Below are 115,343 nucleotides of genomic sequence, written 5' to 3' on the forward strand. Positions count from 1 at the left end.
CAGCCAGACGAATCTTATCACCGATAGTCGGACCAAAAAGACCGACATATTCCTGCCGGGAAATGGTTGGCATAGTTTATTCCTTTGTTCGAAAAGTTTTCCGACGTTCGTCAACTCTACCTTGAATTTATTTGATGGTTTTATAGCCCCAGTTTTATTACCCGGCGTGCAACCAGGTCTTTTCTACATACTCCTCAGCCGCAACCGGGCTTTTACCCGCCCAACCATCGACCAAGTTATTAAATCCATAAACGTTTTGTTTCCCACCAACAGGGATTAATGACACCTCCATTTCATCACCGGGTTCAAAACGAATTGCAGTTGTTGACGTGATATTGAGTCGTTTGCCGAACGCAGCCTCACGATCAAATTGTAGGGCTTTATTCACCTCAAAAAAATGGAAATGAGATCCCACTTGGATAGGGCGATCACCTGAATTACGAACCTTTAGTTGAATAGCCGGACAATCTTCATTAAAGGATATCGGGCCTTCTGCAAGAATATATCCCCCCAACGGAGTAATATCTTCTTTATTATTTTCTTTCATCGGAAAATCTCCACGTCAATACGTGAACCAATACCATAAATTAATATTTTATTCAGATAACTTTCCCTACTATTTATAATTTTTTTCAGCAATCATTGGATGGGATCATGCACAGTCACCAAACGGCTGCCATCCGTAAATATGGCTTCAACCTGCACATGTGGAATAAGATCAGCGACACCATCCATCACATCTTCTTTAGTCAGAACGTGCCTTGAGTCATCCATCACTTCTTCCAGCGTTTTCCCCTCCCGAGCCCCCTCCAGAGCAGCCGCAGTAATAATAGCGACGGCTTCGGGGTAATTGAGTTTTAAACCACGGGACTTACGCTTTAATGCGACATCAGCCAGCGTATATACCATGAGTTTCTCAATTTCCCTTGGCGTTAATTGCATAACCCCCCCTAATAATTAGTTATTCCATACGGTCGCACTGTCATGCCAATACGCTATAACTTAATACTTTTTCCCCAACAGACTTTATTCAAAATTTGCTCTTTTACCAATTTAAATATTGGAAAATATATCCTTTGATAAAAAAGTTTTGACACCAGAATTATAATATGTCAATTAAGTTACTCCCCTTACAGCAGGTTAGTCCTCTTACCTTTTATTTAAGTTTATCTAAGTTAATATTACAAGTTAATTAGTATTATGATTTAGCAAAAGACCGTACATTATTGCGTACAGAGGATGCTTACCGTTTTTGTCTTTCAGAAATCATCCGTAAACGGGTTTAACATTGACAGGTTTCTTATATGAATAAAAAACACGCACTTTCTCTTCTTGTTGTTCTGATTGCCGCCAACGTACTTGCCTGGATTTGGGCATTTATCGCTTTCCGCCATCATGCAGTCATGATGGGAGCGGCTCTGCTGGCTTACGGTTATGGGCTACGCCATGCGGTTGACGCCGATCATATCGCGGCAATTGATAACGTCACCCGTAAACTGATGCAACAAGGTAAATCACCTATTGCCGTCGGCGCTTTCTTTTCTCTGGGACACTCTACCATTGTCATTCTGGCCTGTTTCGCTATCGTCCTGACTTCAATGGCTTTTAAAGATCAGATGGGCTGGGTTCATGACTATGGCGGCATTATTGGCACACTCGTTTCTGCCTGCTTTCTGTTGGCGATAGCGCTGTTTAATTTGCTGATACTGAAAAGCGTTTATCAGCAGTTTCAGGAGATCAAACGTGGAAGAGAGCTGGAGAACAGTGATTTAACTGCGCTAGAAACAACACCGGGAGGCGTAATGACCCGCCTATTTCACTCAGTCTTCCGGCTGGTAAACAAAAGCTGGCATATGTATCTGGTCGGTTTCCTGTTTGGATTGGGTTTCGACACCGCGACCGAAGTTGGGCTATTAAGTATATCTGCCGCCGGCTCTCTGAGTGGGCTGCCTTTATGGTCGCTGATGGTATTCCCGGCGCTATTTGCCAGCGCTATGGCACTCATCGATTCACTGGACAATTTTGTTATGGTGGGGGCCTACGGCTGGGCTTTCTCCCAACCAGCGCGCAAACTTTACTACAATATGACCATTACTGCGGCTTCTGTCGCCGTGGCGCTGTTCATCGGTGGGCTGGAAGCGCTCGGCCTTATCGCTGATCAGTGGGATCTGCATGGTACTTTCTGGAGCACCATTGGGGCATTAAACGACAACATGGGCAATGTTGGTTTTTGGGTTGTCGGGATTTTTATTCTGTTCTGGACATTATCGGTGATGAATTACCGCTGGCGGGGGTACGACGCGTTGGAGAATTAGAATATAAAGCTACCGGGTTGCATTTGACTGGCGATGAACTTTCTGACTGGTTAGACGCTGTCACATGTGGTGAGGATAAAAAGCGCCCTAAATATCATCTGTAATCTGACGCTAAGGGACGAATTTACAGAGTTGGAAACTCCAACTTATTCTGTCTCTCAATCAAGACATGATTGAGAGACAGTAAAGCTCAACCAGAGTTTTGTCAGTTAAAACAATGAAAATCACAGTGCACGCAGGATTGCTTCTACGCTTGCCTTCGCATCACCGAACAACATTTGGCTGTTGTCTTTAAAGAACAGTGGATTTTGCACACCAGCGTAACCTGTGTTCATAGAGCGTTTGAACACAACGATATTTTGTGCTTTCCAGACTTCCAGAACGGGCATACCCGCAATTGGACTGTTCGGATCTTCCTGTGCCGCAGGGTTAACAGTGTCGTTGGCGCCAATGACTAACACTGTATCGGTATCAGAGAAATCATCATTGATTTCATCCATTTCCAGAACAACGTCGTAAGGCACTTTTGCTTCTGCCAATAGCACGTTCATATGCCCAGGCAGACGACCCGCAACCGGATGGATACCAAAGCGAACCTTAATCCCCTTTTCACGTAGTTTGGCGGTGATGTCATGTACTGGGTACTGTGCCTGTGCAACAGCCATACCGTATCCTGGCGTGATGATGACAGACGTTGAGTTTTTCAGCAGTTCAGCAACCTCTTCCGCAGTGGTTTCGCGATATTCGCCCATCTCCTGATCATCACCGGTCGAGGAACCATCAGTCCCAAACCCGCCGGCAATCACACTGATGAAAGAACGGTTCATGGCCTTACACATGATGTAAGAGAGAATCGCCCCCGAAGAACCAACCAGTGCACCCGTTACAATCAACAAATCATTGCTCAACATGAAACCCGCTGCTGCTGCTGCCCAGCCCGAATAGGAGTTCAGCATTGAAACCACCACTGGCATATCCGCACCACCGATAGAAGCCACCAAGTGCCAACCAAACGCCAGTGCAATTGCAGTCATGATCAACAGAGTGAACACTTGTAAGCCGGTACTTTCCGTTTTCACAAAGGTAATTAACAGGACAAAGGAGATAACCAGTGCTGCAAGGTTTAATTTATGTCGATTCGGCAACATCAGTGGCTTGGAAGAAATCTTTCCGCATAATTTACCAAATGCGACAACAGAACCTGTGAAGGTAACCGCGCCGATGAAAACCCCCAAGAATACTTCTGTCAAATGGATATTCTCCATCACAGGTTCTGCAAAACCATCGTGAGCAATAAAGCTGTTAAAACCGACCAACACCGCAGCCAAACCGACGAAACTGTGCAATATCGCAACCAGTTCCGGCATTTCAGTCATTTCAACTTTATTTGCCAGGCGAATACCAATAACCGCACCGATCACCATCGCCAAAATAACCCAAACAACATTTCCGGTATCTGGCCCGAAGATCGTCGCAATCAATGCGATCGCCATCCCGGTGACACCCAAAATATTCCCGCGTTTAGCGCTTTCGTGACGAGACAAACCCGCAAGGCTGAAAATAAATAAGATGGCAGCAACAATATATGCCGCTATAACGACTCCACTCGACATCAATTACCCCTTAGTCCTTACGAAACATTTTCAGCATACGTTGAGTGACAGTAAAGCCACCGAAGATATTAATGCTGGCAATTAAAATAGCGATAAATGAGAAGAAGCTTACCCATCCACCATCACCCATTTGCAATAACGCCCCAACAACGATAATTCCCGAAATGGCGTTAGTGACTGACATTAGCGGTGTATGTAAAGCATGGCTGACATTCCAAACCACGTAGTAACCCACCACACAAGCCAATGCAAAAACAGTAAAGTGAGATAAAAACTCTTTTGGGGCGACATTGGCTAACCCACCGAACAAAATAACAGCCAGTGCCAGCAAGCCATATTTCAACCAAGGTGAAGCAGGTTTAGTCTCCGGTTTTTCTGCTTCGACTGGTGCCGGTTTTGTTGTCTGTTGAGCAGAAACTTGAATTGGCGGCGCTGGCCAAGTCACTTTCCCCTCTTTTACGACAGTCACGCCACGAATAACAACATCATCAAAATCAATATTGATTTCGCCATTTTTCTCTTTGCACAATAGCTTGAGCAGATTAACCAAATTAGTCCCGTACAGTTGTGAAGATTGCGTTGGTAAACGGCTTGGTAAATCAGTGTAACCGATAATCTTCACGCCATTTTCTGTCACAACTAATTTGTCTGCTTGCGTTAATTCACAGTTCCCCCCCGTCTGAGCTGCCAGGTCAACCACCACGCTGCCCGGTTTCATTGATTCAACCATCTCTTTGGTGATAAGACGCGGGGCTGGTTTCCCCGGAATAAGCGCAGTTGTCACAATAATGTCAACCTCTTTCGCCTGTGCCGCAAAAAGCGCCATCTCAGCCTTAATAAAGGCTTCAGACATGACTTTTGCATATCCATCACCACTACCGGCTTCTTCTTCAAAATCCAGCTCGAGAAACTCCGCCCCCATGCTCTGAATCTGCTCTTTAACTTCAGGCCGGGTATCAAACGCACGGACAATAGCGCCTAAACTGCCCGCTGCACCAACAGCAGCCAAGCCAGCCACACCGGCACCAATAATCATCACCTTGGCTGGTGGAACCTTACCTGCGGCTGTGATCTGACCAGTAAAGAAACGACCAAATTCATGAGCAGCTTCTACTATCGCCCGGTAACCTGCGATATTCGCCATAGAGCTCAGTGCATCCAGCGACTGTGCACGGGAAATACGCGGTACTGAATCCATAGCCAACACAGTGACTTTACGTTCTGATAATTTCTGCATTAACTCAGGATGTTGTGCTGGCCAAACAAAACTAACCAACGTACTCCCTTCATTCATTAACGCAATCTCGTCATCCTCAGGCGCATTAACCTTTAGAATGATATCTGAACCCCAAATATCATTACGATCGGTAATTTCAGCGCCGACCTGTTGGTAAGCACTATCCCCAAAGCTGGCTAAATGCCCTGCTCCATTCTCAACAACGACATCAAATCCCAATTTCAACAGTTGTTCCACAGTACTCGGCGTGGCTGCAACACGTGCTTCATTGGCAAGTCGCTCTTTCGGTACACCAATACGCATAATGTTCCCTTCCTAAAGCTTAAGATTAATGATGATTATTACTTGCTGAGGCCAGTTTAGCGATTAAATCAACTTTATTACTGCTATCAGCAAAATCTATCAACGAATATTTTGATAACTAACCGAAAATATTATTGGTGATCCATCACTAATGAGTAAGAAAAATAGCTAAATAGTATTACCGGCTCGCACTTTTCAGTGCTAGTTACTATTGATGTTGATAAAAACGTGATGTCGATAAAAACGTGATGTTGATAAAAACTTATAGTGCCATTTCTATGAACTTGTATTCATTCATACTGATAGCATAAATTCGTGGGACATTAGCTATTATTACATGTAATAATTGTCGGCTATGTGATACACAACGATGTTCAGCAAGTTATAAGTAATTAATGCGCAAGGCGGAAGGATTTTTTATGAAGCTGAAAACAACTATCATCGCAGCTGCGGTGCTTTCATTAACGGGTATTACCGCTGCTCAGGCAGCTCAGGAGTTAGCTCCGGAAAAAGCAGCAGAACTGAAACCATTTAAACGTATTACGGTTACAGGCCCTTTTAATGCTATTTATGAAGCTGCCGACGCCGTTTCCCGTCGGGCAGATAAAATGGGCGCAGATGGATTTTATATCCAAAGCCTTGATGATCTGAATAATAGTGGCAACCTGCGCGTTGTCGCTGATCTGTATCACAAAGATGCCGAGAAAATTGACAATTCAATTAAATATCGTTTGTTCCGCGGTATCAAAGAATTACCCAAAACAGAAGCTGTAACACTGGAACCATTCGATACGGTAACCATCAGTGGTTTTTACACCAATGAGCCAGATTTGAATGAGGCCATCGCAAAAGAAGCCAAGAAAAAAGGTGCAGCTTCTTTCTTTATTGTCCGTCAGGTTTCAACCAACGATGGTGGTAATCAAACCGTTACCGCTTATGTTTACAAAGATGATGCGCCAAAACGCCAAATTCAGGCTGACGAAGCAGTAATCCCTGCTGATTCGGACTCAGGACGCGCTGCATTAGCAGCCGGTGGCACAGCAGCTAAGAAAGTAGAAATTCCTGGTTTAGCCTCTTCAACTTCAACCAGTAATTCTATTGGCCGCTTCTTTGAAACACAATATTCTAAAGGTGAGCGTTACACTGTCACTCTTCCTGATGGGACGAAAATCCAAGAATTAAATAAAATCAGTGCTGCCCAGATGGTACCTTTTGATTCCATCACCTTTTCAGGTTACTACAACAGCATGCCTGATGTTGCCTATGAAGTCGCTAAACGCGCAGCGGCTAAAGGCGCTAAGTACTACCATATCACCCGTGAATGGCAATCCAGTGGTGGCTCCTCTACTATCAGTGCAGACCTGTTCAAATAACCTGTTTAATTTAAGAAAAAGGCACATATGATACCCGTATGTGCCTTTTTTACTGCAAGGATAATAAAATTCTTCAAATCAGTTGGCTGATTCTAACTTCAAACGAATACAATCAATGGCGTTTTGTACTGTCACCATTTTTTCTGCCTCTGTATCGTCAATAGTTATCTCGAAACGTTCTTCCAGAGCCATAATCAACTCGACACTATCTAACGAATCGGCACCCAATTCCTCGAATGTTTGTGTAGTCAGAATCTGGGCTTCGGGTATTCCAAGTTGTTCTGCAACAACATTTTTAACATGATTCTCTAAATTTTCCACGCTATTATCTTCCTAATGTACTTATATTTGGGGAAACCAGTCGTTTCCCCTTTTTTCATTAATTAAGGTTAAATATTTACACAACCGTCAAATGCATGAATGCCCCTGTGAATCTGGCACTTTCAGGGATAAAACATAACAGACGCTGATCTTTCTTCAATTTATCCGACTTCATCAGCTCATCCAACATGATATAAATAGAAGCCGATCCGGTATTTCCTTTCACTGTTAAGTTAGTAAACCAACGCTCTTGTTCAATACCAAAATTAATATCTTCAAGACCCTCGGAAAATTTCATGCGGAAATATTCAGATGAATAATGAGGCAAGAACCAATCAATAGATTCTGCCGATAAGTTACGATCAGCAACGATTCGTCTCAATGGTTCGGTAAGTGTGAATTTAACGACCCTCTCATTTAAATATCTGACATCTTGCTTGATACAGAAAACAGAATATGCCAGCCAATCAGCCTGACTCATTTGTGTCCAGCTTTTCAAACTGCCATCTGCTAACTTCTCTCCACCCGCGTACATGCATGTCTCTTGCTCATTAGCAAAAGAGTAAATATCTATCCAGTCAATTCGTAATGAAACACCATCAGGCCGAGGTTTATTTTCAAGTAAAGCAGCGCCGGCACCATCAGAAAGCATCCAACGCAGAAAATCTTTTTCAAAAGCGATTTCAGGACGTCGTTCCAATTCTGCAACCCGGGCTTCGTTTTCACTCTGGAAGTTGCGGGCATGCAATACTGTTGAAGGTGTTTCCGAGGTAGTTGAAACCGCATTACTTGTCGTTCCCGAGAGAACAGACAAATAAGCATATTTCATCGCTGTCATACCCGCAGCACAAGCACCGGAAGTTGAGATAACTTCACAAGGTTTATTCTTGAGCTCGCCATGAACCATTACACCATGACCCGGTATAATTTGATCAGGAATACCACTACTTGCTGCCAGACTTTGCATATCATCTAAAGAAAAGTGTTCATCAACCAAGCCTTTTACTGCTTCAGCCGCCAATTGAGCACATGTATAAGTTGTCTCTCCTGTTTCCGGATCCAACGCGTAATGGCGATATTTAATACCATTATTACGAAGCACGATATGACGAGATCTTGATGGGCGATCACCCACAAAACCAAGAACAGATTCCATTGTCTCATTATCTATTGGGTTTCCCGGCATAAAGGCGGAAACTTTAGTGATATAAACGTTGTTACTCATTTACTTATTTATCTCCTTTATCATCATAGCGGGCAGAACCAGATGGTTGTTCATAGTATTTTTGTAACTCATTAAGGCGTTCTTTCAATAATACGGTCAGCAAACGGCGAATAACCACTGAAATAGGTAAGACAACCAGTGCCATTAGTATCAAATAGATCACAAACATGGTTAATAGAGCGCGCCTTACCCATTTCCCCCGTTTACCTACACGATAAATAAATCCAGACCACAATCTAAACCCCCGATGTATAGCTCGTTCACCGAAAATAAAAGATTGATCAACAAATACAGCACCTAACCCTTTCAACATCGGGGAATCAACTTTCTCTTTATCCGCTTTAAGTGCTGTTACTAATGCATCCCCGAAACGTTTAGCTCCCTCAACATCTTCCTTCGATACCCCGGCCGGCGGTAAACTGGCAATTGGCTGTTTTTTTCCTGTCATTAGCCACAACGGGGTTGTAAACAATGTTGCAAAAAAGTTTGCTTTATCAATAAAAACCACGTTATCGCGCAAGTATGCCCTACTTTCATGTAAAAGCTTTTTGACGGTTTCCTGGGCCATCAGCCACATATTTCGACAAGCAATAACCGTTACCACGGGTCGACCATTGAGTAATCGTTTTCCTTCTTTACTCTTAAGAAATGCGGTTATCGGAGGAGAGGGTGACAAATACCAAACTTGATAGCCTAATATGACCAAGTCAAAAGGTGCTTCATCCTCCAGGTGCAAAGGTGCTAATTCAGGTGGGTGTAACTGCACCGTTTCTGGAAAAGCATCAACAAATTTAGAAAATGACCAGGGAAATGGATACTCTGGGATTGGTTTCAGAACCACTTCACGAATGTATATTTCGTCAGACTCATGTAAAGGTGCGATTAAACTTTTTACCACCTCGATCAATTGGCCGCTTTGGGAATACGATATCACCAGAACACGCTTCATATGTTCTAACCTTTATGAATATTTAATACTAAGCCATTCATCGGCGCCTAAAAGATAATAATTCGAATAACAACTATCTCCTAACTATCTAAATTTTTTAGCATATATACATATAATCATTCCTGAAAACTAAAAGTATATACAAGAGTATGAGTTAATAGATAACAGGTTAATATTTTCACAAACAATATAAATCAAAGTGGTCGTTGTCAACATGATTTTTTTATTTTTATATAAGAACAGCATTATGTCACATTAACGAAAATTAATTTGTCACCAGTGAAAACAATTGATTAAAAATATATTAACCTCAGTCTAAAATTAACAAAAACAATTAAAAAAATACAAAATAATCAAATAAAATCAATTAATTGAAAAATAACAACGGATATTTTTAATTTAATAAAACATTCATGAAATTATAAATATGCACACTGAAAATATTAACTTAACGACCTGATATGGAAACAAATGATTATTATCACCCGGCAATAATATTACATAAGTAAATAAATATTAAAGAAAAACATTTACCTTTTACAATTATTTTCACTAAATTTTGAGTTTGATTGAATAAATTAAAATGAAAATTACTTAATTAGTAATAGCATCACAGTATTTTATATTCATCATTTACTCCTCTTAGCATAATAATCAGCATTATAAAAATATCCATATAAATTTATAAAAATAAATTGTATAACATACGTCTTAACCATCACTCTAACAGTGCATAAATTTTATAGTTATCTGCATAGAAAACCATTGCATCCAGTCCATACCCTCCGTAGAATCCCCCCCTATTTCTAGGTTTAACCAGTCTGTTTTTCCGTTCTATACAGCTTGGAAGCGACAAAAACCCAATGCCCAATTCATTTTTGTGATCGGGGTAATGAACTGGCTAACAATGCAGTTTATGTCATATTAGGAACATATCTTTGGAAAAAAAACTAGGTCTTACAGCTCTTACTGCTCTGGTACTCAGCTCTATGGTCGGTGCGGGTGTATTCAGCTTACCGCAAAATATGGCTGAAATAGCCAGCCCAGCAGCGTTAATGATCGGTTGGGGAATAACCGGTGTCGGTATCCTGTTTTTGGCGACCGCCCTGCTATTTCTCTCTCGCCTTCGCCCGGATCTTGATGGCGGCATTTTCACTTATGCTAAAGAAGGCTTTGGTGAACTAATAGGCTTCTGTTCTGCCTGGGGATATTGGTTATGTGCAGTAGTTGCCAATGTTTCTTATCTGGTTATCGTTTTTGCCGCCCTGAGTTTCTTTACTGATAAAGAAGGTATCGTCATCTTTAGTGACGGCAATACCTGGCAGTCCCTGTTGGGAGAATCTGTTTTACTCTGGTTAGTACACTGGTTGGTACTTCGTGGTGTTCAAACAGCAGCTGGAATCAACAAACTGGCAACAATGGCAAAATTGCTGCCTTTAGGCGCTTTCATTATTCTTGCCTCAATCGCATTTAAAATGGATATCTTTGATCTTGACTTTACCGGCATCGACTTGGGTGTTCCTGTCTGGCAACAAGTAAAAGACACGATGCTGATCACCCTTTGGGTTTTCATTGGTATCGAAGGTGCGGTTGTGGTTTCAGCCAGGGCAAAAAAACGTAAAGATGTTGGTATTGCGACTATGCTGGCCGTTGTCACCGCCTTAGGCATATACATATTAGTTACCCTGCTCTCCCTTGGGTTAGTTCCGCGGCCTGAGTTAGCTGAAATACGCAATCCATCTATGGCAAACCTGATGGTAGGGCTTATTGGTTCAGCAGGTGAAATCATTATTGCCGCCGGATTAATTATTTCCGTTTGTGGCGCTTATCTAAGCTGGACAATCATGGCGGCGGAAGTTCCGTTTATCGCTTCCCAACATGGTTCTTTTCCGAAAATTTTTGGCCTGCAAAACTGTAACAACGCCCCCTCATCCTCATTGTGGTTGACTAATGGAGCCGTACAACTCTCTCTCATTTTAATTTGGTTAAGTGGGAGCAATTACAATTCATTACTGGCAATTGCATCAGAGATGATTTTAATGCCCTATTTTCTTGTTGGCGCATTTCTGTTGAAGGTCGCTTTTGATCGCAGTAACAGGGGATTGTTGCTGATTGCTGTTGGGGCTTGTACTTATGGCCTATGGCTGCTTTATGCATCTGGTTTGATGAATTTGTTATTGTCTGTCGTTCTCTATGCTCCGGGTGTTATTGTTTTCCTGTATGCTCGCAGTCAAAACGCACAAAAAAATAACCTTTATCTGGCTGAAAAGCTCGCTATGGCCACATTGTTGATAGCAACAATCCCTGCAATTTGGTTGTTAATCAAATAATCCCGTCAAATCCAGGCCATTATTCTCCTGTAATGGCTTGCTGTACCTTTATATTTTTGTTTGTTTCACTTTTACACTGTTATGGCATATTTTTTGGGCTGTTATTTTCATAAGTATGTTGTAACTAATTTTGTTAAAGTAATCTCTTGAAACGCATCCAGCCGGGAAACAAGGCGCCACCTCCCAAAGCCTGTCATCGGAACCGTCCCTGTCTGGAAAATCCGCACCGAAACAAGCACAGCCCGAATTTCCTGACAGAGACTGGATATTGCTATAAGTAATAAAACAGAGAGATTACATGAGAAATATAAAAACATAATGAATTATCGAGTAACTGAATCTGAATAACTTACTCTATCATGTATATACATCCACCAAAAAAATAGCAATATGAAATAATCACATCAAGATAATAAAATAGGGAAAAAGAATAAATTTTTCAGTGCGATAGATTAACTGTGATATAAATCACAATTTATTTTATAACTAATTATTAATTAATAAATATTCGTATCCGTTAGCATAATAATTTATTCCATATGATAAATCACAATAAACTTTGAAAAAAATCCTGTCTAGTCATTAATTATAGATAAAAATCTTAAATGCACCATATTACCGAGTCATTCTTTGGATTCCGCCTAATTAATCGCTATTATCATCCATAGTTTATCCTAAACAAAACACCGTTTAACCTATGGTTCTGATTATCGGATAAGCGCTTTAGATACTTACATGCTGTATTGACATTGATACAGTCTCGGTTCAATTAATGTTTCTGTTTCCCTGCCGTAATACTCATCAGGGTTAGGATCTATTTACAATGAACACTAAACTGATTATTTCATCCTTACTTGTATCATCAGTGTTTAGCTTTGTAGCAAACGCGGCAGATGGAAAAATCAATTTTACAGGTAATATCATCGCTAATGCTTGTAAAATCGATACCGATTCTGCAAATCAAAACGTGAATATGGGGACAATTAGCTCAAATGCATTTAGTGGTGTAGATAGTACCGCTGCTATAACACCTTTTAGCATTAAGATGAGTGATTGCCCACCAGAACATACTCATGCACAAGTTAAATTTGATGGGCAAATAGATAGTAAAAATAGCAATCTTCTGGCTTTATCCAATGATAAAGGCCAGGCAGTCGCCGATGGTGTTGCCATTGGTATCTATGAAGAAGATAATTCAACCCTGATTCCTTTGGCAAAAGCCTCCAAACTTCAGGCTTTTACTGATCAAAAAACCGCAGAATTGAAATTTATTGCAAAGTATATTGCTACAGCTCAAACAATTATCCCTGGATCTGGGGATGCCGTTGCTAACTTTACTGTTGTTTATAACTAAGACAGGACAAACTTAGAACAAAACTTCCTTCACGTTTTGTTTCTAATAACGCAATATGGAGCATGGATGCCCATAAATCCCACAGGATAGCGTATAAAAATACGATAAAATGGAGAGATCACCGTGCAATTCCAACGCCTATTAACTATGATATTTCTATATATTATCAGCATAAATTTTTCTATCGCAGGTGTCGTCATTGGCGGAACCCGTGTTATTTACATAAGTGATAAAAAGGAAGCATCTATTTCTATAAACAACCCGGAAAAAGAGGCCCCTTATCTGATTCAGTCTTGGATCCAAGATGAAAACGATAATATGAAAACCCCGTTTATCGTTACTCCCCCAATATTTAAACTCGCAGCAGGTCAAGAAAATATTCTTCGGATTGTAAAAGCAGGGAGTCATCTACCCGAAGATCGGGAATCACTTTTTTGGTTGAATGTAAAGTCTATTCCTACCTCAGTGAGGTCAGATCAAAATCAATTACAGATTACAGTTAAGTCAAAATTTAAATTGTTTTACCGCCCTGCAAATTTGGCAGAAAAATCAAGTACTGCATACAAAGAACTCAAATTCAGAACAGAAAATAATTTGTTGATCGCAGAAAACCCTACCCCTTACTTTATCTCATTCTCTCACCTTAAAATAGATCAACATGAAATAAAACCTGCGGGAATGATTAAACCTTTTAGTCAACTAAGCTGGACTCTGTCTACAAATAATATAAAGCAGGTAAGTTGGAAAGTTATTAATGATTTTGGCGGCGTAACTGCCGAAGAAAAAACAACCATTTAACGAAATAGCCACATACATTTATTCTATGCTAGAAAGTTAATTATGGAAAAACACTCACAGCATAAAACTAATAAGAAATCATATGATATTGAACATTCATGGTTATTATTACCATTATTTATAACAGTTGGAGTATTTTTTTACTCTGCCAAAACATACGCTGAAGATTATTTCAACATCCATGCGTTAGAAATGGGAACTGATTTTGGTTACCCTGAAAATATTGATCTCTCTATTTTTACACAGGATGACCAACCCCCTGGCATTTACTGGGTAGATATTTATCTTAATAAAGAAAAAATAGAGACCAGAAACGTGAATTTTATTATGGTAAATAATAAATTGCTTCCTAAACTAACCATTCAACAATTACAGAACATAGGAGTAAAAATTGACACATTCCCAGAATTAATCAGTTTGCCGCCAGAAACAGAGCTGTCTGATTTAGGTCAATATATTCCATCAGCAAGCACTGTCTTTAATTTTGGTCAACAAAGACTGGACATCAGTATTCCACAAGCAGCATTAAACCATCAGGCAAGAGGTTATGTTTCACCCGAATTATGGCAGCAAGGATTAACTTCATTATTGATTAATTATAATTACAGTGGTTCAAATACCTGGCAAGACAATCCGTCTGGCTCTACACAAACCCACTATCTTAATCTTCGAACAGGCGCTAATTGGCAAGCATGGCGTCTGCGCAATTATTCCACCTATACCAGCCGCGATAAGAGTTGGAAAAGTATTAATACCTATCTACAACGGGACATCCACTCACTAAAAGGACAATTAACGCTGGGTGACAGCTTTACATCTTCCTATATTTTTGATGGCGTCCAATTTCGTGGTTTACAATTAGCTTCTGACAATAATATGTTACCAGACAGCTTAAAAGGTTTTGCCCCCACTATCCGGGGAATTGCTCAAAGTAATGCACAAATCACAATCAAACAAAGTGGCTATATCATTTATCAAACTTATATTTCACCGGGGCCATTTATCATTAATGATCTTTTCCCAACGACAACAAGTGGCAACCTGGAAGTTATTATTAAAGAAGCCGATGGTCAGGAACATCGCTCTATCCAATCTTTTTCCACAATACCGATCATGTTACGGGAAGGAGGTATTCAATATTCAGCCACCCTGGGTCAATACCAATCATCAAATAATCGTGGGCGAGAACCTAATTTTTCCCAAGCGGCGCTAATCTACGGCCTTTCCAACAATATCACTACCTATGGAGGAACTATTTTTTCAAAAGATTATCAATCGGTTGCTTTAGGATCCGGTTATAATTTTGGCATACTTGGCTCTCTCTCTTTTGACATAACACATGCGAATACCGATTTGCCATCAAATATAAGTACCAAAGGGCAATCTTACCGCTTTCAATATGCAAAAGATCTTCCATTAACAGGAACTAATTTTACTCTGGCAGGTCATCGCTATTCGACACGTGGCTTTTATGACTTTAAAGAAGCCAATGATATAGATAATCCCAATAAAAATGACTGGCGCTATCACACCAATAAAAGAAGCAAACTGCAATTACATATTAATCAATCCCTTGGGGATTTTGGTAGTTTATATCTATCTGCTTTTCAACAAAATTACTGGCAGCAACATGGTTATGAACGTAATGTCAACGCGGGCTATAACATCAATTATAGTAATATTAATTACAGTTTAAATTATACCTATAATCAACTCCCCAATACGAATAAAAATGAACAGCTTTTCTCATTCAGTATACAGGTTCCATTAGATCGCTGGCTAAAAAATAGCTGGACCAGTTACAATTTGAATACGAATAAAAACAAGGATATTTCCCATCAAATGAGTTTAAGTGGTACAGCACTGGAAGATAATAATTTAATTTATAGTTTACAACAGAGTTATGCTAATCACGGTACTGGAGCTGGCGGTCATATACACACAGAATATAAAGGATCTTATGGCCAGCTTAGTGCTGGCTATAGCTATAATAATCATTCCCGCCAGCTGAATTATGGACTTCAAGGCGGAATTGTTGCTCACCCATATGGCATTACTTTTTCACAACATTTAGGCGATACACTGGCATTAGTCCGGGCTGATGGCGCACAAGGAATAAAGATCCAGAATAATGTAGGTATTACCACTGATCAGAATGGTTATGCCGTTATTCCTTATGTCAGCAGCTATCGGAAAAACCGAATTGCACTGGATACCCACTCACTAGCTGATAATATCGATATTGACGCGAATGCCCAAACAGTCATTCCGACTCAAGGGGCATTGGTCTTAGCTAATTTCAAAACCAGAATAGGCCACAGGGTGCTGATAAATATTTATTATCAAGAAAATCCGATTCCTTTTGGTGCTATTGTCAAGTTAGAAAAACAAAATGAGATTGATGAAGCAAACAGTGCAATGGTCAGCCATGAAGGACAGGTTTATCTCACTGGTTTACCCGATAGCGGGCAGTTACTGGTTAAATGGGGTTATAAGGATATTCAGGAATGTGTAGCTCATTACATACTGCCAGAAAAAATCCCTTTATCTGGTATTTATACAATAGAAGCACACTGTAAATAACGATTCTCAGGAAAACACTATGCTCAGTACTTACAATAGGTTTAAATATTTGTTAGTTGCCGTCATCTTATTTTCTGGTCTGGCAATTATCCCTTATAGTTTTGCTACTGATTGCCAATTTGATAAAGGATTTAAACCAGAAATCACTAATCTATCTTTTGGAACCTTGTATGTGCCAAGAGATAAACCTATTGGCACAACCATTCACGAATATCGTGCAGATGAATTAGACAATAAAGGCAATATTTTCTATTGCAATACAAAAATAAATACATCATGGGGATATACAGCCTATAAAAATGCAGATTACAACAAAGATGCTATTTACGAATCCGGTGTTCCCGGTGTAGGTATCAGAATAAATACCTGGGGTCCTGACTATGGTCTGGACTGGTTACCTCGTATAACCAACGACCCTGTTAGTTGTGACCATTCAGGTCATTGGTATTGCGGTAATACATGGGGTTATTTGACTATTCAATTGATAAAAATAGCACCGACAACAGGTTCCGGTTTTGTCAAAAGTGATCAATTAATTCAGGCACGGGTAAATGATCGCATCGTTCATACCTACCGTTTAGGTAATACCCGGATTATTACCAAAAGCTGTTCACTGAAAGATACCAATATTACTGTTCCTATGGGCGATATCAAAATAAGCGATTTTTCTGGTATTAACAGTACCGTAGGAGGAAAAGATTTCGAGGTTATTTTAGATTGTGATGATAATGTGCAGATTCAGTTAATGCTTGATGGAAAGAAAGCAAAGAATAGCTTAAATCATGTATGGGCACTTGATCAGAATTATAATCACACAACGGCCTCCGGTGTTGGTATACAAATCCTTTATAACAACCAACCGGTAATTATTCACTCACAAATAAATATCGGTAACAGCTATTCAGGTGGGAAGTACTCTATTCCTTTACACGCTCGCTATTTTCAGACAGACCGCAATATTACCCCCGGTCAAGCAAATGCAACCGCAACAATGACATTAACTTATCAGTGATAAATTAATCTGCATCAGATATAGAAATCTTATTTCTTAGCTGATGTATTATTGTTTAATTATTTTATTTCTAGCTTGGAAATTTTTAAGATAATTGAGAGTAAGTATTGATTAATGTAAATTTCAACAAATTACGCTCACTAATTAACACACTATGCGTTAGTAATAATAGCATCAATTGCTGAAAAAATTTCCACTCGTGAAATTACAACATTACATATATACCCAATAGATTTCAAGTTGCAGCGCGGCGGCAAATGAACGCATCCCCAGGAGCATAGATAACTATGTGACTGGGGTAAGTGAAAGCAGCCAACAAAGCAGCAACTTGAAAGATGAAGGGTATAAAATCTTTTTTCTTTATTTTACTGGAGTCAAGGAATGTAATAGCCGGAGCAAATACGTAATATTTATCCCCATTGATATCGACTACTGGCGTAATACATTTACGGGTTAGTTCCATTTCTCCTGTTGAAGCATCATTCCTGCATGTTCCATAAACGTGTTAATTGCCTGTATAACATTTTACGAGTTTTCTTAGCATGATTTTTTCTTCAACCATACCAAACATCTTTGACAATCTGTTTAAAAATTATTTACAAACGATATCCATTCTTAATTTATTGACTTCATAAATTAATTTACAAAAAATTTCTTTTTTTTACAATATTATACTTTTAAAAATTCTTTTTAAGTTTAAAGTTAAATTGCTTAATATTTACTGAATGGAAATAAGTATGACGTGGAAATATTCACAAAGCACTGGTATACTAACACATAATGGTTATTTTATTGCCAAAGGTTATAGTGGAAAAGGTGCTGGTATAAACAACCCGTCAATGCAAGATGTATATATGACAGGCCCCATTCCACAAGGCCATTATAGAATCGACGGATACAATAAACATAAAGGTCCGTATACCGTAAAATTAGTTCCCATCTTAGGAACAAACACTTATGGGCGAGGTGAATTTAGAATCCACGGAGACAGGAGCGATGGCTCATATCATCAGGCCTCCGAAGGTTGTATCGTTATAAATGGTGCAACATTGAGAAAAAGTATTGCTTCATCCAGCGATGATATATTGGTTGTAGCTCCATGAAAAAATTACTCTCAATAATAGCTTTAAACCTTTTGGCTTTTAATTCCTTTGCCGTTGAATTAAAAATAACTAATCCATATCCCAACCTGATGCCAGCACAAATTACTGAAAAAGTAAATTCAATGGGAGTGAGGAAATTCATAATATCTACCTCACCCAATGTCGATGGCAGCACATGGGATTACATCTTATCTCATATATCAAGTGGTAATATTGAATGGCTAAGGATTGTTCCAATATTATCAACCGGTGTCGACGCGGGCTCAGCAGAAGATTTATCAACAGCCGTTGCAACCGCATTACCGAAAAACGCAAGTGGTGTATTATCTGTCCTTAATGACTCCAACGTTTCAATTAGTACTGAATCTGTGTGTTCACTACCTTTTTATCAGGGAACAGAAGCGGAGCTGAATCAATATGTCATTGATAGCATTCGTGCTTTGTATAAAAACAAAGGTGGTGGAAAATGCCTGCAAAAGCTTATTGAGACAACCGGAAATTCAAAATCATTTTCTGAAGGAGATTAACAATGGCTATTCCTCTATATATGTACATAAAAGATGACGGCGGATCTGATATTAAAGGATCAGTTGATGTTTATGGTAGAGAAGGCAGTATTGAGATCTTGGGTCTTCATCATAGTGTAAGTATCGCTAATGATGATAATACAGGAAAGTTGACTGGAACGAGGAAACACCTCCCATTTATGATTGAAAAGGAAGTGGATTCATCCTCCCCCTATCTTTATAAAGCATTAACCACGGGGCAAACATTAACGTCAACAGAACTTAAATGGTATAAAATAGATGCTCATGGTCAAGAAAAGGAATACTTCAATACCTTAATGGAAAATGTAAAAGTGGTTAATATTGTTCCTGTCATGCTCGATATCAAGGATGTATCGAAAGAGAAATTCAATCATATGGAAATTGTTGAACTTCGCTACGAAAAAATCACTTGGAAGTACAATGATGGGAATATAGTTCATTCCGATAGCTGGAATGAAAGAGCTTAAATCCCGGAGAAGAAGGCCAAAAAACATGGCCTTTCTCTTATTATTCTATCGTCCCCTCATTATAAAGTGTTTAAGTAAATATAATAGGTAGAGATATCTGGCTCAAAGATTTGTTATTACAGGCTCTAAACTAAAAGAGGTAGCCTTTCTTCTTAACTAGGAAGCAATCTGCTCCATATTCTGCAAAATACGTTTATCAGAGACCGGATATGGCGTACCCAGTTGTTGAGCAAACAAGCTGATCCTTAATTCTTCTATCATCCAACGAATCTCTTGCACCTCAGGTAACTGCTTCTGTTGCAGTGATAATTTCGCCAACCATTGCTGCCACTGCTGCTGAACATTCTCGACACGCCCCATTTGTATCCGATCCCTGTGTGGATCAATCGCCAATTTTTCAAGGCGGCGGTCAATACCGTGCAAATAACGCAAGACTTCCGGCAAACGTTTCCAATTATTAGCGGTGACAAATCCTTTGAAAACCAAACCAGAAAGCTGCGCTTTGATATCAGATAATGCCAGAGCCAACGAAATATCAACTCTACCCTTAAGACGCTTATTAATAGCAAAAACCGTGGTGAGTATCTGTTCTACCTGCCTGGCAATTTCCACAACCGTATCATTCAACTCAGCCCGAACCTTATTCTGTAGTTGAATAAAAGTCTGTTCATTCCAAGCCGGTCCACCATTCGCCGCGATCAATTTATCAACGCCACAAGAGATACAATCGTCAATTAAATCCAATACCTTGCCATAAGGATTAAAATAAAGCCCCAATTTGGATTTGTTCGGCAATTTCTCATGTAAATATTTAATGGGTGAAGGAATATTTAGTAATAGCAGACGACGGGTGCCTTCCCACATGGCAGTTTGCTGTTCCAATTCAGTTTCAAACAATTTGATACCGATGCTCTCTTTTTCATCCACCAGCGCTGGATAGGCTTTAACGGAGTAACCTCCACGCTTTTGCTCATATCGTTCCGCTAATTCACCGAAACTCCAAATATGTAGTCCACTCTGTTCAATACCATCATCGGCAACAGCTGAAAGTGTCTCCTGAACTTTCTCTTTCAATCGTACTTTCAACGCTGCTAAATCTTTGCCTTCAGCGATAGTCCGGTTCTTCTCTCCTACCACCCGAAATGTCATTTTGAGGTGATCAGGCACCTGTTCTAACTGCCAATCATCACGTGACACTGTCACGCCTGTCATACGCCGTAATTCTCTCTCAAGACTATCCAACAAAGTGGATTGGGGTTGAGGCACCCGCTCCATAAATGCCTGAGCATAGTTTGGTGCCGGCACAAAATTACGACGCACCGGTTTCGGCAATGATTTAATCAGAGCGACGACAAGATCATAGCGAATGCCCGTGATCTGCCAATCAAATCCTTCATCTTTGACCTGATTCAGCACCGGCAGTGGAATATGAACCGTCACACCATCAGCTTCTGTGCCCGGTTCAAATTGATAACTAAGCCGTAATTTCAGTGCATCTTGATACCAATAATTAGGGTAATCCAACGCGCTGATTTTATCCGCATCACCTTTGATCAACATATTTTTTTCAAAGTTGAGCAAGTCCGGTTGCACTCTATTCGTCTTCAACCACCAGCGATCGAAATAACCCGTAGAAACCACACTCTGAGGTATACGTTGATCATAGAAACTGAACAGGATTTCATCATCCACTAAAATGTCACGACGGCGGGATTTATGTTCCAGCTCCTCAATTTCCTCACGTAATTTCAGATTCGCCCGGAAAAATGCATGCCGGGTTTGCCAATCGCCTTCCACCAGCGCATGGCGGATAAACAATTCACGGCAAAGCATTGGATCAATTTTACTGTAATTAATCAAACGACTCACCACAATTGGCAGTCCATATAAAGTGACTTTCTCCTTAGCCATTGTCGCACCCTGCGATTTTTGCCAATGCGGTTCGCTATAATGGTGCTTCACCAGATGTGTGGCTAACGATTCAATCCACTCAGGTTCTATCCGCGCAGCAATACGCCCCCACAAACGATTGGTCTCAATCAGTTCCGCAACCATTGCCCATTTAGGTGGCTTCTTGAATAAGCCGGAGCCAGGAAAAATAGAAAAACGAGCATTGCGTGCACCAGTATATTCCTGCTTATCTGTATCTTTTTGGCCGATATGCGATAACAGCCCAGAAAGTAACGAAACATGAATACTGCGATAATCTGCATCCTGACTATTTACCGGCAGACCGACTTCTTTTACAACTTGTCGTAGCTGGGTATATACGTCCTGCCATTCTCTAACTCTCAGATAGTTAAGATAATCCTGACGGCAAAGCTTACGGAATTGCGAAGAAGAAAGTTCCTTTTGCTGTTCTTTCAGAAAATCCCATAATTTCAGGAATGCAATGAAGTCAGAATCTTTGTCGGCAAACCGACGATGTTTCTCATCAGAAGCCTGCTGTTTCTCCAATGGCCTCTCTCTTGGATCCTGAATAGACAGCGCAGAAGTAATTACCATCACTTCACGCACACAACCGTGATGACGGGCTTCCAGTACCATACGCGCCAACCGGGGATCAACCGGAAGTTGAGCAAGTTGCCGCCCTATTAATGTCAGACAGTAATTACCCTTCACCGTTGCGTTCTGGTCAATTGCCCCAAGCTCTTCCAGAAGCCGGACACCATCTTGAATATTCCGTTTATCAGGTGGTTGCACAAATGGAAATGCGCCAATATCCCCAAGACCAATTGATGTCATTTGCAGAATGACCGAGGCCAAATTAGTCCGCAGAATTTCTGGATCAGTAAACTCTGGCCGTGAAAAGAAATCATCTTCCGAATACAGGCGAATACAAATCCCGTCAGATACACGCCCACAACGCCCTTTCCGCTGATTAGCCGATGCCTGAGATATTGGCTCAATCGGCAATCGCTGGACTTTCGTCCGATAACTATAACGACTGATACGTGCATATCCGGTATCAATCACATATTTAATTCCCGGTACAGTCAAAGAAGTTTCTGCCACGTTAGTGGTCAACACAATTCTGCGACCAGCATGCGACTGGAAAATCCGGTTCTGATCACGGTTAGAAAGGCGTGCAAACAGCGGCAATACTTCGGTATGACGCAAATTCAATTTATTCAAAGCATCAGCTGTATCACGAATTTCCCGCTCACCGCTCATAAAGACCAGGATATCCCCAGGCCCTTCACGACCGAGTTCATCAACAGCATCAATAATTGCTTCAAGCTGATCCCGCTCTCCATCACTGTCTTCGGCGATTACAGGCCGATAACGCACCTCTACCGGATAAGTTCGGCCTGAAACTTCAATAATAGGTGCATGATGAAAATGACGGGAAAAACGTTCAGGATCGATAGTCGCTGATGTGATGATTACTTTCAGATCAGGACGTTTTGGCAATAGCTGACGCAAGTAACCCAGAATAAAATCAATATTCAGACTACGTTCATGTGCCTCATCAATAATCAGCGTGTCATACTGTTTAAGCAGCCTGTCATTTTGCAGTTCCGCCAGCAAAATACCATCTGTCATCAGCTTAACCAGCGTGTTATCACTTATATGATCACTGAAACGGACTTTATAACCTACAGCTGAACCCACTGAAGTTTCCAATTCTTCCGCCAGGCGATTGGCAACCGCGCGAGCAGCCAGCCGACGGGGTTGTGTATGACCAATCAATCCTTTTATTCCCCTGCCCAATTCGAGGCAAATTTTTGGGATCTGCGTTGTTTTACCCGAACCGGTTTCGCCAGCAATAATCACAACCTGATGATCACGGATAGCTTTGTAGATATCATCTTTCTTTTGGCTGACTGGCAGGTTTTCTGGATATTTGATTGTTGGACAAACGGCCTGACGATTAATGATTTTCTGAGACTCTTTCACCTTATCTTAGTCCTTAGTGACTTACTACTTTGCTGATTAGCCAATTTTTACTGATGACATAGTAACATATCCTATTTATTGGCAATAATTTCAGCGAGTATTCCTGCTGCTGTCATCAGCACGGATAAAAGTTATTCAATAAATTTGAATGCTAATCTCTAAATATTGATCTATTACCAGAAGATAATAACTCATAGTATAACGGTATCGCGATTAACAAGTGAACGAACAAAAGTTAATTTAAGGAATAAAAATGAATAAAGTTCTGGTTCTGAAATCCAGCATTATGGCGCAGCATTCACACACTAACCAAATGGCAGATTTCTTTATTGAAAAATGGCAAGCCAACCATGCTGACGACAACATCACAATACGTGATTTGGCTGCACAACCTATTCCTGTTCTGGATAACGAACTGGTTCATGCATTACGTCCAAGAGATAATGAAATGACTGCCCGTCAGCAAGAGGTATTGGCATTATCTGATGAACTTATTGCGGAATTACAGGATCATGACATCATTGTTATGACTGCACCTATGTACAATTTTCATATTCCAACCCAGCTGAAAACCTATTTTGACCTGATAGCCCGTGCTGGCGTCACTTTCCGTTATACCGAGAATGGCCCAGAAGGTTTGGTAAAAAGCAAACGCGCAATTATCCTGACTAGCCGCGGGGGAATTCATAAAGACGGGCCCAGTGATCTGTTAGTGCCTTATTTGCGCCTGTTCCTCGGATTCATTGGTCTTACTGATGTGGAATTTGTGTTTGCTGAAGGTGTAGGATTAGGCCCTGATGCCGCAAATCAAGCACAACAAGCTGCCCGTGAAGTTCTGGAAAAAATGACTGCCTGATCATTACGCTCTATTCATACATTCTATATATTATATTGCTGTATTTTGTGCGCCGCCTCCCCTCCCGGCGCACTTTTATTTCTTCAACCACTTACTATTAATACCGAGCATATACCACCCGAAAACACTAACGAAATCAGAATTATAATGAATATTTTTAACCCTTTGATTATCAAATCATTGCCTCTCCTTATTAAGCCTTAGATCGGTTACTTCTATTGTTATTCCATAATTTATCAGACACATCTCAAACTAACACATTGATTATTAAGAAAATTTCAATGAACATAGAGGGGAACAACAAGCAATACCCTTATAGCGTTACTTCATTTATCGGTTTATTTAAACCTTTACGTCAGCAATAATTTAAGTCCTAAACAATTTATTAGTTACTTAAATTATGACGGAGATCATTCCATGAAATTAGTCGTTTACAGTACCAAACAGTATGACCATAAACATCTGGAGCAGGTTAATAAAAAGCTCGGGTTCAGTTATGATTTTGAGTTTTTCGATTTTCCTCTCAGCTCAAAAACCGCCAAAAATGCTATCGGTGCAGATGCTGTTTGTATTTTCGTTAACGATAATGCTGATCGTGAAGTACTTGAAGAATTGGCTGAGATGAATATAAAAATCCTCGCACTACGTTGTGCAGGTTTTAATAATGTCGATTTAGACGCAGCTAAAGAATTAGGCATTCAGGTTGTACGGGTTCCAGCTTACTCTCCAGAAGCGGTTGCTGAACATACTATTGGGTTAATCCTGTGTTTAAACCGCCGTATTCACCGGGCTTATCAACGCACCCGTGACGCCAATTTCTCTCTTGATGGTCTAATTGGTTTCAATATGCACAACCGTACAGCGGGAATTATTGGAACAGGCAAGATTGGTATCGCAACGTTACGTATTCTTAAAGGGTTTGGCATGCGCCTGTTAGCCTGTGATCCATACCCTAATCAAGCTGTTTTGGATCTCGGTGCTGAATATGTCGATCTGGATACACTGTATGCGCAATCCGATGTGATATCCCTTCATTGTCCACTGACATCAGAAAACTATCATCTGCTGAATGAACTTGCTTTCAGCAAAATGAAAAACGGCGTCATGATCGTTAATACCAGCCGCGGCGCTCTGATTGATTCCGCAGCCGCTATTAACGCATTAAAGCAGCAAAAAATTGGTGCTCTGGGTATGGACGTTTATGAAAATGAACGCGACCTCTTCTTTGAAGACAAATCTAATGACGTGATTCAGGATGATATTTTTCGTCGCTTGTCTTCATGTCATAACGTGCTGTTTACCGGTCATCAGGCATTTCTGACAGAAGAAGCCTTGACCAGTATCAGTGAAACTACGCTGAGAAATATCCAGCAATTAATCAACGGGAAAAATTGCCCGAATATTGTTAGTAAGTACCCTTAAAATAATATATTAGGAGATAAATATGAAAAAAATACTACCTTTGGCAACTGCGACTTTATTGTTAGCCACATTCCAAACCTCAGCAACAGAAAACGTGTCAGTCGATGATTTACTACATCACAAATTTGTTCTGGTGAGTGTTAATGGCGAAAGCGCGAAAAATCAAGAGGGTCGCGTACCCTCCATTGAATTCGGTGAAAAACTGCATATCTCCGGTTCCATGTGTAATAACTTTATGGGTCAGGGTAAACTGAAACATGGTGTACTGACAGTTAAAAACCTGGCCAGCACTCAAATGCTCTGCTCTGATGATAAGTTGAATAGATGGGATCATCTGATTGGTAAAGTATTAGCCGATGGCGTTAAAGTCACGCTGAAAGATCAAAAACTGACCTTGTCCAACCATAGCAATAAACTGGTTTATAAACTGAAAGATTATGTTCAGTAATCAGAAAGTAAGCTAGTTTCAGGTGCCGGAAAGCGCTTTCCGGCACCTCCAAATATGCATATCTCAACAATAAACCCACGGTTGGATTAACCTCGCCATCTGAACTGTTAGCGGTATGTCATCAATTTAACAAAAAAAAGCCGCAACTAAGCGGCGTGCGTGGCAAAACCCATAAAAAGTAGAATTATTTTCCGTTAATTCACTATTTATTAGGAAGCTTAATCTTGGAAATAATGGCTAATCTATCCATATAATATTCTGCATTGCCCCACAACCAACTCTGCTCTTTACCAACATCATCCTCAGTTAAAATATTTCTCAGTTCACAAGTCATAACATCATAACCGTAAACATAAAGCCCAAACTGTAGTGCTTCATACATTCGAGCTTGCCAAAAAGAGATATCATCTATTATTTGATTGACGTTTGAGGCAGCAACATCATGGGTTCTAATCAGATAGTGAAAAAAGATTTTAGCGGCTAAATCACTTAACGCCGCTTTATGCTTTGGTTTCTTCGTTCTCCACACAAGCGTCTGCGACGCAGGACGGCAGTTAAGCACCAAGTCATTCATCACAATAACTTTGTTGTAATAAACAACTTCCTTAGCATCGTCACTGAGTAACGCCAATTCAAAATGGGGCTCATCTATATCCAAATATAACCTGCTATCAACTCTCACCAATCGGTAGCCTGGTGGAAGAATGAGTTCATCCACGTCATTCACAATATCAGTACCAGAGGAATCAAAAACATCATACAGAGTATGATTGAGTTCTGGCTCATTCAGGTAGCTGAAATCATTGGTAATTTTTTCTATGTTTTCCGAATGTCTTGGCATATTTTATGCTTCCTCTAATAAACCACAGGTTTAATTACCTTTAGGTAATAGTATAGATGCAATTATATACAATCAACCTTTAGTTCATTTTTGGTGGATACATGTACTAATAGCTTAGTCTTAGAGTCAGATCCCATTTGGCAGAAGATACTCTTTTGTGGCATTCGCTATCTGAGGACATTAGCAGTGAATGAGTGAGAATTATTTCAAACAGATTGATATTCTTTCAGATTTTTTAAGAATCTCTTCTCACTCCCCCACAAAAAGAGGAGTAAAAAAATAACTTATTAAATTACAGTTAATTAAATCATTATTCAGGCTTATTAATAATATGGTCTTCCCATTCTACAACATCAATTTCCCGTACCGCGATATGCCTGACAGAGATTCTTTCGCTATGCATTGCTGATTTAGACCTTCTAATCAGTGGATGCCAGGGTAACAATGCCTTCCCCTCCGCAAGCAAACGATATGCACACGTCATTGGCAACCATTCAAACGTTGGCAAATTGTAGCGGGTCAGTTTGATACAGTCCGGTTCGTATCTGAAACGGTCTTCGTAATTTTTGCATTGGCAGGTTTTTATATTGAGTTGATTACAGGCAACGTTAGTAAAATAAATTTCATCGGTATCATCATCCATTAATTTATGCAGACAGCATTGCCCACAACCATCACATAGCGATTCCCATTCTTCATCCGTCATCTGATCCAGGGTTTTTACCTGCCAGAAAGGTTGAGACATAACTTCTGCTATTCCTTATATTCAAATCACTCTTGTAGTGAGCACATTATCATTCAAAGTAATCTTTAACACATCACCGGATTCCAATGCTCCGACACCTTCCGGTGTACCGGTAAGAATCACATCTCCCGGCCGCAAAGTGAAAAAGTGAGACATATGGCTGATCAGAGGAATGATGGGGGTCAACATGTCATTGGCATTACCGTTCTGCCGTAATTCATCATTGACCATCAATGAGAACCGGGCATTTTGTGGATCACCAAAACTGCTCATCCGAATAAACCCGGATATCGGGCAAGAACCATCAAACGCCTTACTTCTTTCCCAAGGTTGACCCGCTTTCTTAAATTTGGATTGCAAATCACGCAAAGTAAGATCCAATGCGACAGCAAAACCGGCAACCGCAATGCCAACACGCTCTTGATTTGCTTGTTTCAACTGTGTACCAATCAACACAGCCAGTTCAACTTCATGATGAACAGCACCAAAATCTTTTGGAATCGCAATCGGTTGATGTATATCACATAGTGCAGTTTCCGGTTTAATAAAAACGATGGGTTCTTCCGCTGGCTGAGAACCCATTTCTTTAACATGTTTCGCGTAATTACTGCCAACACAAACAACTTTATTGACTGGAAGATCCAGTAATGCACCCTGCCAGTCTCTGTGCTGATACATACTCATTCCCCACTCTGGTTTATCAGGCATACCCCTGATTATAGCATTTATTGCACTACCCTATCAGCCATAACTCAACGTAAATGGGAAAAAACACCACGCCCGTTAATATTGCAGTGATTAATAAAACTGCAATACGGTTAATTTCACTCACCAAATCTTTGGGTTTTTCTTATTTTTTCATCTGTTGCAGATGTACATTCATTAAATTTTCATCCCGGGGTGGGATTTGCAGGTAAAAACCCTGCTCAATTAACGATACTTTTACTTTTTCTATATCAGCACTCGCCAGTGTCTTTCTGTCTGCCAGGGAGATCATCATTACGTATTGAGGCTGACCAAAACTTTTTAGTAACTCTTCAGGAACACGAGAAAAATTATCTCTTTTTTCAACATAAAGATATGTTTGTTCCCGTTTCGGGCTTCTGTAGATCACACAAATCATTATAATAAACTCTTTTAAATTAAGGCCACGACTTGCTTGAATAATTTAGTAATTATAACATGCTTATTGTATTTCGAAATATCGTATCCCAGAGGGTTGTTCTGGGGGATCTCAAATCTGCTGAATCTGAGTCAGGATAGATGTCACAGTCGCCAATTGAGCTAAAAGGCAGTAATTTTACGCTTTCGGTTGTTCATTTACACAATGATCAACCGGAAATTATTCTACAGGCCCTACAGGAAAAAGTGGAACAAGCACCAGATTTCCTGAAAAATGCGCCTGTTGTCATTAATATCTCCGCTCTGCCGGCAGGCGCTGATCTGAAAGCGCTACATCACGCTATTGATTCAGCCGGATTCTGGGTTGTTGGAATTAGCGGTTGCCGTGATGAGCAGCAACGCAAAGCGGTAATAAAAGCCGCCTTACCATTGCTAAATGAAGGCAAAAAACAAAAAGCTTCGGCACAGGAAAATAAACCAACAGAACCTACTGTAAAAAAAACCCGCATAATTAATTTACCTGTTCGCTCAGGGCAAAGAATTTATGCGCAAGGCAGTGATCTTATTGTCACCAGTAATGTCAGTGCTGGTGCCGAATTGATTGCAGACGGCAATATTCATATCTATGGCATGATGCGTGGCCGGGCATTAGCCGGCGCATCTGGTGATCAGGAATGTTTGGTTTTTTGCACCCATTTAAACGCTGAACTCATCTCTATAGCTGGGCAATATTGGCTCGGCGATAAAATCCCGACTGAATTAGCAGGAAAAGCCGCAAAACTTAGCCTGGTAAATAATGAATTAACTATTGAACCTTTAATCTAGCCCTTTTAATAAGGAATCGCTTCATGGCACGCATTATTGTTGTTACATCAGGTAAAGGTGGCGTTGGCAAAACCACTTCAAGCGCGGCCATTGCTACCGGCATTGCCCAAAGAGGTAAAAAAACCGTTGTTATCGATTTTGATATCGGTCTGCGTAACCTCGATCTGATTATGGGATGTGAACGCCGCGTAGTTTATGACTTCGTGAACGTTATCCAAGGTGACGTCTCGCTTAATCAGGCATTAATCAAAGATAAACGTACCGAGAATCTTTACATCTTGCCGGCATCGCAAACCCGCGATAAAGACGCGCTCACACCTGAAGGTGTTGAGAAAGTTTTGGTCGATCTGGATAAACAAGGTTTTGATTTTATTATCTGTGATTCCCCGGCAGGGATTGAAAGTGGTGCGTTGATAGCGCTCTACTTTGCTGATGAAGCGATTATCACAACGAACCCTGAAGTCTCTTCTGTACGTGATTCAGATCGTATTCTGGGTATTCTGGCTTCTAAATCGCGACGTGCTGAACGCGGTGAAGATCCCATTAAAGAACATCTGCTACTAACTCGCTATAACCCAGGTCGGGTAAGCCGTGGTGATATGCTCAGTATGGAAGATGTTCTGGAGATTTTATGCATTCCTTTACTTGGTGTTATTCCTGAAGATCAATCTGTACTGCGTTCATCCAACCAAGGGGAACCCGTCATTCTGGATACGGAATCCGATGCAGGAAAAGCATATACCGATACTGTTGAGCGTTTATTGGGGGAAGAACGTCCTTTCCGTTTTATTGAAGAAGAGAAGAAAGGCTTCTTAAAGCGCCTATTTGGGGGATAAAACATGGCCTTGCTAGATTTCTTTCTGTCGAGAAAAAAAACGACAGCAAATATCGCTAAAGAACGTCTGCAAATCATCGTGGCAGAACGTCGCCGTGGCGATTCTGAACCGGCTTATCTGCCTGACATGAAACGGGATATCCTGGCGGTAATCTGCAAGTATATACAGGTAGATCCTGAGATGCTCTCTGTACAATTTGAGCAGAAAGGTGATGATATTTCTGTGCTGGAGCTTAATATAACACTACCTGAGACAGAAGAAGCTCAAAAATAACGTGGTAAACCGTGCTGTTTTATCATTAATCACCATCAAAGTGACCAAGCTCATTATGTGACTGTCTGAGATGGGGTGACCCTAAATGGGAGCCCCCACTCTCTTGCGCTTTAGTCTGGCATCAGACTAAAGCAGTCGCTCTATCTGATATTAGTTAATCAGGATAGTTCGCCAGAATCTCTGCGACTGGCCTAGCCAGCAATTCTCCCCGCCATCCACTAAGCAGTTCAGGTTTGCCATTTAATTGTTTCAATTTCCAATGAACACTGAGTAACTGATTAATCTGCCGACGAGATGCCAGCAATTCAGAATTAAACCGATGCTGTTCACTTACCTGAATAATCAGCGCTTTAATATCCTTAAACGCTTTGCGATAACCAGGCTGATCAATCAGATTTGTCACCAGCGGAGGGCATTCACTTTCTGGAATATTTCCACTTTCAGCGACCATTGCCAACAGGCGACGTCCATGACAACGAATTTCCTGTCCACTTAACCCCAGCGCATCTAATTCTGCCAAAGAGGTTGGCATATAACGCGCCACCTGCCACAAGTTTTCTTCACGAATAACAAAGTTCACCGCTAAATCACGCTCTCTGGCCTGATTCAAACGCCATGCTGCCAGTTTTTTCAAACACGCAAGCTGCTGAGGACGTAATTGACAAATATTGCCTATCTGTTTATAAGCACATTCCGGTGTCAATATCTCTTTTCGGCGTCGGCTGATAAGCTCACACTCACCCATCGCGGCCTTCATATATCTGGCCTGCTCTGTCGCAGTCATCAGAATATCAGCCAAAGGTAGCAGATAATAAACATCCGCCGCTGCATATTCACATTGCTTTTCACTTAATGGGCGGGCAAGCCAGTCGGTGCGAGATTCGCTTTTATCCAACTCGACCTGAAGATATTCAGCTACCAGTGCGGCAAAACCACATGACAGAGGGTGCCCGATAAATGCAGCCAGGACCTGAGTATCAATCATGGGTTCCGGCAAGCATTGAAAGGCATTCAGAAAGACTTCCAAATCCTCACTGCCAGCATGTAACAGCTTCAATATCTGGGGATGGGTAATCAATTCACGAAAAGGTTGCCAATTAGTGATATTCAGTGGATCTATCAGAGAAAGGTGTTCGCCATCATACAGTTGTATCAAACCTAATTGTGGGTAATACGTCCGTGTGCGTACAAACTCAGTATCCAATGCTACTTTTGAGTATTCTTTTGCTCTTTCGCAGACTTGCTGCAACTGAGCATCTGTGGTGATCAACTGATAATTCAAAACATAGTTCTCTTAGCCATTCATGGTAATAAGCATGACAACGCCGGCTGAAACCGGCGTTGTCATGCTTGTAAGTATTATGAAGAGGATTAGGCTATAGCTGAATTCCTAACCTTTTCCTCTTCATCGCGCAGTTCTCTGCGAAGAATTTTACCTACATTAGATTTAGGTAATTCATCCCGGAACTCAATGATCTTAGGTACTTTATACCCTGTCAGATAACGACGGCAATGCGTTTTAAGCTCATCCTCGGTCAAACTGGGATCTCTTCGAACCACAAACACTTTAACAGTTTCACCGGAACTTTCGCTTGATACGCCAATTGCTGCTGACTCTAGCACTTTCGGGTGAGTTGATACAACATCTTCAACTTCATTAGGATACACATTGAACCCAGAAACCAAAATCATATCCTTTTTACGGTCTACGATATGAATAAAACCTCGTTCATCAACATTAGCAATATCACCCGTCGCTACCCAGCCATCTTTCAACACTTCTTCCGTCGCATCATGGCGATTCCAGTAACCCACCATAACCTGCGGACCACGGACCCACAGCTCTCCCTGCTGACCTATCGTCACCTCATTACCGTCATCATCTACAAGTTTGATTTCAGTTGAAGATACCGGGAAACCAATACTACCAGTGTAATGTTTCGAGTTATAAGGATTACAGGAAACCAATGGGGAACACTCTGTCAAGCCATAGCCTTCAAGCAAAGGCCTTCCTGTTACTTCTGCCCATTTCTCAGCAACCGCCTTCTGTACTGGCATACCACCACCAACAACGAGACGTAATGAGGAAAAATCAAGCTTCCTAAATTCTTCATTATTCAACCAAGCGTTAAACAACGTATTCACCCCAGTTACAGAAGTGAACGGGTAACGGCTCAACTCTTTGGCTGTACCGGCAATATCACGCGGGTTAGTGATCAGAAGATTGCAGCCCCCCAAGTAAATAAGCAGCAAACAGTTTACCAATAATGCAAATATGTGATAAAGAGGCAACGCAGTGACTATCAGTTCCTGACCAGAATGCAGTAATGGCGAATAAACAGCTTTTGACTGTTCAAGATTTGCCAAAATATTACGGTGCGTCAACATAGCGCCCTTAGCTACGCCGGTAGTGCCGCCAGTATATTGCAGAAAGGCCAAATCAGCGCCGTTAATATCCGGTTTTACATATTGCATGCGATAGCCTTTGTGTATCGCACTACGGAATGAGATGGCATCAGGCAAGTTATACTTAGGTACCAGCCGCTTAATATATTTCACAACAAAATCAACCAAAGTACCTTTAGGGCGAGATAACTGGTCACCCATACGCGTCAAAATAACATGCTTAACTTTGGTATTAAAAACGATCTTTTCCAATGTATGGGCAAAGTTGGACACAATCACAATAGCTGAAGTGCCGCTGTCATTAAGCTGATGTTCAAGCTCGCGTGGCGTATACATCGGGTTTACATTGACTACAACCATACCTGCACGCAGAACACCAAACAGTGCAACAGGGTATTGCAACAAGTTTGGCATCATCAGTGCAACACGATCCCCTTTGCTTAATCCCAAACCATTTTGCAAATAAGCAGCAAATGCCCGACTACGCTCTTCCAGCTTACGGAAGGTCATAACCTCACCCATGTTGATGTACGCAGGCTGATCTGCATAGTGCGCTACAGCATTTTCAAACATCTCAACCAATGATGAATAACGATCCGGGTCAATTTCCGCAGGGACATCCGCCGGATAGTGTTTTAGCCAGACTTTCTCCAAGGTAGTACTCCTGAAATTTCAATTGCTATGTTATCACTCGCCTAATAAATAACGCACGCTTTGTTTTAACAAATTATTAACTCAGCGTACCAGTGTAAAAAAGAAACATTGTTCAGGTTGAGATACACATCACTAATTTCATGTTAATCCTTACATACAAAAAACAAAGAGAACTGTGTCGTCTGTAAATTATTTTTTATAATCAGTATATTATTGCCATAGTTAACATTTAACTTAGTTGCTATTGATTATACATTGACCTACTTATTTTTCGTTTAAGATAGCATTTTTGGAATAGCATTTATTGCTTTCATCTATTCCAATACATTATTAAAAAACTAAGGGTAATAAAATATGACTATAAACAACATAACGGTTAGAATGGGAAACCATGAAGATAGTACTGTTATTAACAATATAGAACTACAAGCTGCTTCTCTTTTTCCAGACGAATTACTGCCGAAAGCACTCAGTGATAAAACCCTGTCCCTGTATACAATTGAATCAGCTATCCAAGAACAACAACTTTGGATCGCTGAAATTGATCAAAAACAGGTTGGATTTGCCCTAATCCGTGGCCTAAATCAATTGACACTGTTAGCCGAGATCGATGTGCTGCCGAAATATCATGGTCAGCGTATTGCCAGTACCCTTCTGAAAGTAGTCATTGAACAATTAAAACAGCGCAATGAGACGGCACTTTACCTCACCACTTTTCGTGATTTTATACCAAGCCGCAGATTATATGACAAATTTGGTTTTGTCTTACTGGCATCAGATGATATTCCTGATGAATTACTGGAAATTCTGGACGAGGAAGTTACTGTGGGTTTAGGTGCAAGGGTTGCGATGAAACTCACGATAAAACCAAAGAAATAGTTACATGGATCACCGCCACATAAGAGCGGCGGTTCCGACTAAAAAATAAAGTTACGATGTCACAAATCATACATTAACAAAACAACAGCTCTCGGTATTGAAATAACCTTACTCAATCAAAATAGTCTCAACAGGCACCGAGCCGGGATAATATCCATCCCATCCCCAACCTGAATAATAGGGATAACCGTAATAGTTCCACAGCCCTAGGCCAGAAGGCATCAATACCCGTTGAGCAACCCTCCAATGCTGATAACCCGTGGCATTAATCACAATATAAGCGTAATCCGCCTTGCCAATTTTCCCCTTCTCTACACCCATGATCGGGCCAACGACAGTGACGTAATTTCCTTTAAAGTCATTGGGATCAAGGAAATTATTAACATAAGCATAAATACGGCCGACAGAAGGCTCATGCAATCTCGGACTGGCATCGGATGCTAAGGGTAATGACGATATTTCCAGGCGAGTACGGTTATTTTCATTCACCACATCAAGCACCTTACCACCAAATCTCCCTTCCTGGCCGATGAACAGATCTGGTGTATTCTTAACAGAAAGCAGATCCTGAACTGGCGTTAGTGAGGTTCCCTTGACCGAATCAGGAATAGTGACACAACCTGTAAGCATGACAGCACCTAACAAAATTGCCGCTTTAAAACCAGCCCGGCAATTTATTACTCTTAACATAACCACCTTCTCCTGAAAATTGGCCCAATAACGATGTTTGAAATAACCATATGTTTAAAATAATGATGTCTATTAGATACTTTCTTTTACTACAAGTTTCATCAACCGATACTTAACGGCCCGGTAATTTTTTCCAAGTCACTTCATTACGCAAATAAATCGGTTCAGCATGTTCTACGGCTTTCATCTCACCGTTCTGCCACATCTGTACAGCCAGAGGTAACATATCTTCAGCGTGAGGTAATGTGATACCGCTGTCAGTCAGCGTTAAGTGACTTGCCATCAACTGAGAATAAGCCTGCCAACCGGTTCCGGCAATGACCCACCCACCAATTAATGAAGCCATGATCGCCTGAACCTGTTCCGGTTTCAGCACAGCTTCCGTTTCACTCCCTTGCCATTCACCTTTCTGATCACGGGTATATTGTCCCCAGTAAACTTCGCCCATCCGGGCATCAATCGCCGTTAATACTTGAGTTGCCCCTGCCAGACGAAAAACACCTTGAGCCATTGTATTAAGCGTTGAAACCCCAATAACCGGCAATTCAGCTCCCAGAGCTAAACCCTGAGCAATACCAACACCAATACGTACACCGGTAAAACTACCTGGCCCACGGCCAAAAGCCAAAGCATCAAGTTGCTGTAAACTGATGCCCGATTCAGCCAGAACAGACTGAACCATAGGTAAAATACGTTGTGTGTGTTCACGTGGAGAAATTTCAAACTGTGCCAGAACGGCGCCGTCATTCCAAAGAGCAACAGAACAGGCTTCCGTTGCGGTATCAATAGCCAGAATTCGTGTGGACATGCCTTAACCTCGGCAAGAAATATGATTCGAAATAAGGCGCTATCTTATCATAGCCTAGCCTGTTTTACCCAATTGACAGCCATAAGAAGGCTATTACTCCTTACCTATTGACGGCAAAGGGCTCTGTAACGGTGTTCTGTCTTCCTGTCGCAGCTTTGCGGTATTAAACGACTACTCACAGGTAAGGTCTGTTGATTAGCAAGGAACTGAATAATAGTTCAATAATACGAAGATATACTTAAACAGTCCCCCCTCATTGAAGATTTGACTCACTGGGTTTTGTGACTATAATCAGTTGCAAAAAGAAGTGCGTTTAGACCACACAATCTTGATGCATCGCCCCCATCCTGAAAATCATATAAAGGGAGGCACGATAAAGGCCATCAAGGAAATATTAAAAGAGGTTGGATTGATATGAAACATCTTACTTACAAAGGCTATATTGGCACGATTGAATTTGATGTGGAAGATAACTTTTTATTCGGAAAACTGGCTTATATCCGTGATTTAGTGACTTATCAGGCCACAACAATTAAGGAGCTGGAAGAAGAGTTTAAAAAATCTGTCGATTTATATTTACAGGATTGTCGGGAACTAAACAAAAAACCAGACGTTCCGTTTAAAGGGGGGTTTAACGTCAGGGTTAACCCTGAAACGCATAGACATATTGCGGAACTTGCCAATGAAAAAGGTATGACAATAAATGCCTTTGTCAATAAAGCGCTAGAAAGCGAAATTAGCAAATATCCGCGCTAGCATTGAACGACATTGTCGTACCGGTAAATCCAGCGATACCGGATAATCCGCAGTACAGCGCCCCGCTATGCTGCTACGTGGTCTTATCAATTTCATCCGAAAGGGTCACACCTAGCATTCCATGACCACGCAGGCAAAATGGAGACGTTGAGTTTGATTTTTCATGGATGGCTTCGATACATACATCATGGAGCCAGTTTTCAAAGAAGTTGTATTTTATAGGTAAACGATCACCAGCATCAAAGGCAAAGTCATCAATCACCACTTGGCACAGATTATCCGGGAAACTTATCCCGCCCTCACAGGCCATACCGTAATTTTTGCCATAACTGTAAAATTGATGACGACACCGCGAATAACGACTTTAAATGACATTATTGAAAATAACTAACAATATTATTAACACTTTAAATATATGCATAATTTAATCATTTATAACAAAAAGAGGAATTAATATGTCAGAAGCAAAAAGTTATACCGACTTGGCGCGAGAGGCATTTAATGAAGTTTCTCCTATTTATTGGGATAATAATGATTATGTAAAAAAATCAATTGAGCATAAGGAGTTTTCTTTTTTATCTCTTATCCTTCTAAATGAACTTAAAAGGGTTGGTTTTTTTGATAAAAATGTAGCTCAGTTCAACTGTAATATTAGCAGTAACTTTCACAATAGCATGCTTCTTACAGAAAATGCAGCTGTCGGTCTATTTTGGGGGATTGGCAGTTTTATTACTGTTCCGATTATAGGTGCAGCTATAGACTATCAAAACCCCGCCTACACCATTTTGCTTGGTGGTCTTTTCATTATCGTTCTTTTTATATCTATCATTAATATGAAAGTCCGGAGGTGAGTTATGATATCAGTGCAAAATTTTCTTCTAAAGGATAACCTTCTCTCTATTAAATCATTAGACTTAGACACTATAATGAATATTATAGATTTGGCTCAGAATTTTAAAGTATCAAAACCAGATAAAAAAATAAAAAAAAGAAATGAAGATATCCTTGTCGCTTCACTTTTTTTTCAGGCCAGTACAAGAACTCGCCTCAGTTTTGAAAGCGCAGCCAACCGTCTTGGTGCAAAAATTATAGGTTTTGCTGATGGTGAGTCAAGCCGTTCTGGTTCAAGCTGGAATGAAAAATTTACGGATACTGCACAAATGATCAATGCGTATGCCGATATTGCCGTTATGCGCCATGCCAAAGTTGAGCCTGTGCATAACTATTGCATAAAAAGCCGCCTTCCCGTTATAAATGCGGGAAATGGTGAAGGATTAAATGCAGAACATCCAACGCAGGCTTTGCTTGATATTTTTACCATTCATCAATCTTTCCCTCTTCATAAATCATTAACTTTATTATTATGCTGTCACCCCTCTTCCCGATCAGCACGCTCCCTTCTCTTTTGTATAGCCCTGTTTCACAATATAAAATTATTACTTTGTACTGAAGAAAATTGTAAGCTTTTACCAGAAGACGAAGCGTACCTTCGTCAAGCGGGTGTCACCTACGAATATCTCCGTAACATAAAAGAGGGGTTGTGTAGTGCGGATGTTATTTATATGGCGGGTTATAAAGAAACAGCAGATCATTTACCCGATTCCAATTTGATGCTCACTCCTGATCTACTTTCATACTTACATCCCCACGCCATAATTATGCATCCTCTTCCGCGAGGTTATGAGCTTCCTTATGAGTTAGATAATTCAGTACATTGTGCTTATTTTTCTCAGGCTGAGAACGGAGTTTTTGTCAGAATGGCTATTCTCCAAGGTTACTTCAACGTTATTGGGGGACGGTAAGGATTCGTGTGTAAACAGGAAGGGGTTTGGTGGTCGTTGTTCAGGTGATGTTCACAGTGGCGGCGATCACCGAACTCGATAATAAAGCGGCTCAGCGGCATCGCCCATTTCTGCGATGCCGTCTGGATGACCAACCACACCACCTTTTTCACCGAATCATCTAACGGGAACACTTTGCGCTTCTTGATGGTATGCCGGATCACGCTGTTCAGCGATTCGATAGCGTTGGGGGATTGCCCTAGCTAATTTTTCATCAGACAACCCTAGAATCATAGTTTCATAATTGTTTGCTCAATCAGCAGATATAATTAATCTTTCCTACCGGAGCTCCTCAGAGATTGCCGGGCTTGCAGAAAGGCAATGGCCTTTGTTAAATCACGGGTTCGTGGTGAAGGAGGCAAACTGTTAAGAAACACTTCGCCATAAGGACGCATCACCAGTCGGTTATCACAAATCACGACCACACCATAATCATCGACATCACGAATAAGCCGCCCGACACCCTGTTTCAGGCTAATAACCGCATCGGGCAACTGAACTTCATTAAATGCATCACCGCCTTTAAGCTGGCAATCTTCAATACGGGCTTTTAACAGCGGATCATCCGGTGCCGTAAAAGGCAGCTTATCAATAATGACACAGGAAAGCGCATCACCCCGCACATCCACACCTTCCCAAAAACTGCTGGTTGCCACCAATAATGCGTTCCCGGCAGAAATAAACTGAGAAAGTAACTGACCTTTACTGGTTTCACCCTGAACCAAAACCGGTAACGTCATGCTGGCCCGGAACTCTTCTGCCAAACTGCGCATCATCTGGTGTGAGGTACATAAAAAGAAACAGCGACCCTGATTAGTTTCAATCAGCGGCTTAAGCATTCTCGCCAGCCATTTTGCACCACCAGGCTGATTCGGTGACGGCAGATGACGAGGAACACAAAGCAGCGTCTGACTTTGATAATCAAATGGACTGGGCAACAGTAAAGTTTTCGCTTCTTTTAGCCCAAGCCGTTCGGTGAAGTGTGAAAGCTGTTCGTTGACGGATAATGTAGCTGACGTGAAAACCCAGCAACCTGATTGCTCATTAATAATTTCGCTGAATTTATCAGAGACAGACAAAGGTGTTAACGCCAGAAGAAAATGGCGACCATAACTTTCAAACCAATAACTGTAACCGGGGGTAGTCACCTCTTTCAGGCGCTTAAGACGGTTACGGTAAATTGTCGCCCGTTCAAAGGCCGCATCCAGCATAACTGAACGCCCCAGCGACAATTTCATCACGTCATAACAAAGCTCAAGTGCGTCATCAAGCAATACCAGCGCCCGTTGCACCTGCGGATTTTGCAACAACTCCCGCAAATTCCCCCGATAGCCATTATCCCCCAATACTAGCCGGAAATCCTGTGTACTTTGACTCAGACGATCCGCGCTCTTCTGTAACTGAGCTTGATCCCGCACTTCCGTGCGGTACGCCATAATAATGTCTCTGGCGAGATCCATCAGTTGGCGACTACTTAACTGCTGACCAAAATACTGGCTGGCAATATCGGGGATCTGGTGCGCTTCATCAAATATCTTCACTTCCGTTTGTGGGATCAACTCACCAAATCCGGTCTCTTTCACGACCATATCCGCCATAAACAGATGATGGTTGACGACAATAACATCCGCATCCATTGCCCGGCGACGCGCTTTCAAAACAAAGCACTCCTGATAGCGCGGACAATCACTGCCAAGGCAATTATCGTTAGTACTGGTGACCAACGGCCAAACCTGGCTGTCTTCCGCTATCTGATGACAGGTGCTGATATCACCTTCTTCAGTTTGTGAAGACCAGCTTCTCAACCGGACGATATCTGACAGAATGTCTGCTTCCAGCTGTCCCCCACCAAACGACTGCTGTTCCAGCCGTTCCAGACAAAGATAATTCGAACGCCCCTTTAACAGTGCCAGTTTACCGGTGAAATTAATTGCTTCAGCGACAGTCGGCAAATCACGATTATAAAGCTGATCCTGCAATGCCTTAGAACCTGTAGAAATAATCACTTTTTGCCCAGAGCGCAATGCAGGTGCCAGATAAGCAAACGTCTTACCTGTTCCTGTACCTGCTTCTACAACCAATTGTTGATGGTTTTTAATCGCACACTCAATAGCTGTTGCCATTTCTCTTTGAGCATCACGGGGTTTGAAACCTTTTATTGCTTTGGCAAGGGCACCGTTTTTCGCAAAATCGTCTGACACAAACTGTCTCTTTCAATAGAATGGATGGAGATTATGCCAATACTGTGTTCTGATCACCACCCAAAATCAGGTGCATGGCAGTTAACTTAAGGAGTATCCATGACAATTGAGCGTATTGATCCACAGGATCGCTGGTCCGAAGCTGTGGTTTACAATCAGACAATTTATTACACCAGCGTACCGGAAAATCTGGAGGGTGATATTACTGAGCAGACGGCCGATACACTGGCCGCGATTGATATCATGCTACAACGCCTCGGTTCTGATAAAAGCAAAATTATCGATGCCACTATTTTTCTGGCTGATGGAGACGAATTTGCTGGCATGAACGCCGCCTGGGATGCATGGGTTGTGGCAGGAAGTGCGCCTGTACGCTGCACAGTTGCAGCTAACTTAATGAACCCAAAATACAAAGTCGAGATAAAAATTATCGCGGGCATTTAACATTATTAAGTGAAATAGATAAAAAATTGCTCTGGCATAGACAGTTTTTAAATCCATTTTCTATAGAGTTTTGAGAGCATTCAAAGAGTTACCAAGATGTTAAAAAGCTTCAGTTAACCCGAAAGAATCAAATGTTACCTGAAGCTATCATTTTATTATAATTAACCACTTAAAATCTAAGCCATCTTAATCATCACCATCCCGAGCAACAACAAAACAATACCGCCCCAACCCTTACAATTCAGACGTTGATTAAACATAACCCAGCCGGCAGCAATCGTGGCGATAATGCCGAAAGCGCCCCACAAAGCATAAGCGATGGAAAGTTCGATTCCCTCCACTGCCTGGGCAAGCGCACTGAATGCCCCAAGAACAGCAACCAGTGAGAAAATCCCCATCCAATGGCGTCTGAAACCATCAGACAGTTTCAATAGAATATTCGCTAGAATTTCCAACACGACAGCAAGACACAGGAACGCAGCATGCCACCATTCAAATTGTTGCAACATGTTATGCCTCCTTAATTTTACTGTTTTTAGTTACGGCGGCATTGATGACAGCTTGGTCTGCCATCTTTTTCACTGCCTCAGCCGATTTTTTGACTACCGCTTTTTTAGTCCCGGATTTAATCAGCATAATCCCTGTCACCAGCAGAGCCAAACCACCTACTTTCATCAACGACAGTGATTCATCAAACCACATCACACTAAAAACAGTAATAAACAGGATACCAATCCCTTCCCACAACGCATACGCAACACCCAGCGCAACTTTCTTCACGGCCATTGCCAGCAAAATATAGGATATAGCGATCATGACATACATCACTGCCATGCCCCCCATCCCACCTGAAACGCTGGCATGTTTCATCGACAAAGTACCGATAACTTCGGTGACGATTGCCATTGCAAGGAATAACCAGTAAATCATTTTCTTTCTCCTGAACACGCAAATACGCACGTCAAGACGCCAGCCAGTACAAACACTGAACTCATCAGCAAATAAGATGAGAAATAAATAACCCGACGTTTTGACGAAATAGAAATGCCGGTTGAAAACCGGTTAACAGGAGTAAGACGCTATAACGCACCGCACCAGTAGTGCTCACTGGATAAAATGGCAGAAAGGAAAAGCATGTGGGTAGATCTTTGAAACCGGACGCTTTTGGCGCTGTTCATGATATCTCATCTTTTCATCGCGCTGATATTCCGCGCAATATACTAAGAATCCTCATAGTTATAGTGTTAGTTAGCTTAATACTTCTACCATATGGAATAATAGAAAGCAACTGCTCAATTTTATTCTTTTCTTGACTGAAAGCACAAATAAGCGAAAAAATTGGGGTATCCTATATCTTGATGACACCCCCCCCAAGCCGCTAACAACGCAGCTTGGGCCTCAATATAAAGATTTACAATCCCACGCTCATTACCCGTTATTCAAACTCATTCCACGAGCGGCCATCACGGGTGATCATAGCAACAGAAGCAACTGGCCCCCATGTTCCCGCCTGATAAGGCTTAGGCGCGTCATTATCCGCTGCCCATGCATTCATAATGGAATCAACCCACTTCCAGGCTTCCTCTACCTCATCACGACGGACAAACAGCGCCTGAATACCGCGCATTGCTTCCAGCAACAATCTCTCATAAGCATCCGCCAACGGAATATGGTTGAACGTCTCAGAGAAACTCAGATCCAGCTTAGTTGTTTGCAAACGATGTTTATGCTCAAGCCCCGGCGCTTTGTTCAGCACTTCAATATCAATACCTTCATCTGGTTGCAGACGAATCGTCAGTTTGTTCTGCGGCAGTTGCTGATAGGATTCGGCGAACAGATTCAACGCTGGTTTTTTGAAATACACCACCACCTCAGAACATTTGGTTGGCAAACGTTTGCCAGTTCTCAGATAGAAAGGCACCCCAGCCCAGCGCCAATCATCAATATCGACCCGGATAGAGACAAAAGTTTCTGTCCTGCTAGATTGGTTCGCCCCCTCTTCCTCCAGATAACCTGGCACCTTATTCCCCTGAACAAAACCGGCAGTATATTGACCCCGTACCGTTTTCTCCCGCACATTGGTGTGACCAATGCGGCGCAAAGAACGCAATACTTTCACTTTTTCATCACGGATATGGTCTGTTGTCAGATCTGCCGGAGGAGACATGGCAATCATCGTCAGGATTTGCAACAGGTGATTCTGAATCATATCGCGCATCTGCCCGGCTTGGTCAAAATACCCCCAACGGCCTTCAATACCGACTTCTTCTGCTACCGTAATTTGCACATGATCAATAGTCCGATTATCCCAGTTATTCACAAACAATGAATTGGCAAAACGCAGCGCCAGCAAATTCAATACCGTTTCTTTACCCAGATAATGGTCAATACGATAGACCTGACACTCATTAAAATACTTGGCAACTTCATCATTGATGGCCCTGGATGATTCAAGATCGGTACCTAAAGGCTTTTCCATGACAACCCGGTTTGGTTCTTTATTCAGCCCCGCCAGCCCCAATCCGTGGCAAACAGAACCAAAAGTACTGGGTGGCATGGCGAAATAATGGATTGCAGGCCGGTTATCTTGCTTAAGAATTTTTTTCAGTCTGGTGAAATCTTCCTTTTGGTTAACATCCAGATTGCAGAAATTCAGACGCTCGCTCAATGCCTTCCATAATTCTGGATCGAGTTTTTCCGGCAAGAATGTATTCAGAGCTTCTTCAACAACTTGGGTATAAGCTTTTTTATCCCAATCCGCCCGGCCAACACCGATAATTCGGGTTTCTGGATGGATATAACCCGCTTTCTCAAGCTGATAAAGGGAAGGTAATAATTTCCGGCGAGCCAAATCCCCTTTAGCGCCAAAAATAACTAAATCACAAGCCTGAGCCGTAGAAGTAACCGCCATATGTATCTCCTCATTGCGGGATATTGTAATTTTGTTACAGCATTAACCGATAATGTACCCTTTTGGCTATATCGCGTAAACAGCTATAGCAAATAACCCTCGCCTGCGTGTTAGCGACATGGACCACTGCGGCTAAAATAGTGATAGTTTTATGTAATTTTCCAACTTCCATGAAATATAATTACCAATATGAAAGTTAGACACTTGTCATACTTTTATGAAAAATATTAGATTATTGTGACTTCCCGCTGCCAGCTTCAATTTATTACGAGTAATATATTTTCATAAAACTTACATAGATTTCTCCTCTGAACGAAATCGCTAAAACCACAGGTCACTGCGTTTTATGAATACACTGGAACGAGTTCAAAACAGCATTGAATACTTAAGTAAATCAGAAAAAAAAGTGGCGCAGATAATCCTGGCTTCACCACAAACTGCCATTCATTCCAGTATCGCAACGCTGGCAAAAATGGCGGAAGTCAGTGAACCGACTGTTAACCGTTTTTGCCGTCGTCTGGACACCAAAGGTTTCCCTGACTTCAAACTCCATCTGGCTCAAAGCCTTGCCAATGGCACACCGTATGTAAACCGTAATGTTGAAGAGAGCGATACAGTCAGTGCCTATACTAATAAGATCTTTGAATCGGTCATGGCGACGCTGAACACGGTAAAAAACAATTTAGATATCGCCGCCGTTAACCGGGCTGTCGATTTACTGACTCAGGCGCGGAAAATTTCATTTTTTGGTTTAGGCGCTTCTGCCGCCGTCGCTCATGACGCAATGAATAAATTCTTCCGGTTCAACATTCCGGTTATCTATTTTGACGATATCGTGATGCAACGAATGAGCTGTATTAACAGCGCCGAAGGTGATGTGGTCATGCTGATATCCCATACTGGCAGAACCAAAAGCCTGGTTGAAGCGGCACAGCTTGCGCGTGAAAATGATGCGACAGTTATCGCCATTACCTCTCACGATTCCCCTCTCGCCCGCGAAGCAACCTTGGCACTACTTCTGGATGTACCGGAAGATACGGATATTTACATGCCAATGGTATCAAGAATTGCTCAATTAACTGTCATCGATGTTCTGGCTACCGGATTTACCCTGCGCCGTGGCGCAAAGTTCAGAGATAACTTGAAAAGAGTTAAAGAGGCGCTGCGAAATTCACGTTTTGATAAAATTGACTTTCCCCCGATCTGAAAGCCCTATAGCTGTTAGTCCAGCTCTCACCGCCTTCGGTTTTTGATTGCATAGCCAGTAGCTGCTTATTGTTCATGACGTGTTTGTCAATAAGTCGTTGCCCTGCTGGCTCATCCAACCTTGTCGTTTCGGCGCATAACTCAGCCCTTTTGGTGATTTGCTTTGATTTAACAATTGAGTAGATCGCAAAAATTGGACTGAGCTCACCTCAAGTGAGCGACTATTTTGAAACGTTGTTTAATCCGATCACTTGAAAGAAAAATTATAAAGTCATGGGAGGAAAATTTATATCACCAAGTTAATTTAAGAAAATAATCATCAGCCGGAAAAAATCACCAAAATGAATAGTGGCAAAAATAACTTTCAGATATTTAACACAAATAGTTTAGATATTCATCCGCCCCCCCAGCCTCAGAATTTTCATTACCATCACTTGTACAAAAAAATTAACCTGCCAAATTAATAGCTGTCTCTTGATCACAAATCTAACGTAAGAGACAGCTCACATAGTAGAATTTATCCTTCATCATTGAAAATACCGCCTGCCGGTTTTCAATACCAAAACCCGCCAGGACCATTAGATTGTTGATAAACCGGGAACAAATCATGATAGGATAGAAACGCGGCAATAAATATATCCGCCACAAAAGGGTTAGCTAATTCGCCAGGGCATAGTGATTGTGTAAAACGTTCCCCCTGTAGTTCCCCTACAGAGACAACAGTCAGCACAGGCACTACAGCGAAAAGTATCGGTATAAACTGATACGGGTCACAAGAAGCCCTACGATAGTCGCTTGCGACTTTGCGGTGGGCATACTAACAGGTCAACGGAGTAATGCATGTCTAGACGGCTCAGAAGAACTAAGATTGTTACTACACTTGGTCCGGCTACCGACCGCGATAATAACCTTGAAAAGATTATTACTGCGGGTGCAAACGTAGTCCGCCTCAACTTTTCCCACGGCACCGCAGAAGATCATATCCAGCGTGCCAATAAAGTCCGCGAAATCGCCGCCCGCTTGGGGCGTCATGTCGCTATTCTTGGCGATCTTCAGGGACCTAAAATCCGCGTGTCAACGTTTAAAGAGGGCAAAATTTTCCTGAATATCGGAGATAAATTTCTGCTTAATGCCAACCTTGGCAAAGGCGAAGGCGATAAAGAGAAAGTCGGTATTGATTACAAAGGATTACCCGCTGATGTTGTCCCGGGCGATATTCTGCTGCTGGATGATGGCCGTGTTCAACTGAAAGTATTAGAAATACAGGGAATGAAAGTATTTACGGAAGTGACAGTGGGTGGCCCGCTATCCAACAATAAGGGTATCAACAAACTGGGCGGGGGTTTATCCGCTGAAGCCCTGACCGAAAAAGATAAAGAAGACATTATCACCGCCGCCAGAATCGGTGTTGATTACCTAGCTGTCTCTTTTCCCCGCACCGGTGAAGATCTCAATTATGCCCGCCGTCTGGCGCGGGATGCTGGTTGCGAAACCCAGATCGTAGCAAAAGTTGAACGTGCAGAAGCCGTTAGCAGCGATGAAATCATTGATGAAATCATTCTGGCTTCCGATGTCGTCATGGTTGCCCGTGGTGACCTCGGCGTAGAAATCGGTGATCCGGAACTGGTTGGTGTGCAGAAAAAACTGATCCGCCGCGCCCGCCAGCTCAATCGTGTAGTGATTACCGCGACACAAATGATGGAATCCATGATCACCAACCCAATGCCTACCCGTGCAGAAGTTATGGATGTGGCAAACGCGGTTCTTGACGGTACTGACGCGGTGATGCTCTCCGCTGAAACCGCAGCAGGCCAATACCCTGCCGAAACCGTCGCCGCGATGGCACGGGTCTGTCTGGGCGCGGAAAAGATGCCAGGGCTCAGTGTATCCAAACATCGGCTAGACACGACTTTCGACAGTACCGAAGAGGCGATTGCCATGTCCACCATGTACGCGGCAAACCATCTGAACGGTGTTAAAGCCATTATCGCAATGACCGAATCAGGCCGCACTACACGAATAATGTCCCGCATCAGTTCTGGTCTGCCTATTTTCTCTATGTCCCGCCATGAGAAAACCCTGAACCAGACAGCCCTTTACCGTGGCGTTACACCGGTTTATTGCAGCAGTCATACTGACGGCATCACCGCAGCGAATGAAGCCGTTAACCGCCTGCGAGATAAAGGTTATCTGATATCCGGCGACCTTGTTCTGGTGACTCAGGGCGACCAGATGGGAACAATTGGCAGTACTAACACCTGCCGTATTCTTGAAGTGGAATAAAAACTCACTACATTTTAGCGTCAGGCTTTCGGGAGGATACAGGTTAAATCGGGGAGACTGGCGCACTTTGCTTATCCAACACAACCGACGGTAAAAAGTTTTTACCGTCTCCACCGTTCAACCTTATCAATATGACCTTGGAACTTAATTAACTATTCTTATACCAAAATAAACTGATAAATACTTTATACGACTCTGATTGTCTATGTTGATGAATCTCCTATCTCAAAAAGAGAATTTTAACCTTTACTAATGTTCTATTACGGAAATATTTCCGTCATCTATTATAGGAACACAATATTAAATTCAGGTTAAATACCTTTGTCTTAAATAATAATAACTTAAGTAGATTCTCATCAGCTCAAAGTTTAATCTCCATCAAAGTACTACCCATTTGATACACCTAAAAACCAGATTTATCCCTGACGATCGATGTCATAAAAAATAACAAAACACATTGACAATCACTCAACATAGTACTATTAATTAAATACTGATATCAGCATTTTCTATATGGGTATATAACAAAGGATTTCCTGATAATATATTTTTATTTTAATGAATTAGCCAGTAAAACTGAGATCTCTGAGATTAATGCTTGGAGCTGGTCAAAAAAATTTCCTATTTGATGAAAATAAGAGTGATCGTAAACTTTAATTATATGACGTATCTAAAGAATCCGATTTATACCTTTCATCTTTCAAGTTGCTGCTTTGTTGGCTGTTTACACTTACCCCAGTCACATCGTTATCTATGCGCCTGAGGATGCGTTCACTTGCCGCCGCGCTGCAACTTGAAATCTATTGGGTATATATTTTATAGCTTATAGGTTACATCAGAAAAGGCAGAAAATCATATTGACAATCATTCAATATAACATTAGTAATTAGGCGTTGATATCCGTATTTTCCATATGGAAATACCGAATTTCCCGATGATATACTTTATATTAGAAGGAAATAATGAGCTAACTAATTAATCAACTAAGAAATAAAGTGGAGATTATCATGCATAATACCTCAAATGAAACCGTTAAAACTCAAGAAGCACTCAATTCTCTTGCTGCATCATTCAAAGAGACTGAACTCTCAATTACTGATAAAGCACTAAACGAATTAAGCAATAAACCTAAGATCCCTGAGATCACGGCCTGGAACTGGTCAAAAAGCTTCCAGGAAATTTAGCGCTTATCCCATCAGGTTATTTTATTTTCCTGAAAAAACCATGCTTATTGGGATAAACAATCAACTTGTTCAACTAAAATACATAATTTTTGAACCTTAACCATAGGGTAATCCTATGCGCTGTTTGGGATTACCCTAAGTAGTTATAAATATAATGGGATTTAAGTAAGGAACGGTAGCCATAAATGAATGCTATTAACATCTCAGAATCCATGAAACGTTTCAATATATTGGTATCGATACTCTCAGTATCAATAGCGATATTAGCAATTTATTTACTTTCTACTGCCTTCTATTCAGATGCTCGAGTTGATAACTATTATCAAGATAACGGCAATATTTACCGGGTGGAAACCACCTTTAATTTGCCTAATGGAGAAAAAGTGAGATCGGCAAAATCGCCATTACCACTCATAGACGAGCTAGACAAAGATAGCAGGATAAATCGTGCAGACTACTTTTTCAAACTTAACACGACAATTGAGTCACAAGGAAAAAAGATCACCAAAGTTCCCGTGTTTGCAGTGAGTCATCAATTCCTGAATACCCTGTCTCCCTTTAAGAAAGTCGATAATATTCTGGGAACAAATGAGATTTACATCACAAAAGAGTTCAATAATCGCTATCTCGGCCTAGAAAATCCCAAAGGAAAACCTATTATTCTGGATAATGAAACCTATATCATCAAGGATATCGTAGAAAGACGTCATGATTCGAGTCTTAATATGAATGCTATTATTTCATTTAAGCCAACACTTATCAAAAACTACAATAAAGAAATATTCAATTGGTATGATACACATGCTTATATTTTTATAAAATTCGCTGATGAAAAATCAATATCCAATCGTGATGTGCTTCTTAATCATATTATTGCAACCAAAGCCCCCAATCTTCCAGGCGCGCCATTCACCGCCAGTGAATTTATTCACCTGTCATTAAAAAAATTAAAAGATATTCATTACCAAGATGGGTTACCTGATGAAATTTCTATTGGTTTATCAAAGGAGATAATTTACAGCTCATATATCGCGTTCGCATTTATCTTATTTTCCGCATTAACCAATTATTATAATTTAACTTCTGCTGATTCAGCAGAAAAAAGGGATATTTATCAGTTAAAAAAAGCATTGGGAGCGTCAACCTTCAATATTATTTGCGATTCACTGCCAGTCATGTTGATCAGAATAACCTTTTCCACCCTTATCTTTTTGTTACTTATCATAACTATATTCAATGCCTCTCTCTCTATAAAGAATATATTCACCTCATTAGAATTCGACAGTTTAATATATTTAGGCATGTTTTCGGTTGTTATTACTTTCATCTTCATTTCATCAATACATTTTTCATTCTCATTACGTTTTTATATTTATCAAAGAAACAGAAAAATGGATATGAGATATGAATCAACCCTTGCCTCCTGGTTTAGGAAATCATCATTGGCTATTCAATTACTTGTTTCCGGAATATCTATTTATTTGGTCACCGGATTAACCAATCAATATATTCACCTTGTTGATTTACATACTCCATATGACAATGCCAAGACAATATCAATAACAATTAACAACGATAATAATAATAAATTAACTATTGATGAATTAAGCTATGAGTTTATCAGTAAATACCATACTTCAAAAATAACATTCAGTAATTGGCGACCATTTGATATGTCAAGAGAAAATATTACTATTAATTATTCCGGACAACAAAACAGGAATAACTATATCTCTTCAAATGTGATTATTGCGGATGAAAATTTTACTGATGTGTGGAGAATGAAGATATTAGCCGGTGGTGATAAACGAGTATATCAGAGTGATAATGCTGATGTAGTCCATGCATTAGTAACAAAAGAATTTTTAAAACAGAATGGCATTATCAAATACGATGATATTTTTAACAATTACTATTGGTACACCATGGAAGATAAAAAGATCCAAATCAGATTTATTCAGATTATAGATAATTTCAATTTAGGTGCTGTAGATGAACCATTCAGGCCAATAGTTATTTTCATCAAAAAAGATCATGGGAAATATGCTTCGCTGAATTTAAACAATATAAGCAACCTTCCTCCGGTACTTAACGAACTATCAAAACAGGGTTTTGATAAGAATGAAATTGATTTAACCAGTCACCTATTCAACTCTTATTATGATAATTATTTAAAAGTAATAAAATTATCATCTGCCGTCGCTATTTTCTCGGTTATATTATTAGTCATCGCCTGCTTTACTACCAGCATGACTGACTTTAATGCGATGAAAAGGGAATTAAGTATAATGGAATCTATTGGTGGTTCTATTTACACCAATCTCATTCATTTTTTATCGAAGAGTATCATCCCGATAATTGTATCAATTTTCGTGGCATATATATCAGGAAAAACTATTTTAATTTATCTGCTTGATGAATATAGTGTAATTTACACCGATTCCTTTGTATACAGTGCTATCGCCCTATCTGCTACAATGATATTCACCGTTATTATAATGATTACTACCTATTTGGTGAATTATAGAAAATTATCCGCCACTAAATTTTTGTGAGATTAATCATGGATATAGAAATAAGAAAAAAAGGCATACATAATAGAGAAAAATTACTCATTCTCATTTTCTTTATCGCTTTCATTTCATTTGTTGTATTTATTATCTATTATGTCGTTTCGGCTAAAAACGCTTTCGTGAATGAAAATGAAGTTACCCAGTTTCAGGTCAGCAGTAAAGTAAATAGTGATATTCTGAAAACCAGGGCCGTTGTGGTTCCTGATAAAAGTGTCTCTATCTCAACCGAAATAGGTGGAATCGTTACCGATATAATGAAAAAACCATCACAAGATGTTTTAAAGAATGAAGAAATCGTTAAATTATCTAATTTTAATTTCACATTGAATAATTCTTCGATGTTAGCGGACGTGACAGATAAACTCAACAATTTAATAAACATCAGAATAAACTTGCAATCCGACTATCGGGATATTAATAATCGATACTTAGAAGCCTCAAAAGAATTAAAAGAAGTAGAAGACAAATTAAAGCGATATCATGATCTTGTACATAAAAATTATGTTTCTAAAGAAATCATGTTCGATTTAAAGATTAAAAGAGATTATTGGCACGATGTTTATCTATTCTACAAAAAATTAAAAAAGGATAAAGATCGTGATATATCAAAACAGTTAAAGGAAATCGACGAATTTGTCGAAAAACAGAGAAAACTCGCTGACATCATCGAAAATGGTTTCGAGCAACTTTCAATAAAATCCCCTATTGCAGGTAATATCAGTTCATTAGATTTAATTTTAGGACAGCGGTTAAAACCTGGCGATAAAATAGCTATTGTTGATGACTTATCAAACTTTTATTTTGAATCAGAAATCAACGAATACTATTTAAACAAAATAACATACCATTCATCTGCCAGTTTAATCTATAACAATGGAAAAATACCTTTACTGGTGAAATTAATTTCATCTGAAGTCAATAATGGAACATTCAAAGTCAGATTTGAATTGGAAGATAAGAAAGCAATTAACTTCAAGCGAGGGCAATCCATTGATGTCATGATTAAACTTGATGAAGATCGGAAAATATTCTCCGTACCTTCATCTATGGTGTTTTCCATTGACAATAAAAACTATGTGTTTGTTTACCATCCAGATAAAAAAATTGCCCAACGTATTCACGTTTCCATCGGCCAAGATAATGGTTCTGATATTGAGATCAAAAGTGGTGTTACTGAAGGACAAACGCTGGTTAGCTTTGGTAAGAATAAATTCGTTAATAATGATACAGTAAGGATTGAATAAAATGATTAGCATGATGAATGTCTGTAAATCATATAAAACGAAATTCATTCAAACAAATGTTTTGAATGAAATAAATCTTAATATAGATAAAGGCGAATTTATTTCTATAATGGGCACGTCCGGATCAGGGAAATCAACATTACTGAATGTCATTGGTATGTTTGAAACGATCGATAGCGGTCAATTAACACTGAACAATAGCAATATTTTAACAATGAAATATTCTGAAAAAATATCATTCAGACGAGAATTTATTGGTTATATTTTTCAATCATTCAATCTGTTACCCAATTTAACGGTATTTGAAAACATAGAATTACCACTAAAATACAGAGGTTTTTCTAAAAAACAGCGTAAAAGCAGAGTATTTGATGCAATAAATAGTTTCGGATTAGAAAATCGGGAAAATCATAAACCGATACAATTATCTGGTGGACAACAGCAACGTGTTGCTATCGCCAGAGCAATGATAGCCAATCCCACCATTTTATTAGCTGATGAACCAACGGGGAACCTGGATAGCGTAAATGGTCAGAATATTTTATCTTCACTTAAGGATCTGAATGAAAACGGTACGACGATTGTTATGGTAACCCATTCCGTAGAAGCGGCCGCGTTTTCTGACAGAATATTAACGATGAGGGATGGCCACTTGCTTGTTTGAGCATAAATAACATAATAAAGGAGTTCCTTATGGACACAATAATCCCCATAAAATATTTAGATTCAAGCGAATCATCGATTCTCAAGAAATCATCTAAAATTAACTATAGGCAATTAGCTTGCAGAATTATCGGTGAAATCCCCGCCGAAAAGATATTAGATGATGATGAACTGGCTTTATATAATGAGGAAATCAGTATACATTTCAGTCCTGAAATTATTAATGCTAATAAGTTAGTTGTGGTTGTGAAAGCCACCAGGCTTTGCAATTTAAGATGTACTTATTGTCACTCCTGGGCAGAAGGAAAAGGAAATACCTTAACATTCTTCAATTTAATGCGTTCCATTCACCGTTTCTTATCCCTACCGAATATCAAACGATTTGAGTTCGTCTGGCATGGTGGCGAAGTGACTTTGTTGAATGTTAATTATTTTAAGAAACTCATCTGGTTGCAGGAACAATTTAAAAAACCAGATCAAGTTATCACTAATTCGGTACAGACTAACGCAGTCAATATTCCCGAAGATTGGTTAGTGTTCCTCAAAGGTATTGGCATGGGGATAGGAATAAGCGTTGATGGTATTCCGGAAATACACGATAGCAGGAGATTAGATTACAGAGGAAGGCCAACATCCCATAAGGTTGCAGCAGGGATGAAAAAGTTAAGACGTTATGGCATACCTTACGGTGCGCTTATCGTCGTTGACCGCGATGTTTATGAATCAAATATAGAAAAAATGCTCTCTTATTTTTACGAAATCGGTTTGACGGATATTGAATTTCTAAATATTGTCCCAGATAACCGGTGCCAGCCGGGTGATGATCCTGGAGGAAGTTATATAACTTACCATAGCTATATTAATTTCCTTTCTAAGGTTTTCCGTGTCTGGTGGGATGGTTATCAAGGCAAAATCAATATTCGCTTGTTTGACGGATTTATTGACAGTATCAAATCGTCCCAAAAGAAAATGTCAGATTGTTATTGGGCGGGTAACTGTTCTCAGGAAATAATCACACTGGAACCTAATGGTACGGTATCGGCATGTGATAAATATGTTGGTGCTGAAGGGAATAATTATGGTTCGATTATTGATAATGATCTTGGGAATTTACTCGCCAAATCAAATACAAATAAGAATCATCTTAAAGAGGAAATGGCATCATATGAAAAAATGCATCAATGTAAATGGTTTCATTTGTGTAATGGTGGATGCCCACACGATCGAGTGACCAACAGGAAGCACAATCCAAACTATGATGATTCATGTTGTGGAACCGGCGGTTTGTTGGAGACAATAAAACAAACCATAGCGGCGTAAATGCTATCCTGATATTTCAAGTGCAAGTAAAATGTTTCATCACAACAACCCCTAATGATTGGATCTGATGTCCAATATTAGGGGTTAAGTTCAAACTGTGATAATTACTTCATACTATAGATCGTCCCTATTATACGGCTCAATATCCCCTTCTTTGCGGGTCTTAAGCAATTTAAGGATCCAAGTATATTGTTCAGGATTTGGCCGCACTAATTGTTCCAACTCTTCATTCATCCGACGGGCAATAAAAGCATCATCTTTGCCTTCAATATCATCCATTGGAGGACGAATATAAATATCAAGCTGATGAGTACGGTAATTATAAACCGGAAACAGCGGCACAATCGCCGCACGGCAAATCTTCATCAACCTACCAATGGCCGGTAATGTCGCCTTATATGTTGCGAAGAAATCGACAAACTCACTGTGTTCCTCGCCATGATCTTGATCAGGAAGGTAATATCCCCAGTAACCCTGGCGAACCGTAGCAATGAAAGGTTTAATGCCAGCATCACGGGAATGTAAGCGACCACCAAAGCGGCCCCGGACTTTATTCCACAGATAATCTGCTACAGGATTCTTCTGATGATGAAACATCGCCGCGGCTTTCTGTCCATTAGCTGTCAGTAATATCGCCGGAATATCCACAGCCCAGCCATGAGGAACCATGAAAATAATGTTTTTCCCCTGCGCTTTCAATTGGCGGGTAATCTCTTCACCATGCCAATGCGTCCGGCTTAACGCGGATTTTGTACCACGCAAACAAATCTCAGCCAGCATAACAAAAGGTTGAGGCGCAGTAGAAAACATCTCATCAATCAACGCCTCACGCTGTTGCTCTGTCAGTTCCGGCATACAGTAGCACAGATTGATCCTCGCTCTGCGGCGCGCCCCTTTCGCAAGCCTACCAGCCAGCCAGCCTATTTTAGCCAACAAAGGATCACGCATTTTAACCGGGAAGTAAGTCAGCCCAGCCAATACACCCACCCCTAACCATAATCCCCAATAGCGAGGATGCAGGTAGGATTTACGAAATGTCGGCACATAACCCACTTTACTGTCTGTCTCTTTATGCATGAGCTAACTCTTTAGAACAAAACGATGATCTGCCATTTTAGTATGGAGATTTATATCAATGGATATCAATCCATCTTTTTTGGCATAGACAAAACGACAGCGGATAATATCAATCATCCGCTTTAAAGTCTGTCATTAATGTTCAATTAAGCTTAATCCAGCAACAGTTGAGGGGTTACCTCTTTTACCGTTGCCAGGAATTCTGTGCGATCTTTACCACTCAGACCCCCAGAGCGCGGCAATTTCGCCGTTAATGGGTTTACCGCCTGCTGGTTGATCCAGAATTCATAGTGCAAATGAGGCCCCGTAGAACGACCGGTACTACCGGACAACGCGATACGATCACCGCGTTTTACCTTCTGCCCTGGTTTCACCAACAGTTTTCTCAGGTGCATATAACGGGTGGTATATTGGCGGCCATGACGAATAGCGATGAAGTTCCCCGCCGCCCCATTATATTTGGAGACAATAACCTCACCATCACCTACCGCCAAAACCGGGGTTCCCACCGGCAGGGCAAAATCCACCCCTTTGTGCGGTGCGACACGCCCGGTTACCGGGTTCACACGTCGAGGATTAAAGTGAGAAGATACACGGAATTGTTTCGTTGTTGGAAAACGTAAAAAGCCGCGCTCAAGACCGGAACCTTCACGATCATAAAAACGCCCATCTTCCGCACGGATAGCATAATAATCTTTACCGCCACTGTTCAGGCGAACACCCAGTAATTGGCTCTGTTCACTGCGGCCATCCAGCATTTCACGGGAAAGCAATATAGAGAAGCGATCACCTTTATGTAATTTGCGCAAATCAATTTGCCATTGCAGTGCCTTAGTGACTTCACGCGCTTCACTGCTGGTTAATCCCGCATTTAAAGCACTGCTGGTAAAGTTACTATCAACCACACCAATAATCGCGCTGTTTTTCCACTCACCTTTCTGAAATGATTTTGTTTCTTTAAAAACATCACCTTCACGGGTATAAATACGGCTTTCACGACGGGAGACACCCCAGGTCAGACTTTGCAGATCACCCGCTTCATTTACCGTCCATGATAATGGCTGACCAATGTTCAACCCCCGTAACACTTTATGCTGACTTGCCAGTAACGCCACGTCAGAAGCATCAATACCAAATTGCGTCAAAATGCTACTGAGAGTATCACCGTCAGAGACAATATATTCATGCGGAGTTTGAGCCGTCGTTTCCGAATTCGTCTCTTCATCGGGAATGCCCTCGTCCGGTAATTGCTCACTACTATCCGCAATAATCTCATCGGTATTTGCCGGGGCATTAATAGCAATACTGCCGGTGCTTATTTCTTCCTGTTCATGATGATAAGCAATCGGCTGCCACATCGTGACAACCAATGTCGCCAAAGTCAGCGAACCCAGCATAATCTTATGCGGTCGCGGTAGCTCCTTATACACCAGAACGATAGTTTTAACTATCTGCTGCACTAATCGAATTCCTTATTACTTTAATTCAGGCAACTCGCGTATTGTTCCGACAACTGAGTTATAAATTTCATATAGCTGTCCTTATCCAATACGATGCGACCTCCTAACGGGTCTAACGTGCCCATACGCACTCCCGTATTCTTCGCCACCGCATTGATCACGGTCGGCCTGAATTGCGGTTCAGCAAAAATGCAGGCGGCCTTCTGCTCAACCAATTGTGTTCGTATATGATGTAATTTTTTCGCGCCGGGCTGTATTTCAGGGTTAATCGTAAAATGCCCTAACGGGGTCAAACCATAATGTTGTTCGAAATAGCCATAGGCGTCGTGAAAAACAAAATACCCCCTACCGTGCGCCAGCTTAAGAATATTAGCAATATTTTTGTCAGTTTGCGCAAGATGAACGTTGAATTTACGTAGGTTTACGTCCAGTGCCGCTTTTTTCTGCGGATAACGCGCTAATAATTGGTCATGGATCCCCTGAGCAGCCTGTTTTGCTATTTCTGGCGACAACCAAATGTGCATATTATATTCACCATGAGAATGATGTTCATGGTCCTCTTCCTGGTTATCATGATTCGACGCCTGTAAATCTTCATCATTCTTTAGCAATAGTGGTTTAATCGCCGGCAATTGCGCTAATACCAGCTGTTTATCTTGTGGCACTTTGGTTAACGGTTTAGACAAAAAAATTTCCATATCAGGGCCAACCCACACAAATAAATCTGCCTGATTAATCTTCTTAAGATCAGACGGTTTCAATGCATAATCATGAGGTGAAGCGCCATCAGGCAACAATACCTGCGTATCAGTAACACCCTCAGTTATTGCCGCAGCAATAAAACCCAACGGACGAATTGATGTCACAACATCAGCATTAGCCGATTGTATTGTTCCTGACATAAAAACAGTGGCAATTGCAGCTTTGCAGAAAAATTTCTGCGTCAGTTTATATGATTTGTGCAACATAATGTAAATATCTCGTGGACAGAAGCAAGAATTGTTATATTATAACATCTCAATGTTCACGCAAGATATATTTAGCATGTTGACACTCATCACTTTAAAAAATGTTGCGGTTACCTTCGGCAACCGTCAGGTATTAAACAATATTTCTCTCAGCTTGCAACAAGGGAATATCCTGACGTTGCTGGGTCCCAATGGTGCCGGTAAGTCAACATTAGTCCGTGTTGTTTTGGGACTTATTGAGCCATCATCCGGCACGATTGAGCATACCGATGGACTGAGAATCGGCTATGTTCCACAGAAGTTGCATCTTGATCCTACCCTGCCACTGACAGTCAAACGCTTTATGATGCTGAAACCCGGCGTAAAATCCGCCGATATATTGCCGACGCTTGAACGGGTTAACGCGGCTCACCTCTTGCAGCAACCGATGCAAAAATTATCCGGCGGAGAAAACCAACGGGTTTTATTAGCCAGAGCGCTATTAAATCAACCCCAATTGCTGGTGCTTGATGAACCGACACAAGGCGTTGATGTTAATGGTCAGTTAGCGCTCTATGATTTAATTAATCAAATCAGAACCGAATTGCATTGTGCCGTATTGATGGTCTCCCATGATTTGCACCTGGTGATGGCGAAAACAGACGAAGTTTTATGCCTTAATCAACATATTTGCTGTTCCGGTACACCGGAAGTTGTTTCAACTCACCCTGAATTTATCGCTATGTTTGGTCATCATGGTGCCGAACAATTGGCGGTATATCGGCATCAACATAATCACCATCATGATCTGAAAGGGAAAATTATCTTGAAAAATAACAGGGAATGCCATTGATGATTGAATTATTACTCCCCGGTTGGTTGGCCGGCATATTATTGGCGATGGCTGCCGGGCCATTAGGATCATTTGTTGTCTGGCGCAGAATGTCCTATTTTGGCGATACTCTGGCTCATGCTTCATTATTGGGCGTTGCTTTCGGATTATTACTAAATATCAGCCCTTTTTACGCAGTTATCGCGGTCACGTTGATATTGGCAATCATGCTGGTCTGGCTGGAGAAACGCCCGCAACTGGCAATTGATACTTTATTGGGGATCATGGCTCACAGCGCATTATCATTAGGCTTGGTGGTTGTCAGTTTACTGTCCAATGTGCGGGTTGATTTAATGGCTTACTTGTTTGGTGACTTACTGTCAGTGACTTATGAAGATATCTGGCTGATTGCAATCGGTGTCGCTATTGTTACCACACTGCTGTTCTGGCAATGGAACGCCCTGCTTTCTATGACAGTCAGCCAAGAAATGGCTTTTGTGGATGGCATTAAAACACAGCGGTTGAGAGTGCTGTTAATGCTGGTAACAGCCTTGACAATTGGCCTGGCAATGAAGTTTGTCGGCGCTCTGATTATCACTTCTTTGCTGATTATTCCCGCTGCCACGGCTCGCCATTTTGCCCGCACACCGGAGCAAATGGCCGGTATTGCTATTGTAGTTGGTATGCTCGCTGTCACCGGCGGATTAGCTTTTTCCGCCTTTTACGACACACCCGCCGGGCCTTCTGTTGTTCTGTGCGCGGCGGTGCTATTTATTATTAGCCTGCTCAGTAAGGCAAGAAGCTGATCCACTGAGTTGTAAGCTCAATTACCAATGAGGAAAACACGGGATAAGGTTCCCTTGAAGGAGCCCCATCCCGATTAGCTCAGGCTGTAAACTGATTGCGCCTAATCCCTGACCATACCAAAATGGCGATAAGCATGATCGGTGGCGATTCGTCCACGGGAAGTCCGTTGAACAAAACCTTGCTGGATCAGAAAGGGCTCCAGCACATCCTCAATCGTTTCCCTCTCCTCGCCAATGGCAGCGGCAAGATTATCCACTCCCACAGGACCGCCCATAAATTTATCAATAATGGCAATCAATAACTTACGATCCAAATAATCAAAACCGGCAGAATCCACACTCAGCATATCCAGCGCTCTGACCGCAACATCACCATCAATCGCGCCATTCCCTTTCACCTGAGCAAAATCCCGCACCCGACGCAGTAAACGGTTGGTAATACGCGGCGTTCCACGGGACCGCATGGCAATCTGCCGCGCACCATCGGCGGTAATATCTACCCCCATATAACGGGCACTGCGGGAGACAATACTTTGCAAATCATCCACGTTATAAAATTCAAGGCGCTGCACAATCCCGAAACGATCACGCAATGGAGACGTCAGAGAACCTGCACGCGTGGTTGCGCCAATCAGGGTAAAAGGCGGCAAATCAATTTTGATCGAGCGGGCGGCTGGCCCCTCTCCAATCATAATATCCAGCTGATAGTCTTCCATTGCCGGATAGAGAATTTCTTCCACCACTGGCGATAAACGGTGAATTTCGTCGATAAACAAGACATCGTGCGGTTCAAGATTTGTCAGCATTGCCGCTAAATCCCCCGCTTTTTCCAAAACCGGGCCAGACGTTGTGCGAAGATTTACCCCCATCTCATTGGCAACAATATTCGCCAGGGTTGTTTTCCCCAACCCAGGCGGGCCAAAAATCAGCAGATGGTCAAGGGCATCACCACGCTGCCTGGCAGCCTGAATAAAAATCTCCATCTGCTCACAGACTTGCGGCTGCCCGACATACTCAGACAGCAATTTGGGTCTGATTGCACGGTCAATGGCTTCATCGTCTTGCAAAACTTCTGCGGAAACCAGACGGTCAGCTTCAATCATGGTATACCCCTGCGATTAAAGCGCGGCGCGAAGTGCTTCGCGGATAAGTGTTTCACAATCAGCCCCCGGTTTAGCGACTTTACTGATCATTCGGCTGGCCTCCTGCGGCTTATAACCCAGAGAGACTAACGCGGCGGCGGCTTCCGCTTCGATATCCGCATCAGACGTTGTCTGTTTAGCGGTTGTCGGCAGATTAATATCGTTGCTCTGATTGAACAGATCGCCATTAAGCCCTTTAAAGCGATCTTTCATTTCAACCACCAGCCGTTCGGCGGTTTTTTTACCCACACCCGGCAATTTAACCAGAGAAGCAATCGCCTCTTTCTCAATCGCAGAAACAAATTGTTGCGCAGACATACCCGAAAGAATAGCCAGCGCCAGTTTAGGGCCAACGCCATTCACTTTAATCAGTTCACGGAACAGCGCCCGCTCTTGCTTATCATTAAAACCATAAAGTAATTGCGCATCTTCACGCACCACAAAGTGAGTAAACAGAACAGTTTCCTGTCCGGTATCAGGCAATTCATAAAAACAGGTCATTGGCATATGAACTTCATAACCCACGCCATTCGTTTCCAGTAAAACCAATGGCGGTTGTTTTTCCAGCACAATTCCTCTGAGACGCCCTATCACTTGTTTACCCCCTGCAAATAAAACTGATGTTCTAAATAAAACTGATTGTTCTGCTAATGCTTATAACATAAAAAAAGCTGGATGCATATCCAGCCGTTATTTTAAACGTCCACGCGCCAGAATTAATCTGGGATCACCGACACGCAAAAGATTCTGATTAAAGTGGCAGTGGGTTATCGCAATTGCCAACGCATCTGCCGCATCGGATTGCGGATTAGCAGACAATTTCAGCATAGAACGCACCATATGCTGAACCTGACTTTTTTCAGCCGCCCCGGTGCCGACAACAGTCTGTTTAACCTGCCGGGCGGCATATTCAAAAACCGGTACAGATTGATTTACCGCAGCCAGAATAGCAACGCCACGCGCTTGCCCTAATTTCAGCGCTGAATCCGGGTTTTTTGCCATAAATACCTGCTCAATAGCAAAAGCATCCGGTTGGAATTGCGTAATAATTTCAAGGATCCCGGCATAAATGCGCTGTAACCGGTTAGGCAGATCATCAACTTTTGTCCGGATGCAACCACTGCCAAGATAAATCAAATGGCGCCCCTGCTGGCGGATCACACCATAGCCGGTAACGCGGGAACCTGGGTCGATACCTAAGATAATCGCCATATCTGTTTATTCGCCTTTACGATCATCTTTAATAAGGGGGGATAAAAACGTTAGAGAAAGTGCTCTGAACCCCCAGTGCACTTTCTCTACGCGGTACAACCCGATTGAAATTACAGCAAAGCGGCAACTTCATCAGAGATTTCACCGTTATGGTAAACCTCTTGTACGTCGTCTGAATCTTCCAGCATATCGATCAGACGCAGTAACTTAGGTGCAGTTTCCGCATCCAACTCAGCTTTAGTGGAAGGGATCATCGAAATTTCTGCTGATTCAGCAACAAAACCGGCGGCGTTCAACGCGTCTTTCACGTCACCCAACGTTTCTGGTGAGGTGTAAACATCAATAGCGCCATCATCATAGGTTTCCACATCATCAGCCCCTGCTTCCAGCGCCGCTTCCATAACCGCATCTTCATCCAATCCCGGCGCATAAGAAATGACGCCTTTTTTGGTGAACAGATAAGCAACGGAGCCATCCGTACCCAGATTACCGCCAGTTTTCGTGAAAGCATGGCGAACATCAGAAACCGTACGGTTACGGTTATCACTCAGACACTCAACCATCACTGCGGTACCTCCCGGACCATAACCTTCATAAATGATGGTTTCCATGTTGTCAGCATCATCGTTGCCGACACCACGGGCGATAGCCCGGTTCAAGGTATCGCGGGTCATGTTGTTGGACAGCGCTTTATCAACCGCCGCCCGCAGACGTGGGTTAGCTGCCGGATCACCACCACCGAGACGGGCAGCTGTTACCAACTCCCGAATAATTTTGGTAAAAATTTTACCGCGTTTCGCATCCTGTGCAGCTTTGCGATGCTTGGTATTGGCCCATTTGCTATGACCTGCCATAAGGTTCTCCGATAACACATCTAATTAACTTAATTAATCACAAATTCTTCAATTGCCTGCCGATTGCTCCATGACTTGGTGAGCTTTGCCGCTTTATCCGCCTCCAGCCACTGGTAAGCCTGGTGTTCAGTCAACAAGAACTCTCGCTCTTCAGGCAATGCCAGACAGAACCAGTACTCTTTATTACGAGTGACTCCCGGCGCATAACGATGACGCAAGTGGGTAAAAATCTCATAATAAAGCGAGCGCCGGCAATCTATCAGTTCAAGATTTTCACCGATAATATCAATACCGACTTCTTCTTGCACTTCACGCAATGCTGTCTCACGCGGCGTTTCGTCCCCGTCAAGGCTACCCGTCACAGATTGCCAGAAATCAGGATCGTCCCGCCGCTGTAGCATCAGCACCCGTCCGCTGGAAAACGCATAAATAACAACCAGAACAGATTCAGGGCGCTTATAAGCCATTATTCACTCTCTTTCCGGGCCACAACCGAAATTGACAGATCTTCAAGCGCGGCCAGATTTGCATAACTTGGCGCCTCGGTCATCAGACAAGCGGCCGCGGTGGTTTTAGGGAACGCGATAACATCACGAATATTGTCAGTCCCTGTCAGCAACATCACCAGACGGTCAAGACCGAATGCCAGACCTGCATGGGGTGGCGTCCCAAACTTTAGCGCATCCAGCAAGAAACCAAATTTTTCCTGCTGTTCCTGCTCATTAATGCCCAAAATACGGAACACCGCTTGTTGCATGTCGTTACGGTGAATACGCACTGAACCACCGCCCACTTCATAGCCATTAATCACCATATCGTAAGCATTGGCAATGGCTGAAAGCGGATTTTGCGCCAACTCTTCCGCTGACATCTCACGCGGGGAAGTAAACGGATGGTGCATTGCACTCAGGCCGCCTTCATCATCATCGTCGAACATTGGGAAATCGATAACCCACAGTGGTTGCCAGCTATCCCGTTGCGTCAGGTTCAAATCGCGGCCTAATTTCAGACGCAGTGCTCCCAAGGCATCAGTGACCACTTTTATACTGCCGGCACCGAAGAACAGAATATCGCCATCCTGCGCACCGGTACGGGAAAGCAGACCTTCAATCACGTCTGCATTCAGGAACTTAGCCACCGGGCTTTGTACCCCTTCCAGACCCGCGCCACGATCATTGACTTTTATCCACGCCAGCCCTTTGGCACCATAAATCCCAACAAATTTGCCATATTCATCAATTTGTTTACGGCTCAGTTCAGCCCCACCCGGAACGCGGATAACCGCTACGCGGCCTTTACTGTCATTCGCCGGTTCAGCAAAAACGCTGAACTCCACATTTTTGACCAGATCAGCAACATCGACCAATTCCAGTGGGTTACGCAAATCAGGTTTATCAGAACCGAAACGACGCATGGCTTCAGCAAACGTCATGACCGGGAAATGCCCGAGATCAACACCTTTAATTTCCAGCCACAATTCACGGATCATCGTTTCCATCATTCCCCTTACCTGCTCGGCAGTCATAAAGGATGTTTCCACGTCGATCTGAGTAAATTCGGGTTGACGGTCTGCACGTAAATCTTCATCACGGAAGCATTTAACAATCTGATAATAACGATCAAAACCAGACATCATCAGCAATTGCTTAAACAACTGTGGGGACTGAGGCAGTGCATAAAATTTGCCTTTATGAACACGACTCGGCACTAAATAATCACGCGCACCTTCCGGTGTCGCTTTCGTCAGCATCGGCGTTTCAATATCCAGAAAATCCTCACCATCCATAAAACGGCGGACAAAACTGGTAATTTTAGCGCGGGTTTTCAGGCGATTTGCCATTTCAGGACGGCGCAGATCAATATAGCGATATTTCAGACGCTGCTCTTCACTGTTCGTCTGATTGCTATCCAAAGGCAGAGGCTCGGAGCGGTTGATAATATTCACGCTTTCCGCAAAAACCTCAATTTCACCGGTCGCCATATCTTTATTGATTTGACTGTCAGGACGCGCGCGTACAATACCGGTAATTTGAATACAGAATTCATTACGCAGCTCAGAAGCCAGAGAAAACGCGGCTTGCTGATCCGGGTCGAAAAATACCTGAACGATACCTTCACAATCCCGCATATCAATAAAAATCAGGCCACCCAGATCACGGCGGCGGTTTACCCAACCACAAAGAGTCACTTTCTGGCCTTCATGGGTCAGATTCAACTGCCCACAATAATCAGTACGCATACAATATCCTTTTACTCGGCTGTTGTGCTTTTGCTGCGGAAATTTTGGCATCGTTTTTGAACTTTTTTGAACATGAAAAAATTCAGAACGGTCAAAAAAGGCCGCCATTATAATAGAAATTCTGCTCAGAGATAAGGGCAGGCAATATCTTGGATTATACAATTGCCTTGATATCTGATAATCAGACAATTTATTTTCAATTCCTGTTTTTTATAGCGACAGTTTTATTTTTGAGGTTTATCATAACCTAATTGGCCAATTTCGGTTAGGCAATGGGGTTAAAAATGGTTAGCTCGCTTTATGTTGTGTTGGGCGCACTATTATTGATTAAGCTGTCTTTTGATGTGGTTAAATTAAGAACGCAATATCGGGTTTCATATGGAGATGGGGGTTTTTACGAATTACAAACCGCTATCCGTATTCACGGCAATGCTGTGGAATATATTCCCATCTCAATGTTATTACTGGTGATGATGGAGATGAACGGCTCAAATGTCTGGATGATACATGTCTGTGGTTTGATCCTGCTCACCGGCAGGTTGTTACATTATTATGGCCTGCATCACCGTGAGTTCCGCTGGCGGCGTTCAGGCATGGTAGCAACCTATCTCTCCATGGTATTGATGGTGATTGCCAATATTTACTACCTGCCTTGGGAACAGATACTTTCTCTCTATGTCTGATATTGCCACCACTGAAATAAACAGGCAGCAAGTTCTGCTGCCTCTATCTCGCCCGGTTATCTCGGCCAGTTCCTGATTTAAGATCTGAGATGCCATACACCACCACCTCACTCTTTTATATAAGCAAACAACAGGTCATTTAAAGGTGCTTTTCAATGTATCTTCGCTTTTTATTCACCACTTTTAAATCAGAGAAAATTGGTTCAAGGTCAAGCTTTACATCTGTTAGAATGCCACCTTCTATTTTTTCTAATAATCAATGCTGTTATGTCAAATCAAGATCCTCACAATCAAAGGGATAGCCTGTTTGCCGCTCCCATTGCCAATTTGGGTGACTGGCGTTTCGATGAACGGGTTGCAGAAGTTTTCCCTGATATGATCCAACGCTCTGTGCCAGGTTATTCAAATATTGTTTCCATGATTGGTATGCTGGCCAGTCGTTTCGTGACATCAAACAGCCAAATTTATGACCTGGGTTGTTCCCTTGGCGCATCAACCCTGGCAATACGCCGCAATATTACAGCGGAAAATTGCCAGATCATCGCGGTTGATAATTCTCCGGCTATGGTAGAACGCTGTCGTCGCCATATTGATGCTTTCCGGGCGCACACACCGGTTGACGTTATTGAAGCCGATATTCTCAATATTGATATTCAGAATGCCTCAATGGTCGTGCTGAATTTCACCTTACAATTTCTCAATCCGCAAGATCGACAAGGGTTACTTAACCGAATTTATCAGGGATTACGTCCGGGCGGTGTGTTAGTTTTATCAGAGAAATTCAACTTTGCAGATCAACAGATTGGTGAGTTGCTGTTTAATATGCACCATGATTTTAAGCGTGCTAACGGCTACAGCGAACTGGAAATCAGCCAGAAACGCAGCATGCTTGAAAATGTGATGCTGACTGATTCCGTCGAAACACATCAATCCCGCCTTCATCAATCTGGTTTTGAACATGTTGAAGTCTGGTTTCAGTGTTTCAATTTCGGCTCATTACTGGCGATAAAAGGAGCTGATGAATGATCGATTTCGGTAATTTTTATCAGCTTATCGCCAGGAACAACCTCCAACACTGGCTTCATTGTCTTCCGGCCCAACTGGATGAATGGCAAAAAGCCGCCCTGCATGGCAGTTTTAAATCGTGGGTCAAAACCCTGGAAAACCTGCCCGAGATTTCGCCGACCAAATTAGATCTGAAAAAGGGTGTGATCGCAGAACGTGATCCACCGCTATCCGCCGGCGAAAAAGTCTGTATTAACAATATATTGCGGGTATTTATGCCATGGCGTAAAGGACCATTTTCGCTTTATGATGTGAATATCGATACTGAATGGCGTTCAGATTGTAAATGGGATCGGGTACTGCCCCATATTTCTTCCTTAGCGGGTCGGACAATTCTTGATGTTGGCTGTGGCAGCGGCTATCACCTGTGGCGGATGGTCGGTGAAGGAGCTGAACTTGCGGTTGGTATCGATCCGACTCAGCTTTTTCTCTGCCAGTTTGAAGCGGTCAGAAAGTTGCTTGGCAGCGATCAACGCGCTCATCTTTTACCTCTGGGAATCGAAAAATTACCAGCACTGGCCGCTTTTGATACGGTTTTTTCGATGGGTGTCCTCTATCACCGTCGTTCCCCCCTCGACCATCTTTGGCAGTTAAAAAACCAACTGGTGTCCGATGGCGAATTGGTATTGGAAAGTTTGGTTGTTGAAGGTGATGAACACAGCTGCCTAATCCCTGGCGAACGCTATGCCCAGATGCGTAATGTTTATTTCATCCCATCAGCGAAAATGCTGAAAGTCTGGCTGGAAAAGTGCGGTTTTGTTGATGTGAGGATTGTCGATCATGCCGTAACAACCACGGAAGAACAGCGCCGGACAGACTGGATGAAAACAGAATCGTTATCTGATTTTCTCGATCCTGAGGATAGCGGTAAAACCATTGAGGGTTATCCTGCCCCGCTACGTGCGGTACTGATTGCCCGTAAGCCCTAATCATTTGAAATCTGGCCCAACAACAGGGCCAGTTCGAGATTTGCTTAACAACAGAATTTACTCAAACAAGGTCAGACTCAGCATCCCTTTCATGACCTCTACCACACCACCATCAACGCAGTAATGTGAAAACTCATCCACTTCATTGTCGGCACTCATTGTCACCCCCGCTTTGCGGTAGGTCATGGTGGAAGGCATCACCCGGCTGGCAGAACTGTGAACTTCCGTTAGCCCTATATCCATAAATTTATGAATATTACTCAGACGAACACCCGCGCCCGCCATAATAATTGGCCCCTGACTGGCCTGATGAAGCTCTTTCAACAAGGGTAATCCCAATTCAGCATTCTGTTGCTGACCAGAAGTCAATATGCGCTTTACACCAAGCTGAGTCAGTTGGCCCAATGCCACGTTAGGATTAAAACACATATCAAATGCGCGGTGAAAAGTGACGGCCATATCACCAGACAACACCATCAATTGCTGCATCCGCGGCAAATCAATATGTCCTTCTTCATCCAACACACCAAAAACGACGCCCATAAACCCCATATCACGGATCTGGGCAACATCATTTTTCATCACCTCAAAATCTGAATGGCTGTAGCAAAAATCACCGCCTCTTGGACGTACAATTGGATGTACAGGAATAGTTAATTGCTCAATAGCCTGCTTCAATGTACCAAAACTCGGTGTTAATCCTCCTTCCGTCGGACTGGCACACAACTCTATCCGGTCAGCCCCAGCCTGTTGTGCGATTAATGCGCAACCTACGCTAAAACAACAAATTTCTAACTTTGTCATCAGAAATTCCTTGAACACCCAGTCAATAACGAGCAATTAATGAACCTAAACGATTCAGTAACTCAACTCACTAACTATGACATTTAATTATTCCCAATGATTTGTAGGAAATCACAAGGTCAGAATTTTTATCTGGATCACAGGGCTAGAAAAGTTAATTTTGCCGACTAGTGCTCACTTTTAACAATGTCACGCAATGTAAATGGGTGACATTTGACTGTGATCTCACCATCAGTGATTGCTAAGGTAGGATTAGGCAGCCGCTCCTGCTCCCCTTTGGGCTGGCTCTCTTTGACAGAAAAACCGGCCGGCAAAGGCTGCGGTAATAATGCCCTTGCTTCTGCCAACAACATTTCCGGTGCCACGGGCAGCACCAGCTCCACATGCTCCCATCCCTGATGTAAGTAAGTTTTCTTACCAGGATAGGGCAATTCTACACAATCGATTTGCCAGTTAAGCACCGTTATTGGGTGTTCTAAATCAAACAAGCAGATTGGACGCCCATTAATCATACTTTCCGACATCAGACTTCCACACTGTAAAAAACCTTTACGCCAGCGTTCCGCTACAGAGATATCGTGACAACGTAAGGAGATATGATCGGCTTGATATTGTTCAACATTCAAATTAAGCCGCTGCCTGAACCGTACCAATTTTTGCTCAAATATTGCCAGATCAGCCACTAAATCCTGTAATTCAGCGATATTTTGTAATGCAACAACAGAAGAAAAATGTGTCATATCATCCCGGTTAACATGCAATAAATAGGTATCTCCTCCAGACCTGAACGCCGAGGAGCCTCCGCCGTTTCAAGCCTCAGATAATACTCTCGGTTTGTAACAATTGAAATCAGGTGCTGTGCTTTGAGGATATATATGTATTTGGTGGCAGTTATCGCTTGCTATATAAAAGCAAAATAAAAAACGTTCTGTTTAACTATCCCCTTTGAACGTTATCGCCAGAACTACCTGACCGATGAGGAGTTTCGAGCTTTCCAAAATATGCAGCTAAAAGATCCCGTAGCAGGGAACGTTATCCAACATACAGATGGGGGTTACGTAAAGTGCGTTTTGCTGATTCCCGAAGGAAAAAGGGAAAACGGAGTGGTATTCAGGTAATTTACTATTGGTGGGTATCTGAATTGCAATTTATACTTTTCACTATCTACGATAAAGATGAAATGTCAGATTTAACTAAAGAGCAACGCGAATCTTTACGTCACATGCTGGAAATGAGAAAAAAGGGGGACATAAATGAACCGTGATCTGTTTGCCGAACTCAATGAAAGAATGAAAGCTTAGCAGGAGGCTAATGAACATAGAATTATGAGAGGCATAAGGTATAGCGCTATTTTGGAATCTTATTTATCTGCATCAAGCTCATATTCAAGATAGTCTTTTGAAATATACTCTGCCGATACATACGGTTTTGTGTATTTCGGTGCGACACCGTCCACTATTATCCACGGCCCCTTTCCGGCAGATGAAAAGGGAAAAAGCCAGTTAAAAAAGGTATCGCCTAATGCCCAGTAAATAAAAGACAGCAATAACAATAACAACGAGACCTTTAATATTTTCATACTGAGAGTTCCTTTCCATCGCATTTCATATTTATCATGGTCAGTTTCCTTCGATCCCGACAACATTATCTGTATAGGGAGTTAAAACCAACATGCCTCATTCATTCTATTTTATGTGAATAAACATAAACAGGTGGCTATTCCAGTGACACTACTTTATGTAACGGGTATCTACCATTTGAGTATCAGTTTCAATGTGTCCATCGGGGTATTCAACCCATTCACCTTTCCCGTCAGTCACCATGATCTTCGGCATTTTGGTTTCATCCAGTTTAGGCTTAAAGGTGATTTTCCATTCCGCTCCTGGAGTTAATTTCAGCCTAAAAGGGTATGAATCGACTACACCCTGTAAGAAAATTCTGTTTGGGAGCCCCTCAACCACTTTCAAAACAGGGTAAATAGCTGGGCTGAAATCTATCGTATTCAATGCACGAGTCTCAGAGGCTTCAGAATAATTTGCTCGTGCTGCATCATTGATAAATGCGGTTAAACCTGTCCCCACATACGGTACGGCATTTTTCATCAAATGGCTGACATCGGTATAACTTACTAATACAAAGGCCCGATTGATTTTCCATTTGCACCATCCTCCACCAGAGGAAGGTAATTTCGCCTGAAAATAACCCGTTTGTGGATCGGCTTTTATATCCAGTCGGAGCTTATTATAGGTCGGCACTTTATGAGGCGACATACCCGCATCAAGCTCATATTCAAGACAATCTTTTGAAATATATTCTGCCGATACATACGGTTTTGTGTATTTCGGTGCGACACCGTCCACTATTATCCACGGCCCCTTTCCGGCAGATGAAAAGGGAAAAAGCCAGTTAAAAAAGGTATCGCCTAATGCCCAGTAAATAAAATATGAAAATAACAATAACAGTGTGATTTTTACTATTTTCATACTGACAGTTCCTTTCCATCGCAGTAATGTTGTAAGGCCAGTGTTCCTTTCTCTTCCTGCTGGCTCACGGTCAGTGATGTTATTAACTGTTTGTCCATATCCAGAAAATAGAGGTTGCGGTAGTAAATATTATCAGGAATAAGCATCTTATCATGATCCATTTTTGCCTTAAATTGACGCTGACTGTCCTGATAGACCGTAATCTTATCCGGTTCGCATAACTCTCTGAGCCGCTTATCAATATAACCGGCATATTTATACGAACTATGATTAAGAAAGCCTCATATACAGGATCTTAAGAATTAAGTCGTTCAAAACACGCATCCAATGTTTTGTTTTTAGACGACTTTCTTTGCGGTGTTTTGAATGCATTCTGGGATAAATAGGCTTTGGCTTTTTCCAGCCAAAAACACGTTTCCGACCATGCCCTTTGGAGGAGATTTTCTATTATGGGTTTTAACCAGATCTCCGTATTTTGGGCCGCTTTAAGCAGTGAAACCGCTGGGAATAATCGCCTTGCCAGCGAGCGTCTGAGCAACAACGCTAATAAGCTCAGCCAGATAAGCCCCGTGACCAACGTTTCTTTTCGTGTCGTAAACCGGTGCCAGTTCGTGTGTGATTTGAGTTCTTTAAACAACAGTTCTATTTGCCAGCGGCAACGATAAATATCCATGATGTCATTGGCTGTAAATTCCTCGACTGATAAGTTAGTCAGCCAGAGACAGAAACGTTTTTCTTCAGCAAACCAACGGCGGATCAGGCGAAACTCATAGCCATTACGCCGACAAATCAGCTCCAACACCTCAGAACGATTCGTTCTGCGTGTCACGGATTTCAGGGGCTTATCGGACAGCTTCGATAAGATTTTTCCCTGACCATTGCGTGCCCTGATTATTTGGGGATTAAGCGATTTACCGCCCCGCACAATAAACGAACCGCCTGAGCGTGAGAGTTGTTCAAAATACTCAAAATCGACATAACCGGCATCCGCTAATAATAATTGGTCATGCAATGTTGCCGGAATAGGCAGGTGAGTCCGCTCAGAGGCGGTATCTGCAGTAACAGCCATTTTCACGGGAGACTGGGTTAATAATGACAAGGTCATGTGACATTCCACTGCCGCTGCGGTTGCCTGAAATCGACAAGGAAAAACATCAGCCAGTGCCGAATGGACTTTAAATGAACTGCCATCCTGTAAAATAACATTTTGAAATTTGGCGAGTTTTTTGGGCAGGACGAGGTGCTTTTCAGCCCATTGTGCCATGGCAAACCTGACCAATATTTTGACAAATTCAACAAAAGCCGCTTTCCGTAGCTGATTATAAAAAGGACGGTAGCTAACGTGTTGTTTTTCATCGGGGCACAGGCCATTAAATTTTTGGTGTAGCTGAGCTATAGACGTCACTTTCCCCGAACTGAGCGCTGTGATAAGACTGAGAATAAGCGTATGAGGCTCGATATTTCTCACGCGCTGAATAAACCCGCAGCGAAGCGCCATTTTTTGCAAAGAAACGTCACTGAAGAATTGCATTAATTGGTGTTTTATAGCGATAATCGTCACAGGCTTCATCCGTGGTTTTGGTATTAGTTTGGCGACGATTATCAGATCATAAATGAAGCCTTTTTTCTATCTAAAATATACAGTTACTGCTTAAGAGCCTGTATATGAAGAAAGCCTAATCCTCCTTTTAAATCCGCACTTCTGTTTGCAACAAACAGTTGGTCTTTTTCTTGTTGACTTAACTGATTAAACAACGCATTTTGCTGCTCACCGGCCAGAGAAAAATCCTTTTCTGTTGCCGGGTTTAAGTCAGGAATTAAATAGAGCTTTGTGGTGTTATTCAAGATTTCTTTAGCTACACCTGTTATAGGGGAGAGATTCCTGGTGGAAATCAGCCATTCCGGGCAACTGTTGGCTTGAAAGAAATGAACCATTTACCATGATGCAAATAGATTTCTTGGCTGGCAGTCGCTTGTTTAATGGCTTTAACAATCGGTGACGGAGACACCTGCTTCATTTTCCACCTTATAAGGACGCTTGGAAACATCTACCATCTGCCGATTAAAAAAGTGAGTCACAGAGCCTTCAGTATCAACATCCCCACCGGCATAAGCCAATACACTCATCAAACACTGGTTATACGCATTAACAAGGGAATACTCCTTTTGATGATGTAGCTGCAAGACCCAGGCCCGAAACGGACAGATTTCCAATACATACCGTTGATTTAATGGATGAACCGTGTAGCCATTTGGCTCCGGGTTCGGGAAATGATAGGGCGGTGGAATATCTTTAGGGTCTCTCCAATCCTTAATCACCGGCAACCTATCACTGATCTGCCCAATGGTCACATAGTGATATTGATGGCCTTCAGCTTCGGCTTTTGGCTTCACCACCGACGCCGCTTCACCACGTATTTCCCGCAACGGGCGCTGTTCCATCTCGTCAGCCAGCGCTTGAGCATCAATATACAGCGTGACTTTATGGGGTAACAGCATCTCTTCCCTAAGCACACCGAAGCCATCGGTTACCCCCTGGCGCACATAACCTGGCGTTCCGTAACTGATCAGGCGATAAGGCAGGTTAACCACCGGCTTCCCCTGTTCATCCACCAACTGAAATTCTACCCAGTTTTTCAAAAACCGCTTACAATCTATACACAGACGCGGATCTGATATACCCATTGGTTTAACTTCCTTCTTTTCACATTATATATAGGCACGCAGCCCGAATATCAGCCGGGGAAAATTCCACAAGACTTCTCCTGTCTGACCATCCATCACCTTCATCATCAAAAAAGCGCCCATGCTAATAAAAACCGTCATCAGGCGTGTCACCACCAGGCTGAATGATACATCTCCCCCTGATTGGCGAAACGTCAGGAATTGAAATAATTGACCTCACCACCCTAAAAATAAGGTAGCAAAAATCCTATTACCACAGACAAAAAGCACAGCTCAATGCAGTGAGTAATAACAAATTGAACGACAGGAAGACAGCAATGAACCCCAGTCGATTAATCCCCGTGAATAAGGGGAACAGGATATGATATTCCCTTCATACTGTTCATATAATGGAACTTAAAGTAATAATTATTAAACTGTCATCAAATAGCAAGAGTTTTTTATAAATTTACAAAAATATAAATTTGTAATAAAAAATACACTTACCACCAGTTGCCATGCAGAATGCAATTTACGTCGAAAGCAATGCCGGCTTTTAAGAAAGGCATAAATAAAACAAAAAAAGATGCCAATGCATTCTCATCCCCGTGGACACGAGGAACAGTATTTGAAGTTAATTTAATTATCACTTCGTTTATGGTTCATCTCCGTTAATTCGGAGAACATATCATCTATCGCTCGCATATAATTCCGTTCTTGCAGGGAAAGTGGCATTCTTCTATTCATTACATTCAGGAAGATAAAAATGTATCTCCATCGATGAACCCCTTTGAATAAGGGGTATAAAATTCAAAACTTTCCTTATACCTGCTCATATGACAGAACTTGATCAATAATTATTAAACAATAACCAAATAGCAAGAAAAATTTTCATTTTTTTAATTTACGAAAAATATACCCTATGGATTTCAAGATGCATCGCGGCGGCAAGGGAGCGAATCCCCGAGAGCATAGATAACGATGTGGCCGGGGTGAGCGAGTGCAGCCAACAAAGAGGCAACTTGAAAGATGCCGGGTATAAATGGGTCAGAAAGTGTTACAACCTCAATAGGTGTTGAGTTATCGCTCCACCGTTGACCGGTTTCTTGGCAGGAGTAAAAACTTTAATCCTCAAAGATAAAATACAGTGATTAAGGTTTTTTTTAAGCGGAAAAAAATTCGATGTTATACTGACATTCAGGTGCTTTCTCACTGTTATTTTACGAAGCAAGCCATAAAAATAATGCAATAAAAAAGGATATTGGGTTGTTCAGCCCTGAAACCTGGCATTAGCCAGGTTTTTCTTTATTCAGTTTATGTTAAGTAGTCGAGGGGATTATTTTTCCCGAACACCTTCGACAGAAATCAGTAAATCCGCTTCCTGTGATTTAGGGCCTAAATCTGCTTTGAAATTAAAGTCTTTCAGGTTGATTTTACCGTAAGCTTCAAAACCTGCGCGGTAACCACCCCATGGATCTTTACCTTCCCCCATCAGTACTGCATTCAATACCACTGGCTTTGTCACACCGTTTAAAGTCAGATCACCGGTAATAGCATATTTATTCCCATCTTTTTTCACGTCGGTTGAAGCGAATTTTGCCTCAGGGTATTTCTCTGTATTAAAGTAATCTTTACTGCGCAGGTGCTTATCACGCTCGGCGTGGTTAGTATCCAAACTGGCTATTTTAATCGTCACATCAACTTTATCCGCCGCCGGGTTTTTCTCATCAAATGTGAAAGAACCATCAAAATCTTTAAATGATCCATATAACCAGCTATAACCCAAATGCTGAATGCGGAATTCAATAAAGGCGTGCTGACCCGGTATATCAATTTTATAATTGGCTGCTAATGCAGAACTTGCATTCAGTAACAATGCACCCGCAGTCAGGCCAAGTAACGTCTTCTTCAACATATTATTCTCCATAATCGTTTTGTATTATTCAGGACGGAAACCCAGCATACGCTTCAGGGTTGCATCACGGTCAATAAAATGGTGTTTTAACGCAGCAACAGCATGTAATAACGATAAAATCACCACAGTCCAGGCAAGGTAAAGATGAATCATTCCAGCAGTATCTGCCTGTTTCCCCTGACCGGTTAATGTGGCTGGCACAGTAAACCAGTCAAAGACAGAAATCGGTTGACCATCAGCCGTCGAAATTAAATAACCACTAATCAGAATGCTAAACAGTAAAATATACAACAGAATATGTACTAAAACAGAGCTGATTCTGGTCAGGCGGTTATAACTGGCTAAGGGCTTTGGGGGTGGTGAAATAAAACGCCAGATAACACGCCCCACCATCGCTATTAGCAGCATGATTCCGATGCTTTTATGGATTTCAGGTGCTCCGTGATACCACGTATCGTAATACCCCAATGTCACCATCCACAATCCCAGTGCAAACATGCCATACACAGTCAGTGCAACCAGCCAGTGTAAAAAGACAGATAAATGACCAAATTGGTTAGAAGTATTCTTCCAAAGCATAGTAAGTTCCTTTTTAGGTCAATGCTGGTGAGCTACTTTTTTGGATTTATTAAATCATAAACGATATTAATTTCTTTTTTATTAAAAATTTCAACAAATAATTTGCAAAAGATTTTCAATTTTAATCAACGAGATTCACTTGAAATAAAAAAACATTAAATAACAATGAAATAAAAATGAATCACATTAAGAACAATGCCAAAAAACATATAATATATATTTTTTTATTATATTGTTTTTTGGGTTTTAACTGATGAAGAAATCAATTATCTTATTTTCTGTTTATAAGAAATAGCATTACCTAAAAAACACGTAGCTATGGTAAAGACAAAATATCATTTTCAATTTAATATTTCACAACAAGAAATTATTCGTATTGCCAAGTAACGAAGACTTAACGCATTTCTTGTTGTTTAAAACCACAACAATGACACGCTCAACTCGCAAGATGTTAACCATCATCATACGCTATCCAATGATCGTTATTGCTCACGAGTGTCTGTAAGTAATCTGCACCCGTCAGGTTACTCACGCTCTCGCCATTTTCCAAACGCGCTTTCAACCAATAAGTGAGCCGTTCCTCTAATTGTCCTGCGGGTTCATCCAGTTTCTTAACCTGCTTACCGTGATTTTCCCATAAATCGCTAATGAGCACGAATACCTGTCCTTGCAGGGCGTAATCAGAATGGAACCAAGCCTCAAGTAAATGATGACCCAGGACAAAGGGCTGTTCATTCCCATTTTGACCACAATTCTCAGGGCGAGAATAAATCTGTGGCTCAGGTGCGTCGATCATTAATTCACTCACCGGCGTCAGGAATCCCGACCAATCGCTGATGATCATTGCCGGTAATAACTGACTGAGAATACGCGTATCCATACTGCGCAAAAGCACCTGTTTCTCCTGTAATATCACCTGCTGGCGTGAACGCCAGTGATTAAGCTGTTGAGTCCATGAGTCCTCACTGCGATAAGCCCAGCCCCAACTGTTATCGCTCAGGGTATGGCTATCAAGTAAATGACTTATTATTGCCAGGCAACCTGACTTAGGCTGAACCAGCCAGGGGCTTTGCGCCAGCAGGTGATCCATCGGTGTACCGCTATACAATGGAAAAGCCTGCTCCACCCAGTCGTTTTTGTAAAAGAGAGTGACAGGGTTCGGCTTTGCCAGTGAATTGAGCATAAAGAAAATGGGGGGTTTATTGGGGGCACTCAACCACTGTTGCCAATTGATAGAAATGCTCATGCATCCTCCTGGTTATCAATAATCAAGTTAGCTTCCCGTTGTGCCTGCACAGCACAAATCGGTTTGGCGGGGAATTTAACACCCGGCAGAGGCGCAACGCCCTCTGGCAGTTGCAGGGACAAGCCACGTCCGGTACCGGCAGCGCCTTGTCCGACTAATAAATTTGGGGAAGTCAGAATACCGCCGGGAGTTAACCGGATAAAATGGCCGCCGATTTTCAAGGTGATTTCTGACGCCGCTTCCAGCACGATTTTACCGCCACTTTTCAGGTGCGTTTCCTGACCGCTTTCAGTGACCAGTGCCTCCCCGGTCTGTAAATACTGACTGCTGGTGATACGGTGCGATACATCCCCATCGGTACTGTATTTACCGGAGCCGGCGATTTTCCGGTGGTCATCGGCACTGATTTCACTGTACCGGTTATTATCGATCCGCTGTTTATGGTCGTGTTTAATATGCCAGTAAGCATCATGCTGAATATGGGCGGTCAGATCTTTCTGCCCGTGCAGGTAAATCTCTTCCTGATCTTTGGCATCTTCAAACCGCAATTCATTAAAACCGTCACCTTTGTGGGTCCGGGTTTTAAACGTGGTGCGGGTTTTTTCGGCGGGTAAATCCAGTGGTGGCCGATTTAAGCCGTTGTAAGTGCAGCCGGTGACAATCGGCCGATCAATATCGCCGTTCAGATAGGAGACAATCACCTCCTGACCGATACGGGGAACCGCCATAAAACCGTAACCGCTGCCATTCCAGCCTTGCGCAAACCGTACCCAACAAGACGCGTTTTCATCGGCCTTATCATAGCGATCCCAGTGAAAATGGACGCGAATACAACCGTCTTTGTTGACATAAATCTCTTCCCCTTTCGGGCCCACCACAGTAGCGACTTCATCACCATCCGCCAATGGCTTATAACGATAGAGCGCTCGCCAGTCCTTATAGCCGGAAATAAAACTGAATTCGTTATGCAGATAAGTTCCTGATCCGCCACTGGTTTCTTGCAGGGCCTGCGGACATTTGCCGTAATGATGAATGGTCACGATTTGCCAGCGGGTGTTCATGGCATCAATCGGATGCTCGTTGAGGTCAAAGATTTTACCGGGCATCAGCTTAAAACAGTTGCTTTGCCCACTGCCCGCCTGACGTTTATTCTGAACGGCCTGCTGACGGCGCTGGACAAACGGTTTCGCCTCCGCGTCTTTCTGAAAACGGCCGTAGCTTTCAAAGATTGAAAACAGGGTTTCTTGCCCCTCAACACGCGGATCGACATTGGCCCGGTGTGTCAGGAAATAAGAGGGGTTTTGCGGATTTCGGTCCTTATAGATCACCCGTTGCGGGGTCATGGAGACACCCAGACGCACCTGATTAACCACATTCATTTCAGTGGCGACTTGTACCTGCGGATTGTAAACCAGCGGTAAATTGGCCGTCATGCCTAAATGGCTGTCACTGAAAAACAGTTTGTCGTCTTCAAACCAGAAATTCAGCCCTTCCTCGGCGACTAACCGGGCAAAAAAGTCATAATCGGACTCACGCTTTTGCGTCACATACTCGCGCGTGTAATGAAACTCATCCAACTGGGAATCGGCCAGAATATGGTGTTTTTTCAGCAAGCTTTTAAGAATTTCCGGTACGCTTTGCCGATGATAAATCCGGCTGTCCTGATTCAGGTTCATCCGCCAGAGCGCAGGCCGGACGGTGAGATAATAAATCGTGCGGTGAGTATGGGTATCACCCAATACAGCCTGTGCGATAATGCCGCTGACCTGACGTTGTTCAACGTCGTTGAAAACCACCTGGAATTTTACCGATTGTAATAGCAGCGACTCCAGATCAATATCGGCCCGTTTACTGACCAGAGTTAAAGAGAGGGTAAACAGTTCAGATAATTCCTCCTGTAAAGAGAACTCCGCTACCGCAAAAGTTTTTTCCGGCAAATCGGTAACCTGACAGAGAAAATGTAATCCATCGTTCATAGGGACTCCTTATTTCTGATGTTAGTGGTTAGGTAAATGAATAATATGGCCTTAGTGACGTTACTTTATTTTCCAGTAATCTATTCGATCATTATTCCAATCAATGCTTCCATCCGGATATTCAACCCTCGCAGGTGCTTTACCCGGCGGGATAATCACTTTCGGCATTTTGGTTTCATCCAGCTTAGGCTTATAGATAATTTTCCATTCCGCTCCTGGAGTTAACATCAATCTAAATGGACGCATTGGTTTCTCACCTAGCAAGTAGAGTCTTTTTGGAAATTTGTTAACCATTTCCAACACAGGGTAAATAACCGGGTGGTAATCTATAGTATTTATTGTTGCAGTTTCGTCAAGATATGTCTGGGCCGCATCGTTAATAAATGCCGTTAAACCGGTCCCTTCAGCACCTTCATCCTGAACAGCATCTTTTACCAAGCGGGTGACATCGGTATAACCGACTGTCACAGAGGCTTGATTGATTTTCCATTTACACCAGCCCCCGCCATTAAAGGGTAACTTTGCCTGAAAATAACCGGTTTGTGGGTCTGCCTTTACATCCAGGTGCAATCCGTTATAAGTTGGCACTGGAAAAGGTGACATACCTGCATCCAACTGATATTCAAGGCAGTCTTTTGATATATACAAAGCAGATATATACGGTTTGGTGTATTTCGGCGCGACGCCCTCCACGGTAATTGATGGCCCCTTTCCGGCAGATGAAAAGGGAAAAAGCCAGTTAAAAAAGGTATCGCTAAACGCCCAGTAAATAAAACAGAGAAATAATAAGGACAGCGTTGTTTTTAATATTTTCATCACTAACGATTCCTTTTGGTAAACGTATTCTCATGTTGGTATTTAGGTAAACTGGTGATACGGCCTTAGTGACGTTACTTTATTTTCCAGTATTCTATTCGATCATTATTCCAATCAATGCTTCCATCCGGATATTCAACCCTCGCAGGTGCTTTACCCGGCGGGATAATCACTTTCGGCATTTTGGTTTCATCCAGCTTAGGCTTATAGATAATTTTCCATTCCGCTCCTGGAGTTAACATCAATCTAAATGGACGCATTGGTTTCTCACCTAGCAAGTAGAGTCTTTTTGGAAATTTGTTAACCATTTCCAACACAGGGTAAATAACCGGGTGGTAATCTATAGTATTTATTGTTGCAGTTTCGTCAAGATATGTCTGGGCCGCATCGTTAATAAATGCCGTTAAACCGGTCCCTTCAGCACCTTCATCCTGAACAGCATCTTTTACCAAGCGGGTGACATCGGTATAACCGACTGTCACAAAGGCTTGATTGATTTTCCATTTGCACCAGCCCCCACCATTAAAGGGTAACTTTACCTGAAAATAACCGGTTTGTGGATCAGCTTTTACATCCAGACTTAAAACATGGTAAGTCGGTACCTTATAAGGTGACATATCAGAATGAAACTGATATCTAAGACAATCTTTTGATATATACTGCGCGGACACATACGGTTTGGTATATTTCGGCGCTACGCCTTCCACGGTAATTAATGGCCCCTTTCCGACAGATGAAAAAGGAAAAAGCCAGTTAAAAAAGGTATCGCCCAACGCCCAATAAATAAAATAGAGAAATAATAAGAGCAACGTTATTTTTAATATTTTCATACTGACAGTTCCTTCTTATCGCAGTAATGTTGTAAGGCCAGTGTGCCTTGTTCTTCCTGTTGGCTGACGGTCAGTGATTTTATTAACTGTTTGTCCATATCCAGAAAATAGAGATTACGATAGTAAATGTTGTCAAGGATAAGCATCTTATCATTATCCATTGTCGCCTTAAATTGACGCTGACTGTCCTGATAGACCGTAATCTTATCCGGTTCGCATAACTCTCTGAGGCGCTTATCAATATAACCCGCATATTTATACGAACTATGATTAGAAAAGCCAAATCCCCCTTTTAAATCAGCGCCTCTGTTTTCAACAAACAGTTTATCTTTTTCTTGTTGGCTGAGCTGATTAAACAACGCATTTTGCTGCTCACCGGCCAGAGAAAAATCCTTTTCTGTTTCCGGGTTTAATTCAGGAATTAAATAGAGCTTGGTGGTGTTATTCAATACTTCTTCAGTCACACCCGTTATAAGGGGGACATTCCTGGCGGAAATCAGCCATTCAGGGCAACTGTTGGCCTGAAAAAAATGAACAACCTTACCATGATGCAAATAGATTTCTTGACTGGCTGTCGCTTGTTTAATGGCTTTAACAATCGGTGACGGTGATAATAATTTCACGATTTCCCAGTCATACCCCGCCAACGTCCAGTAATCGAAAAAACCATTATCCATATCCTGCTCAAAGGGCACAGCAGGAATTACATCATCTTCATTAACATGACGATAGTGGATAATGGCAGACAATTCCTCTACCGCACTGCGGGTCAATGTTCTTGGCATCCCATAACTGTAGAGGCAAGGATTATGTTCTTTCAGTTGTGCGCTGTGCAGTAATGCCAGTGCACCACCCAGACTATGACCACAGACAAACAATCTTCGTCCCTGAGCCAGCGTAATAATATCGTTGAATACTAGTTTACTTTTATCACTGGGAACGCTTAACTTCCCACCCAGATTAAATGCTTCCCAGAACCCTTCATGCACTTTGCCATGATGAATAAACTCACTGCATAATGCTTTGTCATCATCGCAGCTTAAGGCCAGCGGCTGGAAGGTGGCATCAGTCAGGTAATTCTTCAGAGTAGCCGTTCCCCGCCAACTAATAACCACATCTTTCTTACTGGCAGCATAAAACAGTTTGGTATCACCCTGTTTATGATCCCCTGCCCGTGAATCAATAAATTCCACCTGAGTATAACGTTCACTAAACGGCACATTATAAACCACAGGTGTTGCCGACGCTTTTTCCACCTGATAAGGCAACGTCGAGACATCCACCATCTGCCGGTTAAAAAAATGCTTAACAGAACCAACTGCATTAACATCCCCATCCGCGTAGGCCAACACGCTCATCAAACATTGATTATAGGCATTAACAATAGAATACTCTTTCTGATGGTGCAGCAACAAAACCCAGGCCCGAAACGGACACACTTCCAATACATACCGCTGATTTAATGGATGGACCTGATAGCCTTTTGGTTCCGGATCAGGAAAATGATAGGGGGGTGGGATATCTTTGGGGTCCCACCCTTCAAGCACCGGCAAACCGTCACTGATTTGCCCAATGGTCACATAGTGATATTGATGGCCTTCGGCTTCGGCTTTTGGCTTCACCACCGACGCCTCTTCACCGCGTATTTCCCGCAACGGGCGCTGTTCCATCTCGTCAGCCAGCGCTTGAGCATCAATATACAGCGTGACTTTATGGGGTAACAGCATCTCTTCCCTAAGCACACCGAAGCCATCGGTTACCCCCTGGCGCACATAACCTGGCGTTCCGTAACTGATCAGGCGATAAGGCAGGTTAACCACCGGCTTCCCCTGTTCATCCACCAACTGAAATTCTACCCAGTTTTTCAAAAACCGCTTACAATCTATACACAGACGCGGATCTGATATACCCATTGGTTTTATTTCCTTCGTTTAATATGAATAACTGACGAATGCTCATATCAAGTAAACAAAGTGTATATCTCATTGCTAATCGTGAAATATACCCCACACAAGAAGCTGGATAGGCGGAAAACAAAAGAAACAAACACCAATCAGTTAATCCCTGTTGATAACGACAAAGGGTATCTGAGGATATTCTTTCATATCGGCCATATGATAAAGCTTAGATAATAATTATCAAATCATCATCAGAGTGCAAGAACTTCTTTGAAAATTTACAAAAAAAAATTGATAACAATTTTCTGTAAATACAAAAAGGATTCCGGTTTGCATTAAGCGAAGAACAGATATCTTTAAATCGGCCAACTGTCCAAAAAAACAATCTTATAAACAAAAAATCCGCGAATTCACCCATCTGTCACCAAATTATTATCATATTATTATTGCATTCACACTGACATTTCTTTTCAAAACATGACAATTTAAAATCCATTTTACCATTATTTATTAACGATTCGACTAACTCTAATCATATCAAGTATCATCGGTTTATCCCCGCTAATACGAGGAACATATTCCGTTGTTAACCGGTTTTCTACCAAGAGTGAAAACGTTAATCATAAAAGATAAAATGCAGTGATTAAGGATTTTTTAAAGCGGGAAAAAGATTCGATATTATACTGATATTGGAAGAGAAAACATCAGAAAAAACGGGTTTTAATTTTAATACCATTGGTATCTCTTTTACCCTCTCTGGTTTTAAACCTGAAAAATCAAATGCAGGAAACGGAAAAAATGCTAACCTGCCATGACCATTTAAAAGTGCGGACAGAGAGATTAAAGCCTTTACATAATAGGCTGATTTAACTCAATATTACCAGCATGATTCCGATGCTTTTATGAATTTCAGGTGCTCCGTGATACCACATTCATTTCAGTGGCTACTTGTGCCTGAGGATTGTAAACCAACGGTGAATTGGCCGTCATGTTTTCTCCGGCAAGTCGGTAATCTGACAGAGAAAATGTAATCCATCGTTCATAGGGACTCCTTATTTCTGGTGTTGGTGTTTAGGTAAATGAATAATATGGCCTTAGTGACGTTACTTTATTTTCCAGTATTCTATTCGATCATTATTCCAATCAATGCTTCCATCCGGGTATTCAACCCTCGCAGGTGCTTTACCCGGCGGGATAATCACTTTCGGCATTTTGGTTTCATCCAGCTTAGGCTTATAGATAATTTTCCATTCCGCTCCTGGAGTTAACATCAACCTGAATGGACGCATTGGTTTCTCACCTAGCAAGTAGAGTCTTTTGGGAAATTTGTTAACCATTTCCAAAACAGGGTAAATAACCGGGTGGTAATCTATAACATTCAATGTTGCAGTTTCGTCAAGATATGTCCGGGCCGCATCGTTAATAAATGCCGTTAAACCGGTCCCTTCAGCGCCTTCATCCTGAACAGCATCTTTTACCAAGCGGGTGACATCGGTTATGCCTCATTCATTCTATTTTATGTGAATAAACATAAACAGGTTGCTATTCCAGTGACACTACTTTATGTAACGGGTATCTACCATTTGAGTATCAGTTTCAATGTGTCCATCGGGATATTCAACCCATTCTCCCTTCCCGTTAGTCACGGTAATCTTCGGCATTTTAGTTTCATCCAGTTTAGGCTTATAGATAATTTTCCATGCAGCGCCTGGCGTTAACTTGAATCGAAAGGGATACATACCGACCTTACCCTGTAAGAATATTCTTTTCGGACGCCCTTCAACTACTTTCAGAACAGGGTAAATAACCGGGTTGAAATCAATAGTATTCAATGCCGCTATTTCACTAATATTCGTCTGGACTGCATCATTGATAAATGCGATTAAACCTGTTCCCTCCGCGCCTTCCTCCTGAACTGCATTTTTCACCAGATGGCTAATATCAGTATAACCTACCGTCACAAAAGCCCGATTAATTTTCCATTTACACCACCCTCCACCACTGAAAGGTAATTTCGCCTGAAAATGACCGGTTTTTGGATCGGTCTTTACATCCAGGCGCAATCCGTTATAGGTCGGTACCTTATAAGGAGACATATCTGCATGCAACTGATATTCAAAGCAATCTTTTGAGATATACTCTGCTGATACATACGGTTTTGTGTATTTCGGCGCGATGCCCTCCACGGTAATTGATGGCCCCTTTCCGGCAGATGAAAAGGGAAAAAGCCAGTTAAAAAAGGTATCGCCTAACGCCCAGTAAATAAAATAGAGAAATAATAAGAGCAACGTTATTTTCAATATTTTCATACTAACGGACTCCTTTAGAATACAGTGTTCTCATGTTGGCATTTAAGCAAACTGGTGATATGACTTTAGAAACATGGCTTTATTTTCCAGACTCTCCTGATAGCGTTACTTCATATACATATACCGAAAATCGACTATTCGAGTATCGTTATCAATCTTTCCGCCAGGATATTCAACCCACTCACTTCCGTTAGTCACAGTCACCTTCGCCATTTTGGTTTCATCCAGTTTGGGCTTAAAGGTAATTTTCCACTCGGCTCCTGGAGTTAATTTCAGCCGAAAGGAATGCGTATTTGATACTTCACCCTGTAAGGATACTCTTTTAGGCAATCTTTCAACCATCTCTAAAACAGGGTAAATGATGGGGCTAAAATCAATCGTATTTAATGCCGCGGTTTCACTAATATTCGTCTGGACAGCATCGTTGATAAATGCAGTGAAACCCGTTCCTCCATAGGGTACCGCATCTTTCACCAGATGGTGGACATCGGCATACCCCACTGCCACAGAAGCTTGATTGATTTTCCATTTACACCAGCCCCCGCCACTAAAAGGTAATTTCGCCTGAAAATAACCGGTTTGTGGGTCTGCCTTCACATCCAAGCGCAATCCGTTATAAGTTGGCACCTTATAAGGTGACATACCAGCATCAAACTGATATCTAAGACAATCTTTTGAGATATACTGCGCATATACATAGGGTTTGGTATATTTCGGCGCGACGCCCTCCACGGTAATTAACGGCCCCTTTCCGGCGGATGAAAAGGGAAAAAGCCAGTTAAAAAAGGTATCGCCTGACGCCCAGTAAATAAAATATAAAAATAACAATAACAGCGTGATTTTTACTATTTTCATACTGATAGTTCCTTCTTATCGCAATAATGTTGTAAGGCCAGTGTGCCTTGCTCTTCCTGCTGGCTGACGGTCAGTGATTTTATTAACTGTTTGTCCATATCCAGAAAATAGAGATTACGATAGTAAATGTTGTCAGGGATAAGCATCTTATCATGATCCATTTTCGCCTTAAATTGACGCTGACTGTCCTGATAGACCGTAATCTTATCCGGTTCGCATAACTCTCTGAGGCGCTTATCAATATAACCCGCATATTTATACGAACTATGATTAGAAAAGCCAAATCCCCCTTTTAAATCAGCGCCTCTGTTTTCAACAAACAGTTTATCTTTTTCTTGTTGGCTGAGCTGATTAAACAACGCATTTTGCTGCTCACCGGCCAGAGAAAAATCCTTTTCTGTTTCCGGGTTTAATTCAGGAATTAAATAGAGCTTGGTGGTGTTATTCAATACTTCTTCAGTCACACCCGTTATAAGGGGGACATTCCTGGCGGAAATCAGCCATTCAGGGCAACTGTTGGCCTGGAAAAAATGAACAACCTTACCATGATGCAAATAGATTTCTTGACTGGCTGTCGCTTGTTTAATGGCTTTAACAATCGGTGACGGTGACAATAATTTCACGATTTCCCAGTCATACCCCGCCAACGTCCAGTAATTGAAAAAACCATTATCCATATCCTGCTCAAAGGGCACAGCAGGAATTACATCATCTTCATTAACATGACGATAGTGGATAATGGCAGACAATTCCTCTACCGCACTGCGGGTCAATGTTCTTGGCATCCCATAACTGTAGAGGCAAGGATTATGTTCTTTCAGTTGTGCGCTGTGCAATAATGCCAACGCTCCTCCCAAACTATGGCCACAAATAAATAATCGCTTGTTTGTAACCAAACTGACGATATCTTGGAATATTGTCTTAGCTTTAGTGTCATCACTAGGGACTATTAACTCTCCAACCAAACTAAACGCTTCCCAGAATCCTTTGTGCACTTTACCACTATGAATAAACCCACTGCATAATGCTTTGTCATCATCGCAGCTTAAAGCCAATGGCTGGAAGGTGGCATCAGTCAGGTAATTTTCCAGAGTAGCCGTGCCCCGCCAACTAACAATCACATCTTTCTTACTGGCAGCATAAAACAGTTTGGTATCACCCTGTTTATGATCCCCTGCCCGTGAATCAATAAATTCCACCTGAGTATAACGTTCACTAAACGGCACATTATAAACCACAGGTGTTGCCGATGCTTTTTCCACCTGATAAGGCAACGTCGAGACATCCACCATCTGCCGGTTAAAAAAATGCTTAACAGAGCCGGCTACATCAACATCCCCATCCGCGTAGGCCAACACGCTCATCAAACATTGATTATAGGCATTAACAATGGAATACTCTTTCTGATGGTGCAGCAACAAAACCCAGGCCCGAAACGGACAGATTTCCAATACATACCGTTGGTTTAATGGATGAACCGTGTAGCCATTTGGCTCCGGGTTCGGGAAATGATAGGGCGGTGGAATATCTTTGGAGTCCCATCCTTCAATCACCGGCAAACCGTCACTGATCTGCCCAATGGTCACATAGTGATATTGATGGCCTTCAGCTTCGGCTTTTGGCTTCACCACCGACGCCGCTTCACCGCGTATTTCCCGCAACGGGCGCTGTTCCATCTCGTCAGCCAGCGCTTGAGCATCAATATACAGCGTGACTTTATGGGGTAACAGCATCTCTTCCCTAAGCACACCGAAGCCATCGGTTACCCCCTGGCGCACATAACCTGGCGTTCCGTAACTGATCAGGCGATAAGGCAGGTTAACCACCGGCTTCCCCTGTTCATCCACCAACTGAAATTCTACCCAGTTTTTCAAAAACCGCTTGCAATCTATACACAGACGCGGATCTGATATACCCATTGGTTTTATTCCCTTCGTTTAATATGAAAAACTGACGAATGCTCATATCAAGTAAACAAAGTGTATATCTCATTGCTAATCGTGAAATATACCCCACACAAGAAGCTGGATAGGCGGAAAACAAAAGAAACAAACACCAATCAGTTAATCCCTGTTGATAACGACAAAGGGTATCTGAGGATATTCTTTCATATCGGCCATATGATAAAGCTTAGATAATAATTATCAAATCATCATCAGAGTGCAAGAACTTCTTTGAAAATTTACAAAAAAAATTGATAACAATTTTCTGTAAATACAAAAAGGATTCCGGTTTGCATTAAGCGAAGAACAGATATCTTTAAATCGGTCAACTGTTCAAAAAAACAATCTTATAAACAAAAAATCCGCTAATTCACTCATCTGTCACCAAATTATCATCATGATAACATTAAACGCAACATATTGATTATTAATCGATAATATATTCACCTCACTGTCCGTTACGATTTATATACCCAGTCACTCCATTAATCAGGAATGACATTCCTGCCAGGCAAAAAAAATAGATTAATCACGACATATTCATACTCTACGATTATAATGTAGTTCATCGTCATATTATTATTTCATTCACACTGACATTTCTTTTCAAAACATGACAATTTAAAATCCATTTTGCCATTGTTTACTAACAATTCGACTAATTCTAATCATAGCCATGCAGTTGAATAATCCATGCCGTATTTTTTATCATCACAGCAAATATCACCGGTTTATCCCCGCTAATGCGAGGAACATATTCCCTATTTGACAGCCGAATCCGTATTATAAGGTTCATCCCCGTGAACACGGGGAACACATCACAGGCAAGCAATGCTTTGACCTTTATCTTGCAAACTGATTCTTATTTTTTCTGCTCTTTTACTCAAATTATTACCGATTTTTTAAGAAAACACGTTTTTTGTCTTCTCATCCTATCGCTAAACAGTAACAACAGCAGGGCTTTACTTGATCATTGTATTTGCTATACATTTTTCGTCTTTTTATCCGAATTTTATCCTAACTCTCGTCTTTTTATCCGAATTCGTGTGTTTTTACGGTATTATACTGAACTTTCCTCTCATTTCGTAATTTAAGGTAACCAGGTGAATATTCAGGCGATTCTTTCAGAAAAAGTCAGCCAGGCGCTGATTGCAGCAGGTGCTCCAGCCGATAGCGAAGCTCACGTCCGTCAATCCGCAAAAGCGCAATTTGGTGACTATCAGGCCAATGGTGTGATGGCCGCCGCTAAAAAAGTGGGTATGCCGCCCCGACAACTGGCAGAAAACGTTGTTAGCCTGCTGGATCTGCAAGGTATCGCCAGTAAAGTTGAAATCGCCGGCCCCGGTTTTATCAATATTTTTCTTGATAAAACCTGGATTGCCGCGAGTATCGAAACGGCACTGAAAAATGAGAAATTGGGCGTTACGCCAGTCGAACCGCAAACTATTGTTGTCGATTATTCAGCACCCAATGTCGCTAAACAGATGCATGTTGGTCATCTGCGCTCCACGATCATTGGTGATGCTGCGGTCCGTACGCTTGAATTCCTCGGCCATAAGGTTATCCGCGCTAACCACGTTGGTGATTGGGGAACCCAGTTCGGTATGCTGATTGCCTATCTGGAGAAAGTGCAGAATGAAAATGCCGACGATATGGCACTGGCCGATCTGGAAGCTTTCTATCGTGAAGCAAAAAAGAACTACGATGAAGATGAAGAGTTTGCGATCCACGCCCGTGGCTATGTGGTGAAGCTGCAAGGCGGTGATGAGTATTGCCGTACTATGTGGCGCAAGCTGGTGGATATCACTATGGCCCAGAACCAGCAAACCTATGACCGTCTGAATGTCACTTTGACTCAAGATGCCGTGATGGGGGAAAGTCTGTACAACAATCTGCTGCCCGGTATTGTTGCTGATCTGAAACAGAAAGGTCTGGCGGTAGAAAGTGATGGCGCAACCGTGGTTTACCTTGATGAGTTTAAAAACAAAGAAGGTGAACCGATGGGCGTGATTATCCAGAAAAAGGATGGCGGCTATCTTTACACCACAACGGATATCGCCTGTGCAAAATATCGTTATGAAACCCTGCACGCTGATCGTGTTCTTTATTATATCGATACCCGTCAACATCAGCATTTGATGCAAGCTTGGGCCATCGTACGTAAAGCAGCCTATATACCAGAAAGCATGCCACTGGAACACCATATGTTCGGTATGATGCTGGGTAAAGATGGCAAACCGTTCAAAACCCGAGCCGGTGGCACTGTCAGGTTGACCGATCTGCTGGATGAAGCCATTGAACGTGCCGATAAACTTATCCGTGAGAAAAACCCGGATATGCCAGAAGATGAACTGAAAAAAGTGGTTGAAGCTGTGGGTATCGGCGCAGTGAAATATGCCGATCTCTCCAAGAACCGTACGACAGATTACATCTTCGATTGGGATAATATGCTCGCCTTTGAAGGTAACACCGCGCCTTATATGCAATATGCCTATACCCGCGTGGCCTCGATCTTCAAACGTGCCGATCTTGATGAAAGCAGCCTGACTTTACCGGTTATCCTGAATGAGGATCGTGAACAAGCTCTGGCAACCCGTTTGCTACAATTTGAAGAGACTATCACCACCGTCGCCCGTGAAGGTACGCCACACGTTATGTGTGCTTACCTGTACGATTTAGCCGGTCTGTTCTCTGGTTTCTATGAACACTGTCAGATCCTGAATGCTGAAAGCGAAGAATTGCGCCAGAGCCGCCTAAAACTGGCTTTGCTGACCGCTAAGACGCTAAAGCAAGGCCTGAATACCTTGGGCATTGAGACGGTAGAGCGGATGTAACCATACAATCGCAGTTTTCTCTGAAAAGTTGGCGTGATACAGGCATACATTGCCTTATCACGCCTGTTAAGTTTGTACGATGACTATATAGCCATCTAGTCATCGTCCGTTCTTATTTGGTGCTCAATGCAATTCTGGTATGAATGATATTCGCAACCACTTTTGGTATATGCTGAATAAAGAAGTGATCAGAATCGACGAGGTGAATATCAATACCACCACAAGTGTAGTTTTCCCACGCCAGCATATCCTCTTTTGACATCGTTTGATCCTCTCGCCCATGAATCAAAACGAGTTCAAATACACTTTGCTTTTGTCGCAAGTAATGCTTCATATGGTAATTAAGCGATAAATCATTACGGATAATAGGAAAGAATATCGCTTTGAAATCTTCATTATTGATGACCTCATCATGCGTTTTACCGTATCTTGCCAATAATTCACTCAATTGCGTATCAGATAAATCAAATGGATCTTCTTTAAAATGGGTAATATGTGGAGGGGATTCTGCGGAAATAAATACATTTTCCGGAGATTGATTCTCATTATTTAATCGGTTAGCTAATTCATAAGCAAACAAACCGCCGTTACTGTGCCCAAATAAAGAGAACCGGCTACCGTTAATCAGATGTCTCATTTCCCCATGTACTGCCTGCAAAATATTTTCCATATCCCGGCTTAACGTTTCACCAAAACGACTGCCCCCACCCGGCAATTGTAATGCATATACCGCAATATTTTTCGCCAGACAAGTACTCAGGCCACGAAAAACCTCTGCCGACCCCCCCGCATAAGGAAAACAAAATAAGATATGATCAGCGTTACCTGATTGAATATGACTTAACTTTTCAAACCACATAAATTCTTCCCCACTCAATTAAATCTATCACCGCCAACAGGTTAATCTATGACGTCTGAATAACCCGCTGAACACTGGACGATGCCAATTATTTATTTTTGAGATGACTAAATATTCATCCCAGTATTATTTTCCTGCTAATACTTAATCCAATAGCTGTTCCAAATCACATTCAGATCAACTATTTAGCATAACAAATGCAGCCCATATGATAATTGTGATTTAAAACAGGATCCCTTATCTTTTTATGAAAAAACACGACCTGGCACACACAATTAACTTTTCATTCAAACATTATTAAATCAAGTGACTATAACATCTAAAACATCACTTAATGATAAATATTTCAACAATGAAAATATATAGTGAGTAAATTTAGAAGAAAATGAATTAATTATATTAAACAATCGATAATGCAATTCAAAGAAATACCATAATAAAATCAAATAAAAACCTTATTATGGGCAATCACTCACAAATCAATTAGTTGTTTACATCAATGCTATGAAAATTGATATCCCAGCCGTCTCCGAAAGCTCAAACGCGGCTTGATCCGAGAATAACCCGCCGGGATACCTGAATTTATTATAAACTGCGGTGGATAAACTCTTTCAACCGGAAACCCATCAGCATCAATGCAGCAAAATAACTGCCTGCCCCGGCGATAACCACCATCATTAATCGCAACAGACGCATAGCCATATTTCCCTGTTCCCATGCGGGCATCAACCATAAAGTAACCGCTAACACGACAACCATTATTGCCACTGCCACAATCAGTTTAAATAAGAAAACACCCCACCCCACCAGCGGCTTAAAAATATTTTTCTTCCGTAATTGCCAGTAAAGCATACTTGCATTGAAACAAGCAGCCAGACCGATAGAAAGCGCCAACCCGGCATGTTTCAGTTGACCAACAAAAGCCAGATTCATTAACTGAGTCAAAATTAAAGTCGCGATCGCAATTTTCACCGGTGTTTTGATATCTCCACGGGAATAAAAACCCGGTGCCAGTACTTTAACAATAATTATTCCCATCAGCCCGAAACAGTAAGCAATTAATGCCTTCTGAGTCATTGCCGCATCAAATGCAGTGAAATTACCATACTGGAAAAGAGAAACCGTCAAAGGTTCTGCCAGAATACCTAACGCAACAGCACAAGGCAGCGCTAATAGAAAACAGAGCCGAAGCCCCCAATCCATCAGTTTAGTGTATTCCTCATGATTACCACTGGAAAAACTTTTCGCCAGCGAAGGCAAAAGAATGGTTCCAAGAGCAACGCCCAATACACCGGAAGGTAATTCCATCAAACGGTCAGCGTAATACATCCAAGACACTGAACCGGATATCAGAAATGAGGCGAAAATCGTATTAATAATTAATGAAATCTGGCTGACTGAAACCCCAAGGATTGCCGGCCCCATCTGCCGGATAACCCGCCATACACCACTGTCACGGAAAGCGATACGCGGTAATACCAGCATGCCAATTTTTTTCAGGTGAGGAAGCTGATAAACAAGTTGCAGAATACCGCCGACAACAACCGCCCAACCCAATGCCATCACTGGTGGATTGCAATACGGAGCGACAAACAGCGCAAATACAATCATGCTGATATTAAGCAACGTCGGGGTGAAAGCCGGTACAGAAAACCGATTCCAAGTATTTAATATCGCCCCTGCCAACGAGGCCAGTGATATCAGAAAAATATAGGGAAACGTAATTCTTAACAGATTTGTCGTCAGTGCAAATTTATCCGCCGTATCGGTAAAACCCGGCGCAGTAATATAAATCACCCACGGTGCAGCTAAAATACCCAGCACCGTAACAACCGCCAGAATTAACGTCAGCATACCGGAAACATAGGCAATAAACGTCCGGGTCGCTTCATCTCCCTGCTGATTTTTATATTCAGCCAAAATTGGCACAAATGCCTGAGAAAATGCGCCTTCTGCAAAAATACGGCGCAACAGATTAGGTAATTTAAAGGCAACAAAAAAGGCATCCGTTGTTACACCTGCCCCAAATATACGGGCAATAATGGCATCACGGATAAAGCCCAAAACCCGGGAAAACAGGGTCATAGAACTGACCGCAGCCAGCGATTTCAATAAATTCATCGTATTTATCTCAAAATCATGCTCAAAAAAACGCACCAACCGAAGTCAGTGCGTCAAATAAGTCAACTCATTAAAGCTTATATTTAATCAGGATAGAACGCTTGGGAAAAGATTTGATTTATATTCCAGAGACATTCATCCGGGAACATATCCAGCCCTGTTTCGTCGGCAGCGGAAGAAACGGCATCAGCCCAAACTTTAGCAAACCAGTTTTCATCAGCAATCGTACTTTTCAGGCTAGGTGCCTCTTTTATATGTAATTCCAGTGCTTTTCTCTGTTCCCTGATAGTTCGTTGCCAGCTTGAACCACGACGACCAGGCTGGAATTGCCATTTCAGAAGATGGGCCAGCAAAACCGCCATACGACTTGCCAGTTCACGTTTTTCACTCTTGCCCACGTCCTCAATCTCCTCGGCAATATTAGCTATATCGATCTCAGAGAATTTACCTGCACGCAATAATGCAGCTTGCTCATTCGCCCAAGCGACCACATCAGTTTCGTAACGGGTATGACTCATGGTTGCCTCCGTTGAGAAGTCCGCTATACAGATAGCTCCTATGCATTGCAGTCTGTCAGAGAATATCACTTGCGTCAAAAGAGTATTATAAATCGATCTTTCTGTTTCTAAGCTGCCTGTACGGCAGTGAACTCAGGCTATTTCATTGACCGAAGCCCGTAGACTTTCTAAGCTGCCTGTACGGCAGTGAACACAGTTGAGTGTTACTAATAGAACGTATCCATTTTCTAAGCTGCCTGTACGGCAGTGAACACCAGCCGCAATCTTTTATTGATAATGTAATTTTTCTAAGCTGCCTGTACGGCAGTGAACTTGTGATTGCAGTGTACATCAGCTTTTCATGCTTTCTAAGCTGCCTGTACGGCAGTGAACGACGTATTAATTTAATATTAAAGCCCTGTTCATTTCTAAGCTGCCTGTACGGCAGTGAACATGGTCGTTCTTGGTAATCTTTGAGATGGCAATTTCTAAGCTGCCTGTACGGCAGTGAACCTACAATGGGTTCAGGTTTTTTAACTGGTTCATTTCTAAGCTGCCTGTACGGCAGTGAACAGGAGTACGGGCCGTGGCCGGTAAAAATCGAATTTCTAAGCTGCCTGTACGGCAGTGAACCAGTCAGAATCTGTGAAATCAAAAGGTGCTATTTTCTAAGCTGCCTGTACGGCAGTGAACACTTCAAACACGCCCAGCTTATCTTTCGGATTTTTCTAAGCTGCCTGTACGGCAGTGAACGATAAGACAATTTTACGTGATTTATAGCTAAATTTCTAAGCTGCCTGTACGGCAGTGAACATTCTGACGTCGTTTGGTCAGACAAAGTAACATTTCTAAGCTGCCTGTACGGCAGTGAACTTGTAGCGTTTTACGACCTCTTCGTTATGTGCTTTCTAAGCTGCCTGTACGGCAGTGAACGCTTCCACTCATAGAGCTACTGGAATCAAGCTTTCTAAGCTGCCTGTACGGCAGTGAACTAAATGCTTTGCTTTTTTGGCGTTCATCAATTTTTCTAAGCTGCCTGTACGGCAGTGAACGAAACCCGCTTTTTAATCGTTTAATTGTTTATTTTCTAAGCTGCCTGTACGGCAGTGAACCTGTTATTACTGGGGATGAGCCACGGGGTGATTTTCTAAGCTGCCTGTACGGCAGTGAACTGTTAGATACTAACCTTAACCTGCTGACTTTTAAAGAGTAGAGTGATAAAAAGTAAAAAAACCCTTTTTTACGAGGTAAATAACATCTCTTTAAAAAACAATGCATTAAAATTAACTAAGAAAAAAGGGTCAAAAATAAGGTATGAAGAAACACCATCTTTCAAGTTACATTTCCCTCCTTATCTCTGCATCTGTTAGTTCCTGGTTTATCTGGCAGTACAATCTCTGATAATCAACTTTTTCCATTCCATTTTTCATCTGTCAGTGCGGTTAATACATGATCCTGCCAAATCCCATTTATCATCAGATATTTCTTTGCATATCCTTCACGCTCAAAGCCCAATCGTTCCAACAAGTTACCACTACGATGATTATCAGGCATATAATTAGCCATAATCCGATGCATCCCCTGCTGACGCTGCATATAGCGAATCGCAGGTTGCAACGCCTCATACATCAGCCCTTTTCCCTGCCATTTTTCACCAAGAGAATATCCCAAATAACAGGCATGAAAAGCACCCCGCAAAATATTACTGAAATTCGCCACACCAATTACTTCATTCTCACTCGGATCAAGCAGCAAGAAATGAAAAGCTGCGCTCTGTCTTTGCATTTCCGTGATTAAATTCAATCGGTTTGTCCAGCCAGAAGGCTGACAATGGCTGTTATCCCGGGTCGGCTCCCAAGGTTTAAGAAATTCGTGATTTTCTGAATAATATTCAGCTAAACGATAAGCATCCCGCTCGTACACCAAACGCACCACCATTCGTTCTGTTATCAAACGAACCTTCGGTAAAGTGGAACGATAACCAAACATAATTTCTCCCTCGCTATGCCTAATTTATCCATTAAAAATTTAAGTTATTATCTGTAAAATACACCTGCCAACCACCCGCTTACGATAAAAAAATATTATCTATAAATCACTACCCTAACGATTAAATTAAGTACAGAATATAAAAGAATTATATTATTTTCTCTCCCTCATATTCCAATGGTGAGCAATGTCACTGGTTTCGCAAGCACGTAGCCTGGGCAAGTACTTCTTGTTATTCGATAACTTGCTGGTTGTTCTGGGCTTCTTCGTCGTTTTTCCCTTAATATCAATACACTTTGTTGAACAACTGGGTTGGGCAGCGCTGGTTGTCGGTTTTGCCCTTGGTTTGCGGCAGTTTGTACAACAAGGCTTGGGCATTTTCGGTGGCGCAATTGCCGACCGCTTTGGCGCAAAACCGATGATTGTCACCGGGATGCTGTTGCGTGCCCTTGGCTTTGCTTTAATCGCATTAGCCACTGAGCCGTGGATCTTATGGCTTGCCTGCATATTATCCGCATTAGGCGGCACTTTATTTGATCCACCACGGACCGCTCTGGTTATCAAACTCACTCGCCCTCATGAGCGTGGCCGTTTTTATTCCCTGTTGTTAATGCAAGATAGCGCCGGGGCCGTTGTCGGTGCGCTGATTGGTAGCTGGCTGCTGCAATATGATTTCCATCTTGTTTGTTGGACAGGTGCTGTTATTTTCGTCCTGGCCGCCATCTGGAATGCCTGGCAACTCCCTGCATACCGGATTTCAACTACCCGTACGCCAATCTGGGAAGGTATGGGACGCGTCATTAAAGACCGTCGCTTCTTCACTTATGTGTTGACACTGACCGGCTACTTTATGCTGTCTGTACAGGTCATGCTGATGTTTCCAATTATCGTCAATGAAATCGCCGGGACGCCCGCAGCGGTGAAGTGGATGTACGCCATTGAAGCGGCACTTTCGTTGACTTTGCTTTATCCCATTGCCCGCTGGAGCGAAAAACGTTTCCGGCTGGAACAGCGCCTGATGGCTGGGCTTTTCCTGATGAGCCTGAGCATGTTCCCAATCGGCTTGATTGGTGAAATCAATACGCTGTTTGGCATTATCTGCCTGTTCTACCTTGGTACCATCACCGCAGAACCGGCCCGTGAGACATTAAGCGCTTCACTGGCCGATCCCCGCGCCCGTGGCAGTTATATGGGCTTTAGCCGCCTCGGCCTAGCACTGGGTGGCGCTTTAGGTTATACCGGCGGCGGTTGGTTATATGATACCGGCCATACGCTAAACATGCCGCAACTGCCCTGGATCCTGTTAGGGATTATTGGCTTTATCACGTTGTATGCACTGCACCGCCAATTTAACCAGCGTAAAATTGAATCCGCCATGCTTAGTGGCAGTTAATGATGTAAAATCTGCCCTTCAAAATAAAGGAGTCAATATGAAAAAATTTTTCTTGGGGGCAGTCTTGCTGCTGGCTGGGTTGGTCAGCGGTTGCGATCAATTCAAAGAGTTCAGTATCAGCGAAGAGCTGATTAATGGCTATCTGGCGAAACATGTCCATTACCAGAAACAGATTGAATTACATGGTATCGCCAACGCGGATATAGAACTGACAGAATTATCCAGCCAGATTGGCCGGACAGAACCCGATAAAATCGCATTAACCGGCCAGGCAAAGGTTAATATTGCCTCCCTGCTTGGCCCGGCTAAAGCGGATATGAAGCTGACACTAAAAGCGCAACCTGTGTTTGATCCAGAAAAAGGCGCTATTTTTCTAAAAGAATTAGAAATCGTTGATTATCAAATCACACCGGAAAAAATGGAAAAGCCGATTAACGCGCTGCTTCCTTATCTGAATAAATCACTCAGTGCTTTCTTTGATATTCATCCGGTCTATGTTTTAAAACCGGATCACAGTAAAGCGGAAGCCGCCGCCAAAAAATTGGCAAAAGGGTTAGAAGTCAAACCTGGCAAATTTGTTATCGTGCTTACCGATAAATAATTTTTATCGAGATATCGCAGAAAAGGCAAATAATCCTGAATTATTTGCCTTTTCATCCGTTTCAAACTAGGAATCCAACTCTTCCCGTAACGCCTGCAACGCTTCACGGGTGATCATCGCCAATGTCCGGTAAAAGCCAGTTGTTGCGTGGGCTTCTACCTTTCCCAGCAATTGCCCACACCACGGCAAAAGATACTCATCAAACAACACAATTTGCCCCTGAACTTCATCTTCTGCGGCCTGATCTTCCAGCCATGAAGCCGCTAATAACAGAGAACCAAACTGATCAACCGGCCCATCTGATAATGGCATACCGCGTTCGGTCAGAAACCGACGAATATCGTTTTCACTCTCCCCGGTATAATCAGAACGACAACCCGGCACACTGGCATCACCACCACCAAACAGCGCGGTATAATCCGTTGCCATTGCTGGCTGTTCACAACTCTGTTGCAGGCGATCCAACAACGCATCCTGCTCTAATGGCCAGGATTGTTTCAGTTTACCTTCCGCAATCATTGACAGAAGGGGTTGCAGAACCGGATCTTGTGGCTGGCGGTTAAACAAAGCCCCTAAAATGCGGCAGACTATTGAAAATTCATTCATCTTATTTTCCAAATAAATCGCTATTTTGCCGCTATTGTCCCCAATAACCGACCTTACTGTAAAGAGACACGGTTAATATCCCAGTTTGATATCCACAACACCCGTTGGTAATTCACCCTTTTCAATCCGCTGAATATTTTCACTGACCTTATCCATAGCGATATTAGGAATAGTAATAGCAGCAATATGTGGAGTCACGGTTATACGGGGATGCGTCCAGAATGGGTGCATTTCCGGCAATGGTTCCTCAGTAAATACATCCAATGAAGCCGCCGCGACATAGCCTTTATTGATCGCTACCAATAGATCATGTTCTATCAAATGGGTGCCTCGTGCGAGATTAATCAGATAGGACTTCGGTTTTAACTGACTAAACAGCGATAAATTCAGAATACCACGGGTATGCGGTGTATCAGGCAATAGATTAATAAGCACTTTACTGCCAGAGAGAAAATCACCCAACTGATCTTGACCGTAAAAACTGTCTACCTTATTAATCTGCTTCGGCGTACGGCTCCAGCAGCGTACAGTAAAACCAAACTCAACCAGAGTCTCGGCAACACTGCGTCCCAAAACCCCAGCGCCCAACACACCAATCACAAAATCGCGGCGATCATGTGATTCGAGTTGTTTCCACATTCTCTGCCCTTGTTGCAACTTATATTCATCCAGTCGGCGTAAATAATGTAAAACCGTGGCTACCGCATACTCCCGCATTTGTAATCCCATCCCTGCGTCCTGGAGCCGCATTAATGGTACACCGGCGGGCAACATCCCTGGTCTTTGTTGTTCCTGCTTCAAAATGGCCTCTACGCCAGCTCCCAGGGTAAAAATCCCCTTTAATCCGGAGCGATTTGCCAACATCTCATAGGGGGGTACCCAAACCATTGCATAATCTGCATGGGCATTATCGCCTCGTTTCCATTGACGGATATGAATATTTGGCAGTCGCTGTTGCATGCCTTGAATCCACTGGGCAGCATCAAAAAAAGGGTGGTAAAAGATAATATCCATGACTTATTTATCCTCTTTTATTTTTTTGTACAGGGTTATCTGATTAATAGCAGGTTGCAAGCCCCTTTGATAATCATCTTTATGAAAATGTTGAGAATGTTAAGTAGTTAACGAATTCATTTTTTTCTTATCAAAAAACTTGCATCTGTTCACTTCAACAACGTCAGATGGGCATCAACTCATCGAACTGACGATTATTTAGCTAACCAATCAAAAAACCAAAGAAAAGTATTAGAAGAGTGTTGACGCTTGTAATGCTTTTCCCTATAGTAGCGCCCCGTTGCAGTGACGATATCAAGCAAAGTCGCTGGAGCGAAAAAAACACGGTGAGGTGTCCGAGAGGCTTAAGGAGCACGCCTGGAAAGTGTGTATACGTGAAAACGTATCGAGGGTTCGAATCCCTCCCTCACCGCCAGATTCGAAAGAAAGCTCAGGTTTATCACTTGGGCTTTTTTGTTGCATATAACTCCGATGCAGAGTCGAGAACCCTCGAACAGGGTTCGACAAAATGGCAACGCCGTTTTAGTACGCTTTGTATCATTCTGTTTTATATTTATGATTACATTATCCTTACGCCAATATTCGTCAAAATATTTTTCGAAACCCATACTTTCAACATATTTTATTAATTCTGATTTATTATTCAAATTTACATTTTAAAAAACAATTTTGTTAGTCATTGTTGGCGTTCCATCAGGTGAATCATAGTATATGATATAATCCTTTGAAATTAAGGGAATGTTTTTAATTTCATCAAAGGTAAACATATTATAATAAATAAAATTTTTCTTTGTATATGACAAATTAACATTTGCAAGCGACATAGTAAAAATCAGAACACATCCAATGAGAATGGCTATAACAACAATTATACGCATAAAACTACTCAATCGAAATCCCAGCATATTCCACATCTAAGTTAATCCCAGTCTGTTCGCTAATATGTATTATGTCATGACTTGTTTTTATATCACTTATGGGTGATATAGTATTTAAAAAACCAAGTAAATTAGAAATTAAATCTTCACCACTATAATAACCCTCAACATGCAAACAAACTCCGCCAACGACTCGCTGTTATTCGACTAGCCTCATCCCTGAAACCAATCTCTTTCATGGTACCCGCCCGCCATTTCGGCCAGCTTTATCAGGCGAATAGCAACATCAAATCAGTACTGAGGTTAAAAACCAAATTATCCTCTTAATACATTTCTCATCATGTTAGCATATGGGCATCGAAAATCATTAGCGACGTTGTTTGACTTAATTATCAAAATGAGAATGTCAATTGTCAAATGTTTGAGTTAAGCTTAAAGCACACCCTTTCTGTGCCCTCGTATTAACACGACGTAAAATTTCAACGAGCACACCAGGATATTTACCATATTCTCTTCTAATTATCCCGATATCATCGGTGACAAGAAATGCCGGGTAACTCGTTGATGACGCATCCATATAACTCATCAAACCCGGCATTCCATCAGGCACAGGTTTCAACGTTTCAGGATCAAGTGCTCGCGCATATACCCACGGCGGAACATGTTTACGTTGCATTTCATCCTCAAAGAAACACGTGTTAAGTTCAACTTGATTAAATATATCGCGGATCTGACTCATATTACTGAGATTAAAGGTATCGAATAGAAGCTGATTGAAATCGTCGCGTTTCAGGGATTCTTTTTCGTCACTTTTCCAGCCTCCCCCGGTTATGATATAAAGGCTTTCATCGCCAGAAAATGAGATATTTTTATCTTTCATATAATTACAGAGCAAATAGATAAAGTATGGCGAACCGATAAGACAAATATCTTTCCCTTGACTTTTTATTCGTTCAAGACTATTCAATGTCTTAACAAAATCTACCCGTTCTTCTGTTACGGTGAATGTTGTAGGATATAGCAATTCCACTAGACTCATAACATATTTAAACCAAATGTTATGCGCATTAAATCTATCGGGCCCCAAGTTGACCAATTCCATTTGATGATCAAACCAACTACCAATATATTTCATGCCATAATTCACAGAACCTAACAGTCTCTCAATACTTAGTCTGTCACGCGCCACCAGACTTTTTAAACCACTCGTACCGCTGCTGGTAAACCAACTTTCAATCTCGTTTTCCTGACAAGTTAATAAGCGAGTAAACTTAAAAACTGATGTTGGAAATACAGGTATGTCATCAATTTCCGTAATATTGTCATCTACTTTGTGTGCCTGACAATAGCGACGGTATTCTTGACAATATTTATAGTGATTGCGAAATGCATCAAGCACAAGCTTTTTTCTGATTTTTTCCTGTTCATCATAAGACCAAACTAATGGTTCGCTTGAAAAAATCAAATCATCAATTTCTGAGCTTGCGGTGATTTCTTGTTTATCAACATATGAAGTCATACCTATTTTACCTCTACAGATAATATTAGGAATTATGGCAGCGCGGCTGCCATAATCTTTTATTACACGTGATACTTTTTAATATTATCATTAACAATATCGATTGCGTTTTTCTGGCTCATCAAGTCATTCATTGGTTCAAAGGACAGTAATACGCTTTTTGCACCACATTTTTCAATTGCCAATTTAGCCGCAGCTATACATTCCTTATAATCTCCGACGGCATTTTCTGTGATGATCTCGTCGAGTTTATTTTCGAGATTTTTATCAGGGTGCATTTCAGAAACATAATCGCTTATAAATGCGCGTGTCTCTGCTTTCGCTTTCTGACTATCTTCATTAAAGTTAACCAATATCATTAACTGATGATCTATAGCTGATAAGTCAATACCCTGTTTATCAGCAATAACTTTATACCTTTCAGCATACTCATGTCTGACATCATTGGAATCATCCCACTTAAAGATAAGAGGAATGCCTTTTTTGGCTGCCCACTCCACGACATAATGACTCGTTGCAGTTACATATCTCCGAGGCCCGCCTTGCGTATAAGCATGGGGGTTTACGGATATTTTGGGAAAGCTATAAAAATCGTTATCGGGATTACAATAGCCTGTTGTTAAAGCATCGTTAATAATTTCATAACACTGTTCAAATAGTTGCTGTTGGTATTTATCATGGCGATTAAAAAAATGCATTTCATCTTTTTTTTCGCAATCACTTAATCCTAGAATAAATCTCCCTTCGCTCAATTGATCCAATAAGCAAGCTTCCTCCGCTATTCGGACAGGATGATGAGTTGTAATAATGTGGTTCAATGAACCAATTTTAATTTTTTCAGTTAGACCGAGCAAAAAACCAGAAACAGTCAGAGGAGCACCGACAATGCCATTACCTGAAAAATGATTTTCATACACCAAAATCTGTTCAAAATTCAACTTGTCAACATATTCTGTTATTTCCTGCATGCGAGCTATGCTTTGTTCTTGAACCATTGTTGAATTGATGAAGTTAAGGAAGAACAATCCAAATTTCATTTCATTTTCCTTAGCTAATATAATAGCGAACGTTGTTTTTCTTTGAGAAATGGCATGACATCAGACTGAAAAAGCCTCATAGAAGCAATAATTTCGTCTACTGTTCCATTAGCTTCAAACCCACAACAAATATTTGATACTCCTGTGGCGTCAATGTCTTTTTGGATTATGTCAATGCATTCCTTCGGGGTTCCTACGGGATTAATTTCGTAACTGTAATCAATGCGGCGATTGGTATTTTTATGTCCTTTTAATACAAAATCACGCCACTGCCCTTTATTGAAATCATACCCTTTTGTTTGGTCTGAATCATCAAAAATGGTCGTGGCATTAACATAGGCGTCATACCAGTGCCCCAGAAAATTCCGGCAAATTTCTTTCGCTTTAATGGAGTCATGATCTACAGATGTTATATATGATAAGCAATGGTCAATATTATAAATATCGTGCCCATGTTCTTGAGCCACTTCGTTATAAAGCTCAAGTTGTGCTTTCTTTTCGTTGGTATTGATAATCCAGCTTAAGATCATCGGCAAGCCAAATTGAGCGGCCCACTCAGTGGTCGAGGCTGATTCAGCCACTACATAAACAGGTGCGCCACCTCGACTATATGCCGTCGGGCTGACTTTTACCTTATTGAACCTGATATGCTCATTGGCAGCTTCGACATATCCTTCTGCCATGCCATTTTTTATTAGCCCGTACCAACACTCCATTAAGGCGCGGCTGTTATCCATATCGGTGCCAAATACACGAAAGTCTTTGTTGTAAAGCCCCCGACAAATACCAAACCGAAATCGTCCTTTTGACATGTGATCCAGCAAATTCACCTCTTCAAGTTGGCGTACTGGATGAGCAGTAGGGAGAACAATAGCAGCAGTCCCGACATTAAGTTTTTTAGTTGCACCCAGTAAATGTGCAGCAGCAACATAAGGGTTACCCAGCAAACCAAACTCCGTGAAATGATGCTCCAGTAACCATACGGTATCGAAACCACACTCCTCAGAGACGCGACCTAATTTAACCAAACGTTTCATTACCTCGGTTTGAGAAAGTTGAGGTGGTTGGTATGTAAGCAAAAAGTTTCCGAATTTCATAAATAGTCCTTATATTTCTATCCGAGTGATAGAGTTAAGACGGCGAAATTGTTTGATTTTCAATCTCAATTTTCATTCGGCGTTCATTGACTGTCGCAATAGTCAGATGTTCAAATGACGGCTCAGTCATATCAATATCGATATCCAGACTACTATTATCCATCGCGATAGCCGCTTTCGTAACTGATTGATAAAAATTGCGCAGGACCACTAAGTTCTCACCCAAATCATGTGAACCACCTAGCAAAGAATATATCTTGCATCGATTACTACGAATATTTGATAACAATGTGATGACTTCATCTTGTTTTACCCAATCATCGTTATTTGCAGTAAAAGCAATAAACGGTATATCAAGATGCATCATGCTATTCATTGTGGAAGTTAAATCTTCCCAACCAAAATCAACGCAATCTCTCGCGAAGACTTCAGCACCCAATTTATGTCCTTCAAAATCCAGATTATTCGGTAATTCATCAATGGGCAAACTGAGATAATCAAATCCTAAAGCTCTTTCGAGAGTATATCTTAAGTTAACAACACCAACCGCAGTGATTAAAAACGAAGCATTAATTTCAGACAGGCTTGCATAAACTATCCGTGCAGATAAGCTTGAAGCCAAAATACCTCGGTTATTTATTTTTCGTGTATTTAACCAATCAACTACGGCTAACAGACTCTGTTTTCCTATAGACATGGTAAATTCATCAATTGTCCCTGAACTCAATCCAACATGGTGAAGTGAATCATAGCGGATCACATGAAACCCATTCCGTGACAAATACTCCGCCAGACCAGCAAAATGATCCATCCTCCGGGCAAAACCAGAGGCAATGATAATTGCATTCTTTCTTTTTGGACTGTTTTCTTCCGGCAGCGTTTCCCAGACATGAATTTTTTTATTTTCTTCAACACAAATAACATGGTCGATGGTTTTATATCTGGATGCATTTTCCATACTTTTTACCTATTTAAGGAACAAATACAAGGAACTTATCTTCTTCCAGGAATCGGGTCTGTTCTATTTCGACCGCAACATCCTTAGCCGTATAATGAGATGGCCTTTCATGAGAAATATATGTCACTAATCGTTGTAACGGTCTCATTCCATCATGAGATCCACCCACTCGAAATATGTTATTCATTCCTGCTTCGACAATCCTTTCAGCACCTTTTAAGGCTAATTCGTCCCGATACTTAAATGCTGACTCCCAAGGAAAAATAGAGATGGTTTGCGTCCTATTTTTTTGAACATAAGGCAATATTTGCTCAATATTATCGACATGATGAAGGTACACACATCTTCCAAGTGGTTGATTAAGTTCCACACCCGCATTTGATTCAATAATCATCCAGCGTTGATGAGCATCAGCCTCTACTTTTAATCCAGCAAACACACTCTCTTTTTGAACTAAGGAATAGGCGGCCTTTTCATCAAAATCTTTTTTGGCGTTTGGTAATATACGCGCATATAAGTTCAGTTTTTCTATCAACGCTAGCTTAAATTCTTCATAATGACTTCCCATGTAGTATATGTTTTGAGTGGAAAAACACGCTTGCTGATCGTAAAAACAAACATCATGGGCCGCACCTGTCGCGGCGGACGTCAAATCAGCAGGGTCATCAATAATGCAGAAACTCTTCTTAGAGACAAATTTAATCACGTCAATATAGGGTGGTGCATGCTTTACAGCCCAATTAATCGCATCTTCCCCTCCCCAGGCAGCAATGACATCCGCATGTTGCATCATTTCTTTTGCAAGTGATGTATCACCTTGATGTTGCCAATATACAACAGACAAAGAGCGCGTTATCGGATGATTAGGATCTACATCGATAAAGCTTAACGCTAATGCATTAGCGGTAAAAGGATCGGCTGATGAGGTTTTTATAATGCATTGATTCTTTGTTAAAATTGCGCGTAATATAGACATTACACCCGATAATGGGACATTACCGGCCAACAGATGTACAGATTTACCTTTCGGAAAAGCCCTAATATAACTTTCATCCTGAGGTAACCATTCATCCATGATATGGCGAGAACCAAGCTCATTGTTTACAACATCATAAAGGCCACCTTTAGAACACAAGATCATAGATATCCAGTTGGCCTCCAACTTGGCCATGGCTTCTGAATATCCCATGTATTTTTTCAGGTCACGAATGTATGTCCTGCGTCTTGAATATTCTTCATTTTTCCATCTTTGCCCTACTGTATAGAGAAAATTGATAATGCTATGCAACTGTAATTTATTATTTTTATTATAATCAATAATGCTTTTTACGTGAGACTCATTCAATATTGGCAAGTAAACACTATTATCACCAAAGTTAATGGATTGCACTAAATCATCACTTTCAGGAAATGACTCAACTTGGCCGTTAATAATGAATGAAATTTTTTTAGTCATATTTTCCCTCCATTTAGTCGGGTAATTTCAGCTTAAGTTGCTGTTTGACCATCTTGCAAACTCGTTATATCAATAACTTGCTTCTCGTATTTTGGTGTTATGGCAATGTAAATAATAAATGAGGGGTTCATCAATATATTGCCTAACCCAGTTCGTCAATACTTGTTAAAAGAGTAAACGAAAATCATCATATTGACAAGATTTTCCAATGAGAAGTTTAAATTAAAAGAATCGCGATTCTCTTTATGCGTGACAATATTTATTAAAATTATTACCCTGTTTATGAATTAGCTTAATTTATATATCAATGAGATAGTGACGCCGGGTTCCGTCATTATCAATCGCATGACTTATCTTTATACCGATACAATTCTCCCCACATCATATTAGTCATTTGATCAATATGATTAAAACGGTCTTTTATTCTTTCCAATACTTGAAGTGACAATGTGGCTTCAAACTTTAGGGCTAAAATGGATAAAGCTTTCCAATGACCAATTAATTCCGTGCAATATTCAATCAGAGCAGGTGCCATATCTGCCCTGATTAAAGAATATTTTAACAAACTCAAATTGGGTATCACATACAACACACTGATGTGATCAAACAATCTTTTGGCGGCCCGACAAGCTTTTTCCTTTGGCTGCTGAAACGCATTCAGGCATAATTTGCTATAATTTTTCAACGCATCATAATATTCAGGTAAAGTATTAAATAATTCAGCTTGACGAGTCAGTAATTTCCTTACCGACATGATCTCTAGATTTTTCAATGAATCAACAATATAAAAATGCCCCATATGATCATAGGTTTCACCGGGCACGTTATCGGAAAGCGCTAAATAAAATTGCCCGGAGGGCATCCATGCCTCACAAGCATAGGATTCCCGATCAACCACCAAAGAATCAAAGATACGTACTTGTGAATAATCATCCGCAATAGCGGTGATCAACACCGCATGCAGGTATTCCGGTTTATTGGCATAAACCTCAGAATAAGATAAATGTGCCGAATTGACCCAAGCAACGACACCTTTCTTCTGACATAGTAATTCATATAATTGACGACACCAATGGGCGTAATCTATCGGTAATGAAATTATATTTGCACCTAAAGATACCGCCCCAGTCAACCCAACGGTTTCAACTGAGAAAGTATATTCAGGCATATTCAATGCATCATAACCACTACGAAATAAATAACCATTGCCAGCTTCAAAGATCTCCGCCTCAAAAATCTCTTTACCCTGTAGATTAAGTAACCTTGTCAGGCTACCGGTAAAACAATTGATAGCGACGTTTATTTTTGATTTATCCATCATATTTTCCATAAGTATTTTTTCACCTCGATATAATGGACTGATTTATGAATAGTGAACCCAATATATTATATCCTGCAATCACAGTTATTTTTCCTTTAATATTATTTCGGCTGCTTGTGATATATTTTCGATAAGTAAGTCAGGTTCATAATTTAAAGTATGTGATAACAGTGCCAAAAGTAATCTCTCCATCCCAAAAGCAATACAAGCAGAATGCATAGGGCAATCACTGGCACGACTGATAATATTAAAATTTGTGGTAAATAAATCCCGGTGGAAATTTCGTGAACCAACGCTAACGTTATATTTATCAAACCAAGGAATAAGTACTTCACACTTGACACCCATTGATAATTGTACTTTACGAGTCACTTTAGAATGCTCGCCATAAAATACATCGCTGGCTTTTTCCACCGAAAGAGAAGGAAACAGTCGTCGTAAGAATTTAACGGTTCGTCCAAATATTATTTCACATTGCGTTTCTACTTTTTCCTGTACCCCCACCAATATTAATTCACGCATGGTAAAATTCCCCATGCGGGTAGGCTCATCTTTAACCGGTTCGTATCGATGACACTGTCCTTTAGCCGTAAAATATTTCAATTCCCAATCATGGGTGCTATCTATCAAATGAGAAAAGGTATGATAGCAAGTCGATGGACTCAGTACCCATGCATCCCCGCTATTTTCACTTATGACATCGTGAGTTAAATGGGGATAAACATGCAATGGATTACTAGGCAATTTGTCAAAGAAACTGATACGCTCCAAGGTGGATCGAGGTAATAATGTGGTACACGAATGTGAAGTAACAGATATTCCTTTACTTAAAACTTGCAAAAGTACCTTATCAAGAAGTTCGGCAACAGCATATAAACTATCAGAAAACCGGTACCCAATAAGACCATTCTGTGATTGCACAATTGATAGCAGCTTACGCTGCTGAAGTTCTTTTATCATATTTTTATATTACCTTTTCTGATCGATAATTACCTTATGTTGTCCGGCAAACCATCCCGGTTCGCCAAATTGCAAGGATGTGTTCCCATATCATCAAATATCATATCCAGATATTCGTCTAAGACGACAAGAAAACACATTTAATCCAAAGAATCGGCAATAATCAATTAACCGATGCTTTATTCAATTCAGCCATTTTCTTCAGGATTTCAACGTTATTCTTTCCAGACGATAAATCCTTCAATATAAAGTTTATCCAATGAAGTTTTCAAAAATGTATCTATCGCAACATCAGGTGACATGATAAGTGGCTGCCCCCTAACGTTGAATGAAGTATTCACCAGACAACCATAACCGGTTATTTCCTGTACCGCTTTCAGTAACCGCCAAAAAGTTTCATTCATAGTTCGTTCAACAAGCTGAATACGTGCCGTTCCATCAGCATGAACAATACCGGAGACTGGCCCTGTCATTTCTGGTTTAACGCCGGCAGTGCAAAGCATATATCGGGTCGGCGATAGATTTCGTGTCTCAAAAATAATATCGCAGTCCTCATCCAAAATGGCAGGTGCAAATGGACGGAAAGCCTCACGAAATTTCACCGTGCTATTAATTCTGTCTTTTATTCCTTCACCTGCCGGAAGCGCGAGAATCGAACGATTGCCAAGCGCTCTTGGACCAAATTCCATCCGGTCATGGAACCAGGCAATGATTTTATCTTCTGCGATATCGTTAGCCGCAGCAGCAAAATAATCATCGTTCAACCCTAAATAACGCCATTTCATTCCTGCATTACAACCATGCCGGAATAATACATTACGAACTTCATCTGTTGAGAAGCGCGGACCAAGATAGGGATTAAAGTAACGATCTGAATTATGATGGTATTTCCCGGCAATAAAAAGCGCCGCCCCCAAAGAAGTACCATCATCACCCGATGCAGGTTGGACAAAAACATTTTCCACCTGATCAAGCTGACAAAGGACCTGATTGGCTTTGCAGTTTAAAAATGATCCGCCGGCAAGACAAAGTGATGTTTCACCGGTTTTTTGCAGCCAATACGTGACTAATTGTTTCAGCAAAAGTGCGAATTTTTCCTGCAACCCCGCAGCAAAATCCTGGTGAACATCCAACAAGATATCATCTTCACCTCTCGGTGTAAGACCGAACATATCACTGAGCTGTGCCATCGCAACAGGAAAACCATACGCCGCATTATCAAACAGTCGCGGTGACCAGTTTATATGTATTGATCCACTATCTGCATCGAATTGGGCCAATTCATTGAAAATATGACGGTATCGCTCAGGATTACCATAGGCGGCAAGTCCCATGACTTTATATTCATCACTATTAAATACAAAGCCAAGGAACCGGGTACAGATAGAATAAAACTCACCTAATGAAGAACTGATTGGCTGACTGTACAATTTTTGGAATTGCTGGTCTTTAGCAAGATAAATACTCAAGGATTCTATTTCACCCATACCATCTGAAACGACACAAAGTGCAGACGGGAAACCACTGGGATAAAAGGCTGACGCCGCATGAGCCAAATGATGATCTACCGCTTGAAAACGCGGTTCGATATTCTGCCACCCAGCAGAAGCGAATGCATCAATTACTGTTTTGTTACTGAAAGCACCCTCGAACATTTTTTTGTTCGATACAAAAAAACGGCGATAGTGATCATAATTAAAACCGTGAGCAATCACCTGTATATCATCTTGCGTAAGACCCGCTTCCGCCAAACAATAGTTAATGGCATGTGCTGGAAATTGTCCCGTGCCTTTCTCTCCGGTAAAGCGTTCTTCCGCAGCGGCGGCAACCACTTTTCCATCAATAATCAAACAGGCCGCACTATCTACTCCCTGACAAATACGCTCGTCTAATTTACTCACACCCGGGTAATTCTCCCGCATAAAACGTTGAGAATTAGGAAGACCACTGATACCCAATATAATCATATTATTAACCTCAAAATTATTATTTTTGTTTCATGAAAATCAGGCTATACCCTTTGTTCTCATAGTCCATTTTGTATCATGAAGAATTAAGTCACCCTACCAAATAAAGTAATCGCGTTATTACCACCAAAACCAAATGCATTATTCTGCACATAGCGTAAATTATGTTTTACTTCCATACCATGAGTCATTAAGTTGAATTTATATTCAAAATCTTCCGGCAAGATATTCGTTATTGGCATAATTTGATCTCTCAAAGATAAACAAGCACTGACTGCGCCAATCGCGCCCGCCGTTGCCATCATATGCCCGATAGTTCCTTTAATCGCAGAAACAGCCGAGGTGGGAAAATATTCAGAGAATATGGATGCTTCTACCGCATCATTAGCTTTTGTTCCGGTGCCATGTGCATATATACCATCAATATCTCCCGCTTCCAGCCCTGCCGAATTTAATAATTTTTCATGACATTGGGTGACACTGCTAATGTCCAGGTTAGTAGGATGTAATGCATCATTATTACTTGCAGTCGCGATCAATTCAGCATAAGGAGATTGATATTCACCAACTTGTTTTCTATTCTGCAACACTAAAAAAGCAGCGCCTTCCGATATGGTAATAAAGCGCCTTAATTGCGAAAACGGACGGCACTGTTCCGCCCCCAATGCATTAAGCATGTAAAAACCTGACCACACCTTTTTAGAAAAAGCGTCTCCTCCACCTATTACGGATGTTGAAACAATTCCTGCTTTCATCATGCGTAGCGCTGTTTCAAGGGCAATATTTGCTGACGCACAGGTATTATGTATCGTCATGGAAGGCCCGGATGAACCAATTGCGCGAGCAACATTATCGGAAACCGCATGACTCGAATAGATATTGGCATTCCAGTTTACGGGCACACCTTCAACTAATTGATCAAGAATATCCGCCTCAGCCTCATTATTACCAACACACACTAATGCATTGCGCAATTCAGCGCATCCCGGTGGTAATCCTGCATCCGCTATCGCCTGGAGTGCCGCATCGACAGCATACAGGGAAGAATCAGGAACTTGTGCCCCTGTACATTTTGGTGCCCTGGCTTTTATCTCTATACGCGGCCCCGCCGAAATTTTTCCGGCAACAAAATTTGGCTTCATAGAAGCATAGACCGGTTCCAATCGGGTGAAATTTGACTCTCCAGCACATAGCTTCTGCCAATAACTTTCGACGTCTATACCAATTGGCGTGATAACGCCAAGCCCGGTAACATATATTTTATCCAACATCATTCTCCTTCCTCTTAATTGATATAGCGTCATTTATCCAAAGTAATTTTTCCCCTTCACTATATGCCCATGCATTCCAACACATTATGGAACCAAACCGTGTCACCTGGGTCTCAATAAACACAGGAGAATTAATATGTTCAATATTCGGACTGAAAGTTAATTCACCAAATCTGGCAAAAACATAATCGCTTTCAGTTAACATATTTTTCTGCTGATGTTGTAAAACTAATGCCAAATTCCCCATTGCCTCAACAAGAATAAGCAAAGAAGCGTAATGGAATTTTTGCAAATAATCGGATTCATGCTGCAATGATTTAATATCCAAATGACAATTTGCGCTATTTGATATCTCATCAACATAGACGGTTTTCGGCAAAAACCAAAATTCGGGTTTACGCAATGGTAATGAGAATAGAGAAGATGAAAAAAGTGCTCTCCCACTTTCGCATTTTTCATCTTTACCAGAATAATCCAGGAAAAAAGAAAAACAGAGTTTTCCGGATACGGTTGCAGAAATCTTATTTCTCTCCTGGCTATATTTAATATTTTCATCAGGACGTATAAATTGATAGAAAAATAGATTTTTTAGATTGATAAAATCGACAGACTTATCAGCCATCTCTTTACAAAAAGCGGCTACCGGCAAGATGCCAGGAACAACAGGGTTATCAGGAAAATGGTATTTGAATATTTCATCTTCAGATGAAAAGACCTGGTTAATATGATTAATCATCATTATGTATAACCCTTACGCCTGAGGCATTCATATTATCGATTGTAATAAATACAAAAGCATCTTCTTTCTTACTGTGTTGAATAGCACTCATAAATTCATGAAATAGAAAAGCACCGTTATATTCTTGATATTCAATGATATTATAATCTTTAATCGTATTAATTAATGCTTCATTATTATTCAACGTATTGAATATAAAAATCTTCGTATCCAGTGATAAAGTGTCAAGCCGCCTTTTTATCTCTTCCACTGTTGATCCGAAGAAAAAATCTGCCGTAAATTGCTTTCCACTCGATAAACCCACACCCATGACGCCAGAAGATATTGATTTCTGGTTACTGGTTTTTTTTCGTATATCATCAAGTGCTTCTGCGCAATAGACATCACCAAAAAACAGATGGCTAATACCTGCTGATCTATTATATAAATTAAGTAACGCTTGAATGAATCCCATAACTGGCGTTTTACTGCCGGCATTTAGCGTACAATTTCCTCCTGTCACCTTCTTATCAATGTTAATAAAGGTTGAAGCTGAACTTGTAGTAGCATAAGGAAATTGTTGAGCGGATACCGTCTTATCATTATTCCTTACCTGCCGCTGAAAACGAAGCATTGCGTCAAGGTTGCCATATTCTGTACCCACAATCACAGATTCATTCTCCACATTTCTATCTTCTGCAATAAACTTATTTGCCAAATAGGTACAAATGCGGCTGAAGTCGTCACGAAAACGATCACCTTTATTGCTGACAAATTCAGAAATATCAGAGGGAAGATAAAATTTTTCCTCTCTCTCATTCTGAAATATATTCGGATAAATCGCTAAATTTTCCACGTTAAAAGTCAACATTTTCACCCAACTCATGTTTAAAAAATAGAAAATTCCAGAGCCTATCCCAATAGGCGTTATTGTTGCAGGCCACTCTTGTGAATGAACACCTAACAGGATAAGCTCTTAATGGTTAATTGAATGAACCCAACTATTGCATGTTATTCTTTATTTCCTCCCATAGTTCACCTACGGTTTGAATACGAGCAAGCGCATCTTCTGAAATCTCTTTCCCAAAGGTGCGTTCAACCGATAAAATAACATCAATTAGCTTCAGCGAGTCAATGCCAAGATCACTCTTCAATAATTTATTCGAAGTTATTTCAAAATCAGAATCTAACTCAGCAACATTCAACAGAATACTTGCTAATTCTTCATTGACCATATTAATATCATCCATATCATCATCCCCAATATGTGTATATCCTACTTAATGGTTTGTAGCTCTATTTATATCAAGCAATATATATCGAAAATTTATTTATGCTGATTTATTCAGAAAAACAATTCATAAACGATATAAGAATAAAGATATTTAATAATCAGTTTTGGTTTCTATTCCAAATAATTTGACCAAAACTGGAATGATAACCGACAATCATTTTCACATTAAAGTGATTGGTAACATTTATGATGTTGCGATTAACCCATCAATCCCCCATCAATGCGAAGAGTTGTACCTGTTATATAAGTTGACGCACTCAATGCCCCGACACAAAAACGGGCAATTTCATCAACATCCGCCATTCGTTTTAATGCAATATGTCTGGCGAATTCCTCTTTTTTCTCTGAAGAAATATGACGTAACATACCACCATCAACATATCCTGGCATCACAGCGTAGGCTCTGATATTAAAACGCCCATAGTCATTAGCAATATTTTTTACCAATGCGTTCATAGCCGCTTTAGAACAAGAATAAGCCGTGGCACCTGGCGATCCCCGCACACCCGCTGTAGAAGAGATAAATT

103 protein-coding genes, 1 tRNA gene, 4 pseudogenes and 1 CRISPR repeat array (2 of these 109 running past the window's edge) are annotated in these 115,343 nt (G+C 41.6%); of the genes and pseudogenes, 37 read left to right on the top strand and 71 right to left on the bottom strand.

Annotation, left to right across the window (positions count from 1 at the left end; translation table 11 throughout):
* From ACUN2T_RS13610 to ACUN2T_RS13620, 3 genes are all read right to left on the bottom strand, one after another.
* A protein-coding gene (locus ACUN2T_RS13610) for an urease subunit alpha (RefSeq protein WP_445493554.1) crosses the window boundary here: on the bottom strand, positions 1-73 show its start. 1,643 nt of this gene lie to the left of the window's left edge; 73 of the gene's 1,716 nt are visible here — the first part of the coding sequence; it begins with the start codon at positions 71-73; its stop codon lies beyond the left edge, outside the window.
* 84 nt (positions 74-157) lie between these two features.
* A complete protein-coding gene (locus tag ACUN2T_RS13615) occupies positions 158-547 on the bottom strand; it encodes an urease subunit beta (protein ID WP_445493555.1) in 390 nt (129 codons plus the stop codon).
* Between the two features lie 92 nt (positions 548-639).
* Positions 640-942 carry an urease subunit gamma gene (locus tag ACUN2T_RS13620; protein ID WP_011146425.1) on the bottom strand — a complete coding sequence of 101 codons (303 nt, stop codon included), beginning with the start codon at positions 940-942 and terminating at the stop codon, positions 640-642.
* Positions 943-1,304: 362 nt separating this feature from the next.
* Between ACUN2T_RS13620 and ACUN2T_RS13625 the strand changes: the two genes are divergently transcribed.
* The gene (locus ACUN2T_RS13625; protein WP_445493556.1) at positions 1,305-2,315 is read left to right on the top strand and encodes a HoxN/HupN/NixA family nickel/cobalt transporter; all 1,011 of its coding nucleotides are present in this window, start codon (positions 1,305-1,307) and stop codon (positions 2,313-2,315) included.
* Positions 2,316-2,539: 224 nt separating this feature from the next.
* On the opposite strand, the gene pntB is transcribed toward ACUN2T_RS13625, so the two are convergent.
* Together pntB and pntA are read right to left on the bottom strand one after the other, a co-directional pair.
* Positions 2,540-3,928, bottom strand: a complete 1,389-nt coding sequence (gene pntB, locus ACUN2T_RS13630) for a Re/Si-specific NAD(P)(+) transhydrogenase subunit beta (protein WP_445493557.1) — start codon at positions 3,926-3,928, stop codon at positions 2,540-2,542.
* A 10-nt stretch (positions 3,929-3,938) separates the two neighbouring features.
* The gene (gene pntA, locus ACUN2T_RS13635; protein ID WP_445493558.1) at positions 3,939-5,468 is read right to left on the bottom strand and encodes a Re/Si-specific NAD(P)(+) transhydrogenase subunit alpha; all 1,530 of its coding nucleotides are present in this window, start codon (positions 5,466-5,468) and stop codon (positions 3,939-3,941) included.
* Between the two features lie 419 nt (positions 5,469-5,887).
* Between pntA and ydgH the strand changes: the two genes are divergently transcribed.
* Positions 5,888-6,841: a DUF1471 family protein YdgH gene (gene ydgH, locus ACUN2T_RS13640; protein WP_445493559.1), complete on the top strand. Its 954-nt coding sequence runs from the start codon at positions 5,888-5,890 to the stop codon at positions 6,839-6,841.
* A 78-nt stretch (positions 6,842-6,919) separates the two neighbouring features.
* Here the strand turns inward: ydgH and stlE are convergent, their stop codons facing one another.
* The 3 genes and pseudogenes from stlE to stlC form a co-directional block, all read right to left on the bottom strand.
* Complete coding sequence (stlE, locus tag ACUN2T_RS13645) at positions 6,920-7,162, bottom strand: stilbene biosynthesis acyl carrier protein StlE (RefSeq protein WP_445493560.1); 243 nt, start codon at positions 7,160-7,162, stop codon at positions 6,920-6,922.
* A gap of 76 nt (positions 7,163-7,238) precedes the next feature.
* Positions 7,239-8,387 (bottom strand): beta-ketosynthase StlD, encoded by a 1,149-nt coding sequence (gene stlD, locus ACUN2T_RS13650; RefSeq protein ID WP_445493561.1) that lies wholly within the window; start codon positions 8,385-8,387, stop codon positions 7,239-7,241.
* Positions 8,388-9,336: pseudogene (gene stlC / locus ACUN2T_RS13655) on the bottom strand (stilbene biosynthesis aromatase StlC). It abuts the gene before it with no gap.
* Between the two features lie 938 nt (positions 9,337-10,274).
* On the opposite strand from stlC, the gene ACUN2T_RS13660 reads away from it, so the two are divergent.
* The 5 genes from ACUN2T_RS13660 (at position 10,275) to ACUN2T_RS13680 (ending at position 17,413) form a co-directional block, all read left to right on the top strand.
* On the top strand, positions 10,275-11,666 hold the full coding sequence (locus ACUN2T_RS13660) for an amino acid permease (RefSeq protein ID WP_445493562.1): 1,392 nt from the start codon (positions 10,275-10,277) through the stop codon (positions 11,664-11,666).
* 823 nt (positions 11,667-12,489) lie between these two features.
* A complete protein-coding gene (locus tag ACUN2T_RS13665) occupies positions 12,490-13,020 on the top strand; it encodes a fimbrial protein (RefSeq protein WP_445493563.1) in 531 nt (176 codons plus the stop codon).
* 123 nt (positions 13,021-13,143) lie between these two features.
* Positions 13,144-13,818 carry a fimbrial biogenesis chaperone gene (locus tag ACUN2T_RS13670; protein WP_445493564.1) on the top strand — a complete coding sequence of 225 codons (675 nt, stop codon included), beginning with the start codon at positions 13,144-13,146 and terminating at the stop codon, positions 13,816-13,818.
* Between the two features lie 42 nt (positions 13,819-13,860).
* Positions 13,861-16,401 carry a fimbria/pilus outer membrane usher protein gene (locus ACUN2T_RS13675; protein WP_445493565.1) on the top strand — a complete coding sequence of 847 codons (2,541 nt, stop codon included), beginning with the start codon at positions 13,861-13,863 and terminating at the stop codon, positions 16,399-16,401.
* Positions 16,402-16,420: 19 nt separating this feature from the next.
* Complete coding sequence (locus ACUN2T_RS13680) at positions 16,421-17,413, top strand: fimbrial protein (RefSeq protein ID WP_445493566.1); 993 nt, start codon at positions 16,421-16,423, stop codon at positions 17,411-17,413.
* Between the two features lie 235 nt (positions 17,414-17,648).
* Here ACUN2T_RS13680 and ACUN2T_RS13685 read toward each other — a convergent pair whose 3' ends face one another.
* The gene (locus ACUN2T_RS13685) at positions 17,649-17,876 is read right to left on the bottom strand and encodes a hypothetical protein (protein ID WP_445493567.1); all 228 of its coding nucleotides are present in this window, start codon (positions 17,874-17,876) and stop codon (positions 17,649-17,651) included.
* A gap of 274 nt (positions 17,877-18,150) precedes the next feature.
* On the opposite strand from ACUN2T_RS13685, the gene ACUN2T_RS13690 reads away from it, so the two are divergent.
* From ACUN2T_RS13690 to tssD, 3 genes are read left to right on the top strand one after another with little or no spacing between them, the layout of a single operon-like run.
* Positions 18,151-18,516: a tlde1 domain-containing protein gene (locus tag ACUN2T_RS13690; protein WP_445493568.1), complete on the top strand. Its 366-nt coding sequence runs from the start codon at positions 18,151-18,153 to the stop codon at positions 18,514-18,516.
* Positions 18,513-19,043 (top strand): hypothetical protein, encoded by a 531-nt coding sequence (locus ACUN2T_RS13695; RefSeq protein ID WP_445493569.1) that lies wholly within the window; start codon positions 18,513-18,515, stop codon positions 19,041-19,043. Before ACUN2T_RS13690 ends, ACUN2T_RS13695 begins: the two co-directional genes overlap by 4 nt.
* Before the next feature lie 2 nt (positions 19,044-19,045).
* A complete protein-coding gene (gene tssD, locus ACUN2T_RS13700; protein ID WP_445493570.1) occupies positions 19,046-19,531 on the top strand; it encodes a type VI secretion system tube protein TssD in 486 nt (161 codons plus the stop codon).
* 156 nt (positions 19,532-19,687) lie between these two features.
* On the opposite strand, the pseudogene hrpA reads toward tssD, so the two are convergent.
* Positions 19,688-23,404: pseudogene (hrpA, locus tag ACUN2T_RS13705) on the bottom strand (ATP-dependent RNA helicase HrpA); the annotation flags it as partial.
* 280 nt (positions 23,405-23,684) lie between these two features.
* On the opposite strand from hrpA, the gene ACUN2T_RS13710 reads away from it, so the two are divergent.
* The 3 genes from ACUN2T_RS13710 to hslJ all read left to right on the top strand — a co-directional run bounded on the left by ACUN2T_RS13710 (position 23,685) and on the right by hslJ (position 26,157).
* Positions 23,685-24,287: an FMN-dependent NADH-azoreductase gene (locus ACUN2T_RS13710; RefSeq protein ID WP_445493571.1), complete on the top strand. Its 603-nt coding sequence runs from the start codon at positions 23,685-23,687 to the stop codon at positions 24,285-24,287.
* A gap of 417 nt (positions 24,288-24,704) precedes the next feature.
* A complete protein-coding gene (locus tag ACUN2T_RS13715; RefSeq protein ID WP_445493572.1) occupies positions 24,705-25,709 on the top strand; it encodes a 2-hydroxyacid dehydrogenase in 1,005 nt (334 codons plus the stop codon).
* A gap of 22 nt (positions 25,710-25,731) precedes the next feature.
* The gene (hslJ, locus tag ACUN2T_RS13720) at positions 25,732-26,157 is read left to right on the top strand and encodes a heat shock protein HslJ (protein WP_445493573.1); all 426 of its coding nucleotides are present in this window, start codon (positions 25,732-25,734) and stop codon (positions 26,155-26,157) included.
* A 202-nt stretch (positions 26,158-26,359) separates the two neighbouring features.
* Here hslJ and ACUN2T_RS13725 read toward each other — a convergent pair whose 3' ends face one another.
* From ACUN2T_RS13725 to ACUN2T_RS13740, 4 genes are all read right to left on the bottom strand, one after another.
* Complete coding sequence (locus tag ACUN2T_RS13725) at positions 26,360-26,998, bottom strand: hypothetical protein (RefSeq protein ID WP_445493574.1); 639 nt, start codon at positions 26,996-26,998, stop codon at positions 26,360-26,362.
* Positions 26,999-27,308: 310 nt separating this feature from the next.
* Complete coding sequence (locus ACUN2T_RS13730) at positions 27,309-27,743, bottom strand: YcgN family cysteine cluster protein (protein ID WP_445493575.1); 435 nt, start codon at positions 27,741-27,743, stop codon at positions 27,309-27,311.
* A gap of 21 nt (positions 27,744-27,764) precedes the next feature.
* Positions 27,765-28,421, bottom strand: coding sequence for a fumarylacetoacetate hydrolase family protein (locus ACUN2T_RS13735; protein ID WP_445493576.1), 657 nt, complete (start codon positions 28,419-28,421; stop codon positions 27,765-27,767).
* Positions 28,422-28,593: 172 nt separating this feature from the next.
* Positions 28,594-28,866: a YcgL domain-containing protein gene (locus ACUN2T_RS13740; RefSeq protein WP_445493577.1), complete on the bottom strand. Its 273-nt coding sequence runs from the start codon at positions 28,864-28,866 to the stop codon at positions 28,594-28,596.
* A gap of 140 nt (positions 28,867-29,006) precedes the next feature.
* On the opposite strand from ACUN2T_RS13740, the gene minC reads away from it, so the two are divergent.
* The 3 genes from minC to minE are packed head-to-tail and all read left to right on the top strand — an operon-like array spanning position 29,007 to position 30,799.
* Positions 29,007-29,690, top strand: coding sequence for a septum site-determining protein MinC (minC, locus tag ACUN2T_RS13745; protein ID WP_445493578.1), 684 nt, complete (start codon positions 29,007-29,009; stop codon positions 29,688-29,690).
* 23 nt (positions 29,691-29,713) lie between these two features.
* The gene (minD, locus tag ACUN2T_RS13750) at positions 29,714-30,526 is read left to right on the top strand and encodes a septum site-determining protein MinD (protein ID WP_133813127.1); all 813 of its coding nucleotides are present in this window, start codon (positions 29,714-29,716) and stop codon (positions 30,524-30,526) included.
* 3 nt (positions 30,527-30,529) lie between these two features.
* On the top strand, positions 30,530-30,799 hold the full coding sequence (gene minE / locus ACUN2T_RS13755) for a cell division topological specificity factor MinE (protein ID WP_023045613.1): 270 nt from the start codon (positions 30,530-30,532) through the stop codon (positions 30,797-30,799).
* A 154-nt stretch (positions 30,800-30,953) separates the two neighbouring features.
* On the opposite strand, the gene rnd is transcribed toward minE, so the two are convergent.
* Together rnd and fadD are read right to left on the bottom strand one after the other, a co-directional pair.
* Entirely contained in the window at positions 30,954-32,081 is a 1,128-nt protein-coding gene (rnd, locus tag ACUN2T_RS13760; protein WP_445493579.1) for a ribonuclease D, read from the bottom strand.
* A gap of 89 nt (positions 32,082-32,170) precedes the next feature.
* On the bottom strand, positions 32,171-33,859 hold the full coding sequence (gene fadD, locus ACUN2T_RS13765) for a long-chain-fatty-acid--CoA ligase FadD (RefSeq protein ID WP_445493580.1): 1,689 nt from the start codon (positions 33,857-33,859) through the stop codon (positions 32,171-32,173).
* A 354-nt stretch (positions 33,860-34,213) separates the two neighbouring features.
* Here fadD and ACUN2T_RS13770 point away from each other — a divergent pair, with 354 nt between their 5' ends.
* A complete protein-coding gene (locus tag ACUN2T_RS13770; protein ID WP_445493581.1) occupies positions 34,214-34,738 on the top strand; it encodes a GNAT family N-acetyltransferase in 525 nt (174 codons plus the stop codon).
* Positions 34,739-34,846: 108 nt separating this feature from the next.
* On the opposite strand, the gene ACUN2T_RS13775 is transcribed toward ACUN2T_RS13770, so the two are convergent.
* Positions 34,847-35,428 carry a Slp family lipoprotein gene (locus ACUN2T_RS13775; RefSeq protein WP_445493582.1) on the bottom strand — a complete coding sequence of 194 codons (582 nt, stop codon included), beginning with the start codon at positions 35,426-35,428 and terminating at the stop codon, positions 34,847-34,849.
* Positions 35,429-35,540: 112 nt separating this feature from the next.
* Positions 35,541-36,236, bottom strand: a complete 696-nt coding sequence (gene tsaB / locus ACUN2T_RS13780) for a tRNA (adenosine(37)-N6)-threonylcarbamoyltransferase complex dimerization subunit type 1 TsaB (RefSeq protein WP_445493583.1) — start codon at positions 36,234-36,236, stop codon at positions 35,541-35,543.
* Positions 36,237-36,650: 414 nt separating this feature from the next.
* On the opposite strand from tsaB, the gene ACUN2T_RS13785 reads away from it, so the two are divergent.
* A complete protein-coding gene (locus tag ACUN2T_RS13785) occupies positions 36,651-36,992 on the top strand; it encodes a type II toxin-antitoxin system HicB family antitoxin (protein ID WP_445493584.1) in 342 nt (113 codons plus the stop codon).
* Positions 36,993-37,065: 73 nt separating this feature from the next.
* Here the strand turns inward: ACUN2T_RS13785 and ACUN2T_RS13790 are convergent, their stop codons facing one another.
* Positions 37,066-37,302 (bottom strand): IS1096 element passenger TnpR family protein, encoded by a 237-nt coding sequence (locus ACUN2T_RS13790; protein WP_445493585.1) that lies wholly within the window; start codon positions 37,300-37,302, stop codon positions 37,066-37,068.
* 145 nt (positions 37,303-37,447) lie between these two features.
* Here ACUN2T_RS13790 and ACUN2T_RS13795 point away from each other — a divergent pair, with 145 nt between their 5' ends.
* A complete protein-coding gene (locus tag ACUN2T_RS13795) occupies positions 37,448-37,843 on the top strand; it encodes a hypothetical protein (protein ID WP_445493586.1) in 396 nt (131 codons plus the stop codon).
* Positions 37,844-37,846: 3 nt separating this feature from the next.
* Positions 37,847-38,794, top strand: coding sequence for an aspartate/ornithine carbamoyltransferase family protein (locus ACUN2T_RS13800; RefSeq protein ID WP_445493587.1), 948 nt, complete (start codon positions 37,847-37,849; stop codon positions 38,792-38,794).
* A gap of 62 nt (positions 38,795-38,856) precedes the next feature.
* On the opposite strand, the pseudogene ACUN2T_RS13805 reads toward ACUN2T_RS13800, so the two are convergent.
* Together ACUN2T_RS13805 and ACUN2T_RS13810 are read right to left on the bottom strand one after the other, a co-directional pair.
* Positions 38,857-39,021, bottom strand: a pseudogene (locus ACUN2T_RS13805) (transposase); the annotation flags it as partial.
* An 81-nt stretch (positions 39,022-39,102) separates the two neighbouring features.
* On the bottom strand, positions 39,103-41,034 hold the full coding sequence (locus tag ACUN2T_RS13810; protein ID WP_445493588.1) for an ATP-dependent DNA helicase: 1,932 nt from the start codon (positions 41,032-41,034) through the stop codon (positions 39,103-39,105).
* Between the two features lie 99 nt (positions 41,035-41,133).
* On the opposite strand from ACUN2T_RS13810, the gene ACUN2T_RS13815 reads away from it, so the two are divergent.
* Positions 41,134-41,478, top strand: coding sequence for a RidA family protein (locus tag ACUN2T_RS13815; protein ID WP_445493589.1), 345 nt, complete (start codon positions 41,134-41,136; stop codon positions 41,476-41,478).
* 176 nt (positions 41,479-41,654) lie between these two features.
* Here ACUN2T_RS13815 and mdtI read toward each other — a convergent pair whose 3' ends face one another.
* The 3 genes from mdtI to zwf all read right to left on the bottom strand — a co-directional run bounded on the left by mdtI (position 41,655) and on the right by zwf (position 44,389).
* Positions 41,655-41,987: a multidrug/spermidine efflux SMR transporter subunit MdtI gene (gene mdtI / locus ACUN2T_RS13820; protein ID WP_445493590.1), complete on the bottom strand. Its 333-nt coding sequence runs from the start codon at positions 41,985-41,987 to the stop codon at positions 41,655-41,657.
* 1 nt (position 41,988) lies between these two features.
* Positions 41,989-42,408: a multidrug/spermidine efflux SMR transporter subunit MdtJ gene (mdtJ, locus tag ACUN2T_RS13825; RefSeq protein ID WP_445493591.1), complete on the bottom strand. Its 420-nt coding sequence runs from the start codon at positions 42,406-42,408 to the stop codon at positions 41,989-41,991.
* A 505-nt stretch (positions 42,409-42,913) separates the two neighbouring features.
* Positions 42,914-44,389, bottom strand: a complete 1,476-nt coding sequence (gene zwf / locus ACUN2T_RS13830) for a glucose-6-phosphate dehydrogenase (RefSeq protein ID WP_445493592.1) — start codon at positions 44,387-44,389, stop codon at positions 42,914-42,916.
* Positions 44,390-44,735: 346 nt separating this feature from the next.
* Here zwf and ACUN2T_RS13835 point away from each other — a divergent pair, with 346 nt between their 5' ends.
* From ACUN2T_RS13835 to darE, 7 genes are all read left to right on the top strand, one after another.
* Entirely contained in the window at positions 44,736-45,596 is an 861-nt protein-coding gene (locus tag ACUN2T_RS13835) for a MurR/RpiR family transcriptional regulator (RefSeq protein ID WP_445493593.1), read from the top strand.
* 839 nt (positions 45,597-46,435) lie between these two features.
* Entirely contained in the window at positions 46,436-47,878 is a 1,443-nt protein-coding gene (gene pyk / locus ACUN2T_RS13840; protein ID WP_445493594.1) for a pyruvate kinase, read from the top strand.
* A 1,007-nt stretch (positions 47,879-48,885) separates the two neighbouring features.
* A complete protein-coding gene (darA-a, locus tag ACUN2T_RS13845) occupies positions 48,886-49,062 on the top strand; it encodes a peptide antibiotic darobactin A (RefSeq protein ID WP_445493595.1) in 177 nt (58 codons plus the stop codon).
* Positions 49,063-49,247: 185 nt separating this feature from the next.
* The gene (darB, locus tag ACUN2T_RS13850; RefSeq protein ID WP_445493596.1) at positions 49,248-51,617 is read left to right on the top strand and encodes a darobactin export ABC transporter permease subunit; all 2,370 of its coding nucleotides are present in this window, start codon (positions 49,248-49,250) and stop codon (positions 51,615-51,617) included.
* An 8-nt stretch (positions 51,618-51,625) separates the two neighbouring features.
* Positions 51,626-52,879 (top strand): darobactin export ABC transporter periplasmic adaptor subunit, encoded by a 1,254-nt coding sequence (gene darC / locus ACUN2T_RS13855; RefSeq protein WP_445493597.1) that lies wholly within the window; start codon positions 51,626-51,628, stop codon positions 52,877-52,879.
* Between the two features lies 1 nt (position 52,880).
* Positions 52,881-53,543, top strand: coding sequence for a darobactin export ABC transporter ATP-binding protein (darD, locus tag ACUN2T_RS13860; RefSeq protein ID WP_445493598.1), 663 nt, complete (start codon positions 52,881-52,883; stop codon positions 53,541-53,543).
* A 29-nt stretch (positions 53,544-53,572) separates the two neighbouring features.
* Positions 53,573-54,862 carry a darobactin maturation radical SAM/SPASM protein DarE gene (gene darE / locus ACUN2T_RS13865; RefSeq protein WP_445493599.1) on the top strand — a complete coding sequence of 430 codons (1,290 nt, stop codon included), beginning with the start codon at positions 53,573-53,575 and terminating at the stop codon, positions 54,860-54,862.
* Positions 54,863-54,976: 114 nt separating this feature from the next.
* On the opposite strand, the gene lpxM is transcribed toward darE, so the two are convergent.
* From lpxM to znuA, 3 genes are all read right to left on the bottom strand, one after another.
* Entirely contained in the window at positions 54,977-55,939 is a 963-nt protein-coding gene (lpxM, locus tag ACUN2T_RS13870) for a lauroyl-Kdo(2)-lipid IV(A) myristoyltransferase (protein WP_445493600.1), read from the bottom strand.
* Positions 55,940-56,091: 152 nt separating this feature from the next.
* Entirely contained in the window at positions 56,092-57,399 is a 1,308-nt protein-coding gene (gene mepM / locus ACUN2T_RS13875; RefSeq protein WP_445493601.1) for a murein DD-endopeptidase MepM, read from the bottom strand.
* 20 nt (positions 57,400-57,419) lie between these two features.
* Positions 57,420-58,367 (bottom strand): zinc ABC transporter substrate-binding protein ZnuA, encoded by a 948-nt coding sequence (znuA, locus tag ACUN2T_RS13880; RefSeq protein ID WP_445493602.1) that lies wholly within the window; start codon positions 58,365-58,367, stop codon positions 57,420-57,422.
* Between the two features lie 76 nt (positions 58,368-58,443).
* Between znuA and znuC the strand changes: the two genes are divergently transcribed.
* Both znuC and znuB read left to right on the top strand, forming a co-directional pair.
* Complete coding sequence (gene znuC, locus ACUN2T_RS13885; RefSeq protein WP_445493604.1) at positions 58,444-59,199, top strand: zinc ABC transporter ATP-binding protein ZnuC; 756 nt, start codon at positions 58,444-58,446, stop codon at positions 59,197-59,199.
* Positions 59,199-59,984 carry a zinc ABC transporter permease subunit ZnuB gene (gene znuB, locus ACUN2T_RS13890; protein ID WP_445493605.1) on the top strand — a complete coding sequence of 262 codons (786 nt, stop codon included), beginning with the start codon at positions 59,199-59,201 and terminating at the stop codon, positions 59,982-59,984. Before znuC ends, znuB begins: the two co-directional genes overlap by 1 nt.
* Positions 59,985-60,085: 101 nt before the next feature.
* On the opposite strand, the gene ruvB is transcribed toward znuB, so the two are convergent.
* From ruvB to aspS, 6 genes are all read right to left on the bottom strand, one after another.
* Positions 60,086-61,087, bottom strand: coding sequence for a Holliday junction branch migration DNA helicase RuvB (gene ruvB, locus ACUN2T_RS13895; RefSeq protein WP_445493606.1), 1,002 nt, complete (start codon positions 61,085-61,087; stop codon positions 60,086-60,088).
* 15 nt (positions 61,088-61,102) lie between these two features.
* A complete protein-coding gene (gene ruvA / locus ACUN2T_RS13900) occupies positions 61,103-61,720 on the bottom strand; it encodes a Holliday junction branch migration protein RuvA (RefSeq protein WP_445493607.1) in 618 nt (205 codons plus the stop codon).
* A gap of 96 nt (positions 61,721-61,816) precedes the next feature.
* Positions 61,817-62,338, bottom strand: coding sequence for a crossover junction endodeoxyribonuclease RuvC (ruvC, locus tag ACUN2T_RS13905; protein ID WP_133813151.1), 522 nt, complete (start codon positions 62,336-62,338; stop codon positions 61,817-61,819).
* A 110-nt stretch (positions 62,339-62,448) separates the two neighbouring features.
* Entirely contained in the window at positions 62,449-63,192 is a 744-nt protein-coding gene (locus ACUN2T_RS13910) for a YebC/PmpR family DNA-binding transcriptional regulator (protein WP_445493608.1), read from the bottom strand.
* A gap of 29 nt (positions 63,193-63,221) precedes the next feature.
* The gene (nudB, locus tag ACUN2T_RS13915; RefSeq protein WP_445493609.1) at positions 63,222-63,659 is read right to left on the bottom strand and encodes a dihydroneopterin triphosphate diphosphatase; all 438 of its coding nucleotides are present in this window, start codon (positions 63,657-63,659) and stop codon (positions 63,222-63,224) included.
* Positions 63,659-65,431, bottom strand: coding sequence for an aspartate--tRNA ligase (gene aspS / locus ACUN2T_RS13920; RefSeq protein ID WP_445493610.1), 1,773 nt, complete (start codon positions 65,429-65,431; stop codon positions 63,659-63,661). Before aspS ends, nudB begins: the two co-directional genes overlap by 1 nt.
* Before the next feature lie 284 nt (positions 65,432-65,715).
* Here aspS and ACUN2T_RS13925 point away from each other — a divergent pair, with 284 nt between their 5' ends.
* From ACUN2T_RS13925 to cmoB, 3 genes are all read left to right on the top strand, one after another.
* A complete protein-coding gene (locus ACUN2T_RS13925; protein WP_445493611.1) occupies positions 65,716-66,114 on the top strand; it encodes an MAPEG family protein in 399 nt (132 codons plus the stop codon).
* Positions 66,115-66,381: 267 nt separating this feature from the next.
* Complete coding sequence (gene cmoA, locus ACUN2T_RS13930; RefSeq protein ID WP_445493612.1) at positions 66,382-67,140, top strand: carboxy-S-adenosyl-L-methionine synthase CmoA; 759 nt, start codon at positions 66,382-66,384, stop codon at positions 67,138-67,140.
* Positions 67,137-68,108 (top strand): tRNA 5-methoxyuridine(34)/uridine 5-oxyacetic acid(34) synthase CmoB, encoded by a 972-nt coding sequence (cmoB, locus tag ACUN2T_RS13935; protein WP_445493613.1) that lies wholly within the window; start codon positions 67,137-67,139, stop codon positions 68,106-68,108. The genes cmoA and cmoB overlap by 4 nt, the downstream gene beginning before the upstream one ends.
* 57 nt (positions 68,109-68,165) lie before the next feature.
* On the opposite strand, the gene cutC is transcribed toward cmoB, so the two are convergent.
* From cutC to ACUN2T_RS14030, 19 genes and pseudogenes are all read right to left on the bottom strand, one after another.
* Entirely contained in the window at positions 68,166-68,912 is a 747-nt protein-coding gene (cutC, locus tag ACUN2T_RS13940) for a copper homeostasis protein CutC (RefSeq protein ID WP_445493614.1), read from the bottom strand.
* A gap of 167 nt (positions 68,913-69,079) precedes the next feature.
* Positions 69,080-69,652, bottom strand: a complete 573-nt coding sequence (locus ACUN2T_RS13945; protein ID WP_445493615.1) for a VOC family protein — start codon at positions 69,650-69,652, stop codon at positions 69,080-69,082.
* A 629-nt stretch (positions 69,653-70,281) separates the two neighbouring features.
* Positions 70,282-70,491 (bottom strand): annotated as a pseudogene (locus tag ACUN2T_RS13950) (hypothetical protein); the annotation flags it as partial.
* 151 nt (positions 70,492-70,642) lie between these two features.
* Entirely contained in the window at positions 70,643-71,395 is a 753-nt protein-coding gene (locus ACUN2T_RS13955) for a hypothetical protein (protein WP_445493616.1), read from the bottom strand.
* Positions 71,392-71,541 (bottom strand): hypothetical protein, encoded by a 150-nt coding sequence (locus ACUN2T_RS13960; protein ID WP_445493617.1) that lies wholly within the window; start codon positions 71,539-71,541, stop codon positions 71,392-71,394. The genes ACUN2T_RS13955 and ACUN2T_RS13960 overlap by 4 nt, the downstream gene beginning before the upstream one ends.
* A 149-nt stretch (positions 71,542-71,690) precedes the next feature.
* Positions 71,691-72,956, bottom strand: coding sequence for an IS4 family transposase (locus ACUN2T_RS13965; RefSeq protein ID WP_445497818.1), 1,266 nt, complete (start codon positions 72,954-72,956; stop codon positions 71,691-71,693).
* An 83-nt stretch (positions 72,957-73,039) separates the two neighbouring features.
* Entirely contained in the window at positions 73,040-73,240 is a 201-nt protein-coding gene (locus tag ACUN2T_RS13970; protein WP_445493618.1) for a hypothetical protein, read from the bottom strand.
* A 141-nt stretch (positions 73,241-73,381) separates the two neighbouring features.
* Positions 73,382-74,080 carry a hypothetical protein gene (locus ACUN2T_RS13975; protein ID WP_445493619.1) on the bottom strand — a complete coding sequence of 233 codons (699 nt, stop codon included), beginning with the start codon at positions 74,078-74,080 and terminating at the stop codon, positions 73,382-73,384.
* A gap of 1,315 nt (positions 74,081-75,395) precedes the next feature.
* The gene (locus ACUN2T_RS13980) at positions 75,396-75,974 is read right to left on the bottom strand and encodes a YceI family protein (RefSeq protein ID WP_445493620.1); all 579 of its coding nucleotides are present in this window, start codon (positions 75,972-75,974) and stop codon (positions 75,396-75,398) included.
* Between the two features lie 24 nt (positions 75,975-75,998).
* Positions 75,999-76,553, bottom strand: coding sequence for a cytochrome b (locus ACUN2T_RS13985; RefSeq protein ID WP_445493621.1), 555 nt, complete (start codon positions 76,551-76,553; stop codon positions 75,999-76,001).
* 451 nt (positions 76,554-77,004) lie between these two features.
* Positions 77,005-77,799, bottom strand: coding sequence for a DUF4123 domain-containing protein (locus tag ACUN2T_RS13990; RefSeq protein ID WP_445493622.1), 795 nt, complete (start codon positions 77,797-77,799; stop codon positions 77,005-77,007).
* Positions 77,796-79,775 (bottom strand): type VI secretion system Vgr family protein, encoded by a 1,980-nt coding sequence (locus tag ACUN2T_RS13995; protein ID WP_445493623.1) that lies wholly within the window; start codon positions 79,773-79,775, stop codon positions 77,796-77,798. The genes ACUN2T_RS13990 and ACUN2T_RS13995 overlap by 4 nt, the downstream gene beginning before the upstream one ends.
* A gap of 60 nt (positions 79,776-79,835) precedes the next feature.
* Entirely contained in the window at positions 79,836-80,591 is a 756-nt protein-coding gene (locus ACUN2T_RS14000; RefSeq protein WP_445493624.1) for a hypothetical protein, read from the bottom strand.
* A 74-nt stretch (positions 80,592-80,665) separates the two neighbouring features.
* On the bottom strand, positions 80,666-81,421 hold the full coding sequence (locus ACUN2T_RS14005; protein ID WP_445493625.1) for a hypothetical protein: 756 nt from the start codon (positions 81,419-81,421) through the stop codon (positions 80,666-80,668).
* On the bottom strand, positions 81,418-83,334 hold the full coding sequence (locus ACUN2T_RS14010; protein ID WP_445493626.1) for a lipase family protein: 1,917 nt from the start codon (positions 83,332-83,334) through the stop codon (positions 81,418-81,420). The genes ACUN2T_RS14005 and ACUN2T_RS14010 overlap by 4 nt, the downstream gene beginning before the upstream one ends.
* A gap of 1,088 nt (positions 83,335-84,422) precedes the next feature.
* Complete coding sequence (locus ACUN2T_RS14015) at positions 84,423-84,800, bottom strand: hypothetical protein (protein WP_445493627.1); 378 nt, start codon at positions 84,798-84,800, stop codon at positions 84,423-84,425.
* A 75-nt stretch (positions 84,801-84,875) separates the two neighbouring features.
* A complete protein-coding gene (locus ACUN2T_RS14020) occupies positions 84,876-85,628 on the bottom strand; it encodes a hypothetical protein (RefSeq protein WP_445493628.1) in 753 nt (250 codons plus the stop codon).
* 105 nt (positions 85,629-85,733) lie between these two features.
* A complete protein-coding gene (locus ACUN2T_RS14025; RefSeq protein ID WP_445493629.1) occupies positions 85,734-86,483 on the bottom strand; it encodes a hypothetical protein in 750 nt (249 codons plus the stop codon).
* Positions 86,480-88,402 carry a lipase family protein gene (locus ACUN2T_RS14030; protein WP_445493630.1) on the bottom strand — a complete coding sequence of 641 codons (1,923 nt, stop codon included), beginning with the start codon at positions 88,400-88,402 and terminating at the stop codon, positions 86,480-86,482. Before ACUN2T_RS14030 ends, ACUN2T_RS14025 begins: the two co-directional genes overlap by 4 nt.
* Before the next feature lie 1,127 nt (positions 88,403-89,529).
* On the opposite strand from ACUN2T_RS14030, the gene argS reads away from it, so the two are divergent.
* Positions 89,530-91,260, top strand: coding sequence for an arginine--tRNA ligase (gene argS, locus ACUN2T_RS14035; RefSeq protein ID WP_445493631.1), 1,731 nt, complete (start codon positions 89,530-89,532; stop codon positions 91,258-91,260).
* A gap of 112 nt (positions 91,261-91,372) precedes the next feature.
* On the opposite strand, the gene ACUN2T_RS14040 is transcribed toward argS, so the two are convergent.
* The 4 genes from ACUN2T_RS14040 to rimJ form a co-directional block, all read right to left on the bottom strand.
* A complete protein-coding gene (locus ACUN2T_RS14040; RefSeq protein ID WP_445493632.1) occupies positions 91,373-92,119 on the bottom strand; it encodes a thioesterase II family protein in 747 nt (248 codons plus the stop codon).
* A gap of 585 nt (positions 92,120-92,704) precedes the next feature.
* Complete coding sequence (gene murJ, locus ACUN2T_RS14045; RefSeq protein ID WP_445493633.1) at positions 92,705-94,240, bottom strand: murein biosynthesis integral membrane protein MurJ; 1,536 nt, start codon at positions 94,238-94,240, stop codon at positions 92,705-92,707.
* Between the two features lie 83 nt (positions 94,241-94,323).
* Positions 94,324-94,758, bottom strand: coding sequence for a DUF29 domain-containing protein (locus ACUN2T_RS14050; RefSeq protein WP_445493634.1), 435 nt, complete (start codon positions 94,756-94,758; stop codon positions 94,324-94,326).
* Between the two features lie 104 nt (positions 94,759-94,862).
* Positions 94,863-95,909: a CRISPR direct-repeat array (repeat unit 28 nt; unit sequence TTTCTAAGCTGCCTGTACGGCAGTGAAC).
* Between the two features lie 232 nt (positions 95,910-96,141).
* The gene (gene rimJ / locus ACUN2T_RS14055) at positions 96,142-96,726 is read right to left on the bottom strand and encodes a ribosomal protein S5-alanine N-acetyltransferase (protein ID WP_445493635.1); all 585 of its coding nucleotides are present in this window, start codon (positions 96,724-96,726) and stop codon (positions 96,142-96,144) included.
* Between the two features lie 187 nt (positions 96,727-96,913).
* On the opposite strand from rimJ, the gene mdtH reads away from it, so the two are divergent.
* Together mdtH and ACUN2T_RS14065 are read left to right on the top strand one after the other, a co-directional pair.
* Positions 96,914-98,119, top strand: coding sequence for a multidrug efflux MFS transporter MdtH (mdtH, locus tag ACUN2T_RS14060; protein WP_445493636.1), 1,206 nt, complete (start codon positions 96,914-96,916; stop codon positions 98,117-98,119).
* A 37-nt stretch (positions 98,120-98,156) separates the two neighbouring features.
* A complete protein-coding gene (locus ACUN2T_RS14065) occupies positions 98,157-98,720 on the top strand; it encodes a lipoprotein (protein WP_445493637.1) in 564 nt (187 codons plus the stop codon).
* Between the two features lie 66 nt (positions 98,721-98,786).
* Here ACUN2T_RS14065 and ACUN2T_RS14070 read toward each other — a convergent pair whose 3' ends face one another.
* Both ACUN2T_RS14070 and ghrA read right to left on the bottom strand, forming a co-directional pair.
* On the bottom strand, positions 98,787-99,326 hold the full coding sequence (locus tag ACUN2T_RS14070; protein ID WP_445493638.1) for a TorD/DmsD family molecular chaperone: 540 nt from the start codon (positions 99,324-99,326) through the stop codon (positions 98,787-98,789).
* 72 nt (positions 99,327-99,398) lie between these two features.
* Positions 99,399-100,340 carry a glyoxylate/hydroxypyruvate reductase GhrA gene (gene ghrA / locus ACUN2T_RS14075; RefSeq protein ID WP_445493639.1) on the bottom strand — a complete coding sequence of 314 codons (942 nt, stop codon included), beginning with the start codon at positions 100,338-100,340 and terminating at the stop codon, positions 99,399-99,401.
* A 325-nt stretch (positions 100,341-100,665) separates the two neighbouring features.
* Here ghrA and ACUN2T_RS14080 point away from each other — a divergent pair.
* Positions 100,666-100,755, top strand: a tRNA-Ser gene (locus ACUN2T_RS14080).
* Positions 100,756-101,624: 869 nt separating this feature from the next.
* Here ACUN2T_RS14080 and luxE read toward each other — a convergent pair.
* The 13 genes from luxE to ACUN2T_RS14145 form a co-directional block, all read right to left on the bottom strand.
* Positions 101,625-102,737 (bottom strand): long-chain-fatty-acid--protein ligase LuxE, encoded by a 1,113-nt coding sequence (gene luxE, locus ACUN2T_RS14085; RefSeq protein ID WP_445493640.1) that lies wholly within the window; start codon positions 102,735-102,737, stop codon positions 101,625-101,627.
* A gap of 62 nt (positions 102,738-102,799) precedes the next feature.
* Positions 102,800-103,774, bottom strand: a complete 975-nt coding sequence (gene luxB, locus ACUN2T_RS14090) for a luciferase subunit beta (protein ID WP_445493641.1) — start codon at positions 103,772-103,774, stop codon at positions 102,800-102,802.
* A 14-nt stretch (positions 103,775-103,788) separates the two neighbouring features.
* Positions 103,789-104,871, bottom strand: a complete 1,083-nt coding sequence (gene luxA / locus ACUN2T_RS14095) for a luciferase subunit alpha (RefSeq protein ID WP_445493642.1) — start codon at positions 104,869-104,871, stop codon at positions 103,789-103,791.
* A 34-nt stretch (positions 104,872-104,905) separates the two neighbouring features.
* Positions 104,906-105,829, bottom strand: a complete 924-nt coding sequence (locus ACUN2T_RS14100; protein ID WP_445493643.1) for an acyl transferase — start codon at positions 105,827-105,829, stop codon at positions 104,906-104,908.
* Positions 105,830-105,842: 13 nt separating this feature from the next.
* A complete protein-coding gene (gene luxC / locus ACUN2T_RS14105; protein WP_445493644.1) occupies positions 105,843-107,285 on the bottom strand; it encodes a long-chain-fatty-acyl-CoA reductase LuxC in 1,443 nt (480 codons plus the stop codon).
* Between the two features lie 337 nt (positions 107,286-107,622).
* Positions 107,623-108,615: a hypothetical protein gene (locus tag ACUN2T_RS14110; RefSeq protein WP_445493646.1), complete on the bottom strand. Its 993-nt coding sequence runs from the start codon at positions 108,613-108,615 to the stop codon at positions 107,623-107,625.
* 75 nt (positions 108,616-108,690) lie between these two features.
* Positions 108,691-109,566, bottom strand: a complete 876-nt coding sequence (locus tag ACUN2T_RS14115) for a hypothetical protein (protein ID WP_445493647.1) — start codon at positions 109,564-109,566, stop codon at positions 108,691-108,693.
* Between the two features lie 215 nt (positions 109,567-109,781).
* Positions 109,782-111,533 carry a carbamoyltransferase family protein gene (locus ACUN2T_RS14120; RefSeq protein WP_445493648.1) on the bottom strand — a complete coding sequence of 584 codons (1,752 nt, stop codon included), beginning with the start codon at positions 111,531-111,533 and terminating at the stop codon, positions 109,782-109,784.
* A gap of 86 nt (positions 111,534-111,619) precedes the next feature.
* Positions 111,620-112,807 carry a beta-ketoacyl synthase N-terminal-like domain-containing protein gene (locus tag ACUN2T_RS14125; protein ID WP_445493649.1) on the bottom strand — a complete coding sequence of 396 codons (1,188 nt, stop codon included), beginning with the start codon at positions 112,805-112,807 and terminating at the stop codon, positions 111,620-111,622.
* Entirely contained in the window at positions 112,794-113,543 is a 750-nt protein-coding gene (locus ACUN2T_RS14130; RefSeq protein ID WP_445493650.1) for a hypothetical protein, read from the bottom strand. The genes ACUN2T_RS14125 and ACUN2T_RS14130 overlap by 14 nt, the downstream gene beginning before the upstream one ends.
* Positions 113,533-114,393 (bottom strand): hypothetical protein, encoded by an 861-nt coding sequence (locus ACUN2T_RS14135; RefSeq protein WP_445493651.1) that lies wholly within the window; start codon positions 114,391-114,393, stop codon positions 113,533-113,535. The genes ACUN2T_RS14130 and ACUN2T_RS14135 overlap by 11 nt, the downstream gene beginning before the upstream one ends.
* Before the next feature lie 130 nt (positions 114,394-114,523).
* Entirely contained in the window at positions 114,524-114,772 is a 249-nt protein-coding gene (locus ACUN2T_RS14140) for an acyl carrier protein (RefSeq protein ID WP_445493653.1), read from the bottom strand.
* Positions 114,773-115,014: 242 nt separating this feature from the next.
* Positions 115,015-115,343 carry the final stretch of an SDR family NAD(P)-dependent oxidoreductase gene (locus tag ACUN2T_RS14145; RefSeq protein WP_445493655.1) on the bottom strand. The gene runs 364 nt beyond the window's last position, so only the last 329 of its 693 coding nucleotides appear in the window; the start codon falls outside the window, past its right edge; the stop codon is at positions 115,015-115,017.

The organism is Photorhabdus machadonis (genome assembly GCF_052657765.1).

Excerpts from the sequence above, each read along its gene's own strand:
- ACUN2T_RS13615 (WP_445493555.1), bottom strand. The coding sequence starts at position 547 with ATGAAAGAAAATAATAAAGAAGATATTACTCCGTTGGGGGGATATATT.
- ACUN2T_RS13620 (WP_011146425.1), bottom strand. The coding sequence starts at position 942 with ATGCAATTAACGCCAAGGGAAATTGAGAAACTCATGGTATATACGCTG.
- ACUN2T_RS13625 (WP_445493556.1), top strand. The coding sequence starts at position 1,305 with ATGAATAAAAAACACGCACTTTCTCTTCTTGTTGTTCTGATTGCCGCC.
- pntB (WP_445493557.1), bottom strand. The coding sequence starts at position 3,928 with ATGTCGAGTGGAGTCGTTATAGCGGCATATATTGTTGCTGCCATCTTA.
- pntA (WP_445493558.1), bottom strand. The coding sequence starts at position 5,468 with ATGCGTATTGGTGTACCGAAAGAGCGACTTGCCAATGAAGCACGTGTT.
- ydgH (WP_445493559.1), top strand. The coding sequence starts at position 5,888 with ATGAAGCTGAAAACAACTATCATCGCAGCTGCGGTGCTTTCATTAACG.
- stlD (WP_445493561.1), bottom strand. The coding sequence starts at position 8,387 with ATGAGTAACAACGTTTATATCACTAAAGTTTCCGCCTTTATGCCGGGA.
- ACUN2T_RS13665 (WP_445493563.1), top strand. The coding sequence starts at position 12,490 with ATGAACACTAAACTGATTATTTCATCCTTACTTGTATCATCAGTGTTT.
- ACUN2T_RS13675 (WP_445493565.1), top strand. The coding sequence starts at position 13,861 with ATGGAAAAACACTCACAGCATAAAACTAATAAGAAATCATATGATATT.
- ACUN2T_RS13680 (WP_445493566.1), top strand. The coding sequence starts at position 16,421 with ATGCTCAGTACTTACAATAGGTTTAAATATTTGTTAGTTGCCGTCATC.
- ACUN2T_RS13685 (WP_445493567.1), bottom strand. The coding sequence starts at position 17,876 with ATGGAACTAACCCGTAAATGTATTACGCCAGTAGTCGATATCAATGGG.
- ACUN2T_RS13690 (WP_445493568.1), top strand. The coding sequence starts at position 18,151 with ATGACGTGGAAATATTCACAAAGCACTGGTATACTAACACATAATGGT.
- ACUN2T_RS13695 (WP_445493569.1), top strand. The coding sequence starts at position 18,513 with ATGAAAAAATTACTCTCAATAATAGCTTTAAACCTTTTGGCTTTTAAT.
- tssD (WP_445493570.1), top strand. The coding sequence starts at position 19,046 with ATGGCTATTCCTCTATATATGTACATAAAAGATGACGGCGGATCTGAT.
- ACUN2T_RS13710 (WP_445493571.1), top strand. The coding sequence starts at position 23,685 with ATGAATAAAGTTCTGGTTCTGAAATCCAGCATTATGGCGCAGCATTCA.
- ACUN2T_RS13715 (WP_445493572.1), top strand. The coding sequence starts at position 24,705 with ATGAAATTAGTCGTTTACAGTACCAAACAGTATGACCATAAACATCTG.
- hslJ (WP_445493573.1), top strand. The coding sequence starts at position 25,732 with ATGAAAAAAATACTACCTTTGGCAACTGCGACTTTATTGTTAGCCACA.
- ACUN2T_RS13725 (WP_445493574.1), bottom strand. The coding sequence starts at position 26,998 with ATGCCAAGACATTCGGAAAACATAGAAAAAATTACCAATGATTTCAGC.
- ACUN2T_RS13730 (WP_445493575.1), bottom strand. The coding sequence starts at position 27,743 with ATGTCTCAACCTTTCTGGCAGGTAAAAACCCTGGATCAGATGACGGAT.
- ACUN2T_RS13735 (WP_445493576.1), bottom strand. The coding sequence starts at position 28,421 with ATGTATCAGCACAGAGACTGGCAGGGTGCATTACTGGATCTTCCAGTC.
- ACUN2T_RS13740 (WP_445493577.1), bottom strand. The coding sequence starts at position 28,866 with ATGATTTGTGTGATCTACAGAAGCCCGAAACGGGAACAAACATATCTT.
- minC (WP_445493578.1), top strand. The coding sequence starts at position 29,007 with ATGTCACAGTCGCCAATTGAGCTAAAAGGCAGTAATTTTACGCTTTCG.
- minD (WP_133813127.1), top strand. The coding sequence starts at position 29,714 with ATGGCACGCATTATTGTTGTTACATCAGGTAAAGGTGGCGTTGGCAAA.
- minE (WP_023045613.1), top strand. The coding sequence starts at position 30,530 with ATGGCCTTGCTAGATTTCTTTCTGTCGAGAAAAAAAACGACAGCAAAT.
- ACUN2T_RS13770 (WP_445493581.1), top strand. The coding sequence starts at position 34,214 with ATGACTATAAACAACATAACGGTTAGAATGGGAAACCATGAAGATAGT.
- ACUN2T_RS13775 (WP_445493582.1), bottom strand. The coding sequence starts at position 35,428 with ATGTTAAGAGTAATAAATTGCCGGGCTGGTTTTAAAGCGGCAATTTTG.
- tsaB (WP_445493583.1), bottom strand. The coding sequence starts at position 36,236 with ATGTCCACACGAATTCTGGCTATTGATACCGCAACGGAAGCCTGTTCT.
- ACUN2T_RS13785 (WP_445493584.1), top strand. The coding sequence starts at position 36,651 with ATGAAACATCTTACTTACAAAGGCTATATTGGCACGATTGAATTTGAT.
- ACUN2T_RS13790 (WP_445493585.1), bottom strand. The coding sequence starts at position 37,302 with ATGGCCTGTGAGGGCGGGATAAGTTTCCCGGATAATCTGTGCCAAGTG.
- ACUN2T_RS13795 (WP_445493586.1), top strand. The coding sequence starts at position 37,448 with ATGTCAGAAGCAAAAAGTTATACCGACTTGGCGCGAGAGGCATTTAAT.
- ACUN2T_RS13800 (WP_445493587.1), top strand. The coding sequence starts at position 37,847 with ATGATATCAGTGCAAAATTTTCTTCTAAAGGATAACCTTCTCTCTATT.
- ACUN2T_RS13815 (WP_445493589.1), top strand. The coding sequence starts at position 41,134 with ATGACAATTGAGCGTATTGATCCACAGGATCGCTGGTCCGAAGCTGTG.
- mdtI (WP_445493590.1), bottom strand. The coding sequence starts at position 41,987 with ATGTTGCAACAATTTGAATGGTGGCATGCTGCGTTCCTGTGTCTTGCT.
- mdtJ (WP_445493591.1), bottom strand. The coding sequence starts at position 42,408 with ATGATTTACTGGTTATTCCTTGCAATGGCAATCGTCACCGAAGTTATC.
- zwf (WP_445493592.1), bottom strand. The coding sequence starts at position 44,389 with ATGGCGGTTACTTCTACGGCTCAGGCTTGTGATTTAGTTATTTTTGGC.
- ACUN2T_RS13835 (WP_445493593.1), top strand. The coding sequence starts at position 44,736 with ATGAATACACTGGAACGAGTTCAAAACAGCATTGAATACTTAAGTAAA.
- pyk (WP_445493594.1), top strand. The coding sequence starts at position 46,436 with ATGTCTAGACGGCTCAGAAGAACTAAGATTGTTACTACACTTGGTCCG.
- darA-a (WP_445493595.1), top strand. The coding sequence starts at position 48,886 with ATGCATAATACCTCAAATGAAACCGTTAAAACTCAAGAAGCACTCAAT.
- darB (WP_445493596.1), top strand. The coding sequence starts at position 49,248 with ATGAATGCTATTAACATCTCAGAATCCATGAAACGTTTCAATATATTG.
- darC (WP_445493597.1), top strand. The coding sequence starts at position 51,626 with ATGGATATAGAAATAAGAAAAAAAGGCATACATAATAGAGAAAAATTA.
- darD (WP_445493598.1), top strand. The coding sequence starts at position 52,881 with ATGATTAGCATGATGAATGTCTGTAAATCATATAAAACGAAATTCATT.
- darE (WP_445493599.1), top strand. The coding sequence starts at position 53,573 with ATGGACACAATAATCCCCATAAAATATTTAGATTCAAGCGAATCATCG.
- lpxM (WP_445493600.1), bottom strand. The coding sequence starts at position 55,939 with ATGCATAAAGAGACAGACAGTAAAGTGGGTTATGTGCCGACATTTCGT.
- znuA (WP_445493602.1), bottom strand. The coding sequence starts at position 58,367 with ATGTTGCACAAATCATATAAACTGACGCAGAAATTTTTCTGCAAAGCT.
- znuC (WP_445493604.1), top strand. The coding sequence starts at position 58,444 with ATGTTGACACTCATCACTTTAAAAAATGTTGCGGTTACCTTCGGCAAC.
- znuB (WP_445493605.1), top strand. The coding sequence starts at position 59,199 with ATGATTGAATTATTACTCCCCGGTTGGTTGGCCGGCATATTATTGGCG.
- ruvB (WP_445493606.1), bottom strand. The coding sequence starts at position 61,087 with ATGATTGAAGCTGACCGTCTGGTTTCCGCAGAAGTTTTGCAAGACGAT.
- ruvC (WP_133813151.1), bottom strand. The coding sequence starts at position 62,338 with ATGGCGATTATCTTAGGTATCGACCCAGGTTCCCGCGTTACCGGCTAT.
- ACUN2T_RS13910 (WP_445493608.1), bottom strand. The coding sequence starts at position 63,192 with ATGGCAGGTCATAGCAAATGGGCCAATACCAAGCATCGCAAAGCTGCA.
- nudB (WP_445493609.1), bottom strand. The coding sequence starts at position 63,659 with ATGGCTTATAAGCGCCCTGAATCTGTTCTGGTTGTTATTTATGCGTTT.
- aspS (WP_445493610.1), bottom strand. The coding sequence starts at position 65,431 with ATGCGTACTGATTATTGTGGGCAGTTGAATCTGACCCATGAAGGCCAG.
- ACUN2T_RS13925 (WP_445493611.1), top strand. The coding sequence starts at position 65,716 with ATGGTTAGCTCGCTTTATGTTGTGTTGGGCGCACTATTATTGATTAAG.
- cmoA (WP_445493612.1), top strand. The coding sequence starts at position 66,382 with ATGTCAAATCAAGATCCTCACAATCAAAGGGATAGCCTGTTTGCCGCT.
- cmoB (WP_445493613.1), top strand. The coding sequence starts at position 67,137 with ATGATCGATTTCGGTAATTTTTATCAGCTTATCGCCAGGAACAACCTC.
- cutC (WP_445493614.1), bottom strand. The coding sequence starts at position 68,912 with ATGACAAAGTTAGAAATTTGTTGTTTTAGCGTAGGTTGCGCATTAATC.
- ACUN2T_RS13945 (WP_445493615.1), bottom strand. The coding sequence starts at position 69,652 with ATGACACATTTTTCTTCTGTTGTTGCATTACAAAATATCGCTGAATTA.
- ACUN2T_RS13955 (WP_445493616.1), bottom strand. The coding sequence starts at position 71,395 with ATGAAAATAGTAAAAATCACACTGTTATTGTTATTTTCATATTTTATT.
- ACUN2T_RS13960 (WP_445493617.1), bottom strand. The coding sequence starts at position 71,541 with ATGCTTATTCCTGATAATATTTACTACCGCAACCTCTATTTTCTGGAT.
- ACUN2T_RS13975 (WP_445493619.1), bottom strand. The coding sequence starts at position 74,080 with ATGGGTATATCAGATCCGCGTCTGTGTATAGATTGTAAGCGGTTTTTG.
- ACUN2T_RS13980 (WP_445493620.1), bottom strand. The coding sequence starts at position 75,974 with ATGTTGAAGAAGACGTTACTTGGCCTGACTGCGGGTGCATTGTTACTG.
- ACUN2T_RS13985 (WP_445493621.1), bottom strand. The coding sequence starts at position 76,553 with ATGCTTTGGAAGAATACTTCTAACCAATTTGGTCATTTATCTGTCTTT.
- ACUN2T_RS13990 (WP_445493622.1), bottom strand. The coding sequence starts at position 77,799 with ATGAGCATTTCTATCAATTGGCAACAGTGGTTGAGTGCCCCCAATAAA.
- ACUN2T_RS13995 (WP_445493623.1), bottom strand. The coding sequence starts at position 79,775 with ATGAACGATGGATTACATTTTCTCTGTCAGGTTACCGATTTGCCGGAA.
- ACUN2T_RS14000 (WP_445493624.1), bottom strand. The coding sequence starts at position 80,591 with ATGAAAATATTAAAAACAACGCTGTCCTTATTATTTCTCTGTTTTATT.
- ACUN2T_RS14005 (WP_445493625.1), bottom strand. The coding sequence starts at position 81,421 with ATGAAAATATTAAAAATAACGTTGCTCTTATTATTTCTCTATTTTATT.
- ACUN2T_RS14010 (WP_445493626.1), bottom strand. The coding sequence starts at position 83,334 with ATGGGTATATCAGATCCGCGTCTGTGTATAGATTGTAAGCGGTTTTTG.
- ACUN2T_RS14020 (WP_445493628.1), bottom strand. The coding sequence starts at position 85,628 with ATGAAAATATTGAAAATAACGTTGCTCTTATTATTTCTCTATTTTATT.
- ACUN2T_RS14025 (WP_445493629.1), bottom strand. The coding sequence starts at position 86,483 with ATGAAAATAGTAAAAATCACGCTGTTATTGTTATTTTTATATTTTATT.
- ACUN2T_RS14030 (WP_445493630.1), bottom strand. The coding sequence starts at position 88,402 with ATGGGTATATCAGATCCGCGTCTGTGTATAGATTGCAAGCGGTTTTTG.
- ACUN2T_RS14040 (WP_445493632.1), bottom strand. The coding sequence starts at position 92,119 with ATGTGGTTTGAAAAGTTAAGTCATATTCAATCAGGTAACGCTGATCAT.
- murJ (WP_445493633.1), bottom strand. The coding sequence starts at position 94,240 with ATGAATTTATTGAAATCGCTGGCTGCGGTCAGTTCTATGACCCTGTTT.
- ACUN2T_RS14050 (WP_445493634.1), bottom strand. The coding sequence starts at position 94,758 with ATGAGTCATACCCGTTACGAAACTGATGTGGTCGCTTGGGCGAATGAG.
- rimJ (WP_445493635.1), bottom strand. The coding sequence starts at position 96,726 with ATGTTTGGTTATCGTTCCACTTTACCGAAGGTTCGTTTGATAACAGAA.
- mdtH (WP_445493636.1), top strand. The coding sequence starts at position 96,914 with ATGTCACTGGTTTCGCAAGCACGTAGCCTGGGCAAGTACTTCTTGTTA.
- ACUN2T_RS14065 (WP_445493637.1), top strand. The coding sequence starts at position 98,157 with ATGAAAAAATTTTTCTTGGGGGCAGTCTTGCTGCTGGCTGGGTTGGTC.
- ACUN2T_RS14070 (WP_445493638.1), bottom strand. The coding sequence starts at position 99,326 with ATGAATGAATTTTCAATAGTCTGCCGCATTTTAGGGGCTTTGTTTAAC.
- ghrA (WP_445493639.1), bottom strand. The coding sequence starts at position 100,340 with ATGGATATTATCTTTTACCACCCTTTTTTTGATGCTGCCCAGTGGATT.
- luxE (WP_445493640.1), bottom strand. The coding sequence starts at position 102,737 with ATGACTTCATATGTTGATAAACAAGAAATCACCGCAAGCTCAGAAATT.
- luxB (WP_445493641.1), bottom strand. The coding sequence starts at position 103,774 with ATGAAATTTGGATTGTTCTTCCTTAACTTCATCAATTCAACAATGGTT.
- luxA (WP_445493642.1), bottom strand. The coding sequence starts at position 104,871 with ATGAAATTCGGAAACTTTTTGCTTACATACCAACCACCTCAACTTTCT.
- ACUN2T_RS14100 (WP_445493643.1), bottom strand. The coding sequence starts at position 105,829 with ATGGAAAATGCATCCAGATATAAAACCATCGACCATGTTATTTGTGTT.
- luxC (WP_445493644.1), bottom strand. The coding sequence starts at position 107,285 with ATGACTAAAAAAATTTCATTCATTATTAACGGCCAAGTTGAGTCATTT.
- ACUN2T_RS14110 (WP_445493646.1), bottom strand. The coding sequence starts at position 108,615 with ATGGAAAATATGATGGATAAATCAAAAATAAACGTCGCTATCAATTGT.
- ACUN2T_RS14115 (WP_445493647.1), bottom strand. The coding sequence starts at position 109,566 with ATGATAAAAGAACTTCAGCAGCGTAAGCTGCTATCAATTGTGCAATCA.
- ACUN2T_RS14120 (WP_445493648.1), bottom strand. The coding sequence starts at position 111,533 with ATGATTATATTGGGTATCAGTGGTCTTCCTAATTCTCAACGTTTTATG.
- ACUN2T_RS14125 (WP_445493649.1), bottom strand. The coding sequence starts at position 112,807 with ATGATGTTGGATAAAATATATGTTACCGGGCTTGGCGTTATCACGCCA.
- ACUN2T_RS14130 (WP_445493650.1), bottom strand. The coding sequence starts at position 113,543 with ATGATGATTAATCATATTAACCAGGTCTTTTCATCTGAAGATGAAATA.
- ACUN2T_RS14135 (WP_445493651.1), bottom strand. The coding sequence starts at position 114,393 with ATGTTGACTTTTAACGTGGAAAATTTAGCGATTTATCCGAATATATTT.
- ACUN2T_RS14140 (WP_445493653.1), bottom strand. The coding sequence starts at position 114,772 with ATGGATGATATTAATATGGTCAATGAAGAATTAGCAAGTATTCTGTTG.